Source organism: Streptomyces sp. NPDC098789, from assembly GCF_044759975.1.
Lineage (GTDB): Bacteria > Actinomycetota > Actinomycetes > Streptomycetales > Streptomycetaceae > Streptomyces.
Genome location: NZ_JBIWAJ010000021.1, coordinates 1 through 109608 on the forward strand (window position 1 = coordinate 1; position 109608 = coordinate 109608).

At 72.7% G+C, this 109608-nt stretch carries 112 protein-coding genes (1 of these 112 only partly in view); 49 read left to right on the forward strand and 63 right to left on the reverse strand.

Annotated elements, in window-relative coordinates; translation table 11 throughout:
• From ACIQWR_RS32630 to ACIQWR_RS32655, 6 genes are all read right to left on the reverse strand, one after another.
• Window positions 1-1091, reverse strand: a 1091-nt coding sequence (locus tag ACIQWR_RS32630; RefSeq protein WP_404017071.1) for a homocysteine S-methyltransferase family protein, incomplete at its 3' end; no start/stop codon positions are given.
• Window positions 1088-2068 carry a carbohydrate kinase family protein gene (locus ACIQWR_RS32635; protein WP_404017073.1) on the reverse strand — a complete coding sequence of 327 codons (981 nt, stop codon included), beginning with the start codon at window positions 2066-2068 and terminating at the stop codon, window positions 1088-1090. The genes ACIQWR_RS32630 and ACIQWR_RS32635, both read right to left, overlap by 4 nt.
• Before the next feature lie 73 nt (window positions 2069-2141).
• Window positions 2142-3365, reverse strand: a complete 1224-nt coding sequence (gene metK / locus ACIQWR_RS32640) for a methionine adenosyltransferase (RefSeq protein ID WP_404017075.1) — start codon at window positions 3363-3365, stop codon at window positions 2142-2144.
• Window positions 3366-3631: 266 nt separating this feature from the next.
• Window positions 3632-4591 (reverse strand): aromatase/cyclase, encoded by a 960-nt coding sequence (locus ACIQWR_RS32645; RefSeq protein ID WP_404017078.1) that lies wholly within the window; start codon window positions 4589-4591, stop codon window positions 3632-3634.
• Between the two features lie 188 nt (window positions 4592-4779).
• Complete coding sequence (locus tag ACIQWR_RS32650) at window positions 4780-5085, reverse strand: acyl carrier protein (RefSeq protein ID WP_404017081.1); 306 nt, start codon at window positions 5083-5085, stop codon at window positions 4780-4782.
• Window positions 5086-5239: 154 nt separating this feature from the next.
• Window positions 5240-6727, reverse strand: a complete 1488-nt coding sequence (locus ACIQWR_RS32655; RefSeq protein WP_404017084.1) for a multicopper oxidase family protein — start codon at window positions 6725-6727, stop codon at window positions 5240-5242.
• A gap of 252 nt (window positions 6728-6979) precedes the next feature.
• Here ACIQWR_RS32655 and ACIQWR_RS32660 point away from each other — a divergent pair, with 252 nt between their 5' ends.
• Genes ACIQWR_RS32660 through ACIQWR_RS32670 form a run of 3 tightly spaced genes read left to right on the forward strand, consistent with a single transcriptional unit; the run spans window position 6980 to window position 9651 of the window.
• Window positions 6980-8374: a pyridoxal phosphate-dependent decarboxylase family protein gene (locus ACIQWR_RS32660; RefSeq protein ID WP_404017086.1), complete on the forward strand. Its 1395-nt coding sequence runs from the start codon at window positions 6980-6982 to the stop codon at window positions 8372-8374.
• Window positions 8375-8389: 15 nt separating this feature from the next.
• The gene (locus ACIQWR_RS32665) at window positions 8390-9019 is read left to right on the forward strand and encodes a hypothetical protein (protein WP_404017088.1); all 630 of its coding nucleotides are present in this window, start codon (window positions 8390-8392) and stop codon (window positions 9017-9019) included.
• Window positions 9016-9651 (forward strand): DUF6875 domain-containing protein, encoded by a 636-nt coding sequence (locus ACIQWR_RS32670; protein ID WP_399268063.1) that lies wholly within the window; start codon window positions 9016-9018, stop codon window positions 9649-9651. The genes ACIQWR_RS32665 and ACIQWR_RS32670 overlap by 4 nt, the downstream gene beginning before the upstream one ends.
• A 78-nt stretch (window positions 9652-9729) precedes the next feature.
• Here ACIQWR_RS32670 and ACIQWR_RS32675 read toward each other — a convergent pair whose 3' ends face one another.
• On the reverse strand, window positions 9730-10134 hold the full coding sequence (locus tag ACIQWR_RS32675; protein WP_404017090.1) for a hypothetical protein: 405 nt from the start codon (window positions 10132-10134) through the stop codon (window positions 9730-9732).
• A gap of 231 nt (window positions 10135-10365) precedes the next feature.
• Between ACIQWR_RS32675 and ACIQWR_RS32680 the strand changes: the two genes are divergently transcribed.
• Window positions 10366-10944, forward strand: coding sequence for a Uma2 family endonuclease (locus ACIQWR_RS32680; protein ID WP_404017092.1), 579 nt, complete (start codon window positions 10366-10368; stop codon window positions 10942-10944).
• A gap of 3 nt (window positions 10945-10947) precedes the next feature.
• Here ACIQWR_RS32680 and ACIQWR_RS32685 read toward each other — a convergent pair whose 3' ends face one another.
• The gene (locus tag ACIQWR_RS32685; protein ID WP_404017094.1) at window positions 10948-11358 is read right to left on the reverse strand and encodes a RidA family protein; all 411 of its coding nucleotides are present in this window, start codon (window positions 11356-11358) and stop codon (window positions 10948-10950) included.
• Between the two features lie 218 nt (window positions 11359-11576).
• Between ACIQWR_RS32685 and ACIQWR_RS32690 the strand changes: the two genes are divergently transcribed.
• The gene (locus ACIQWR_RS32690; RefSeq protein ID WP_404017096.1) at window positions 11577-12014 is read left to right on the forward strand and encodes a VOC family protein; all 438 of its coding nucleotides are present in this window, start codon (window positions 11577-11579) and stop codon (window positions 12012-12014) included.
• 117 nt (window positions 12015-12131) lie between these two features.
• Here the strand turns inward: ACIQWR_RS32690 and ACIQWR_RS32695 are convergent, their stop codons facing one another.
• From ACIQWR_RS32695 to ACIQWR_RS32750, 12 genes are all read right to left on the reverse strand, one after another.
• Window positions 12132-12977 (reverse strand): alpha/beta hydrolase, encoded by an 846-nt coding sequence (locus tag ACIQWR_RS32695; RefSeq protein WP_404017098.1) that lies wholly within the window; start codon window positions 12975-12977, stop codon window positions 12132-12134.
• Window positions 12974-13696, reverse strand: coding sequence for an indole-3-glycerol-phosphate synthase (locus ACIQWR_RS32700; protein WP_404017100.1), 723 nt, complete (start codon window positions 13694-13696; stop codon window positions 12974-12976). Before ACIQWR_RS32700 ends, ACIQWR_RS32695 begins: the two co-directional genes overlap by 4 nt.
• A 15-nt stretch (window positions 13697-13711) precedes the next feature.
• Window positions 13712-14464 (reverse strand): N-(5'-phosphoribosyl)anthranilate isomerase, encoded by a 753-nt coding sequence (locus tag ACIQWR_RS32705; RefSeq protein ID WP_404017102.1) that lies wholly within the window; start codon window positions 14462-14464, stop codon window positions 13712-13714.
• Window positions 14461-15606 (reverse strand): acyl-CoA dehydrogenase family protein, encoded by a 1146-nt coding sequence (locus tag ACIQWR_RS32710; RefSeq protein ID WP_404017105.1) that lies wholly within the window; start codon window positions 15604-15606, stop codon window positions 14461-14463. The genes ACIQWR_RS32705 and ACIQWR_RS32710 overlap by 4 nt, the downstream gene beginning before the upstream one ends.
• 91 nt (window positions 15607-15697) lie before the next feature.
• Entirely contained in the window at window positions 15698-16072 is a 375-nt protein-coding gene (locus ACIQWR_RS32715) for an ectoine synthase (RefSeq protein ID WP_330335463.1), read from the reverse strand.
• A 117-nt stretch (window positions 16073-16189) separates the two neighbouring features.
• Window positions 16190-17023 (reverse strand): tryptophan synthase subunit alpha, encoded by an 834-nt coding sequence (trpA, locus tag ACIQWR_RS32720; RefSeq protein ID WP_404017109.1) that lies wholly within the window; start codon window positions 17021-17023, stop codon window positions 16190-16192.
• A complete protein-coding gene (locus ACIQWR_RS32725; protein ID WP_404017112.1) occupies window positions 17016-18071 on the reverse strand; it encodes a hypothetical protein in 1056 nt (351 codons plus the stop codon). The genes trpA and ACIQWR_RS32725 overlap by 8 nt, the downstream gene beginning before the upstream one ends.
• A gap of 37 nt (window positions 18072-18108) precedes the next feature.
• Window positions 18109-18360: a phosphopantetheine-binding protein gene (locus tag ACIQWR_RS32730; protein ID WP_330335466.1), complete on the reverse strand. Its 252-nt coding sequence runs from the start codon at window positions 18358-18360 to the stop codon at window positions 18109-18111.
• Window positions 18357-19949 (reverse strand): AMP-binding protein, encoded by a 1593-nt coding sequence (locus tag ACIQWR_RS32735; RefSeq protein WP_404017115.1) that lies wholly within the window; start codon window positions 19947-19949, stop codon window positions 18357-18359. Before ACIQWR_RS32735 ends, ACIQWR_RS32730 begins: the two co-directional genes overlap by 4 nt.
• The gene (locus tag ACIQWR_RS32740) at window positions 19946-20830 is read right to left on the reverse strand and encodes a MaoC/PaaZ C-terminal domain-containing protein (protein ID WP_404017118.1); all 885 of its coding nucleotides are present in this window, start codon (window positions 20828-20830) and stop codon (window positions 19946-19948) included. Before ACIQWR_RS32740 ends, ACIQWR_RS32735 begins: the two co-directional genes overlap by 4 nt.
• A complete protein-coding gene (locus tag ACIQWR_RS32745) occupies window positions 20827-22080 on the reverse strand; it encodes a beta-ketoacyl-[acyl-carrier-protein] synthase family protein (RefSeq protein ID WP_385776410.1) in 1254 nt (417 codons plus the stop codon). The genes ACIQWR_RS32740 and ACIQWR_RS32745 overlap by 4 nt, the downstream gene beginning before the upstream one ends.
• 52 nt (window positions 22081-22132) lie before the next feature.
• Window positions 22133-23344 (reverse strand): aminotransferase class I/II-fold pyridoxal phosphate-dependent enzyme, encoded by a 1212-nt coding sequence (locus ACIQWR_RS32750; RefSeq protein WP_399268037.1) that lies wholly within the window; start codon window positions 23342-23344, stop codon window positions 22133-22135.
• Between the two features lie 372 nt (window positions 23345-23716).
• On the opposite strand from ACIQWR_RS32750, the gene ACIQWR_RS32755 reads away from it, so the two are divergent.
• Entirely contained in the window at window positions 23717-24679 is a 963-nt protein-coding gene (locus ACIQWR_RS32755) for a BTAD domain-containing putative transcriptional regulator (protein WP_404017122.1), read from the forward strand.
• Between the two features lie 215 nt (window positions 24680-24894).
• Here ACIQWR_RS32755 and ACIQWR_RS32760 read toward each other — a convergent pair whose 3' ends face one another.
• Genes ACIQWR_RS32760 through ACIQWR_RS32770 form a run of 3 tightly spaced genes read right to left on the reverse strand, consistent with a single transcriptional unit; the run spans window position 24895 to window position 26905 of the window.
• Window positions 24895-25647, reverse strand: a complete 753-nt coding sequence (locus tag ACIQWR_RS32760) for an SDR family NAD(P)-dependent oxidoreductase (RefSeq protein ID WP_399268033.1) — start codon at window positions 25645-25647, stop codon at window positions 24895-24897.
• A complete protein-coding gene (locus ACIQWR_RS32765) occupies window positions 25644-26630 on the reverse strand; it encodes a 3-oxoacyl-ACP synthase III family protein (protein ID WP_399268031.1) in 987 nt (328 codons plus the stop codon). The genes ACIQWR_RS32760 and ACIQWR_RS32765 overlap by 4 nt, the downstream gene beginning before the upstream one ends.
• A 20-nt stretch (window positions 26631-26650) precedes the next feature.
• Window positions 26651-26905, reverse strand: a complete 255-nt coding sequence (locus ACIQWR_RS32770; RefSeq protein ID WP_351050936.1) for a hypothetical protein — start codon at window positions 26903-26905, stop codon at window positions 26651-26653.
• Between the two features lie 314 nt (window positions 26906-27219).
• Here ACIQWR_RS32770 and ACIQWR_RS32775 point away from each other — a divergent pair, with 314 nt between their 5' ends.
• The 7 genes from ACIQWR_RS32775 to ACIQWR_RS32805 all read left to right on the forward strand — a co-directional run bounded on the left by ACIQWR_RS32775 (window position 27220) and on the right by ACIQWR_RS32805 (window position 35123).
• A complete protein-coding gene (locus ACIQWR_RS32775) occupies window positions 27220-28116 on the forward strand; it encodes a class I SAM-dependent methyltransferase (RefSeq protein ID WP_385776400.1) in 897 nt (298 codons plus the stop codon).
• Between the two features lie 9 nt (window positions 28117-28125).
• The gene (locus ACIQWR_RS32780) at window positions 28126-29688 is read left to right on the forward strand and encodes a flavin-containing monooxygenase (RefSeq protein WP_404017126.1); all 1563 of its coding nucleotides are present in this window, start codon (window positions 28126-28128) and stop codon (window positions 29686-29688) included.
• A 13-nt stretch (window positions 29689-29701) separates the two neighbouring features.
• On the forward strand, window positions 29702-31228 hold the full coding sequence (locus ACIQWR_RS32785) for an FAD-binding protein (protein ID WP_404017129.1): 1527 nt from the start codon (window positions 29702-29704) through the stop codon (window positions 31226-31228).
• A 129-nt stretch (window positions 31229-31357) separates the two neighbouring features.
• Window positions 31358-31843: an SRPBCC family protein gene (locus ACIQWR_RS32790; RefSeq protein WP_404017132.1), complete on the forward strand. Its 486-nt coding sequence runs from the start codon at window positions 31358-31360 to the stop codon at window positions 31841-31843.
• Window positions 31840-32697, forward strand: coding sequence for an alpha/beta fold hydrolase (locus ACIQWR_RS32795; protein WP_404017135.1), 858 nt, complete (start codon window positions 31840-31842; stop codon window positions 32695-32697). Before ACIQWR_RS32790 ends, ACIQWR_RS32795 begins: the two co-directional genes overlap by 4 nt.
• Window positions 32694-33344, forward strand: a complete 651-nt coding sequence (locus ACIQWR_RS32800; protein WP_404017137.1) for a 4'-phosphopantetheinyl transferase — start codon at window positions 32694-32696, stop codon at window positions 33342-33344. Before ACIQWR_RS32795 ends, ACIQWR_RS32800 begins: the two co-directional genes overlap by 4 nt.
• Window positions 33345-33449: 105 nt before the next feature.
• Complete coding sequence (locus tag ACIQWR_RS32805) at window positions 33450-35123, forward strand: hypothetical protein (RefSeq protein ID WP_404017139.1); 1674 nt, start codon at window positions 33450-33452, stop codon at window positions 35121-35123.
• Window positions 35124-35204: 81 nt separating this feature from the next.
• Here ACIQWR_RS32805 and ACIQWR_RS32810 read toward each other — a convergent pair whose 3' ends face one another.
• The 4 genes from ACIQWR_RS32810 to ACIQWR_RS32825 form a co-directional block, all read right to left on the reverse strand.
• The gene (locus ACIQWR_RS32810) at window positions 35205-36200 is read right to left on the reverse strand and encodes an AraC family transcriptional regulator (protein WP_404017142.1); all 996 of its coding nucleotides are present in this window, start codon (window positions 36198-36200) and stop codon (window positions 35205-35207) included.
• Between the two features lie 108 nt (window positions 36201-36308).
• Entirely contained in the window at window positions 36309-36803 is a 495-nt protein-coding gene (locus ACIQWR_RS32815; protein ID WP_404017145.1) for a DUF1772 domain-containing protein, read from the reverse strand.
• A complete protein-coding gene (locus ACIQWR_RS32820; protein WP_404017146.1) occupies window positions 36800-37447 on the reverse strand; it encodes a hemerythrin domain-containing protein in 648 nt (215 codons plus the stop codon). The genes ACIQWR_RS32815 and ACIQWR_RS32820 overlap by 4 nt, the downstream gene beginning before the upstream one ends.
• Window positions 37448-37548: 101 nt before the next feature.
• Window positions 37549-38385, reverse strand: a complete 837-nt coding sequence (locus tag ACIQWR_RS32825; RefSeq protein ID WP_399268009.1) for an NAD(P)H-binding protein — start codon at window positions 38383-38385, stop codon at window positions 37549-37551.
• A 401-nt stretch (window positions 38386-38786) separates the two neighbouring features.
• Here ACIQWR_RS32825 and ACIQWR_RS32830 point away from each other — a divergent pair, with 401 nt between their 5' ends.
• The gene (locus ACIQWR_RS32830; protein ID WP_404017150.1) at window positions 38787-39788 is read left to right on the forward strand and encodes an AMP-binding protein; all 1002 of its coding nucleotides are present in this window, start codon (window positions 38787-38789) and stop codon (window positions 39786-39788) included.
• Between the two features lie 47 nt (window positions 39789-39835).
• Here the strand turns inward: ACIQWR_RS32830 and ACIQWR_RS32835 are convergent, their stop codons facing one another.
• Window positions 39836-40480 (reverse strand): GNAT family N-acetyltransferase, encoded by a 645-nt coding sequence (locus ACIQWR_RS32835; RefSeq protein ID WP_404017153.1) that lies wholly within the window; start codon window positions 40478-40480, stop codon window positions 39836-39838.
• Window positions 40481-40628: 148 nt separating this feature from the next.
• On the reverse strand, window positions 40629-41441 hold the full coding sequence (locus ACIQWR_RS32840; protein WP_404017156.1) for an SDR family NAD(P)-dependent oxidoreductase: 813 nt from the start codon (window positions 41439-41441) through the stop codon (window positions 40629-40631).
• 210 nt (window positions 41442-41651) lie between these two features.
• On the opposite strand from ACIQWR_RS32840, the gene ACIQWR_RS32845 reads away from it, so the two are divergent.
• Window positions 41652-42143 (forward strand): hypothetical protein, encoded by a 492-nt coding sequence (locus ACIQWR_RS32845; RefSeq protein ID WP_404017158.1) that lies wholly within the window; start codon window positions 41652-41654, stop codon window positions 42141-42143.
• Window positions 42144-42172: 29 nt separating this feature from the next.
• On the opposite strand, the gene ACIQWR_RS32850 is transcribed toward ACIQWR_RS32845, so the two are convergent.
• Window positions 42173-43093 (reverse strand): LysR family transcriptional regulator, encoded by a 921-nt coding sequence (locus ACIQWR_RS32850; protein WP_404017161.1) that lies wholly within the window; start codon window positions 43091-43093, stop codon window positions 42173-42175.
• Window positions 43094-43223: 130 nt separating this feature from the next.
• On the opposite strand from ACIQWR_RS32850, the gene ACIQWR_RS32855 reads away from it, so the two are divergent.
• The 3 genes from ACIQWR_RS32855 (at window position 43224) to ACIQWR_RS32865 (ending at window position 46256) form a co-directional block, all read left to right on the forward strand.
• Window positions 43224-44222 carry an NADP-dependent oxidoreductase gene (locus tag ACIQWR_RS32855; protein ID WP_404017164.1) on the forward strand — a complete coding sequence of 333 codons (999 nt, stop codon included), beginning with the start codon at window positions 43224-43226 and terminating at the stop codon, window positions 44220-44222.
• A 61-nt stretch (window positions 44223-44283) separates the two neighbouring features.
• Complete coding sequence (locus ACIQWR_RS32860) at window positions 44284-45498, forward strand: hypothetical protein (RefSeq protein WP_404017167.1); 1215 nt, start codon at window positions 44284-44286, stop codon at window positions 45496-45498.
• Window positions 45499-45605: 107 nt separating this feature from the next.
• A complete protein-coding gene (locus ACIQWR_RS32865) occupies window positions 45606-46256 on the forward strand; it encodes a hypothetical protein (RefSeq protein WP_404017169.1) in 651 nt (216 codons plus the stop codon).
• A 77-nt stretch (window positions 46257-46333) separates the two neighbouring features.
• On the opposite strand, the gene ACIQWR_RS32870 is transcribed toward ACIQWR_RS32865, so the two are convergent.
• From ACIQWR_RS32870 to ACIQWR_RS32880, 3 genes are all read right to left on the reverse strand, one after another.
• Window positions 46334-47677: an AMP-binding protein gene (locus tag ACIQWR_RS32870; RefSeq protein ID WP_404017436.1), complete on the reverse strand. Its 1344-nt coding sequence runs from the start codon at window positions 47675-47677 to the stop codon at window positions 46334-46336.
• 189 nt (window positions 47678-47866) lie between these two features.
• Window positions 47867-49225 (reverse strand): NADP-specific glutamate dehydrogenase, encoded by a 1359-nt coding sequence (gene gdhA, locus ACIQWR_RS32875; protein ID WP_399267992.1) that lies wholly within the window; start codon window positions 49223-49225, stop codon window positions 47867-47869.
• Between the two features lie 334 nt (window positions 49226-49559).
• Window positions 49560-51137 carry an acyl-CoA carboxylase subunit beta gene (locus tag ACIQWR_RS32880; RefSeq protein WP_404017172.1) on the reverse strand — a complete coding sequence of 526 codons (1578 nt, stop codon included), beginning with the start codon at window positions 51135-51137 and terminating at the stop codon, window positions 49560-49562.
• A gap of 178 nt (window positions 51138-51315) precedes the next feature.
• On the opposite strand from ACIQWR_RS32880, the gene ACIQWR_RS32885 reads away from it, so the two are divergent.
• The 3 genes from ACIQWR_RS32885 to ACIQWR_RS32895 all read left to right on the forward strand — a co-directional run bounded on the left by ACIQWR_RS32885 (window position 51316) and on the right by ACIQWR_RS32895 (window position 53516).
• On the forward strand, window positions 51316-52548 hold the full coding sequence (locus ACIQWR_RS32885; protein ID WP_404017175.1) for a helix-turn-helix domain-containing protein: 1233 nt from the start codon (window positions 51316-51318) through the stop codon (window positions 52546-52548).
• A gap of 114 nt (window positions 52549-52662) precedes the next feature.
• A complete protein-coding gene (locus ACIQWR_RS32890) occupies window positions 52663-53010 on the forward strand; it encodes a hypothetical protein (RefSeq protein ID WP_404017177.1) in 348 nt (115 codons plus the stop codon).
• Window positions 53007-53516: a hypothetical protein gene (locus ACIQWR_RS32895; RefSeq protein WP_404017180.1), complete on the forward strand. Its 510-nt coding sequence runs from the start codon at window positions 53007-53009 to the stop codon at window positions 53514-53516. Before ACIQWR_RS32890 ends, ACIQWR_RS32895 begins: the two co-directional genes overlap by 4 nt.
• Here the strand turns inward: ACIQWR_RS32895 and ACIQWR_RS32900 are convergent.
• Both ACIQWR_RS32900 and ACIQWR_RS32905 read right to left on the reverse strand, forming a co-directional pair.
• Complete coding sequence (locus ACIQWR_RS32900) at window positions 53503-55107, reverse strand: ABC-F family ATP-binding cassette domain-containing protein (RefSeq protein WP_404017183.1); 1605 nt, start codon at window positions 55105-55107, stop codon at window positions 53503-53505. The genes ACIQWR_RS32895 and ACIQWR_RS32900 overlap by 14 nt on opposite strands.
• A 109-nt stretch (window positions 55108-55216) precedes the next feature.
• Complete coding sequence (locus ACIQWR_RS32905) at window positions 55217-55903, reverse strand: lysophospholipid acyltransferase family protein (protein WP_404017186.1); 687 nt, start codon at window positions 55901-55903, stop codon at window positions 55217-55219.
• 227 nt (window positions 55904-56130) lie between these two features.
• Between ACIQWR_RS32905 and ACIQWR_RS32910 the strand changes: the two genes are divergently transcribed.
• Together ACIQWR_RS32910 and ACIQWR_RS32915 are read left to right on the forward strand one after the other, a co-directional pair.
• The gene (locus ACIQWR_RS32910) at window positions 56131-56721 is read left to right on the forward strand and encodes a DJ-1/PfpI family protein (RefSeq protein WP_404017188.1); all 591 of its coding nucleotides are present in this window, start codon (window positions 56131-56133) and stop codon (window positions 56719-56721) included.
• A complete protein-coding gene (locus ACIQWR_RS32915; RefSeq protein ID WP_404017191.1) occupies window positions 56718-57188 on the forward strand; it encodes a MarR family winged helix-turn-helix transcriptional regulator in 471 nt (156 codons plus the stop codon). The genes ACIQWR_RS32910 and ACIQWR_RS32915 overlap by 4 nt, the downstream gene beginning before the upstream one ends.
• A 42-nt stretch (window positions 57189-57230) precedes the next feature.
• Here the strand turns inward: ACIQWR_RS32915 and ACIQWR_RS32920 are convergent, their stop codons facing one another.
• Together ACIQWR_RS32920 and ACIQWR_RS32925 are read right to left on the reverse strand one after the other, a co-directional pair.
• Entirely contained in the window at window positions 57231-57593 is a 363-nt protein-coding gene (locus ACIQWR_RS32920; RefSeq protein WP_404017194.1) for a hypothetical protein, read from the reverse strand.
• 559 nt (window positions 57594-58152) lie between these two features.
• Window positions 58153-58788, reverse strand: coding sequence for an RNA polymerase sigma factor (locus ACIQWR_RS32925; protein WP_404017197.1), 636 nt, complete (start codon window positions 58786-58788; stop codon window positions 58153-58155).
• Window positions 58789-58997: 209 nt separating this feature from the next.
• Here ACIQWR_RS32925 and ACIQWR_RS32930 point away from each other — a divergent pair, with 209 nt between their 5' ends.
• Window positions 58998-59537, forward strand: coding sequence for an FABP family protein (locus ACIQWR_RS32930; RefSeq protein WP_404017200.1), 540 nt, complete (start codon window positions 58998-59000; stop codon window positions 59535-59537).
• A gap of 69 nt (window positions 59538-59606) precedes the next feature.
• On the opposite strand, the gene ACIQWR_RS32935 is transcribed toward ACIQWR_RS32930, so the two are convergent.
• The gene (locus ACIQWR_RS32935) at window positions 59607-60029 is read right to left on the reverse strand and encodes a hypothetical protein (RefSeq protein WP_404017203.1); all 423 of its coding nucleotides are present in this window, start codon (window positions 60027-60029) and stop codon (window positions 59607-59609) included.
• Window positions 60030-60278: 249 nt separating this feature from the next.
• On the reverse strand, window positions 60279-61496 hold the full coding sequence (locus ACIQWR_RS32940) for an aminotransferase class V-fold PLP-dependent enzyme (protein WP_404017206.1): 1218 nt from the start codon (window positions 61494-61496) through the stop codon (window positions 60279-60281).
• A 383-nt stretch (window positions 61497-61879) separates the two neighbouring features.
• Here ACIQWR_RS32940 and ACIQWR_RS32945 point away from each other — a divergent pair, with 383 nt between their 5' ends.
• From ACIQWR_RS32945 to ACIQWR_RS32970, 6 genes are all read left to right on the forward strand, one after another.
• Window positions 61880-62128, forward strand: coding sequence for a hypothetical protein (locus tag ACIQWR_RS32945; protein WP_404017209.1), 249 nt, complete (start codon window positions 61880-61882; stop codon window positions 62126-62128).
• Between the two features lie 77 nt (window positions 62129-62205).
• Window positions 62206-62529 carry an acyl carrier protein gene (locus ACIQWR_RS32950; protein WP_404017212.1) on the forward strand — a complete coding sequence of 108 codons (324 nt, stop codon included), beginning with the start codon at window positions 62206-62208 and terminating at the stop codon, window positions 62527-62529.
• A 248-nt stretch (window positions 62530-62777) separates the two neighbouring features.
• Entirely contained in the window at window positions 62778-63146 is a 369-nt protein-coding gene (locus tag ACIQWR_RS32955) for a hypothetical protein (RefSeq protein WP_404017214.1), read from the forward strand.
• On the forward strand, window positions 63143-63421 hold the full coding sequence (locus ACIQWR_RS32960; protein WP_404017216.1) for a hypothetical protein: 279 nt from the start codon (window positions 63143-63145) through the stop codon (window positions 63419-63421). The genes ACIQWR_RS32955 and ACIQWR_RS32960 overlap by 4 nt, the downstream gene beginning before the upstream one ends.
• Window positions 63422-63596: 175 nt before the next feature.
• Entirely contained in the window at window positions 63597-64301 is a 705-nt protein-coding gene (locus ACIQWR_RS32965) for a DUF998 domain-containing protein (RefSeq protein ID WP_404017218.1), read from the forward strand.
• 71 nt (window positions 64302-64372) lie between these two features.
• The gene (locus ACIQWR_RS32970; RefSeq protein ID WP_404017220.1) at window positions 64373-64585 is read left to right on the forward strand and encodes a DUF4287 domain-containing protein; all 213 of its coding nucleotides are present in this window, start codon (window positions 64373-64375) and stop codon (window positions 64583-64585) included.
• Between the two features lie 18 nt (window positions 64586-64603).
• Here the strand turns inward: ACIQWR_RS32970 and ACIQWR_RS32975 are convergent, their stop codons facing one another.
• Both ACIQWR_RS32975 and ACIQWR_RS32980 read right to left on the reverse strand, forming a co-directional pair.
• Entirely contained in the window at window positions 64604-64993 is a 390-nt protein-coding gene (locus tag ACIQWR_RS32975; RefSeq protein ID WP_404017222.1) for a hypothetical protein, read from the reverse strand.
• 50 nt (window positions 64994-65043) lie between these two features.
• Window positions 65044-65595, reverse strand: coding sequence for a GNAT family N-acetyltransferase (locus tag ACIQWR_RS32980; RefSeq protein ID WP_404017225.1), 552 nt, complete (start codon window positions 65593-65595; stop codon window positions 65044-65046).
• Between the two features lie 221 nt (window positions 65596-65816).
• Here ACIQWR_RS32980 and ACIQWR_RS32985 point away from each other — a divergent pair, with 221 nt between their 5' ends.
• The 3 genes from ACIQWR_RS32985 to ACIQWR_RS32995 are packed head-to-tail and all read left to right on the forward strand — an operon-like array spanning window position 65817 to window position 72512.
• Window positions 65817-71450 (forward strand): amino acid adenylation domain-containing protein, encoded by a 5634-nt coding sequence (locus tag ACIQWR_RS32985; RefSeq protein WP_404017227.1) that lies wholly within the window; start codon window positions 65817-65819, stop codon window positions 71448-71450.
• A 38-nt stretch (window positions 71451-71488) separates the two neighbouring features.
• A complete protein-coding gene (locus ACIQWR_RS32990; protein ID WP_404017230.1) occupies window positions 71489-71977 on the forward strand; it encodes a hypothetical protein in 489 nt (162 codons plus the stop codon).
• A 49-nt stretch (window positions 71978-72026) separates the two neighbouring features.
• Entirely contained in the window at window positions 72027-72512 is a 486-nt protein-coding gene (locus ACIQWR_RS32995) for a DUF2871 domain-containing protein (RefSeq protein ID WP_404017233.1), read from the forward strand.
• A gap of 4 nt (window positions 72513-72516) precedes the next feature.
• On the opposite strand, the gene ACIQWR_RS33000 is transcribed toward ACIQWR_RS32995, so the two are convergent.
• On the reverse strand, window positions 72517-73143 hold the full coding sequence (locus ACIQWR_RS33000; RefSeq protein ID WP_404017236.1) for a TetR/AcrR family transcriptional regulator: 627 nt from the start codon (window positions 73141-73143) through the stop codon (window positions 72517-72519).
• Window positions 73144-73327: 184 nt separating this feature from the next.
• Between ACIQWR_RS33000 and ACIQWR_RS33005 the strand changes: the two genes are divergently transcribed.
• Window positions 73328-74977, forward strand: a complete 1650-nt coding sequence (locus ACIQWR_RS33005; RefSeq protein WP_404017239.1) for a condensation domain-containing protein — start codon at window positions 73328-73330, stop codon at window positions 74975-74977.
• A gap of 172 nt (window positions 74978-75149) precedes the next feature.
• Here ACIQWR_RS33005 and ACIQWR_RS33010 read toward each other — a convergent pair whose 3' ends face one another.
• Window positions 75150-76322 carry a glycosyltransferase gene (locus ACIQWR_RS33010; protein ID WP_404017242.1) on the reverse strand — a complete coding sequence of 391 codons (1173 nt, stop codon included), beginning with the start codon at window positions 76320-76322 and terminating at the stop codon, window positions 75150-75152.
• 81 nt (window positions 76323-76403) lie between these two features.
• Between ACIQWR_RS33010 and ACIQWR_RS33015 the strand changes: the two genes are divergently transcribed.
• From ACIQWR_RS33015 to ACIQWR_RS33040, 6 genes are all read left to right on the forward strand, one after another.
• Entirely contained in the window at window positions 76404-78122 is a 1719-nt protein-coding gene (locus ACIQWR_RS33015) for a cytochrome ubiquinol oxidase subunit I (protein ID WP_404017244.1), read from the forward strand.
• Window positions 78119-79186, forward strand: a complete 1068-nt coding sequence (locus ACIQWR_RS33020) for a cytochrome d ubiquinol oxidase subunit II (RefSeq protein WP_404017246.1) — start codon at window positions 78119-78121, stop codon at window positions 79184-79186. The genes ACIQWR_RS33015 and ACIQWR_RS33020 overlap by 4 nt, the downstream gene beginning before the upstream one ends.
• Window positions 79187-79222: 36 nt before the next feature.
• Entirely contained in the window at window positions 79223-81007 is a 1785-nt protein-coding gene (gene cydD / locus ACIQWR_RS33025) for a thiol reductant ABC exporter subunit CydD (RefSeq protein WP_404017249.1), read from the forward strand.
• Window positions 81004-82803: a thiol reductant ABC exporter subunit CydC gene (cydC, locus tag ACIQWR_RS33030; protein WP_404017251.1), complete on the forward strand. Its 1800-nt coding sequence runs from the start codon at window positions 81004-81006 to the stop codon at window positions 82801-82803. Before cydD ends, cydC begins: the two co-directional genes overlap by 4 nt.
• Before the next feature lie 154 nt (window positions 82804-82957).
• Window positions 82958-84358 carry an NDP-hexose 2,3-dehydratase family protein gene (locus ACIQWR_RS33035; protein ID WP_404017253.1) on the forward strand — a complete coding sequence of 467 codons (1401 nt, stop codon included), beginning with the start codon at window positions 82958-82960 and terminating at the stop codon, window positions 84356-84358.
• The gene (locus tag ACIQWR_RS33040) at window positions 84355-85317 is read left to right on the forward strand and encodes a Gfo/Idh/MocA family protein (protein ID WP_404017256.1); all 963 of its coding nucleotides are present in this window, start codon (window positions 84355-84357) and stop codon (window positions 85315-85317) included. The genes ACIQWR_RS33035 and ACIQWR_RS33040 overlap by 4 nt, the downstream gene beginning before the upstream one ends.
• 3 nt (window positions 85318-85320) lie before the next feature.
• On the opposite strand, the gene ACIQWR_RS33045 is transcribed toward ACIQWR_RS33040, so the two are convergent.
• The 5 genes from ACIQWR_RS33045 to ACIQWR_RS33065 form a co-directional block, all read right to left on the reverse strand.
• Window positions 85321-85602, reverse strand: coding sequence for a hypothetical protein (locus ACIQWR_RS33045; protein WP_404017259.1), 282 nt, complete (start codon window positions 85600-85602; stop codon window positions 85321-85323).
• Window positions 85599-85970, reverse strand: a complete 372-nt coding sequence (locus ACIQWR_RS33050; RefSeq protein ID WP_404017262.1) for a DUF6247 family protein — start codon at window positions 85968-85970, stop codon at window positions 85599-85601. The genes ACIQWR_RS33045 and ACIQWR_RS33050 overlap by 4 nt, the downstream gene beginning before the upstream one ends.
• Entirely contained in the window at window positions 85967-86239 is a 273-nt protein-coding gene (locus tag ACIQWR_RS33055; RefSeq protein WP_404017265.1) for a hypothetical protein, read from the reverse strand. Before ACIQWR_RS33055 ends, ACIQWR_RS33050 begins: the two co-directional genes overlap by 4 nt.
• A gap of 83 nt (window positions 86240-86322) precedes the next feature.
• A complete protein-coding gene (locus tag ACIQWR_RS33060; RefSeq protein WP_404017268.1) occupies window positions 86323-86448 on the reverse strand; it encodes a hypothetical protein in 126 nt (41 codons plus the stop codon).
• Window positions 86448-86819: a hypothetical protein gene (locus ACIQWR_RS33065; protein ID WP_404017270.1), complete on the reverse strand. Its 372-nt coding sequence runs from the start codon at window positions 86817-86819 to the stop codon at window positions 86448-86450. The genes ACIQWR_RS33060 and ACIQWR_RS33065 overlap by 1 nt, the downstream gene beginning before the upstream one ends.
• Before the next feature lie 240 nt (window positions 86820-87059).
• On the opposite strand from ACIQWR_RS33065, the gene ACIQWR_RS33070 reads away from it, so the two are divergent.
• From ACIQWR_RS33070 to ACIQWR_RS33095, 6 genes are all read left to right on the forward strand, one after another.
• Window positions 87060-87911 carry a DUF5753 domain-containing protein gene (locus ACIQWR_RS33070; RefSeq protein WP_404017272.1) on the forward strand — a complete coding sequence of 284 codons (852 nt, stop codon included), beginning with the start codon at window positions 87060-87062 and terminating at the stop codon, window positions 87909-87911.
• Between the two features lie 10 nt (window positions 87912-87921).
• The gene (locus tag ACIQWR_RS33075) at window positions 87922-88119 is read left to right on the forward strand and encodes a hypothetical protein (RefSeq protein ID WP_404017275.1); all 198 of its coding nucleotides are present in this window, start codon (window positions 87922-87924) and stop codon (window positions 88117-88119) included.
• 112 nt (window positions 88120-88231) lie between these two features.
• Window positions 88232-88429 carry a hypothetical protein gene (locus ACIQWR_RS33080; protein WP_404017278.1) on the forward strand — a complete coding sequence of 66 codons (198 nt, stop codon included), beginning with the start codon at window positions 88232-88234 and terminating at the stop codon, window positions 88427-88429.
• A gap of 355 nt (window positions 88430-88784) precedes the next feature.
• Window positions 88785-90062: a multidrug effflux MFS transporter gene (locus ACIQWR_RS33085; RefSeq protein WP_404017281.1), complete on the forward strand. Its 1278-nt coding sequence runs from the start codon at window positions 88785-88787 to the stop codon at window positions 90060-90062.
• A 77-nt stretch (window positions 90063-90139) separates the two neighbouring features.
• Window positions 90140-90403, forward strand: coding sequence for a hypothetical protein (locus ACIQWR_RS33090; RefSeq protein WP_404017284.1), 264 nt, complete (start codon window positions 90140-90142; stop codon window positions 90401-90403).
• A gap of 356 nt (window positions 90404-90759) precedes the next feature.
• Window positions 90760-91215, forward strand: a complete 456-nt coding sequence (locus ACIQWR_RS33095; protein WP_404017287.1) for a hypothetical protein — start codon at window positions 90760-90762, stop codon at window positions 91213-91215.
• Window positions 91216-91306: 91 nt separating this feature from the next.
• Here ACIQWR_RS33095 and ACIQWR_RS33100 read toward each other — a convergent pair whose 3' ends face one another.
• Entirely contained in the window at window positions 91307-91726 is a 420-nt protein-coding gene (locus ACIQWR_RS33100) for an ester cyclase (RefSeq protein ID WP_404017290.1), read from the reverse strand.
• A 163-nt stretch (window positions 91727-91889) separates the two neighbouring features.
• On the opposite strand from ACIQWR_RS33100, the gene ACIQWR_RS33105 reads away from it, so the two are divergent.
• The gene (locus ACIQWR_RS33105; RefSeq protein ID WP_385776299.1) at window positions 91890-92957 is read left to right on the forward strand and encodes a glucose-1-phosphate thymidylyltransferase; all 1068 of its coding nucleotides are present in this window, start codon (window positions 91890-91892) and stop codon (window positions 92955-92957) included.
• A gap of 14 nt (window positions 92958-92971) precedes the next feature.
• Here the strand turns inward: ACIQWR_RS33105 and ACIQWR_RS33110 are convergent, their stop codons facing one another.
• Window positions 92972-94180, reverse strand: coding sequence for an RNA-guided endonuclease InsQ/TnpB family protein (locus ACIQWR_RS33110; protein WP_404017292.1), 1209 nt, complete (start codon window positions 94178-94180; stop codon window positions 92972-92974).
• Between the two features lie 104 nt (window positions 94181-94284).
• Here ACIQWR_RS33110 and rfbB point away from each other — a divergent pair, with 104 nt between their 5' ends.
• Together rfbB and rfbD are read left to right on the forward strand one after the other, a co-directional pair.
• Entirely contained in the window at window positions 94285-95277 is a 993-nt protein-coding gene (rfbB, locus tag ACIQWR_RS33115) for a dTDP-glucose 4,6-dehydratase (protein ID WP_404017295.1), read from the forward strand.
• On the forward strand, window positions 95274-96164 hold the full coding sequence (rfbD, locus tag ACIQWR_RS33120) for a dTDP-4-dehydrorhamnose reductase (protein WP_404017297.1): 891 nt from the start codon (window positions 95274-95276) through the stop codon (window positions 96162-96164). Before rfbB ends, rfbD begins: the two co-directional genes overlap by 4 nt.
• Window positions 96165-96214: 50 nt before the next feature.
• Here rfbD and ACIQWR_RS33125 read toward each other — a convergent pair whose 3' ends face one another.
• From ACIQWR_RS33125 to ACIQWR_RS33185, 13 genes are all read right to left on the reverse strand, one after another.
• A complete protein-coding gene (locus ACIQWR_RS33125; RefSeq protein WP_404017299.1) occupies window positions 96215-96862 on the reverse strand; it encodes an NADPH-dependent F420 reductase in 648 nt (215 codons plus the stop codon).
• The gene (locus ACIQWR_RS33130) at window positions 96859-97461 is read right to left on the reverse strand and encodes a dTDP-4-dehydrorhamnose 3,5-epimerase family protein (protein ID WP_404017301.1); all 603 of its coding nucleotides are present in this window, start codon (window positions 97459-97461) and stop codon (window positions 96859-96861) included. The genes ACIQWR_RS33125 and ACIQWR_RS33130 overlap by 4 nt, the downstream gene beginning before the upstream one ends.
• 162 nt (window positions 97462-97623) lie before the next feature.
• The gene (locus ACIQWR_RS33135) at window positions 97624-99156 is read right to left on the reverse strand and encodes a DHA2 family efflux MFS transporter permease subunit (protein WP_404017304.1); all 1533 of its coding nucleotides are present in this window, start codon (window positions 99154-99156) and stop codon (window positions 97624-97626) included.
• Window positions 99157-99353: 197 nt separating this feature from the next.
• Window positions 99354-99824, reverse strand: a complete 471-nt coding sequence (locus tag ACIQWR_RS33140; protein ID WP_399268917.1) for an ester cyclase — start codon at window positions 99822-99824, stop codon at window positions 99354-99356.
• Between the two features lie 144 nt (window positions 99825-99968).
• Complete coding sequence (locus ACIQWR_RS33145; RefSeq protein ID WP_404017307.1) at window positions 99969-100541, reverse strand: cupin domain-containing protein; 573 nt, start codon at window positions 100539-100541, stop codon at window positions 99969-99971.
• A gap of 36 nt (window positions 100542-100577) precedes the next feature.
• Window positions 100578-102146, reverse strand: coding sequence for an MFS transporter (locus tag ACIQWR_RS33150; RefSeq protein WP_404017309.1), 1569 nt, complete (start codon window positions 102144-102146; stop codon window positions 100578-100580).
• A 60-nt stretch (window positions 102147-102206) separates the two neighbouring features.
• Window positions 102207-103118: a TauD/TfdA family dioxygenase gene (locus ACIQWR_RS33155; protein ID WP_404017312.1), complete on the reverse strand. Its 912-nt coding sequence runs from the start codon at window positions 103116-103118 to the stop codon at window positions 102207-102209.
• Entirely contained in the window at window positions 103115-104725 is a 1611-nt protein-coding gene (locus ACIQWR_RS33160) for an AMP-binding protein (protein ID WP_404017314.1), read from the reverse strand. Before ACIQWR_RS33160 ends, ACIQWR_RS33155 begins: the two co-directional genes overlap by 4 nt.
• Window positions 104715-105371, reverse strand: coding sequence for a thermostable hemolysin (locus tag ACIQWR_RS33165; protein ID WP_404017317.1), 657 nt, complete (start codon window positions 105369-105371; stop codon window positions 104715-104717). The genes ACIQWR_RS33160 and ACIQWR_RS33165 overlap by 11 nt, the downstream gene beginning before the upstream one ends.
• Window positions 105372-105398: 27 nt before the next feature.
• Entirely contained in the window at window positions 105399-106616 is a 1218-nt protein-coding gene (locus ACIQWR_RS33170; RefSeq protein WP_404017319.1) for a phytoene desaturase family protein, read from the reverse strand.
• A gap of 102 nt (window positions 106617-106718) precedes the next feature.
• Window positions 106719-107711: an aldo/keto reductase gene (locus tag ACIQWR_RS33175; protein ID WP_404017322.1), complete on the reverse strand. Its 993-nt coding sequence runs from the start codon at window positions 107709-107711 to the stop codon at window positions 106719-106721.
• Between the two features lie 121 nt (window positions 107712-107832).
• A complete protein-coding gene (locus ACIQWR_RS33180; RefSeq protein ID WP_404017324.1) occupies window positions 107833-108726 on the reverse strand; it encodes an ester cyclase in 894 nt (297 codons plus the stop codon).
• A gap of 61 nt (window positions 108727-108787) precedes the next feature.
• Window positions 108788-109608: the 3' portion of a 3-oxoacyl-ACP synthase III family protein gene (locus ACIQWR_RS33185; protein ID WP_404017327.1), read on the reverse strand. 331 nt of this gene lie beyond the right edge of the window; the window shows 821 of its 1152 coding nt (coding positions 332-1152); its start codon lies off the right edge, out of view; it ends in the stop codon at window positions 108788-108790.

Here is a 109608-nt window from a genome sequence, read left to right on the forward strand (position 1 = left end):
AACATCGCGTCCCGGAACTTCTTCGACCCGTTCGCGTTCGTCCGCTCACCGATCGCCATGAACGCCAGGTCCTGACGGAACGGAACCGTCTGGTAGAGGGACGAGGCACCCGGCTCGGGGGCGGGTGCCCGCCCGATGACGGCCGCGCCGCGGACCCGCTCGACGACCTGGCGCAGGTGCTCGGGCGTCGTACCGCAGCAGCCACCGACGAGCGAAAGGCCGTATTCGCGGACGAACGATTCCTGCGCGTCCGCCAGCTCCGCGGCCGACAGCGGGTAGTGGGCGCCGTCCTTGGTCAGGACGGGCAGGCCGGCGTTGGGCATGCAGGAGATCGGGATGCGCGAGTTGCGGGCGAGATAGCGCAGGTGCTCGCTCATCTCCGCCGGACCCGTCGCGCAGTTCAACCCGATCATGTCGATGCCCAGCGGCTCCAGCGAGGTCAGCGCGGCGCCGATCTCACTGCCCAGCAGCATCGTCCCGGTCGTCTCCACCGTCACCGAACAGATCAACGGAACCGAGATGCCGAGCGCGTCCATCGCCCGCCGCGCACCGATGATCGAGGACTTCGTCTGGAGCAGGTCCTGCGTCGTCTCCACCAACAACGCGTCCGCGCCACCGCTCAGCAGACCCTCCGCATTGACCTGGTAGGCGTCCCGGATGATGGAGTAGCGGATGTGACCGAGGGTCGGCAGCTTGGTGCCCGGTCCCATGGACCCCAGCACCCAGCGCTGCTGCCCCGTCGAGGCCGTGAACTCGTCCGCGACCTCGCGCGCGATCCGCGCACCCGCCTCCGAGAGCTCGAAATTGCGGTCCGGGATGTCGTACTCCACCAGGGCGGCGTGGTTCGCACCGAAGGTGTTCGTCTCCACGCAGTCCACGCCCACCGCGAAGTAGGCCTCGTGCACCGAGCGCACGATGTCGGGGCGCGTCGCGTTCAGGACCTCGTTGCAGCCCTCCAGCTGTTCGAAGTCCTCCAGCGACGGGTCCTGCTCCTGGAGCATCGTCCCCATCGCGCCGTCCGCGACCACGACGCGGGTGGCCAGCGCCTGCCGGAGGGCGTTCGCCCGTTCCTGCGCGTCGGTCGTCGTCATGTCAGCCGTCCCAGTCGCGGTGCGAGCAGCTCGGCGGAGCGGTCCCCGTACACCGCGCGGACGGTGGCGAGGAGGGCCGCGGGGTGGATCTCGTACGACTGCGAGCCCACGGCGGCGAGGGCGAGGGCCGACATCGCACAGCCCAGCTGCGCCGCGGTCTCCAGCGGCAGCTGCCAGCTGACCGCGGCCAGGAAGCCGGAGCGGAAGGCGTCGCCGACGCCGGTGGGGTCCTCGGGGGTGATGCCGGGGACGGCGCGCACCGTGATCGTCGGGTCGCCCTTGCGGTCGATGCGCACGCCCTGGGCGCCCAGGGTGGTGACCCAGGTGCCGACCCGGTCGAGGACGTCGGTGTGGCTCCACTCGGCGCGTTCGCGCAGCAGGGCGGACTCGTACTCGTTGGTGAACAGCCAGGCCGCGCCGTCCACCAGGGTGCGCACCTGCGAGCCGGAGAGCCGGGCGAGCTGCTGGGAGGGGTCGGCGGCGAAGGGGATGCCCAGGGCTCGGGCCTGGTCGGTGTGGTGGACCATCGCCGTCGGGTCGTTCGGGGAGACGAGGACCAGGTCGAGGGGGGCCTGGGCGTGCAGGGGGTGCAGGTCGATCCGGTCGGCCTCGGCCATGGCGCCCGCGTAGAACGAGGCGATCTGGTTGGAATCCTGGTCGGTCATGCACATGAAGCGGGCGGTCTGGCGGTCGTCGGAGACGTACACCGCGCCGGTGTCGACTCCGTGCTCCTTGAGCCAGACCTCGTACTCGGCGAAGTCGGCTCCGACGGCGCCCGCGAGGAGCGGGCCGAGGCCCAGTCCGCCGAGCCCGTAGGAGATGTTGGCCGCCACTCCGCCCCGCCGGACCTCCAGCGTGTCGACGAGGAAGGACAACGAGACGTGTTCCAGCTGGTCGGGGAGCAGCTGGTCGACGAACCGGCCCGGGAAGGCCATGAGGTGATCTGTGGCGATGGATCCGGTCACCGCGATACGCACGTGGACTCCTGTGAGCTGATCTCGATGTCGGCGGGGCGGAGGGGGAGGGACAGGATGGGCCAGAGGCCCGTGCTCAGGCGCCGGCGGCGGCCTTCAGCGCTTCGGCGCGGTCGGTGCGCTCCCAGGTGAAGTCGGGGAGTTCGCGGCCGAAGTGGCCGTAGGCGGCGGTCTGCGCGTAGATCGGGCGCAGCAGGTCGAGGTCGCGGATGATCGCGGCCGGGCGCAGGTCGAAGACCGTGGAGATGGCCTCCTCGATGCGGTCGGTGGGCACGGTGTGGGTGCCGAAGGTCTCGACGAAGAGGCCGACGGGCTCGGCCTTGCCGATCGCGTAGGCGACCTGGACCTCGCAGCGGGTCGCGAGACCGGCGGCGACGACGTTCTTCGCGACCCAGCGCATCGCGTAGGCGGCGCTGCGGTCGACCTTGGACGGGTCCTTGCCGGAGAAGGCGCCGCCACCGTGACGGGCCATGCCGCCGTAGGTGTCGATGATGATCTTGCGGCCGGTGAGGCCGGCGTCGCCCATCGGGCCGCCGATCTCGAAGCGTCCGGTCGGGTTGACCAGCAGCCGGTAGCCCTCGGTCTCCAGCTTGATGCCGTCCTCCGCCAGCTGCCCCAGGACGTGCTCGACGACGATCCCGCGGATGTCGGGGGTGAGCAGCGCGTCGAGGTCGATGTCGGCGGCGTGCTGGGTGGAGACGACGACGGTGTCGAGCCGGACGGCCTTGTCGCCGTCGTACTCGATGGTGACCTGGGTCTTGCCGTCGGGGCGCAGGTAGGGGATCGCGCCGTTCTTGCGGACCTCGGACAGGCGCCGCGAGAGCTTGTGGGCGAGGTGGATCGGGAGCGGCATCAGCTCGGGGGTCTCGTCGCAGGCGTAGCCGAACATGAGGCCCTGGTCGCCCGCGCCCTGCTTGTCCAGCTCGTCGTCCTCGCCGTCCGTTCCGGCACCCTCGACCCGGCTCTCGTACGCCGTGTCCACGCCCTGCGCGATGTCCGGGGACTGCGCGCCGATGGAGATCGAGACGCCGCAGGAGGCACCGTCGAAGCCCTTGCCGGAGGAGTCGTAGCCGATCTCCAGGATCTTCGCGCGGACGATGGCCGCGATCGGCGCGTACGCCTGGGTCGTCACTTCACCGGCTATGTGGACCAGGCCCGTGGTGATCAGCGTCTCGACGGCCACGCGGGAGGTGGGGTCCTCCGTGAGCAGGGCGTCGAGGATCGCGTCGCTGATCTGGTCGGCGATCTTGTCGGGGTGGCCCTCGGTGACGGACTCCGAGGTGAACAGACGGCGGGACATGTCACTCCTGGTGGATGGTCGGGTACGGACGATCGTGTGCGGGAGGTCAAGAGGTCAAGTGCGGGAGGTCGAGTGTGGGAGGTCGAGGTCGGAGACGGTCGATCGACGGGTCGGCGGGTCGGCGGGTCGGCGGGTCGGCAAAGAGATGTCCCCGATCGATCTTGTGCCATGGGAGAAGGGGGAGCGAGCCGCGCCCGGATACCCCTGACACGTTCGTGACATCAGAATCTGACGGGGCGTCAGGAAAATATCGACCCGACCGGGTCTCAGAGGGTGCGGATCGCGGACTCGGCGTGCCGCTTGGCCAGTTCGAGGACGGCCGTGCTCTCGCGGCCGAGCATCGCGCGCACGTGCGCACGCGCCAGGGACAGATCGGTCCCCGGCCCGAGCACCTGCTCGACGTCGGACGCGCGCAGCAGCACGCTGTGGTGCGCGATCGCCGTCACGCCCGTTTCGTCGGGCAGCACGGACCACTCCCCGGTGTGCGCCTCGATCAGCGGCGGTGTCCTCGTCTGCTTGTGGACGATGCGGGCGGCGTGCGGGAAGCAGATCCGTACGGACTCGGTCTCCCGCGGCGGACCGCCGCCCTCGGCCAGGGTCTCCATCCGCACGCGCTGCACCCCCGGGACGTCCTCGCGGACCTCCGCGCGGGTGACGTGCGGGACCCGGCCGGGCCAGTCGGCCACCCCGTAGAGGTAGTCGTAGACCAGCTCGGCCGGGCCGTGCACCCGGACGGAGTCCTCGAAGCCGAGCATCAGTCCGTCGATTTCGCGCCACCGCTCGGCGTTCTCCTTGAGCTGTTCCAGCTCGGCCCGGCTGTTGGTGTCGGTCGCGAGGAGCAGCCACGCGACGTCCCCCGGCGGGCCGGCGGCCACGGTGAACTCGTGCTCCAGGCGCAGCCGGCTGCGCCCGGTGCCGCGGGGTTCGACCGTCCAGGTCCCGGCCATGGTGACCGCGGGTGCGGCGGGGAGTTCCTGGAGGAAGTCGATGCGCGTGCGCGCGCTGTCCAGGGTGCGGTGCGAGAGCGCGGACCTGATGCTCCCGTTGGCGGTGAACCACATCCTGAACCGGTCGAGCACGCCGTCGAAATCGAGCCGTTCGACATGGATGCTCGACGCGGCGATCAACGGCCACTGCGTGGTGTCCGCGATCAGCCCGTAGACCACCCCGGCCGGCGCGGACACGTCGATCTCGTACGACGCGCGGTGCACTCGCTCACCCGACATCGGCTCAGCCTCCCTGACCTGTGGCCCCGACCCTCCTCCCCGGCGCCGGAGAGCCACCGGAAGTGCGCTTGAGGACGGGTCCGGGCGGCGCGGGGCGAGGCGGGGGCCGCATGGCCGGATCCTGCCGGTGCCGGTGCCGGTGACCCGGTCCCCGCGCACGACCCGCGCCCCCGCCCCCGCCCCGGCGCTCACTCGTGACCCGACCCGTCCCCCGGCCCTTGGCCCCGCTGCTCGATCCGGGTGGTCACGGCCGCGGCCAGGGTCGCGATCGTGGGGGTCTCGTAGATCTGGCGCAGCCGGAGCTCGACGCCGTAGGTGCGGGAGAGCTGGCGGAGCATGTGGTGGGCGGCCAGTGAATCGCCGCCCAGCTCGAAGAAGTTGGCTTCCAACGGAGGGTCGGTGATCTTGAGGAGGGTCGCCCAGACTGCGCGCACCTCGTCCAGGACGATGCGTACGCCGTCGTGGGGTGTGAGGAACGTGAGCGAGGTGGTCATGGTGATCTCCTTGCGAGAACGTACGGACGCATGCGAAGTCATGGGGGACACGGCTGGACATGGTCTGTGCTCGTCACTCTCGCGGCCCGTGCTCGTCCGGCCCTTGAGTGCGCGTCGAGTCGGGCTGCGGCCGCGGCGGCCCGAACGAAAGGACCTACCGCACGCGGAAGTTGGCCATCATCCCCATGGCCGAGTGGTCCAGCAGGTGGCAGTGGTAGACGTACGTCCCCCGGTACGAGGCGAAGGTCGCGTGGAGTGTGACGGTCTCCCCCGGGAACAGCCGGACGGTGTCCTTCAGCCCCGCCTCCGCCGGTCCGGCCGGGGCGCCGTTGCGCTCCAGCACCCGGAACTGGACCAGGTGCATGTGGAAGTTGTGCGGGATCAGCTTGTTGGCGTTGGTGACCGTCCAGACCTCCGAGGTGCCGTAGGCGACCGTCTGGTCGATGCGGTTCGGGTCGTAGGCCTGGCCGTCCATGAACCCCCGCGGTTCCTGGCGCCCGTCCTCGTCCATGCTGAGCACGATGTTGCGCCGCACCGCGGGCTTCGGCAGCGCCGCCACCGCGGGCAGCGTGCGCAGGGTGTCCGGCACCCGGCTCTGGTCGCCGGCCGTGCGCACGACGTCGAAGCGCAGCACCTTGCCGACCTGGTCGGGGGTGCCCGGGCCCAGGGTGTTCTCCAGGACGATCTTCGTGCCGACCGGGTAGCGGGAGAAGTCGATGACCACGTCCGCGCGCTCCGCCGGGGAGAGCCCGATGGTGTCGGTCGGGAAGGGGTGTTCCAGCAGCCCGCCGTCGGAGCCGATCTGGATCATCTGGCCGCCGTCCGACAGCCCCAGTTGGAAGAAGCGCATGTTGGAGGAGTTCAGCAGCCGGAAGCGGTACTTGCGGGCCGCGACCTCGACGTACGGGCTCGGGCGGCCGTTGGCGAGGATGGTGGTGCGGCCGAAGGCGTCGTCCATGACGTAGACGAGCTGGCCGTACTCGTCGAAGTGCGCGTCCCGCAGCGCGATGGGTATCTCGTACTGACCCGACGGCAGCGGCAGTGCGCGTTCCGTCTCGTCCGAGAGCAGGTAGGAGCCGGACAGGCCGCGGTAGACGTGCTCCGACTCCATGTGGTGGGCGTGGTCGTGGAACCAGAGCGGGGCGCCCGGCTGCTGGTTCGGGTAGGTGTACGTGCGCGAGGTGCCGGGCGCGAAGGTGTCCATCGGGGAGCCGTCGTTGTCCTGGGTGACCGATCCGCCGTGCAGGTGGACGGCGACCGGCATGCCGAGCGTGTTGCGGTGGCGGACCACCACCTTGCGGCCGCTGCGCGCGCGCAGCACCGGTCCGGGGAAGCAGCCGTCGTACGTCAGGACCTTGGCCATCCCGCCGGGCAGGATCTCCCGTGACACCTCCTTGATCGTGACGGCGTAGGTGTCCTGCCCGCCCGAGGTCGAGACCGGGGTCAGCACCGGCAGGATCGGCATCCGCACCGAGAAGGGCGGCGGCACCGGCACCGCGACCGGTCTGGGCGCCACGCCCGGCGCCGTGTCGGCGGCTTGGGCGGTACGGGCGTCGAGCATCGGCGTCAGCGCGCCGCCGGTGATCAGTCCGGCACCGGCCGCGGCCAGGGCGCCGCCGAGCACGCTGCGTCTGGTGACCATGCGATGTCCTCCTGGAATGGGGTGGGCGGGAACGGCTCCCGCAGCCGTGCGCGGGTGTCGCACACGGCTTCGGCACGGGTGTCGCGCGGCGAGTGCACCAGACGCCTCTCGCACATCGCTGGAGCCCAGGTGGTGTGCGGCCGTCCGGCGTTGCGCGGGGCTTGCGTGGGCTCCGTATATCTGCTCGTGCGTACGTCGGACCGCGTACGCACCACTCGTGCCGCAGAGCGCGGCCATCGGGGGAGGCTCACCGTGGACCTGAACGACCTGCACGATCTGCGCGACTGGCTGCCGCGCGCGCTCGGGGTCGCCGAGCGGTGGGGCGGCCAGTTCGGACCGTACGAGACGCACGACGCGCACCGCGTCGACCCGGACGCCTTCGACGGGGCCTTCGAGCGGCTCGCCAAGCGGATGGACCACAACTATCCGTTCTTCCACCCGCGTTACGCCGGACAGATGGTCAAGCCCCCGCACCCGGCGGCCGTCGTCGGCTACCTGACCGCGATGCTGTTCAACCCCAACAACCACGCCGCCGAGGGCGGGCCCGCGACGACCGAGATGGAGCGCGAGGCCGTCGCCTCCCTCGCCGCCATGTTCGGCTTCGACGCGCACGTCGGGCACCTGACCACCAGCGGCACCATGGCGAACCTCGAAGCGCTGTACGTGGCCCGCCAGCTCCACCCGGACCGCGGGATCGCGTACAGCAGCGAATGCCACTACACCCACGAGCGGATGTGCCACGTCCTGGGCGTCGAGGGCCACCGGATCCCGGTCGACGGGCACGGCCGGATCGACCTGGACGCGCTGGAGGACGCTCTGCGCACCGGGCGGATCGGCACGGTCGTCGTCACCACCGGGACCACCGGGCTGGGCACCGTGGACCCGGTCCACGAGGTGGTCGCGATCGCCCGCCGGTACGGGGTGCGCGTCCACGTGGACGCGGCGTACGGCGGCTTCTACGCGATCCTGGGCCGGGCCGGGGCCGAGGGCTTCGACCCGCGGCCCTGGCGGGCCATCGCCGACTGCGACTCGGTGGTCGTGGACCCGCACAAGCACGGGCTCCAGCCCTACGGCTGCGGGGCGGTGCTCTTCCCGGACCCGCGCGCCGGACGGCACTTCGCCCACGACTCCCCGTACACCTACTTCACCGACGCCGACCTGCACCTCGGCGAGATCAGCCTGGAGTGCTCGCGGGCGGGCGCCGCGGCGTCCGCACTGTGGCTGACCCTGGAGCTGCTCCCGCTGACCCCGGACGGCTTCGGCTCGATCCTCGCCGCGAACCGGCGGGCCGCGCTGCGCTGGGCCGACCTGATCGCCGACTCGGCGGACCTGGAGCTGTACCAGCGCCCCGACCTCGACATCGTCACCTACTTCCCGGCGACGGCGGACCGATCGCTGTCCGCGATCGACGCCGCCTCGGACCGGCTGCTGCGCGACGGCATGACGGCGGAGGCCGACCCGGTCTTCCTGAGCGTGCTGCGCGCCGACGCCGACGCCTTCGTACGGCGCCACCCGGGCGCGGTCCGCGACGCGGACGCGGCGCGCATCGTGCGCAGCGTCCTGATCAAGCCCGAGTCCGAGCTCTACCTCCCGACCCTGCACGCCCGCGTGTCGGCCCTGGCCGCGCACGGCCGCGCCACCTTCTGACCGGAGGACCCGACCATGACCACGTCCACGTCCACGTCCCTGTCGCCCGAGCCTTCCTTAGCCCCCGTCGCGCCGATCCCCATGGGGCGCGCGGCGGTCACACACCTCTCCACCCTCCTCGCCGTCGCCTTCCACCAGGACGCCCTGACCCGGTGGATGGTCCCCGACGAGCAGGAGCGCGCGGAGCGCCTCCCCGGGTTCTTCCGGGCGTTCGTCGAGCTGTCCGCCGCCCACGGCGGGGTGTTCACCAGCCCGGACGGCGACGCCGTCCTGCTCTTCCTGCCGCCGGACGCCGAGGCGGACGGGGAGCGGCTGGCGGAGGCCGCCGCGGCCCTGGGTCCGTACGCCCCGGCGCTGCACACCATCGCGGCGCTCCAGGACGCACGCCACCCGCACGGCCCGCCGCACTACTACGTCGCCTTCGCCGGGGTCCGCGCGGACCGCCAGCGGGACGGCCTGGTCTCGGCCCTGGTGGGCCGGTTGGCGGCGCGGGCCGACGCCGAGGGCGTCGGCCTGTACACGGAGGCCAGCTCGCCCGGCGGCGAGGCGGCGAGCCGGCGCGCCGGGTTCGAGCGGGTGGGCCCGGAGATCGTCCTGCCCGGGGGCGGACCCGCCCTGCGGCCGATGTGGAGGGAGGCCCGATGAGGGGCGACGACCTGATCCTGTCGTGGACCTCGGGCGAGGTGGCCCGGGGCGAGGTTCCGGCGGAGCACATCGGTCCGCTGCTGCAAGTGCTCATGTGGAGCCGGGAGTTCCTGGTCTCCAGCCACCCCGAACTGGGCCGCTCCGGCCCGGTGTGTCCGTACACCGCGCCCGCGCTGCGCAAGGACCTCTTCCACCTGGCGATGCCGTCGGCGGACTGCGACGACCTCGCCTCGGCGGTGGACTCCCTGCGCACCCGGCACGCCACCCTCTCCGAGGGGCTCTCCGCCGAGGACCGCGAGCTGCTCACGATCCTCCTCGTCCTGCCGGGCTTCGACCCGACGGACTCGGTGGAGTTGGACGAGCTCCAGCGCAAGGCGAAGGACGAGTTCGTCGCGGAGGGCCTGATGATCGGCCAGTTCCACCCGGTCTGCGAGGAGCCCGGCCTCTACAACGAGTCCTTCCGCCCCCTGCGCTCCCCGCTCCCCCTCCTGGCCGTCCGCAAGCTCCTGGTCTTCGACCTGCCGTTCCTGGTCGGCGACGACCTCCACATGGACCACTACCTCCAACGCTTCGCCCCGGCCATCCCCTCCCGCATCCGCGACCAACTGGTCAGCCGCGTGGTGGCGGCCTGACCGCGGTCCCCTACCAGGCCGATGCCCCCCACCGCCGCCGGGCGGTGGGGGGCATCGGTCGCGAGCTGGCGGGCGGGGCTAGCGGACCGGCGCGCAGGTCTTGTCGTCGCCCTTGAGGCACACCCAGATCGTGACGTCCTTCACGTCGGCGCCGGTGCCCTTCGACTTGAGCACCGGGTTCTTCGTGCGGTCCATGTGGTCATCCCGCCAGGCGCCGTTCTGCCAATAGCGGTAGCTGACCCGGAGCTCGACGCCCTTCCCGTCGGCGCAGTTGTCCTTCGTGGTGAGGGTCCACTGCGTCTTGTAGAGCGGGGAGCCGCCGGCACTACCGGTCTGGAACCACTGGTAGTTCCCGCTGGCCTCGCCGCACGCGCCGACGGTCTTGCCCGAGACCGCTCCCCCCGACGCCTGCGCTGCCCCCGCTGCCCCGATGACCAGCCCGGCCGCTGCCACGGCCATCGTCACCTTGCGTGCGAGTGTCATGTTTCCCCCTGGAAGGTCTGCCCGAAGTGTTCTGACGGACAGGAACCTACGGCGGGGGGCCTTCCCACCTCGCCCAACGAGAGGTTGATCCTCTTCTCCTCCCGAGGTGGGCGCGGCCGTACCACCAGGGGGGTAGACGGCACCGTTCGGGTGATGGTGAGGCCCGTGCGGGGGCCCGGATTCCGGGGGGGGCTGTAGCTTCGCTGTGACGGAGGAAAGGAGTACCGCGCCATGAGCACAGCACCGATCGGCAACGGCGGGGGGGCTGCCGACTACAGCCTGGTGGGCGACCCGGAGCAGGCGCTGAAGTTCGCCATCCAGCACATCAAGGGTGATCGCGCGGAGATCATCGAGGGGGTCATCGACACCATGTCGCCGTCTTGGGACCACGAGCGGACCGTCAAGATCGTGCGCCGTCAGATCGTGGGACGTGTGGACGAACTCGACTGCCTGGACGGTTCCGGGAACCTCGACCTGCCGGGGTCGCCCAATTGGTACGTGCCCGACATCGCCGTGGTCCCACTGGAACTCACCAAAAACGGCGGGGCGTTGGTGCCGGACCAGACCCTGCTCGTCGTCGAGGTGACCTCCAAGTCAAATGCCGAGACCGACCGGGTCGTCAAGCGCAAGCGGTACGCCGAGTACGGGGCTCCCCTGTACCTGCTCGTCGACCGGGTAGAGCGGAGCGTCAGCGTGTTCTCCGAGCCCGGCCCGCTCGGCTACACCCGCGCGGACGGCCCGCACCCCTTCGGAGTCCCGGTCCGGCTGCCCGAGCCCTTCGGGATCGTGCTCGACACGTCCGGGCTCTAGGGGTCACGCGGGCAGGGCAGCCGTGAGGTCCACTTCGATCAGTTGGCCGGTGAAGCCGAGTCGGGTCACGCCGAGCAGGGTGCTCGCGGTGGTGAAGGCGGGGCCGATGGCGGACTCGGTGAGGCGGCGCCAGGCGGCGCCCAGGGCAGGGACCTCGGCGCTCACGACGTAGATCACCGAGCGGACGACGTGGTCCGGCCGGGCGCCGACCGCGCTCAGGGCGGCGAGGGCGTTGGCCGCCACCTGGTCGATCTGCGCGTCGAGGTCACCAGGACCCACCAGCGCACCGGAACGGTCCAGAGGGCACTGCCCGGCCAGGAACGCCGTTCGGCCCGCCTCCACCACTGTGATGTGGTGGTACCCCGGGGTCGGGTGGAGCTCATCGGGATTGATGCGTGTGATCTCGGATGCCATACGGGCGAGTCTGGCCATCCGGCCGACACCGCGCACCGGGTTTTCGGCCGACCGGAACGCCGTTAGAGTCGGGCGGGTGACTGCCGGGTCGGCCTTGGGCCACGTACGAGTTGGGGTCCCGGCCCCGGAGTGATCCCGGGGCGGGCCAGAGCGCCGCCGTTCCCTCCGCGTCCCCCTGAGCCCTGCCCAGTGATCCCGGACCGGAGAGAACCCCGCACATGCAGAACGCACCGCAGCACCCGCAGCACCCGCACGCGCCGAGCACGAACGTCGTCCGGCTCGACCACACCGTCGTCCACGCCCGGGACCGGCGGTTGTCGGCCGAGTTCCTCGCCGTGGTCCTGGGGTTGGCGGTGGGAGCGCCCTTCGGGCCGTTCCTCCCCGTCGACCTCGGCAACGGCGTCACGCTCGACTACTACGAGATGCGGGACCAGCCGATCCAACCGCAGCACTACGCCTTCCTCGTGCCCGCGGAGCGCTTCGACGATGTGATCGCCCGCCTCGATGCGGTCGGCGTGACCCACTACGCCGACCCGCACCACGGCGAACCGGGCCGGATCAACCGGCTGTTCGGCGGTCGGGGCGCGTACTTCGCCGATCCCGACGGCCACAACATGGAGGTCATGACCCGGCCCTACGCCCGCCCCGTCAGGTAGCGGTAAGGGGCCGCGGACCGCGGCCACAAGACGTCCCCGAGCCGGACCACCCGTACGGGGGCATCGATTCGCCGCAGAAACGGCACGCCCGGCGCGCGGGCGGACCGCGGGCGGGCCCTACCGCGACCCCAGCAGGCACTCCTCCAGGAAGGCCAGGACACGGAGGTGGTAGGCGGTGGCCGTGTGGCCCAGGCTGATGTTGTGGCCCGCGGCGGCCAGGTGGTCGACGGTGACCCTCGGGGCGGCGGTCAGCCGGGCGGTCATGGCCGTCAGGGCGGCTTCGGACAGGTCCCACCAGGCCTCGTGCTGCGCGAAGGTGAGGCGGACCGGTATGCGGACCTCGGGGGCCAGGGCCTCGAACTGGCGCGGCCACCACATCGTTTCCGCCGACTCGCGCGGCGGGGTCGGCGCGAGCAGGGCGCGGCTCGCCTGGAAGGTGCCGCGCGGGTAGAGCCCGAGGGGGCCCCAGTTGAGCTTGGTGGCACCGCCGCCCAGGGTGGACGGGAAGTGCAGGGCCGCGGGGTCGTAGTGGTACCCCACGCCGGAGGCGTCCAGGCCGAGCAGGGGCGGTGCGTCCGCGCCGCCGGCGGCCGTGTGCAGGGCGACCTTGCCGCCGTCGGAGTGGCCGAGCAGGAAGACCCCCGCGCCCAGGTCGTGCGTGCGGGCGTGTTCCTTCAGGGCGGCCCGGAGGGTCTCCGCCTGGTCGGCCAGGTTCTGCCCCTCGGGGAGGTCCTGCGCCGAGTCGCCGTAGCCAGGGCGGTCCACGGCCAGGACGGCGTGGCCGAGGCGGGTGGCGAGCGGGGCGAAGGAGTCCCAGTACCCGGCCCGCATGCCGCGGCCGTGGATGGCGAGGACGGTGGCGCGGGGCGCGCCGCTCGCGGGGAGCGCGAGCCGGGCGGAGAGCGGGATCCCCGCCCCCGTGAGCCCGTACTCCGTGAGCGTGGCCGCCGCCCGCGTGCTCATCGCACGGCCAGGTCTGTGCGGGCGCCGACCACCGCGTCCATCCACCCGATCGGCGAGCGGGTGCGCAGCAGGGAGGTGCCGACCAGGAGGCCGGCGAAGCCCGCGTCCAGGAGTTCGGCGGCGGTCGCGGGGCCGTTGATGCCGCTGGCGCTGACCGGGGCCGGGGTGCCCGTCGCGCGGACCGCGGGCAGCAGGTCGAGGCTGCGGTGCAGGTCACCGGCGTCGCGTTCGCGCGTCTTGATGTCCTTGTTGTTGACCGCGATCACGCATTCCTCGGGGTGGTGGATCCCCTCCAGCTCGGCCTCGGTGGTGACCTCGACGAAGGGGGTGAGCCCGGCCAGCAGGCACTCCGTGACCAGGGTGCGCATGCTCGACTCGGGCAGCAGCGCGGCCGTCAACAGGACGGCGGAGGCGCCGAGTTCCTTGGCCGCGCGGATCTGGTCCTTGCGGGTGATGAAGTCCTTCTGGAGCAGCGGCAGGTCGGTCATCGCGGCGACGTCGCGCAGCAGGGCGGGCGAACCGCCGAACCAGCGGCCGGTGACCACCGAGATGCAGGGAGCGCCCGCGCTCTCGTACGCGCCGACGATCGCGGCCGGGGTGCGGCCGCCGAGGAGGTCGTAGCCGTGCGCGTCGCGCCGCTTGACCTCCATCACCACGGGGGTCGGGGAGTCGAGGAGGGCCTCTAGGAAGGGGAAGCCGGTCCGGTTCTGCTTCGTCATCGCGACAGCTCCAGGTCAAGGGGAGGAGGTGAGGCCGGGAGGGGTGCGCCAGGCGCGGGCCAGGGCTGCGATCTCGGGGATCCCGAAGGACCCGGTGGTCCGGTCGCGGGCCGCGGTGTCCACGTCGATCCCGCGGAAGCCGGGGTGGCGCACGACCTCGTCGTAGGCGGGCCGGTTGGCCGGGTCGAGGCCGCCGGCCAGCAGGAACGGGCGGGTGAGGCGGGGCAGCAGGGCCAGTACGTCGGCCGGGTCGAGGGTGCGGCCGGTGGAGCCGATCCGGCCGTCCTCGGTGGCGGTGTCGAGGAGGAAGAGGTCCGTCCCGGCGCGTTCGTAGGCCCCGATGAGCGGGCGCTCGACGCAGCCGCCGCCGCCCGGGGTCACGTGGAGCACCTTGACGATGCCGACCTCCGCCGGGAGCGCGTCGCGCAGCGCCCGTACGACGGCGGGCGGTTGGTAGGCGTGGAGCTGGATCCAGCCGACCCCCGTGCGGCGGGTCAGCTCCGTCAGTTCCCCGGTGTCGGCCAGGAAGGTGACCAGGACCGGCAGGAGGCCGGCCGCCCGGGTCCGCGCCGCGAGGGCCGCGAAGTCGTCCCGGTCCAGCTCGCGGGGGCCGCCGGGTACGCCGTGCCAGAGCCCGACGCAGTCCGCTCCCGCGGCCGCCGCGGCCTCGACGTCCCCCGCCGCCGTGGCTCCGCAGACCTTGAGCAGGGTCCGGGCCAGGGTGGCGGCCGAGGGAGCGGCCGCGGGAGCGACGGCCCCGGTGGTCATTTGCCGAGTCCCAGCATGGAGGCGATGCGGTTGTACTGGATCTCGTTGGTACCGGAGTAGATCGTGCCGCCCACGGCGTTGCGCACGTCGATCTCCAGCCCGTACTCCGCCATGTAGCCGTGGCCGCCGAAGACCTGCACGGCGGTGAGGCTGGTGGCGAGGTTGCTCTCGCTGGTGACGAGCTTGGAGATGGCGAGGTCGACGGTGATGTTCTCGCCCGCCTCCAGCTTCTCGCCCGTGTCGTAGAGCCACTTGCGGGCGGTCTCCAGCTGGATCTTCGTGTCGACGATCTTGTTGGCGATCGACTGGTACGAGCCGATCGACTTGCCGAACGACCTGCGCGTCTTCGCGTATTCGACGCACCGGTCGAGGCGGTGTTGCATCTCGCCGACGTTGACGATGAAGGAGTAGAGGATCTCCCGCTTCATGACGTGGTCCAGGACCATGAACCCGCCGCCGACCCGGCCGAGGACCGCGGTCCTGGGGACGCGCACGTCGTCGAAGAAGAGCTCGCAGAGCGGCGAGGTCCGCAGCCCCATCTTCTTGAGCGGTTTGCCCGCGGTGATCCCGGGGGTGTTCCGGTCCACCAGGAACGCGGTGGTGCCCAGCGGTCCGCCGTCCGGATGGGTGCGGGCGTAGACCACGATCACGTCCGCGACGGGGCCGTTGCTGACGAAGACCTTGCTGCCGTTGATGACGAAGTCGTCGCCGTCCCGGACCGCCCGCGTGGTCATCGCCATGGCGTCCGAGCCGCCCTCGGCCTCGGTGATGGCGTGGGCGCCGATCGCCTCGCCCGAGGCGATCAGGGGCAGGTACCGCTCCTTCTGCTCGGGGGTCCCGAACTGCTGGACGGGGACTCCGGTCGAGCAGATCGAGGTGGTGACGGAGAAGCTGAGACCGGAGTCCCGGTTGTACTCGCCGAGCCCCTCCAGCACGTACATGGTGGTGAGGACCGACTGGCCGAGGCCGCCGTACTGCTCGTCGAAGGGCAGCGAGAGGATCCCGGTCTTCTGGACGAGCTTCCACTTGTCGTCCGAGAAGGCGGACTTCTCGTCGAGCTCGATGTGGTCCGCGCTGAGGGCGTCTCCCCATCGTTCCAGGCCCTCGCGCAGGTCTGCCTGGTCGGAATTCCAACGGATCACGACGGACCCCTTTGACTAGTGGTGTGTCTGCGGGTGCCGGGCCGCCCGGGTCTGTCGGGGACAGGTGGTCCCCGGGCGGCCCGCGGGCGGTTCAGTAGGCCGAGGAGCTGTGGGCGTCGAGGTTGTGCACCTCGTTGCCGCGCAGGGCGGGCGAGAAGACGCAGACCAGGCGCAGGTCCTCGTCGGGGCTGGCGACCAGGAAGTGGGCGTCGTGCTGGTCGAGCGCGTACATCCGGCCGGGGACGATCTCGTGCGAGGTGCCGTCGAGCTCGATGACCTCGCCGGAGCCGGCGATGCAGTAGCACGCCTCCAGGTGGTTGACGTACTCCAGGCGGGACTTGGTGCCGGCCAGCACGACCGTGTCGGTCAGCGTGTAGCCGAGGCCGTCCTCGGCCAGGAGGAAGCGGCGGCTCAGGCCGTTGCCCCACTCGACGGTCTTCACGGACTCGATGTCACGAACGATCATGGCGAACTCCTGAGGTGTGAGGGCGAGCGGAGGGGGACGGTGCGGGCGGTACGGGCGGTACGAGTGGTACGAGCCGTACGGGCGTGCAGGTCAGGCGGGTCAGGCGGGTCGGAAAGGTCAGGTGGTCGGCAGGACCGAGCGGACGAACTCGCGGAAGGCCGTGGGCACGTCGCGCCCGTCCTGCTGGGCCCGTTCCACGGCGGCCACAGCGGCCGAGCCGATGATCGCGGCGTCGGCGCCACTGGCCCCGACGGCCGCCACGTCCTGGCGGGTGTTGACCCCGAAGCCGACGGCGATCGGGGCTTCGGTGTGCGCCCGCAGTGCGGTCACGGTGTGGGCGAGCGCGGCGTGCCCGGTGGCGGGGGCCGTGCCGCTGCGCCCGTAGTGGGCGACGAGGTAGAGGTAGGCCGAGGCGGCGGCCGCCGCCTGCGCCCGGGTGTCGGCGGGGCTCTGCGTGTAGCAGGTGGTCACCACCGGGAGTCCGGCCGCGGCGGCCGACTCCAGGTGCTCCGCACGGAGCCGGGGCGGCAGGGCGTGGACGAGGAGTCCGTCCGCGCCCGACGCGGCGATCTCTCGGGTGACGGCGCCGAGGTCGCGGTCCCCGAGGGAGTACCTCCAGTCGGTGAGCAGGGCGATCCGGGTGTGGTTCAGCCGCGGCCGTACGTCCGCCACGAAGGCGAGTACGTCGTCCAGGGCCGCCCCGCCCCGCTCCAGCGCCCGGCGCGCGGAGCGCCGGATGACGGGGCCGTCGGTGACCGAGTCCGGGAAGGGCACGGCCAGTTCGAGGCAGTCCACGCCCTCCTCGTCCAGCATCAGGACGAGGTCGCGCAGGACCGGGAGCGGCGGGTCGCCCGCGTTGAGGAAGAGGGCGAGCCCGGGGGCGCCGTCGGGGGTCCGGCGCCCCGGGAAGAAGGGCGCGGGAAGCAGCGCGGGAGGCGTGGTCTCAGGCACGGGACACCGCCCGGGTGCGCTGCGCCGGAGCCGGCTTGGGGGCCGCGGCCATCCGCTCGGCCAGCTCCCGGGCGGCGCCCGAGAGGATCGCGCCCTGGGCCAGGGCGACCGCGGAGGGCCAGTCGCGGCGGGTGCCCTCGGCCACCAGCAGGGCCGCGGCCCCGAGGGCGACCGTACGGCTGGCCACCGCCCCCGCCGTGCCGGAGAGCACGGAGAGGAAGTGCGAGACGGCGTCGGCCGGGTCGGCCACCGGCCGTAGGTCCCCGAAGGAGCCGTCGCCCGGGGCGAGTTCGCCGGGCCTGATGATCCGGGTCATGGCACGCTCCCCGTAGACGGTGTTGGTGGCGAAGGGCAGCAGCTCGTCCGCCCCGGTGTCGTTCGCGGTGAGCCAGATCCGCCGGGTGAGGGTGGACGCGGCCAGCCGGCGCAGGGTCTCCAGCGGTGCGGCGGCGGAGACCCCGGTGATCTGGGCGGCCACCGGGAGGTCGGCGAGGAAGGGCCCCAGCGCGTTCAGGAAGCGCCCGAAGGGCTTCATGCTCAGCGGGGCCACGGTGCGCGCCAGCCGGGTCAGCTGCGCCGGGTAGACGAAGGGCCCGGCGAAGGCGATCCCGTACTCGGCGAGGGTGTCCTCGGTCTGGGCGTAGGAGGAGGTGAGGCGGACCCCGAGCCGTTCCAGCAGGTCGACGGAGCCGAGCGAGCTGGTGTAGGCGCGGGAGCCGGTCTTGACCACCTTCACCCCGGCCGCCGCGGCGACGAAGGCCGAGGCGGTGGAGATGTTGAAGGTCCGGGGGCCGCCGCCGGTCCCGACGACGTTGACGGTGCCCTCCCAGGGGCCCGTCACCGTCGTCGGCGGACGGCGCTCGGCGAGCGAGTCGAGCAGGTGGCGCAGGGTGTCGTGGTCGGGGAGCCGGCTGGTCAGCGAGGCCAGCAGGCCGACGACCTGCGCGGTGTCGAGGCCGCCTTCGGCCAGCTGGTCCCACCAGGAACCCCAGGTCTCGCGCCCGATCGGTGCCTGCTGTTCCAGCAGGCCGGTGAGTGCCTCGTGCACGGTCGCTCCCCCTCCCTCATCCTTCTCGGTGGTTGGCTCAGGCCGCCGCGCGGGCGTCGGCGATGAAGTGGTCGATCGCCTCCACGCTGCGGAAGTTGTTCGGGTCGAGGTCGGCGTCGCCGACCGCCAGCTCGAAGCGGTCCTCGACCCAGGCGATCAGCTTGAGGACGCCGAGGCTGTCGATGACCCCGTCGTTGAGGAGGTCGTGGTCGACGGCCAGCTCGGTGGGGGCGGTGCCCGGGAGGAACTCGGTGATGACGAAGTTCTTGATGGTGTCGACGTTGCTCATGACGGGATTCCTTCGGCGAGAGGGGCGGCGACGGCCTCGGTGACGGGTGTGACCGGGGTGACGGCGTTGGCGGGAGTGATGGGGGTGAGGCGGTCGAGCGCCTTGCGGTCGACCTTTCCGGTGGCCGTCTTCGGCAGTGGCTCGTCGGTGAGCGTGAGCTGCGTCGGGACGGCGTTCCTGGGCAGGTGCCGGGCGCAGTGCGCGCGCAGGGCGAGGACGCCGAGGGTGGATCCGGGGACCCGCTGGACCGCGGCGACGAGCTTCTTGCCCGCGATCGGGTCGGGCAGGGCGCTCACGCCCACTTCCTGGACCTCGGGGTGTTCCTGGAGGACCCGCTCGATCTCGGCGGTGTTGACGGCGACCCCGCGCACCTTGACCTGGAAGTCGGTGCGTCCGGTCAGGTGCAGGGTGCCCTCGGCGTCGCGCCGTACGAGGTCTCCGCTGCGGAACCAGCGGCGGTCGTCCAGGCCGAGCGGGTGGCCGGTGAACTTGTCGGCGTGCCGGGTGCGGTCGAGGTAGCCGCGGGTCTGGAAGGGGGTGGAGACGTACAGCTCCCCGCTTCCGGCGCCTTCGACGACCGCGCCGGTGACCGGGTCCAGGACCAGGGCGTGCACCCCGGGGAGCGGGCGGCCGATGGGGACGGGCGGGAAGGGAGCGGCGGACGTGTCGATCTCGTGGATGAAGCTGTCGTTGGTCTCGGTGCACCCGTAGATGTTGTGGATGCGGGCCTTGGGGAAGAGCGTCGGCAGGGCGGCCAGGGTGCGGTCCGCGATGGCGTCGCCGGTGAACATCACGTGCTCGACGGTCTCGAAGGTGAAGCCCGTCTTGGCGGCCGCGTCCTGGAGCAGTCCGAAGGCCATGGGCACGGCCTGTACGACGTGCACCTCGTGCCGGTCGACCAGGTCGCGCAGGTGGCGGCCGTGGGCGGCGAGGGCGGGGTCGACCAGGACGGCCCTGGCGCCGCGGGCCAGCGTGGTCCACACGTCCAGCAGGCACAGGTCGAAGTTGAGGGGGGCGTAGTTGAGGACGGTCCGGTCGGGGCCGATCTCGAAGGCGGCGCCGGCCCAGGCGACGAACCGGTCCACCTCGTCCCGGCCCAGCGGGACGATCTTCGGCAGGCTGGTGGAGCCGGAGGTGGTGAGCATGAAGGCCACCTCGGCGGCCTCCTGCGGGGGCAGCGGCTGGGCCGCCACGTCCGGGTTGGGGACCACCCGGGCGGCCTCCCCGCCGGGGGCGAGGACGTGGCGGCACCCGGCCTGGGCGAAGAGGTCGGCGAGCAGGGTGTCCGCGAGGGCCGGGGACGGCAGCATCACCGGGCGGCGGGCCAGCAGGGCGGCCAGCACGAGGGCGACGGTGGCCGGGGACTTGTCGGCGAGGACGCCGACCGGCTCGCCGGGGGCGAGGGCGAGGCGCGCGAGGCGGTCGCGTTCGCGGCCGGCGAGGTCGTACAGCTCGCGGTAGGTGGTCTCGGCCCCGTTGAAGACGAGGGCGGTGGCGTGCGGCCGGTCGTGGACCTGGGTCAGGAATCCGGCGACGAGGCCGGGGGCGGGGCTGTGCTGATTGCTCGCGGGGCTGTGCTGGCTGCTCACGGCAGGTCACCTCCTTCAGGTACCGGCGGCGCGGCCGGGTTCGGCCCCGCGATCTCGACCCAGCCGCTCTTGACGGCCGCGCCCGTGGGGGTCTTGCAGGTGAAGCGGACGACCCGGGCCTCGGCGTCGGGCTGCAGGACGATGTCCAGCGGGACGCCGGGGGGCACGGGGGCCGAGAAGCGGCAGCCGAGGCCGCGCACCCGGCTCGCGTCGCCGTCGGCGAAGCGGTCCACGGCCTCCTCGACGGCGAGGGCGACCACGCTCATGCCGTGGGCGATGACCGTGTCGAAGCCGGCCGCGCGGGCGGCTTCCGGGTCGAGGTGGATGGGGTTGAGGTCGCCGGAGGCGTGGGCGTAGGTACGGATCCGGTCGGTGGTCAGTTCGTGCGTCACGGTCTGCGGCGGGCCCGCGCCGAGCGGGGTGGGGGCCGGGGAGCCGCCGGCGATGTCGCCGAAGGGCTCCAGCAGGGTGGCGCCCACCAGCAGGGCGGAGATGACCAGTTCGGCGAAGGGCTCCGGTCCGGTCCGCCCCTCGCCCTGCCCGGTCAGCCGGACCCGCAGGGCGATCCGGGCGCCGCGCGCCTCCTTGCGGATCCCGAGGACCTCCAGCCGTACGGTGACCTCCTCGCCGGGGCGGACCGGGCGCAGGACGCGGATGTCCTGGCCGAGGTGGACCACGGAGACCGGGCCCGGTTCGGCGGCGGTCAGCTCCGCCACGGTCTGTTCGGCGACGGTGTGGGCGAGGACGAAGGGGTGGACGGGCGAGGACTGTCCGGGGGCCGCGGGGGCCAGGCCCGGGCGGGCGGCGGCCCGGTAGCCGGTGACGTCGGCCTCGGTGACGGTCAGGGTCCGCACGGGGGCGGGCAGGGCGAGGAGCGTCATACCGGCGTCACCACCACGGAGGAGTTGTGGCCGCCGAACCCGAAGGAGTTCGTGATCGCGGGCCCCGACGGGACGGCGCGGGGCGCGCCGTGGACGACGTCGATGTCCATTCCAGGCTCCAACTGTTCGAGGTTGGCGGTGGGCGGCACCTCGCGGTGCCGCATGGCCTGCACGGTGGCGATGAGTTCGACGGCGCCCGCGGCGCCGATGAGGTGGCCGATGACGGACTTGGGCGCGGTGACGGGGGGCTGCGCGGTGCCGAACACCTTGGTCAGGGCGGCGGCCTCGGAGCGGTCGTTGTAGGGGGTGGAGGTGCCGTGCGCGTTGACGTGCACGATGTCGGTGGGGTCGAGGCCCGCGTCGGCGATGGCCCCGGCCATGGCGGCGGCGGCTCCGGCGCCGTCGGGCAGCGGCATCGCCAGGTGGTGGGCGTCGGCGGTGGCGGCGTACCCGGCCACCAGCCCGTACGTCCTCGCCCCGCGGGCCCGGGCGTCGTCGAGGCGTTCCAGGACGACGAAGCCGGCGCCCTCCCCCATCACGAAGCCGTCGCGGTCCACGTCGAAGGGGCGCGAGGCGTGCTCGGGGTCGTCGTTGCGCAGCGAGACGGCGTTGAGGTTGCCGAAGCCGGCCAGGGTGACCGGGGTGAGCGTGTGCTCGCAGCCCCCGGCGATGACGAGGTCGGCGCGGCCGGTCTGGAGCAGCATCAGGGCGTGGCCGATGGCGTCGGCGCCGCTGGCGCAGGTGTTGGCGACGGTGAGGGCGGGGCCGGTCCAGCCGAGCCGGATGGCGATCTGGGCGGCCGCCGCGTTGGGCATGGTCATCAGGGGCATGAGCGGGTTGACCCGGGCCGGGCCGGCCTCGGTGTAGTGGGCGGATTCCAGGTCGCTGGTGGCACGGCCGCCGACGGCATTGCCGACGACGATGGCGGTGCGGCCGGCCTCGGCGGTGGGTGATCCGGCGTCGCGGTGGGCGGCGAGGGCGGCGACCGTGCCGTAGTGGGCGAAGGGGTCCATCCGGCGGGCTTCCTTGGCGGGGACCAGCCCCGCCAGCTCCTCCAGGCCGCGGACGCGGCAGCCGATGCGGACCCGGTGGCGGCTGAGGTCGAAGTGGGTCAGCTCGGCCGCGGTGGACCGGCCGGTCCGCAGCGTGCTCCACAACTCGTCCGGGGTGCACCCGCCGGGGGTGACCACGCCCATGCCGGTGATGGCGACGGGCGGCTGCGCCGAACTGCCCCTGGACGATCCAGGCATGTCTCTCCTCGGTGGCGTGGGGACGGAAGGGGTGGGGGTGGTCCGAGGCGGGTCAGATGATCCGGCACTCGCGGGCGGACTTGATGAAGGCCTCGGCCGCGAAGTCGATGTCCGCCTTGGTGTGGGCGGCGGTGATGGCGATCCGCAGCCGGGCCAGGTCGTTGGGGACCGCCGGGGTGACCACGGGGAGCCCGATGACCCCGTTCTTGCGGCAGGTGGTCGCGTAGTCGTAGGCGGCCTCGTCGGATCCGGCGATGATCGGGACGACGGCGGTCTCGCTGTCGACGGTGCTCATCCCCGCGTCGTGCAGCATGCCGCGGAAGCGCGCCGACTCCTGCTGGATGAACTCGACCCGCTCCGGCTCGCGTTGGAGCACCCGCAGGGACTCCAGCGCGGCCGCGGCCTGGGCCGGCCCGAGGGCGGCGGAGAAGAGGAAGGGGCGGGCGGCGTACTTCAGGTGGTGGACGAGTTCGGCGGAGCCCGCGACCCAACCGCCCATGGAGGGGATGGCCTTGGAGAGGGTGCCGAGCTTGATGTCGACCTTCACCTCGTAGTCGAAGTGCTCCTCGATGCCCTTGCCGGTGGCGCCGATGACACCGAGCGCGTGGGCCTCGTCGACCATCAGCAGCGCGTTGTGGGCGTCGCAGACCTTGCGCAGCTCCACGAGGGGGGCGATGTCGCCGTCCATGGAATAGACGCTGTCGACGATGACCAGGCGGACCCCGGTGTCGGGGGCGGCGGCCAGGCGGCGCTCCAGGTGCGCCACGTCGTTGTGGCGGAAGCGGGTGACGGTGGCTCCGGAGAGCTTGCAGCCGTCGACGATGCTGGCGTGGTCGTACTTGTCGATGAAGACGGTGTCGCCGGGGCCGACGATGGCGCCGACGGTGCCGACGTTGGCCGCGTAGCCGGAGCCGAAGACGAGGGCCTTCTCGCGGCCGGCGAACCGGGCGACCTCCACCTCCAGTTCCTCGTGCAGAGGGGTGGAGCCGGCCAGGGCGCGGACCCCGTGGTTGCCGGTGCCGTAGCGGTCCACGGCGGCCTTGGCGGCCGAAACCACCCGCTCGTCCCCGGCGAGGCCGAGGTAGCTGTAGCCGGACATCATCAGCAGCCGCTGGCCGTCCTGGTCCGCGTAGGCCGAGTCCCGCTCCACCGTGTAGGCGACGAAGCTGTTCTTGCGGTTGGGCTCGTACTCCAGCGACGCTACGCGGTCCCTGAAGTACGCCAGCTTCGGCTCCAGACGGTCCCAGGCGGCGGATGCGTTCACGTTCTTCTCCTCGTCGTGATCGTCCGGCGGACCCGGAACTCCATCGGTGCCCCGCCGTTCTTCCGGCTGGGCTCTAGTGCAATTCCATTAACCCGCGACGGCGCAATGGCGACGCAACAGCGTTATGCGAGCCGGGCGTTAGTCTCGCGCGAGCGGCGCTCCAGCCGTTTCGCGGGCGGGATTCCAGTACTCCGCCAGTGGGTCTCGAATTCCCGGGCCCGGAGCTTCCACCCCACTTCGACCTGGCATTTCATTCGCGAAGGAATGTTTGCCGGGCTCTGTTGACACACGGAGAAGGCCCGCAGGTATCTTCAGAACCGCACGCGAACCAGGGGGACACGGCCGGAAGTCGACCGTTTCGGAGAGTGCATAGTGCTGATCAGACTCGTAGGTCTCGTCACGATCGAGCCGGACGGAGCCCCACCGCAGCACCTCTCCAGCGCCCAGGCGCAGGTGGCGTTCGCCCGGCTCCTCCTCGAACGGACGGGAGGCACCGAGCGTGACCAACTGGCCGAGACCGTATGGCCGGAGGGGCTGCCCGACACCTGGGCCTCGGCGCTGCGCAGCGTCGTGAGCCGGGTACGGACCTTCGTCACCACCCCGCAGGACCAGCCCGGTGTGACGCCCCTGATCGCGCAGGGCGGCCGGTACGTCCTGCGCATACCGCAGGACGCCGCCGTGGACGTGGAGTGCGCGGAGACGGCGGTGGCGGAGGCGGCCGAGGCGTACGCGGAGGGGGCCTACGCGGTGGCCCAGCAGCTCGCCGCGGGGGCCGTCTCGAACCTGCGCGGCTCGTTCCTGCCCTCGCACGAGGGGGACTGGGTCAACGCGGTGCGCGAGCAGCTGGAGGAGCTGCGGCTCAAGGCGCTGGAGACGGCCAGCCTGTCCTCGTCGGCGCTGGGCGACCAGCACCACGCCCTGCGGTACGCCGAGGAGGCGGTGCGGCGGGCTCCGTTCCGCGAGAGCGCGTACCGCTGCCGGATGGCGGCGCACACCCGGGCGGGCAACCGCGCGGAGGCGCTGCGCAGCTACCAGCAGCTGCGCGAGGTGCTGGCGGAGGAGCTGGGGATAGACCCGGCGCCGGAGACGGAGGCGGCCTACCTGGATCTGCTGCGCACGCCGGAGCCGCGGCCCGCGGCGCGGCCGTTCGCGGTCCTGGACCCCTTCCTGATGGGCATGTTCGAGGTGGACCGGGCGGCGGGCCCGCAGCCGTGCTCCCTCTCGGACCACGGCTGCGTGACGCACCCGACGTCGGCGGCCGGGCCGTCCGCGCCAGCCGCGCCGTCGGCGTCAGCGTCAGCGTCAGCGTCGACGGTGACGAGCCCGGCGGCCTAGCCGGGGCACGTCCGTGGGCACCCGCGGGGGTCTCCCCCACGGGTGCCCACGGCTGCCCCCGGGTCCTCACGCTGCCCCGGCCCCCCACGACCGACCGCCACGAGGGAACGCCGAACGGCCCCGGCCTCCCTGGGGGGCGGGGGCCGGGGCCGTTCGAGGTGGAGCGGGCTGGAACGGGGTGGAGCAGGGCGCGGCGGGGCGCGGCGGGCGGTGGCTCAGGTGATGGACACACCGCTGTCGATGCTGATGACCTGGCCGGTCATGCAGTCCTGGTCCAGGAACAGACCGGCGCTGCGCGCGACCTCCTCGACCGTCACGAACCGCGGGATGGGGGCCTTGTCCTCCATGCCCTCGATCACCCGGTCCGGGAGGTCCTTCGTCATCCCCGTGATCATGAATCCCGGGGACAGCGCGTTCACGGTGACGCCGCGCCGGCCGCACTCCGACGCGAGCGTGCGGGTGAAGCCGATCAGGCCGGCCTTGGACGCCGAGTACGCCGTCTGCCCGGCCGTCGCGATGATGCCCGACGGGGAGACGATGTTGATCACCCGGCCCCACCGCTGGCGCAGCATGGCCGGGACCGAGGCCCGGGCCGTGTGGAAGGACCCGATCAGGTTGGTCTGGATGACCTGCGCCCAGTCCGTCGGGTTCTGCATCGCCATGAGGCCGTCCTTGCGGATGGCCCCGTTGTTGACGAGCACGTCGACGGGTCCGAGCCCCGCGGAGATCTCCGCGTAGATCCCCTGGACCGTCTCCCACGAGCCGACGTCACCGGTGACCAGGACGGACGGGTTGGTCAGCTTCTCCTGCACCGCCAGCGCCGCGTCGCGCGAGCTGTTGTAGTGCACCGCGACCCGACAGCCCAGGGCGTCCAGCTCCAGCGCCAGCGCCTGGCCGAGGCCGCCCGAGGCGCCGGTGACGAGCGCGACCGGGGACTCGGGCCGCTGGCCCGCACTCTTGTTGCTCATGCTGCCGCACCGCCCCATTCCATCAGGATCGAACCCCATGTCATACCGGCGCCGAACCCGGCCAGCAGGACCTTGTCACCGGCCTTGATCCGGCCCTCGTCGAGGGCCTCCGCCAGCGCGATCGGAATCGAGCCGGAAGCCGTGTTCCCGTACTTCTGGAGGTTGGTGATCAGCGCCTCCTGGCGCAGCCCGGTGTGGGACATGATCGAGTTGATGATCCGGATGTTGGCCTGGTGCGGCACCACGTGGTCCACGTCGGCCGCGTCCACCTTGGCGCTCTCCAGCGTCTCGCGCACCGTGCGGACGGTGTAGCGGACGGCGTTGAGGTAGATCTCGTTGCCGTTGATCTGCGCGTAGTGCAGGCCCGCCGCGACGGTCTCCGCCGTGGTCGGCATCCGGCTGCCGCCCGCGAGCACCTTGAGGGATCCGGTGCACGAGCCGTCGGCGCCCAGGTTCCAGGCCTTCACCCGGTTCTCCGGGCCGGGCACGATGACGACCGCGCCCGCGCCGTCGCCGACGAGGATGGACAGGTCCCGGTCGGCCGGATTGGCCGTCAGGGTGTGGGTGTCGGAGCCGATCAGCAGGATCGGCCGCGGGTCGATCCCGATGAGGGCCATCGCGGAGACGAGTCCGTAGACGAATCCCGCGCACTCCGAGTTGACGTCGTGCGCGCTCCCGGCGATCCCGAGTTCGTGGTGGACGAACGCGGAGGTCGCCGGGGACGGCTGTTCGGGCGTCGCCGTGGCGACGATGAGGTGGGCGATGTCGGCGCCGGTGAGGCCCGCCTTGTCCAGGGCGCGCCGGCCGGCCTCGACGGCCAGGGAGACGGTCGTCTGCCCCGGGTCGACCGCCCGCCGCTCACGGATGCCGCAGCGGCTGACGACCCAGTGCTCGTCCACGCCGAAGCGTTCCGCGAGTTCCGCACTGGTGACGACGCGCTCGGGTACGGAGATGCCCCACCCGGTGATGTCGAAGCCGGTCACGTGGTTCCCCTCGTCCCTTGTTACGCCTGCGCCGGGACGAGCTCGACGATCTTCGCGTAGACATCGCGCAGCGTCGTCGTGTCGTCGAGGTCCGCGAAGAGCGACTCGTCGGCCGGGATGTGCGGGTAGGTGGTCTGGAATCCGTACAGCCACTCCATCAGGTCCAGCGAGTCGACGTCCGCGATGTGCTGGAGCGGGGCGTCGGGGCTGACCTCTGCGGCACCCGAAACGGCCTCGAGCTGGCTCGCCAGTTCTTCGATGGTGGGCAGCGACATGGGGTCGGTCCTCTCTCGGCAGTGCAACTCGGCAGTGCGTCGGTGTTTTCGACAGCGATGAAAACCCCGGGCCCGCAAGGAAGGCGCAACACGGCTTTCCGGCTCCGCCTTCCCAGCCCCTCCCCAGCCCCTCCCCAGCCTCTCCCCGGCCCCTTCCCGCCGCCTTCCCACCCCCTTCTTCCAGCGGATTCTGACCGTGTTGCGCACGCCTTGCGCGTCATCGGGTTTCCTCGGACGCGAATTCAGATCGGACGGCCCCGCCGGACAGCCAGGGCCCCGCCGGACAGCCCCGGACAGCCAGGAATGAGGATCAGATGACAACGGTCGCCCCCAAGTCGGTGGACCCCGAGGTCGATGCGATCAGGCACCACTACGAGGTCAGCAACGATTTCTACCGGCTGCTGCTGGGCCCCACGATGATGTACTCCGGTGGCTACTGGGAGGACGGCGAGGACCTCGTCGCCACCCTCGACGAGGCGCAGGAGCGCAAGCTCGACAAGTTCGCGGAACTGGCGGGCGTCCGCGCCGGCGCCGCCCAGCGCGTGCTGGACATCGGCTGCGGCTGGGGCACCATGCTCAACCGCCTCACCACCGTGCACGGCGCGGAGCAGGCCGTCGGCCTGACCCTGTCGCGCACCCAGGAAGCCTTCATCGACGGGCTGAAGAACCCGCGGATCACCACGCTGGTCGAGAGCTGGGCCGACTACAAGGTCGCCGACGACAGCGAGAAGTACGACGCGGCGTTCTGCATCAACGCGCTGGAGCACTTCGTCTCCTCGGCGCTGCCGCCGAAGGAGCGCACCAAGCGCTACCGGTACTTCTTCCAGCAGGTCGCGAACACCCTGAAGCCGGGTGCGAAGTTCGTGCTGCACACCATGACGGCCGAGGCGCTGCCGATGAACCGCGCGCTGCTGGACGACCTGAAGTTCCTGCAGCGGTCCGAGTTCAAGGACTGCCACATCCCGCACCTGCACGAGCTGGCCGCGGGCGCCGAGGGCCTCTTCGAGATCGACGAGATCGTGAACGAGCGCGAGTCCTTCGCGATGGCCTGCCGCGCCTGGCTGGTGCTGCTCGCCGAGCGCCGGGACGAGGCCGTCGCCCTGGAGGGCGAGGAGGTCGTGGCCCGCTTCGAGCGCTACCTCGACATCTTCGCGTACACCCTCGAGGACAAGTTCTTCAACAACTTCCGCGTGACCATCACGCGCCGCTAGGAGGCCGACGTGACGAGCATTCTCGAACCGGCCAAGGACGGCGGAGCCCGCCCGACGACCGAGGCGGCCGCCAAGGGCCGCGGGCCGACCCGCCACCTGCGGGTCGCCGTCATCGGTACCGGGTTCTCGGGCCTGGGTACCGCCGTCCGGCTGCTGCAGTCGGGCATCGACGACTTCCTGGTGTTCGAACGGGCCGATGAGGTCGGTGGCACCTGGCGCGACAACAGCTATCCGGGTTGTGCGTGCGACGTCATGTCCCACCTGTACTCGTTCTCGTTCGCCCGGAACCCGAACTGGAAGTCGACGTTCGCGTCCCGGGACGAGCTGTACGCCTACCTGCGCGACACCGCCGACCGTTTCGGCGTCCGTCCGCACATCCGGTTCCAGCACGAGCTGCTGGCCGCCCGCTGGGACGAGGGCGAGCGGCACTGGAAGATCGAGACCTCGCAGGGCGACTACACCGCGCAGTTCCTGGTGACGGGCACGGGCTACCTCAGCGAGGCGGCCGTGCCGGACATCAAGGGGCTGTCGGACTTCCAGGGCAAGGTCTTCCACTCCTCGCGCTGGGACCACGAGCACGACCTGACCGGCCGGCGCGTCGCCGTCATCGGTACGGGCGCCTCGGCGATCCAGTTCGTGCCGGCGATCCAGCCCGAGGTCGGCCAGCTGGACCTCTACCAGCGCACGCCCGCGTGGATCGGCCCCAAGCCCGACAAGGCCAACAGCGAGCTGCACACCAAGATGCTCCGCTCGCTCCCCGGCTACCAGCAGTTCCGGCGGGGCTTCAACATGTGGGGCCGGGAGATCCTGGCCTTCTTCTGGAAGCGGCCCAAGCTCGCCGAGAAGGTCCAGAAGATGGCGAGCGACCACCTGGAGAAGTCGGTGCCGGACGAGGCGCTGCGCAAGCGCCTGACCCCGGACTACCTGGTGGCCTGCAAGCGGCTGCTGTTCTCCAACACCTGGTACCCGGCGATCCAGCAGCCCAACGTGGAGATCGTCACCGAGGGCATCGCGGAGGTCCGGGCGAACTCCATCGTCGGGACGGACGGCGTCGAGCGCGAGGTCGACACCATCATCCTCGGCACCGGCTTCCGGGCCACCGACCGGCCGGTCGCGCGACAGATCTGGGGCCGCGGCGGCGTCCAGCTGCGCGAGGCGTGGAAGGACGGCATGTCCGCGCACCGCGGCACCACCATCGCGGGCTTCCCGAACCTGTTCATGATGCTGGGCCCGAACACGGCGCTCGGCCACTCCTCGCAGACCGTGATGATCGAGGCGCAGGTCCAGTACGTCGTGGACTCGCTCCAACAGGCGCAGAAGCACGGCCTGTCGAGCATCGAGGTCCGCCAGGAGGCGCAGGACGCCTACAACCTGAAGCTCGACAAGCACCTCGACGGCACCGTGTGGATGTCGGGTGGCTGCAAGAGCTGGTACCTCGACGAGAGCGGCCGCAACACCTCCATCTTCCCGACCTACACCTGGCGCTTCCGCCGGGGCACCAAGCGCCTCGACCTGAGCGAGTACGAGCTCGCATCCCAGGTACGCAGCACCAAGCCGGTACCTCACCAGTAGGAGACGTAGGCAGATGAGCAGCACCCACACAGACGCCGCGGGCAGCGCCGCCCAGCCGTCCCGCCGCCGGGTCCTCGGCGGGATCGCCACCACGGCGGTCGCTGTCGTCGGCTGGAACGCCGTGTCCCAGACCTGGGCCACGGCCGCCGAGGCCGCCGGGAACACCGACGTCGTCCCGGTGCCGGGGCTGGTCGGGACCCTGGAGACGGCGCCCGCGACGGTCGAGGGCTTCGGCCACGACTTCGGGCACCTCTTCGACGGCGCCGCGAGCAAGCCGTGGGCCGTCCTGCGGCCCGCCGGCGTGGACGACATCGTCACGATCGTCAACTACGCCCGGACCCACGGCATCAAGCTCGCCGTGAACGGTCAGGGCGGCACGGGCAACGACATCGAGTCGCACTCGGTGTACGGCCAGGCCCGCGTCCCGGGCGGCATCTCCATCGACGCCAAGGGCATCTCGCGGATCCTGTCGATCGGCTCCGACACCGCGGTGGTCGAGGCCGGTGTGACCTGGGGGCAGCTGACCGACGCGACCCTCAAGGTCGGCAAGACCCCGCCGGCGCTCCCCGACTACCTGTACATCTCGGTCGGCGGAACCATCAGCATCGGCGGGATCGGCGGCACCGTGCAGCGGTACGGCCTGCTGTGCGACACCGTCCAGTCCATCGACATCGTCACCGGTGACGGCAAGCTGGTCACCGCGACGGCGCAGGTGCGACCGGAGCTGTTCAACGCGGCGCTGTCGGGCGGCGGCCAGGTCGGCATCATCGTCCGGGCCACCGTCAAGCTGATCCCGGCGCCGAAGCGCTCGGTCATCTTCAGCCTGTTCTACGCGGACGTGGCGACGTACCTCGCGGACTCGGAGAAGGTCCTGGCCGACGGCCGCTTCCAGGTCCACGCGGGCGAGATGCTGCAGAAGCCGGACGGTTCGGGCTGGCGCTACAAGCTGGAGGTCGGCGCCACCTACAACACGACCCCGCCGGACCGCGCGAAGCTCCTGTGCGACCTGCGGGACGTACGGGCGGACGCGATCATCGAGGACGTGCCGTTCCGGGACTACATGTTCCGGCTCGACGGCTACGAGGCGGTCCTGAAGGAGGGCGGCCACTGGTACACGCCCAAGCCGTGGCTGAGCATGTTCCTCCCCGCGTCGAAGACCAAGCAGTTCATGAAGCGGGTGGAGCAGGAGCTGGACGCGAGCTCGCTGGGCGGCGGGTTCCTGCTCTTCTACCCGTTCTACACCTCGAAGTTGAAGCGGCCGCTGGCGATGATGCCCAACGAGTCCGTGGTCTACCTCTTCGACCTGCTGCGCTTCCCCAACCCGGGCGAGCCCAACATCCAGGGCATGATCGACCAGAACCGCCGGCTGTACGACATCGCGGTGGGCCTGGGCGCCAAGCGCTACCTGGTGGGCTCGATCCCGATGACGAACGCGGACTGGAAGAAGCACTTCGGCAACCGCTGGGCCGGCTTCGTGAACGCCAAGAAGAAGTACGACCCGAACAACATCCTCACCCCCGGTCAGGGCTTCTTCGCCTGACGGCGGGAGTCCTACCGGTAGGGGAGCACCGGCGGCGGGGGCGGGGGCGGGCTCCCCGCCCCCGCCGTCGCCGTCCCGTACCCACACCCGCACACGTACCCGTTCCCCGGCCCACTGGAGGGTTTCGCCATGACGACCTACGACCGGATCGACGAGGCGGTGATCGACGCCCCGGCGCCCGCCGTCTGGGAGGCGCTCGTCGCGGAGCTGCAGGGCGCCAAGGAATGGTGGGTCCCGAGCAACACCTTCGAGCTGCTCTCCGGCGCCGCCGACCGCGTCGGCGGGCGGGTCGCGGTGACCGTCCACACCAAGGGCTCCGACAACGGCGGCCTCAAGCTCCGCTTCACCCAGCGCACCGTCGCGGTGGACCCGGGCCGACGGCTGGACGTCGCGTACGTCGACGGGGTCTTCCGCGGGACCGCCTCCTTCGGGCTGGAGCCGCTGGTGGACGGCCGCACCCGGATCTCGATGCACTTCATCGGCACCCCGAACGGCTTCCTGAAGGTCCTGTCCAAGGTCGCCGACCTGGGCGCGGAGCACTCCAAGGGGGCCCTGTCGGCCTTCGAGTCGCTCGGCCGCCGGCTGGCGCCGGTGGGTGCGGGGGCGCGGGGATGAGCGCGGCCATGGAGGCCTCCCTCGCCCGCGAGTTGAGCCGGGAGCTGACCGTACGGACGGACGACGGCGCGGAGCTGGCGGTGACCGTGCTGACCCCGCTGGCGGGCACGGCGCCGGCCGTGGACGTGGTCCTGGTGCACGGCTGGGCGCACACCCGTCGGGTCTGGGGCACGGTCACGGACCGGCTGATCCGGGCCGGGCACCGGGTGGTCCTGTACGACCAGCGCGGGCACGGGGCCTCCACCCTCGGCCGGACCCCGGTCTCGATGGAGCGGCTCGGCTCGGACCTGGCGTCCGTACTGGAGGAGACCGGCGCGCGCGGGGCGGTCGTGGCCGGCCACTCGGGCGGCGGGTTCGCGGCCCTGGCGTACGCCGCCCAGGACCCCGGGGCCGGGCGGCTGCACGGGCTGGTGCTGCTGGGGACGGCCGCGCACGGCCAGGACACCCCGGACAGCGAGGTCAAGATGATGGGCAACGCGCTCTTCTCCTGGGCGCTGCGCCGGTCCTGGCTGGGCGGCAAGCTGCTGTCCTCGACGATGGGCAAGGGGGTGGACCCGGTCGCGCTGGACGTGAACCGGCAGCTGTTCGCGGCGACCGCCCCGCACGTGCGGGCGGAGTTCTTCCGCAGCACGCGGGGCTGGGACGCGCGCGCGGCGCTGAAGTCCGTACGGGTGCCCGCGGTGGTGCTGCACGGGGAGGGCGACAAGGTGATCGCCCCCGCGCTCGCGGAGATCCTCGCGGAGACCCTGCCGGGCGCCCGCTTCGAACCGGTCTCCGGCGCGGGGCACATGCTGCCGCTGGAGCGCCCGCTGCTGGCGGTGGCGGCGGTCGCGGAGCTCACCTCGCGCCGATGATCGAGTCCCTGCTCCCCCCGGGCGTCGCGTCGTCGGAAGCCTTCGACGACGCGGCGCCCGCTCCGCTGTTCCCGGCCGAGGAGGCCCTGATGACGGGCCGGCGGGCGCGCCGCCACCGCCAGTTCGCGACGGCCCGGGCCTGCGCCCGGCGCTGCCTGGCCGACCTCGGGCACGCCCCCGTCGCGCTGCTCCCGGGCCCGGGCGGCGCCCCGGCCTGGCCGACCGGGGTGGTCGGCAGCATCACCCACTGCGACGGCTACCGCGCGGCGGTGGCGGACCACTTCGGCCGCACCGCGGCCCTGGGCATCGACGCCGAACCGGCGGGCCCGCTCCCGCCGGGCGTACTCGGCCTGATCACGTCCCCGGCGGAGCGCGCCCACCTGTCCGACCTGGCCGCGGCGGACCCGGCCACCCCGTGGGAACGGCTCTTCTTCTCGGCGAAGGAGGCGGTGTACAAGGCGTGGTACCCGGCCACGGGCACCTGGCTCGGCTTCCGCCAGGCCACCCTGTCCCTCTCCCCCACGGGCAGCTTCACCTGCACCCTCCACCCCCCGCCCACGGCCCCCGCGCTGGACCCCCACTACACGGGCCGCTGGCTGACGACCCCGACCCTGGTCCTGACGGCGGTGGCGCGGGCGGGAGCGTAAACCTGGTGGAGATGTCAGCGCGATCTGATAGTTCTGCTCCCTCACGGGATCACGCCCGATGCCTGCGGCTGATCGCGTCGACTTCCCAGGGGGGAACACATCACCATGCCACGTGCTCGCATACTGCTGACGGCAGCGCTGGCCCTCGGGCTCGGCCTGCCGGCGGCGGCGCCCGCCTCCGCGGCCGCACAGGACCCGGCGGCGCCCAGGGCCACCGCCGCCCGCACCTCTCCCGCGCCCGGCTTCGCCGGTGAAGGCCGCTACTCCGACTGCGACACCGACCCGTACACCGGGAGCGGCGCGGGCTGGGTCGGCCTCTCCGACGTCGCGCTCCGCGTGAACGTCACCGCCCCGCGCGCCACCCAAGTGCGGACGGACTTCCAGCTGTGGGACACCGCGTACGGCGGCCCGCGCACCGACTACCCGACGTCCTGGGCACCGCTCGGCGAGGCGCGTACGGACGTGCCCCGCGACCGGCTGGCGGACGGCGGCCAGTACGCCTGGCGCGCCCGCAGCACCGACGGCACGCTGACCGGCCCCTACACGGCGTGGTGCTACTTCCGCGTGGACCACACGCCGCCGACGGCGGAGGTCACCACGGACGCGACGCCCAAGCAGGTCGGCCAGCTGGCCACCTTCACGCTGCGCGGCTCCGACACCGGCTCGGGGATCGCCTGCGCCCGCTGGTCGACGGACACGGTCCCCAGCGTCGGCTGGCGCTGCTCGGACGCGGCGACCGACAGCCGGGTCGTACGCCTCGTCGACGGCGCGGCCGACATCAGGCTCAAGCCGCCGACCTGGGGCAGTCAGAGCGTGCGGCTCCAGACGATGGACGAAGCGGGCAACGTCTCGCAGCCCGCGGTGCTGACGTACTACGCCCAGCCGTCCGCCCGCCCGGCGTCCTTCGGCGACATCGACGCCGACGGCACCCCGGACGTCCTGGTCCCCGACGCCGCGGGCGACCTCCGCACGTGGGGATCGGACCCCAAGTCCCCTGCCAACGCACACCGTTCGGCCGCCCCCGGTGGCAGCGGCAGCTGGGCGAACGTCCAGTACACGCACCGCGGGACCCTGGGCTACCAGCAGGTCGACGACCTACTGGCCCACGCACCGGGCGACTCGTCCCTGTACGTGTTCAGCAATGACCGAACGGGCGCCTTCACCGATCAGTCGCCGAGCGTGGTCCGCAAGCCCACCACCTGCATGGACCCGGCGGGCGGGGCCATCGCCTGCGGGCAGCACGGCTACGGCGCCGACTGGTCGCAGGTCACCCAGGTCGCGGCCTACGGCTCCCCCTTCGGGGACACCGCCAACGCCAGCGGGATCCTGCCGGAGACCTCCGTGCTCTTCGTCGAGAACGGCCGGCTCTGGCTGGCGCTGCGCGGATCCACCCGCCAGCTCGACGACTCGGTCATCCTCCTCTCCGATGCCGCCCCCGGCTGGGCCGGTTACGACCTGCTCACCCCCGGGCCCGCGCAGGGCACGGCCTTTCCGACCCTGTGGGCCCGCTCCCGGGCCGACGGCGCGGTCCGCGCCTTCTCCGTCACGGGCACGCCCGACGCACCGGACTTCTCCGCCTTCGTCGACCCGACCAAGGGTCCCGTCCTGGCGACGCTGCCCACCGGGACGCACCCCCGGATCGGCGCGGACGGTGACCTCACGGGCGACGGCCTGCCCGACCTGTGGTCCGCCGACACCGCCGGCCGGGTCACCCTCTTCCCCGGCGTGGGCACCACCACCCCGCACCCCACGGTGACGAGCTTCGCCCCGGCCTCCTGAGGCCACCGCACGGCGCCGGCCCCCGACGCGCTCCGCATGCCGTCGGGGGCCGTCGCTCGTGTCCACAGGGGCCCGCGCCCCTCACGCCCCCAAAATGACCGTGCGGGCCGGGGTGGGGGCTTCTTGGGGGGTGTCGGGGGTGGTGCCGGCGCGGAATTCTTGGGGGCTCACGCCGCGGACGCGTTTGAAGGCCGTCGAGAGGGCGAAGGCGTTGCTGTAGCCGACGCGGCGGGCGACCGTGGCGACGGTGGCGTCCGGTTCGCGCAGGAGGTCGGCGGCCAGGGCCAGGCGCCAGCCGGTGAGGTAGGCGACCGGGGGTTCGCCGACGACCTCCGCGAAGCGGCGGGCCAGCGAGGCGCGGGAGACGCCGACCTTGAGGGCGAGTTCCTCGACGGTCCAGCCGTACGCCGGGTTCTCGTGCAGCAGCCGCAGCGCCGGGCCGACCACCGGGTCGCTCTGGGCGCGGTACCAGGCGGGCGCGCCGCTGCCCGGGTCGGCGAGCCAGGTGCGCAGGATGCCGATCAGGAGCAGGTCCAGGAGCCGGTCCAGGACGATCTCCTGGCCCGGTTCGTCCTTGCCGATCTCCATCGCGAGCAGCCGGACCAGGGTGTCGTCGCCGGACGCGGCCGGCCGGACCAGGATCGTGGGCAGGGCGTTCAGCAGCCGCCGGCCGATCTCGCTGGGTGCCTGGTAGGTGCCGCTCAGCATGATGGCCGAGCCGTCGTCCTCGAAGGCCTCGCCCCAGGAGCGCACGCCCAGCGCCATGGTGTCGGTGACGTCCTCGCCCTCCTGCGTGTTGCAGCGCTGCTCGGGGCCCACGGTGATCTGGACCGGGGTGTCCGGGCTGTCGGAGACCGTGTACGGATCGGGGCCGCGTACGACGGTCAGGTCGCCGGGGCGGATCAGTACGGGCTCGCCCCGGTCCGGGACCAGCCACGCCTCGCCGCGCACCATCGTGACGACGGACAGCGGGGCCCGGTCCTCGACGCGCAGCGACCAGGGCGGGTTGAAGACGGACTTCAGGAGGAAGGCGCCGCGGGCCTTGGGGCCTTCGAGCAGGCCGGTCAGTGTGTCCATGGGGGTGCCGTGGCCTTCCCTCGTCCTCGTCCTCGTACCGGTGGATCCGAAGCGCCCGCTCCCCCGCGGGGGACGGAATTGAGAGCGGGCGCCGTCACGGGGGTGGTGCTACGCGACCGAGCCGCGGCCGTGCAGGGTCAGCGCCCGGCCCAGCGCGGCGAGGGCCGCCGTGCAGGCCACGGTGCGCACGATGTTGCCGCCGGTCCAGCGGGGCCCGAAGCGGGACCTGGCGGCTCCGAAGTCGGCTCCGGCGCGCGCCAGTTGGCTGTTCAGCGGGATGTTGATCGCCGCGCTCACCACTAGCGAGAGCGCGTACAGCCCGAAGGCCGTCCAGCCCCAGCGCGCCGCGTCCGGTCGGCCGCCGCGCTGCTGCTGCGCGGCCGCCACGCCCGTGGCGAGGAAGGCTCCGAGGAAGAGCAGGCCGAACAGCCCGTTGTCGATGGCGTCGTTGATGTTCCGCATCGCGGTCACGTAGGTCTGGTCGTCACCGCGTCCCAGGCCCGGCATCACCGAGATGTCAAAGGCGAAGTACAGACCGGCCATCAGGCCCGTGCTCACCGTCGCCGCCACCAGGGTGGCCGATTGGGTCGTCGTGCTCGTCACGTCAGGAGTCCCTTCAGTGTGCGCTCGTACCGCTTGCGCAACAGCGTCGCACCGATCAGCCGGACCGGCGGTGGAATGGTGGAGGACACGTGGGAGACGGACTCCCGACTCGCGCCGTCGAACATCCACGGCTGGAGGTACGTCATCACGCGCATCGGCGCACTGGAGACCACCTTGCGCTCCTCCGCCAGGTAGGCCCGCTCCCCCAGTCGGTCGAAGACCGGGAAGACCACGCGCTCCTCGTCGCGCAGGTGACCGTGCAGGATCTCCTCGAACGCCTTGGCGGCCGGGGCCAGCCCGTCTCCGCCGCGCCCCACGGCCGTGGACACCGCCGCCATCGCGGCGTCCAACTCCTCGTGGTCGTCGTGCAGTTCGCGGGCCTGCGCGTCGAAGTCGGCGTCACGGCGGCGCAGCCCCGGCCACAGCACGTCGTCCTCGCTGGTGTGGTGCCACTCGATGACCTCGCGCAGCCGCTGCCACCACTCGGCGCCACCGCCGCGCCAGGCGGGCGCCGCCGCGCGCAGCCGCGCCGCGTCGCGCCGCATCGCGATGTGCATGAGCGCGAACCCGTGGAAGTGCGGCGGGAGCGCGGCCAGTCCGTTCTCGCTGGAGCTGGAGAAGGACGGTCGGGGGGTGCCGGTCATCGGGGCCTCCTGTAGGGGGGCGGTAGGGCGTGCGGTCGTACGTACATCCCGGGCGCTCTCACGGACGGACGGGCGCGTCCCGGGATGTACGTACGCCCCGGTCAGACGTTCCAGACCCCGGTCGCCGCCGCCTCGCGGGCGAAGTCGGCGAAGTCCTTGGGCTTGCGGCCCAGGGCCTCCTCGACCCCGTGCACCAGGTGCGCGTTGCGGCCGTCCAGGATCATGGTGAACAGGTCGGCGAACTCCTCCGGGAGGTCGTTCTCCCGCAGGACGGCGCGGTACTCCTCGTTGGTGACCGAGATGTACGTGATCTCCCGGCCGGTGGCCTTGGTCAGTTCCGCCGCGACGTCGGTGTAGCTGAGCAGCCGCGGGCCGGACAGCTCGTAGGTCTTGCCGATGTGCTTGTCGTCGGTCAGGGCGGCCACCACGACGTCGGCGATGTCGTCGACGTCGACGAAGGCCTCCACGGCGTCCCCGGTCGGCAGGGCGATCTCGCCGGCCAGGACGGGCTCCAGGAAGAAGCTCTCGTTGAAGTTCTGGTTGAACCAGCTGGACCGCACCACGGTCCAGTCGGCGCCGGAGGCCTTGAGGTTGTCCTCGCTGACCTCCGCGGCCTCCTCGCCCCGGCCCGAGAGCAGCACCAGGCGGCGCGCGCCGCTCGCGACGGCCAGCTTGGAGAACTCGCCGACCTGCTCGGCGGCACCCGGGAAAGCTAAGTCCGGGTAGTAGGTCACGTACACCCGGCTGACGCCCTCCAGGGCCGCGGTCCAGGTGTCCGGCTGGTTCCAGTCAAAGGCCGGCTCACCATGGCGCGATCCGACCCGGACCGGAAGTCCCTGGGCGGTGAGTTTTTCCGCGACGCGGCGCCCGCTCTTTCCGGTGCCGCCGATGACGAGGGTGATCTGCGCGTTCTGCGTGTTCTGCGTGTTCTGAGTCATGAGTACAGTCAAGTCCAGTCTCGCGAGACGGGCCATAGCCACGAAGCTCTCCTCCATACGCGTGCGTCTACGGCCTGGGCCCGCGACAGGGGGCGTGGAGTACGTGGCGGCGGCGGGAACCCTCGAATCGTAGGCATGCCTTACCCGCCCCTGCCACAGCCTCCCCAGCCCCCCTCGACCCCGCCTTGAGCCGTCGACGAGCGACTCCCGAAGCGATCTCCGGCGACGTCCGAGGAGCTCCCGCGCCGCCCTCCCGGCGCACCTCCACCCGGCCCCCGGCGCTCCCCGAGCGACCCTCCACCCGGCCTGGACGCGTTCTGTACGGCGGAACTTGAGTGATCCTCAGGCGCGCGCCGACACCATCGGGCCGTGGAAGACCGCAGCGAGGTCCGGGAGGCCCCATGAACCCCACTCCGGAGCATCCGGAGCTCGACCAGTTGTCCGCCGACCTCGGCGGTCTGCTCGGCCGGATCGGGCTCGACCCGGCCCGGGAACGGACGGAGCGCCGGGACCGCATCGACATCCGCTTCGCGACCGTGGCCGCCCGCCACCCGGTGCGCATCGCCGCGCGCGATGCCGAGGAGCAGGCGACCTACCTGGAACTGGACTGGCTCGCCGACGAGATCGCGCGCAAGCTGTCGGGGCGCACGGGGCCGGGGCTCGCGGTCGCGGTGCGCGCCCGGCGCTCGTGCCTGTCGGCGGGCGCCGTCGTGGGCGCGCTGCGCTCGGGGGCGGCCGTACTCCCGCTGGAGCCCGGTCACAACGCGGGGCTCCAAGAATTCTTGATGCGGGACGCCGGTGCGTCGCTCGTCGTTTCGGACAGCGGACTGCTGCGCGACGAGATACCCGTGGCGAAGGCCGGCCCCTTCGTCATCGCGACCCGCCCGCGGGGCGCCGGCGCACCGCGCGAACTCCCGCAGGACGCGGCCTTCCTGGCCCTCCCCTCCGGCGGCGGCAACCCCGGCCGGGCGCTGTCCGTGGACCCGGTGACGCACGGGGAGGTGCTGTCCTGGGTGGACAGCATCGTTCCGCTGTTGGAGGCGGGGCCGCAGGAGGTGTGGACGTCCTTCCACTCGCTGAGCCTGGACCTCGGCATGCGCGAGATATGGGGGCCGCTGCTCTCGGGCGGCCTCGCGGTGGTCGTCGACCAGGACACCGGGGCGGACGCCCGCGAGTTCGCCGAGCTGCTGGAGGACCAGCAGGTGACGGTGCTGACGCAGCTGCCCTCCGGGTTGGCGCGGCTCACCGGGGCCGCCGCGCGCGGGACCACGCTGCCCGCGCTGCGGCACGTACTGCTGTCGGACGAACCGGTGGAGGAGCGGGTGCCCGCCGCCTGGCGGGCCTCGGGGATCGCGCCGTGGGCCGTGGTGTGGGAGGTCTCGGGATCACCCACCGTGCGGTGAGCCGACCGGCCCCTATCGTCCTTACGGTCTTTACGGGGCCTACGGGCCTACGGCGCGGGGACGCCGCGGCGGTCGAGGGCGCGGGCGATCCGTGCTTCGAGCGCGGTGCGACGGTCCGGCCACTCCGCCGCCGTGATCGAGAACATCGCGGAGTCACGCAGCCGCCCCTCCTCGCCCGGCGCCCAGGACCGGGACCAGCTGCGCAGCACGCCCTCGAACCGGGCGCCGACCCCCTCGATGGCCGCGCGCGACCGTGCGTTGCGCGCGTCCGTCTTGAGGTCGAGCCGGTCCACGCCCCACTGCTCGAAGGCGTGCCGGAACAGCAGGTACTTGGCCTCCGCGTTGATCCCCGTGCCCTGGGCCGACGACGCGAGCCAGGTGAAGCCGACCTCCACCGCGGACAGGCCCCCGCCCGGGAGGTAGCTCCGCGGGTCCAAGTAGGCCGTGGCGCCGACCGCCCGGCCCGACGCCCGGTCGACCTGCACGTACGGGGCCACCGTCCCGTCGGCGGCCCGGCCGAGCTGCGTGTCGACGTACCCCTCGACCTCGGCGGCCGTCGGCACCCACGTGAAGCCGTAGGAGCTCCGCTCCTCCTCCACCGCCACGGCCAGGTCCACCGCGTGCCGCGGCTCCAGGGGTTCCAGGCGCACGAGGGCGCCTTCCAGAACCGGTCCCTGCAACGTGAAACTCATCGATCACCACTCCTGTGCGGCTGCGCAACGGGCTCTGGGGAGCTCGGCCTCGCGCACGGCCGCACGCCCCGGACCTGCAGGGTTCCAGAGCCGGCCGCGCTTTGTCGCGCACATTACACGCAGCCCGCAGCCCGCGGCGGGGCCCGCCTCAGACGTTCCCCATCCCGCCGCACACGTTCAGCGCCTGCGCCGTGATGGACGCGGCGAGGTCCGTGGTCAGGTACCCGACCAGGCCGGCCACCTCCTCGGGGGTGGAGTAGCGCCCCAGCGGGATCCGCGCCTCGAACTGCTCCTGCACGTACTCCTCGGTGGTGTCCCACACCTGCGCGTAACCGCTGCGCACCAGGGCCGCGGTGGGCGTCTCGACGTACCCGGGGCAGACCGCGTTCACGGTGACCCCGAGCGGGGCCAGTTCCTTGCCCAGCGCCTTCGTGAAGCCGACGACGGCGTGCTTGGCGGCGGAGTAGGGGGCGCCGAGCAGGACGCCCTGCTTGCCGGCGGTGGAGGCGATGTTGATGATCCGGCCCCAACTCGCGGCGGCGAGCCCGCCCTGGGCGAGCACCTCGCGGGTGACGAGGAAGACGCTGTTGAGGTTGGTGTCGATGACCTCGTGCCACAGCTCGTCGGTGAGGTCGGCGGTCGCACCGCCGCCGCTGCGGCCCACGTTGTTGACGAGGACGGAGATCGGCGCGTCGAAGGCCAGGGTGGCCGCCGCCACCAGCTCCGCCACCGACGCGCGGTCGCGCACGTCGGCCGCCACGCCCTCCGCGTCCAGCCCTTCGGCCCGCAGGTCCTCGACGGTCTGCTTCACCGCCGCCTCCGTGCGCGCGCAGAGGAACACCCGGTGACCGCGCGCACCGAGGTCCCTGGCGATGGCCAGTCCGATGCCGCTGGTCGCTCCGGTGACCAGGGCCACGGGCCGTTCGGGGGCTCTTCTCGTCTCCGTCGGCTGTGCCTTCATCGGGGCGCCCTCCCATGCTCGCGTTGACGTGACGACGTTCGCGGAGGGGACTCGGGGCCCACCGGAAGAGGGATGGAGAACGGTCCCGTGGCCGGCGGCGCCAGGACCGGCAGGGGCGACGGAGAAGGGATTCCGCCTGTCACCGAGCGTCCTGACCTATTGGTGACGCCCGGGCGCCGGAGGTGGCGACCGCAGTGCAGGATGGCCGTCATGCGTGCTCCCTTCGACCGCCCTGAGCCCCGACCGGTCCCCCCGGGCGAGTACCCCTTGTGGGGCGAGGCCCTCGCTCTGCTCAACCGCGATCTGGCGGTGACCGTGCCGGAGCAGAAACCCCTCCAGCTGCTGGCCCTTCCCCCGTACGCCGAGAACGGGCCGGAGAACGTCTACGTCGCTTTGGCCAACGGTGAGTGGCACGGCAATCCCTTGTATCCGGAGTCGGCGGAGAACCTCGCCCTCGCCCTGGCGGCCGTCGCCGACGCCGCACAGGAGACCGTCACCGAGCGCCTCTGGCGGGCTTGGCCGCTCTGTGCCGAGCACGACCTCGGCATGCATCCGCGTGAGGCGGACGGGCGGCTCTCCTGGTGGTGCGCGGGCGAGCGCCTCCGGTCCGGCCCGGCCCACGTCCGCGCAGCCGTGGGCGAGCTCGACGCACTCGTACGCCCGCGCCGCACCCACCGCGAGCGGCGGCGCCAGAGCCGATGACGCGGCCCGGGATGTGGAACCCGTGGTGGTCAGGACCGCAACGGGAGGACGGCCTCGGCCGCCAGTCGGAGATTCCGGATCATCGGATTCGGGTCGCCCTTGCGGCTGGCCAGGACGACCTGGCTGGGGGGAGCGCCCTCGATCGGGACGGTGACGAGGTCGGGGCGCAGTGAGCTGCGTCGGTCGCCGACCGGTAGTACGGCGATCGCCCGGCCGCTCGCGACGAGTTCGAGCTTGTCCTCGTAACTCTCGATGCTCTCGTAGCTCTCGATGTCCTCAATGCCCTCGGTGCCCTCGATCAGCTGCACGCCGGACTTGAGGATCCGGTAGGAAGTCCAGCCCTCGGTCTCGAACGCGCACGGCGCCGCCTCCGCCTCGCCCGCCAGCTCCTCCGCGGTCACCGACGCGCGGTCGGCCAAGGGATGGCCCCGCGGAACCACGAGCATCCGGGGCTCCTGGTACAGCGGGGTGGTGGACACCTCGTCGGCGGCGAGCGGCAGCGGGGCCCGCGCGATCAGGGCGTCGACGTGCTCGTCGGCCAGCGCCCCGACGTCGCGGCAGCTCAGGTGCCGGGTGGCGATCTCGGCGTCCGGGTGACGGCGGCGCAGTTCCCGTACGGCGGCGGTGATCACCAGGTCTTCGACGTAGCCGATGGTGATGCGATCGGCCTCGACGTGATCCCGGACGGCCAACTCGGCCTGGTGGGCGGCCTGTAGCAGGGCCCGGGCCCGGGGGAGGAACTTCTCACCGGCCGCGGTGAGCAGGGCGCCCTGGGGTACGCGGTCCAGCAGCCGTGCGCCGAGGTGCTTCTCCAGCCGTTGGATCTGGCGGCTCAGCGCCGGCTGGGCCACGTGCAGGTCGGCGGCCGCACGGCCGAAGTGCTGGTGCGCCGCCACCACGGTGAAGTAGCGCACCAGCCGCAGTTCCAGGTCCTGCCCGAGATCGTTCACCCCTCCAGCGTACGCATCATGCCGTTTCGGAATGATCAGGTTGCCGAACCGGTCTTGGACGGCCGGGGCGCCCTGGGCCTTGACTGAAGGAGCAACAGATCGACGTTTCCCCGAGAAAGCGACAGGCGCGATGAAGGCTATCCAGTTCCACGAAGCGGGCGGCCCGGAAGTTCTGCGGTACGACGAGGTGCCGGTGCCCGAGATCGGCCCGGGCGAGGTGCTCGTCCGGGTGCACGCGGCGGGCATCAACCCGCCGGACTGGTACCTGCGCGAGGGCATGAAGGTCATGCCGGCCGAGATGCGACCGGCGCTCACCTTCCCCCTGACCCCCGGCACGGACATGTCGGGCGTGGTCGAGGCGGTCGCTCCCGACGTGCTGGGCTTCGCCGTCGGTGACGAGGTCTTCGGCATGCTGCGGTTCCCCGGATTCGACGGCCGGACCTACGCCGAGTACGTGGCCGCGCCGGCCTCGGACCTGGCCCACAAGCCGGCCGGTATCGACCACGTACAGGCGGCCGGGGCGCCGATGGCCGTGCTGACGGCCTGGCAGTACCTGATCGATCTCGGCCACGACGTGCCGTCCGTCTTCACCGGCCAGGTGCACCGGCCGGTGCCGATCACACCGGGGATGACCGTGCTGGTCAACGGGGCCGCCGGTGGAGTGGGCCACTTCGCGGTGCAGTTGGCGAAGTGGCAGGGGGCACACGTCATCGCGGTGGCCTCGGGCCGACACGAGCAGTTCCTGCGCAAGCTCGGCGCCGACGAGTTCATCGACTACACCACGACGCGTGCCGCGGACGTGGTCGGCGACGTCGACCTGGTGATCGACACCGTCGGCGGCCCGGACAGCTCGCGCTTCCTGAGCGTGCTCAAGCGCGGAGGCACCATGCTTCCCGTGTTCTTCGCCCAGTACGACCCGGAAGAGACGGCGCGCCTGGGCATCACGGTCTCGACCCTCCAGGTACGTTCCAACGGCCCCCAACTCGCCGAGATCGGGCGGCTGTTCGAGGAGGGCAAGCTCCAGGTCGGGGTGGACAGCACCTACCCGCTGCCCGAGGCCGGCAGCGCACACACGCGGGCCGCGCACGGCCACATCCAAGGCAAGATCGTGCTGACGATGGTCCCGTGATCACCGTGTCGACGTTCGCGCCCAGCACCACACCCCCCTCTTCCGACTATCGTCCGTACGGATGAACGACGCCGATGTGATGCCCTACGCCCCCCACGACTCCGTCGAGGGCCTGCTGCAACGGGGGCGCGGGCTGGGCGCCGTCCGCGCGCTGGAGGGTCCCGGCGAGGCCGCGCCCTTCGTCCACGACAGCGTCCGGCGGGACTGGCGGTGGGACGGTACGGACGACCGCGCCCGCTATCTGGCCGGGCTGGTCCGGGACCTGGGGCTGGCCCGGGGCCCGGTCGTGGAGCTGCTCGGCGGGGACGAGCGGCAGTGCGAGCGGGCCACCGACGTGCTCGAACTGCTCGCCCTCGGCGGCTGCGCCGAGGCGCGGGAGGCCCTGCGCCAGTACGTCCGCCAGGGCACGCACTGGGTCGCCGTGCTGGAGTCGCTCGCCTTGAGCTGGCCCCCGGAGTGGTGGGAGGACCTCGGCGGGGTCGCGCGGGCCCGGATCGGCGCCGAGCCCGAGCCGCCCTGGCCCACCGAGCCGTGGACCCGGTTCGGGATCGAGGTCCAGCACTCGGACCCGGGTCCGGTCGCCCACGACCTCGGCGGCCTCGCCGACGGCGAGCTGCTCGACCTGCTGGCCGGGGCCCGCCCCCCGGCCGGCGGCAGGATCGAGGCCCTGCGCGAGCTGTCCCGCCGGGAGCCCGTGGAGGGGCTGATCCCGCTCGTGCCCTCGCTCGTCACGCCGGGCGGCGGCCGTCCCCTTCCCCTGCTCAGGCGGGCCGTCCGCCACCTCGGCCCGCTCGCCGTACCGGCCGCGCGCCGCTGGGTGGACGACGAGCGGGAGTGGCTGGCCCAGCTCGGCTCGGAGGTCCTCGCCGACCACCTCGGCCCGGAGGTGATACCGGCCCTCGTCGCCGAACTCGACGACCAGTGGCGGGCCCGCGCCTGGTGCGGCCCCGACGCCACGGCGAAGCGGCTGGTCCGCTTCGGTCCGGCGGCCGCCGGAGCGGCGCCGGTCCTGCGCCGGTTCTGGCTGCGCACCCCGCATTCGTACGAACGGGCCGCCTACTTGGAAGCGCTGGCCGCCATCGACCCCGGCGACGGTACCGACCGCGCCCACACCGAATCCCTCTGGGACTGCGAGGAGGGCTCGCGGCTGCTGGGCATCGCCCACACCCCGTCGCGCCCCGACGTCCTGGAGCGGATCGCGGCGCTGCGCGACGACCCGATGGAGAGCGCCGAGGTGCGGGCCGCGGCCGGGACCCGACTGCTGGACACGCCCTAGAGGGTGTCGGTCGCCCCTCTCGACGGGCGGCGCGCGCTGCGCGATCCTGGGGTCCGCATCCGGAGCCGTACCAGGACCCGGACTCGGTGACGGGGGGGGGGTCACGCGTGAGGGCGTTCGACGTGGTCGAGCCCGTGCTCGCCGCCACCTTCCTCGGGCTGGCCTACCGGACGGTGCGCACCAGCGGCGTCGGGCTGCGGGTGGCCGTGCTGGTCATGGCCGTCTTCAACGCCGGGTTGCTGTGGACCCTGGCCGATACCGGGCCGTCCTGGTCGGTGCCGGTGGTCGCCGGGTTCTCGTTGGTGTGCGCGGTGTTCAGCTCGCTGGCCGCGATGCGGACCCTGGCCGCCCGGATCTCGTACATCGACGCCGCGGGCTACGCGCGGATCATCGAGCGGGCCGAGGCGCGGGAGGATCCCCAAGTGCTGGGGCTGTGCGTGCTCTTCACCGGCACCCTGGCCGTGACCAGCTTCACCGGCGACGCGCAGCCCGACGGGAAGATGCACCACATGGTCGCCTCGGACCGCTGCTACTTCTGCCTGGTGGAGGACCGGATGCGGGCCTGGCTGGGGGATCGGGCGCCGCTGGTCGAGGAGTACCGCGCGCAGCTGCGAGCGGGCCACAGCCGGCACTTCCTGGCCCGACGGCGCTCCCCGCAGGAGCCGTGGACGGGCCGCTTGCGGGACCGCATGGCCTACCGGCTGCCGAAGGTGCGACCGCCCTGCGAGGTCCACGACCCGCTCTTCGCCGGGCGTTAACGGCGTTAACGCCGTTAACGCTTCGCCGTCAACGCTTCGGCGTCAGCACGTCCAACGCTTCGCGGCCCGGCGGTGGTTCACCGCTCCTCCGGTGAAAGCAGCAGCCGCTTCTGGGGTTTGCCCATCGCGTTGCGCGGCAGCGAGGCGACGAACCGGACTTCGCGCGGGCGCTTGTGCACCGAGAGGTGGGCCGCGACGAAGTCCGTGAGCTCGCTCGCGCCGACGCCTTCGGCGACGACGAAGGCCACGATGCGCTGGCCGAGGTCGGTGTCGGGGACGCCGACCACGGCGGCCTCGCTGACGGCCGGGTGGTCGAGGAGCGCGTTCTCGACCTCGCCCGCGCCGATCCGGTAGCCGCCCGACTTGATCATGTCGATGGAGGCCCGGCCGACGATGCGGTGGAGGCCGTCCGCGTCGATGGCCGCGATGTCGCCCGTACGGAACCACCCGTCCTCGGTGTAGGAGGCGGCGGTGGCTTCGGGCCGGCCGAGGTAGCCGCTGAACAGGGTGGGCCCGGTGAGCTGGAGTTCGCCGATGTCGGCCCCGGGCTCGACGGCGATCCGGGTACGGACCCCCGCGACCGGGGTGCCGACCGTACCGGGGCGGGGCACGGCGTCCGCCCGGGCGCTGAGCGTGATCAGGGTCTCGGTCATGCCGTAGCGCTCCAGCGGCGCGTGGCCGGTGAGCTGCGACAGCGAGCGGAAGACGGGGGTGGGCAGCGGCGCGCTGCCGGAGACCAGCAGCCGGGCCCCCGAGAGCGCCGCGGCGGCGGCCGGGTCGGCCGCGATCCGGGACCAGACGGTGGGCACGCCGAAGTACAGGCTGCCGCCCGCCGCGGCGTAGGCCGCGGGGGTGGGGCGGCCCGTGTGGACCAGGCGGCTGCCGGTGCGCAGGGCGCCCAGGACGCCGAGGACCAGGCCGTGGACGTGGAACAGCGGCAGCCCGTGCACCAGGGTGTCCTCGGCGCTCCACTGCCAGGCGTCGGCGAGTGCGTCGAGGCCGGCCGCGAGGGCGGTGGCGGTGTGGACGACGCCCTTGGGGGCGCCCGTGGTGCCCGAGGTGTAGAGGATCAGGGCCGGGTCGTCGGGCCCGGCGGCGCGGGCCACGGGATCCGCGGCGGCCCGGCGGGCGAAGTCGACCTCGATGAGCCCGGCGCCGGAGTCGCGCAGGATGTGGTCGCGCTCGGCGGGCCCCGCGTCCGGCGGCAGGGGGACCACCGGCACCCCGGCGAGCAGCCCGCCCACCACGGCGGCGACGGTCTCCAGGGAGGCGGTCGCGGTCACGGCGAAGGCGGGGGCTCCGGCCACGTCGGCGGCCACCGCGCGGGCCGCGCCCAGCAGGTCTTCGTACGAGGTGGAGCGGCCGGCGATGGTGACCGCGTCCGCGCGGTCTCCGTGGATGCCGTGCAAGGCCTTGAGCAGCACCGAGGGGTCCCCTGTCCGTCGTCGACTGCGTCCCAGGGTGTCAGACGGCGGGGCGCGGAACGACATGCGGGCGCACGGAAGGGCGGGCGGGCGGAAACCTCCCGCCCGTCCGCCCGCTCGCTCTTCACGAGGAGTCGACCTATCGGCCTGTCGACTATCGCCCGATCGGCCCGATCGGCCCGTCGGCTAGATGATGCCCTGGGCCAGCATCGCGTCCGCGACGCGCTCGAAGCCCGCGATGTTGGCGCCCGTCACGTAGTCGCCGGGGGCGCCGTAGCGCTCCGCCGTCTCGTGGCAGACCGCGTGGATGTCACGCATGATCCCGGCCAGTTCCTGCTCGACGCGCTCCGCGGTCCAGGAGACCCGGGCCGCGTTCTGGCTCATCTCCAGGGCGCTGACGGCGACGCCGCCCGCGTTGGCGGCCTTGCCCGGGCCGAAGGCGACACCGGCCTCCTGGAAGATCCGGACCGCTTCCGGGGTGGTGGGCATGTTGGCGCCCTCGGAGACGGCCTTGACGCCGCCCGCGATCAGGGCGCGCGCGTCCTGGACGTCGAGCTCGTTCTGGGTGGCCGAGGGGAACGCGACCTCCGCGGGCACCTCCCAGACCCGGCCGCCGGGCACGAAGCGGGCCGAGCCGCCGCGCCGGGCCGCGTAGTCGCTGACGCGACCGCGCTCGACCTCCTTGATCTGCTTGAGCAGCTCGATGTCGATGCCCTTCTCGTCGAGCACGTAGCCCTGAGAGTCGGAGCAGGTCAGCGGGTGCGCGCCGAGCTTGTGCAGCTTCTCGATCGTGTAGATCGCGACGTTGCCGGAGCCGGAGACGACCGCGGTGCGGCCCTCCAGGCCGAGGCCCTTGAGCTTCAGCATCTCGGCGGCGAAGAGCACCGCGCCGTAGCCGGTGGCCTCCGGGCGGATCGCCGAGCCGCCCCAGCCGCGGCCCTTGCCGGTGAGCACGCCGGCTTCCCAGCGGTTGGTGATGCGGCGGTACTGGCCGAAGAGGTAGCCGATCTCGCGGCCGCCGACGCCGATGTCACCGGCGGGGACGTCGGTGTGCTCGCCGATGTGGCGCTGGAGCTCGGTCATGAAGGACTGACAGAAGCGCATGACTTCGGCGTCGGAGCGGCCGCGCGGGTCGAAGTCGCTGCCGCCCTTGCCGCCGCCGATGCCGAGGCCGGTCAGGGCGTTCTTGAAGATCTGCTCGAAGCCGAGGAACTTCACGACGCCGATGTCGACGGACGGGTGGAACCGCAGGCCGCCCTTGTACGGGCCGAGCGCGCTGTTGAATTCGACGCGGTAGCCGCGGTTCACCTGGACGTGGCCGTGGTCGTCGGTCCACGGCACCCGGAAGATGATCTGCCGCTCCGGCTCGCAGAGCCGCTCGACGAGTCCCGGCACCGCGTACTCGGGGCGCGCGGCGAAGACGGGCGCGAGGGTCTCCAGTACCTCTCGCACAGCCTGGTGGAACTCCGGCTGGGCCGGGTTGCGGCGCTCGATGTCCGCGCGCAGCGCGTCCAGCCTGGCCTTCGAGTCCTTGGGGTCCTTCACGGGCTCGTCCTCCTCGGGAGTGTGGTGCGCACGGGTGCGGTGGTCGCCACGGCAGTCCTTCAGCCGTGGTCGCGCCACGTCCCCGCGGACCGGAATCGGCTGTTCGGGGTGCGGTCCCAGCCGGAGGGTACCGTGCCGGGGAGCTGCTCAGACATGCCGTCCGACCTGCGGAACAATGCCGAAAGTACTACGGTCAGCACCGCGGTTTCGACCCTGTCGGGACGACCCCGGACGATCCGCCAGACTTCGCTGTCCGGAGTTGTTCCTTTCGTTTCACCTTCCGTCTCACCTCTCCCGCCCCTTTCTCCACTCCCTCGGCTCTCCGCGTCTTTGGTCATACCGGCGGGTTCCCGTGCTTGCGCGACGGCAGGTCGGCGTACTTCGACCGGAGCATCGAAAGGGACCGGATGAGGACGGCGCGGGTCTCCTGCGGGTTGATGACGTCGTCGACGAGGCCGCGCTCGGCCGCGTAGTACGGGTGCATCAGCTCGGTCGTGTACTCCTTGATCTTCTGCGCGCGCATCGCCTCGGGGTCGTCGGCGGCGGCGATCTCCCGCCGGAAGATCACGTTGGCCGCGCCCTCGGCGCCCATCACGGCGATCTCGTTGGTGGGCCAGGCGAGCGCCAGGTCGGCGCCGATCGAGCGCGAGTCCATGACGATGTACGCGCCGCCGTACGCCTTGCGCAGCACCAGCGAGATCCGCGGGACGGTGGCGTTGCAGTAGGCGTAGAGCAGCTTCGCACCGTGCCGGATGATGCCGTTGTGCTCCTGGTCGACACCGGGCAGGAAGCCGGGTACGTCGACCAGCGTGACCAGCGGGATCGAGAAGGCGTCGCAGAACTGCACGAAGCGCGCGGCCTTCTCCGAGGCGTGGATGTCGAGGACGCCCGCGAGCGCGGCGGGCTGGTTGGCGACGAAGCCGACGACGTGGCCGTCCATCCGAGCGAGCGCGCAGACGATGTTCTGTGCCCAGGCGGGCTGGACCTCGAAGTACTCGCCGTAGTCGACGGTCTCCTCGATGACCTTGCGGATGTCGTACGCCTGCTGCGGGTTGGCCGGGACGATCTGCTCCAGCGCGTCGTTGGTCCGGTCGACCGGGTCGTCGCAGGCCTCGCGGGGGGCGCTCTCGCGGTTGTTGGAGGGCAGCAGCGAGAGCAGGTGGCGCACGTCCTCCAGGCAGCTCGGCTCGTCGTCGTAGGCGAAGGCGGCCACGCCGGACACGGAGGCGTGCACGTCGGCGCCGCCGAGGCCGTTCTGGGTGATCTCCTCGCCGGTGACGGCGCGGACGACGTCGGGGCCGGTGATGAACATCTGGGAGGTCTCGCGGACCATGAAGACGAAGTCGGTCAGCGCGGGGCTGTAGGCGGCGCCGCCCGCGCAGGGGCCCAGCATCACGGAGATCTGCGGGATCACGCCCGAGGCCCGGGTGTTGCGCTGGAAGATCCCGCCGTAGCCGGCGAGCGCGCTGACGCCCTCCTGGATACGGGCCCCCGCGCCGTCGTTCAGCGAGACCAGCGGGGCCCCCGCGGCCTCGGCGAGGTCCATCACCTTGTGGATCTTCTCGGCGTGGGCCTCGCCCAGGGCGCCGCCGAAGATGCGGAAGTCGTGCGCGTAGACGAAGACGTTGCGGCCGTCGACGGTGCCCCAGCCGGTGATCACGCCGTCGCTGTAGGGCTTCTTGTGCTCCAGCCCGAAACCGGTGGCCCGGTGCCGGCGCAGGGCCTCGATCTCCTGGAAGGAACCCGGGTCGAGCAGCAGGTCGATGCGCTCGCGCGCGGTGAGCTTGCCCTTGGCGTGCTGGCGCTCGGTGGCCCGCTCGTCGGGCCCTGCGATGGCCAGGGCCTTGATCTCGGCCAGTTCGGCGGCTCGGTCCAGAACCGGTATGGGCGGGGCTTCGGGAGCCATGGTCATGTGGGTCCTCCAGGTCTGAGGCCGGATCCAGCCACCGTCACCCCAGCCCCTCAAGAGGTCTTGGAGACCTGCTGGACCCCGACCCCGGCCGGGGCCGGGTCGGGGGGCCTGTTGCGCCATCTCCCCTTCGGGAAAGGGGAGTAGCGTTCTCGGTGTCCCGGCCAGAACGGAGTCCCGCATGCCCGAGCAGTACGACCCCGTCCGTCAGACCCCCACCCCGCAGACGTTCGCCCAGCGCGCCCGCACGGCACGGGACCGCGCCGGTCTGACCAGGCCCGTCGCGGGCGGCTTGGTGGGTCGGTCCCCGGAGTGGATCAAAGGAATCGAGTCGGGCGCCATCGGGATGCCCCGGCTGCCCATGCTCATCCGTCTCGCCGCCCTCTACGAGTGCGACGTCGCCGACCTCACCGGTGACGACCGGATCGCCGCCGCCACGTACACGAAGTCCGCGCACTCCGGCCTGCCCGCCGTCAAACGGGCGCTGACCACGTACCGGCTCACGCCCGCCGACGTCGAGCCGCAGTCCGCCGAGGTGCTGCACGCGCGCGTGCGGCAGGCGTGGCGGCTCTGGCACGGTGACGGCGACCACCGCTCGCGGGTCGCCCGCCTCCTGCCGGACCTCCTCGCGGACACCCAACACGCGTCCCGCGCCCTCGAAGGCGTGGACCGGCGCAGCGCCCTCGTCGCACAGGCGCAGACGTATCACCTGGCCCAGCTCTTCCTCGCGTTCCAACCCGCGCCGGAACTCGTCATGATGACCGGCGACCGGTCGATGACCGCCGCCCAGGACGCCGACAGTCCCCGCGCGATCGCCGGCGCCGCCTGGTACATGAACCACTTCTACCGCGACGCCAACGAGGCGGCGGACGCCCGCGTCGAACTCGCCGAACAGGCGGCCTCGTTGCTCCGGCAGGACGACGAAGGGGAACTCGCCCGTTGGGGCCTGCTCCAACTCGCGGTCGCGCTCAGCTTCGCGAAGGTCGGCCGTGCCGGGCTCGCCTGGCGCTACTGGGACCGCGCGAACGACGCCGCCGGGCGCCTCGGCGAGGACTACGCGCACCCGTGGCTGATCTTCGGCCGCGGCGTGGTGAACGCGTACGCCCTCACCATGCACAACGACCTGGTGCAGCCGGGCAAGGCGCTGGAGGTCGCGGCGGCCCTGGACCTCGACACGGTCCCGTCGCAGACGCGCCGCTCGTACCACCTGATCGAAATGGCCCGGGCCCACGGCCTCCGGGGCGAGGGAGTGGCCACCGTCGCCCTGCTCCAGAAGGCCCGCGCGACCTCGCCGGAGACGGTCCGCTTCAACATGCACACCCGCATGGTCCTGCCCGAACTGGCCAGGACGGGCCCCCGTACGGTGCGGGCCGACGCCCGCTCGCTCGCGCTGGAGCTCGGCATCGCCGTCTGACCCGGGAGGGGCAGGAATCCTCCCCCTCGGCCAGGGGGCAGGAACCGTGCCCCTCCCCCGCACCCGGGGCTCCTACGGTCGTCACACCACCCGGTGACGAGGACAGGAGCCCCCGTGGAGCACCACATCGAGCAGGCCCAGCCGCAGCCGCAACCGCAGCCGGCGGACCTCGTACGGACGGCCGTCCGGGAGCTGGTGGCCCGGGCCCTCGTTCCGTACGGGGAGCGGCCCCCCGCCGCGGAGGTGACCCTCCTGCTCGACGAACTGACCCGCCACGGCTGGGCGTTGCACGCGGCCGCGCCCCCCGGCTCGGCCGCGGAGTGGTCCCACCTCGTCGCGGACCCGCCGCGCGGCATCACGGACAGCACCCGGTGGAGCTACTGCCGTGCCGTCGCCCGCACCCTGCGGACCCTGCTGCGCGTCCTCGACGGGGCCGTACAACGGGCCGCGGGGGTCCGGTGACCGGGCCCGGCGGCCCGCTCTGCGCGAGGTGCGACCGTACGATCGAGGGCCCGGCCGAGACCGTCACGGTCGACGGCGGCTCCGGCGTCCGCCCCGATCAGCACGCCCATCCCTACGGGGACCCGGCCTGCAGGCCGACCACCAGGGGGCGTTGGGAGCAGCGGCTCGCGACGGACGCGGCCCGCGTCCTCGCGACCGTGACCCCGCCGGCCGAGGCGGTCGCGGTCGGCTGGGTGGACCACCTGACGGACCGCGGCGGCCTCCTCGCCCACGGCGTGCGGTGCTTCCACTTCCAGGCGCGGGGCCGGCGCGCCCCCAGCGCCGACGAGGCCCTCGCGAACTGGGACGCCGTCGTCGCCCTCGACCCGACCCGCTCCCCCGCGGGTCACTGGGGCAAGGCCCTCTCCCTCGCCCGCGTCATCCGCGACCTGCAACGCGAGGAGGACGAACACCAGGCCCGCCGCCGGGCTCGGGCCGGCGGCGGACCGGGTCTCAGGCGAGCCTGACGAGATCGGCGTAGTCGGGACTCCAGTAGTCCTCGGCGGCGTCCGGGAGGAGCAGGACGCGCTCCGGGCGCAGGGCCTCGACGGCCTCCTCGTCGTGGCTGACCATGACCACCGCGCCCGGGTAGGCGCCGACCGCGGCGAGGACTTCGCCGCGGGAGACGGGGTCGAGGTTGTTGGTGGGTTCGTCGAGCAGGAGTACGTTCGCGCCGGAGCTGACCAGGGTGGCCAGGGCGAGCCGGGTCTTCTCGCCGCCGGACAGGACGCCGACCGGCTTGTCGGTGTCGTCGCCGGTGAAGAGGAAGGAGCCCAGCAGGCCACGGGCTTCGCCGTCGGTGAGCCCCGGAGCGGCGGCGGCCAGGTTCTCGCGGACGCTGCGGGCGGGGTCCAGGGTCTCGTGCTCCTGGGCGAAGTAGCCGAGCCGCAGGCCGTGTCCGTGCACCACGTGTCCGGCGTCGGGGCGCTGCCGGCCCGCGAGGATCCGCAACAGGGTGGTCTTGCCGGCGCCGTTGAGTCCGAGGACCACCGTCCGGCTGCCCCGGTCGAGGGCGAGGTCCACTCCGGAGAGCACCTCCAGCGACCCGAAGGCCTTGGACAGACCGACCGCGGCGAGCGGTACCCGGCCGCAGGGGGCGGGTTCGGGCAGCCTGAAGCGTGCGGTCCGGTCCGCCCGCCGCACCGGTTCCAGGTCCGCGAGCATCCGGTCTGCCCGGCGGGCCATGCTCTTGGCCGTCACCGCGGTCGCCACGCGGGCGCGCATCTTGTCGGCCTGTGCGTGGAGGGCTGCCGCCTTGCGCTCGGCTCCGGCCCGTTCGCGGACCCGGCGCCGCTCGTCGGCGGCGCGCTGGGTGAGGTAGGTGTGCCAGCCGGTGTTGTGGACGTCGATCGTCGCGCGGTTCACGTCGAGGTGGAACACCCTGTTGACGGTGTCGGCGACCAGGCCGGTGTCGTGGCTGATCACGACGAGGCCGCCGCGGTGGCCGGTCAGGAAGGTGCGCAGCCAGGCGATCGAGTCGGCGTCGAGGTGGTTGGTGGGTTCGTCGAGCAGCAGGGTGTCGTGGTCGGCGAAGAGGATGCGGGCCAGCTCGACCCTGCGGCGCTGTCCGCCCGAGAGGGTGCCGAGCCGTTGGGTCAGTTCGCGCCGGCCGAGCCCGACGCCGGCGGCGACCCGGGCCGCCCGGCCTTGCGCGGAGTAGCCGCCGCGGGCCTGGAAGAGGGCGTCGGCGCGGGTGTAGGCGTTCATGGCCCGCTCCAGCGCCGCCGCGGTGGCGCCGGGCGCGGCCATCGCCGTCTCCGCGGCGCGCAGGTCGTGCAGGGCCCGGTCCAGACCGCGGGCGGACAGGACGTGCTCCATCGCGGTGAGGCCGGGCTCGGCGGGGGCGGGGTCCTGCGGCAGGTGGCCGACGGACCCGGTGCGGGTGACGGCGCCGGCGGTGGGCGACGCCTCGCCGGCCAGGATCTTCGTCAGGGTGGTCTTGCCCGCGCCGTTGCGGCCGACCAGGCCGATCCGGTCGCCGGGGGAGACGGTGAAGGAGACGTCGGTGAGCAGCAGGCGGGCGCCCGCGCGCACGTCGACGGACGTGGCGGTGATCATGGGAGTTCAGCTCCGGGCTAGCGAAAAAGGACACACAGGTGGCGTGGAAGCGTGTGTCGGAGCTAGGAGACCCGGGGCGAAGACATGGCTCCAGGGTAGCCGAGCGGTACTACCGGGCGCTCGGGAAAGAACGGCGGGCCGGCTCCCCTGCCTGTGCCCCTACCTGCGCCGCCGCCGTGCGCCAGGCGTCGGTGACCGCGGCGTGCGCCTGGTCGGTGCGGGCCGCGACATCGCCGGTCAGCCGCACGGGAGCGCCCACGTGCACGTGCAGCGACGGCCGGCGCAGGGGCGCTGTGGCCACTCCCGCCAGCTGCTTGACGGTGCTCCCGGACGAGAGCCGGCGCGCGCCCGCCTGGCCGATCGGCACGACGAGGGCGCCGGTGCGTTCGGTGAGCCGGGCCAGACCGCTCCGGAACGGGCCGGGGGCCGAGTCCGCCGCGTCCGTCCGCGCGGGCAGGCGACCCTCCGCGTACATCAGCAACACCCGCCCCTGCGCGAGCGCTTCGGCGGCCGCGTCGAGTGCGGCCGAGGCACGGGCCGTGCCGCGGGCGACCGGGATGTGCCCCTCCGCGTCGAGGGCGCGCCCGAGCAACGGCACGCGCCACAGGCCCGCGGTCGCCATGACGACCGGACGGACCCCGAGCCGGTGCAGCGCGGCGAGCACCACGGCCGGGTCGGTGAGCGAGGTGTGGTTGGCGACGAGGACCGTGCCCGACCCGCCTGCGGGGGCGACCGTACCGGTCACGGACAGCCTGCCGAAGAGGGGGACCAGCGATGCGGCGGTACGGCTGAGCAAGGGGGGCCTCCGGGACCGGGACGTGGTGCGTGGTGCGTGATGCGTGATGCGCTGCGCGTGATCACCATCGTCCGGTCGGTGCCACGGTCCCGTCCTGAGTGATCGTGCTCATTTCACAGGGGGTGTGGTGCCTAGGTTCGTTCCCCCACGCCATTGACAGCACACTGTCGAATTGACAGCATACTGACATAGGCCACGACGTAGGCCACGACATGGAGGACGAGACCATGACCCGCACCGTGCACCTCGCCGTTTACGACACCCTCGCCGACTGGGAGACCGGACACGCCACCGCCTGGCTGGCCCGCACCGGCCACGAAGTGCGTACCGTCGGCCTCTCCACCGACCCCGTCCGCAGCATGGGCGGCCTCCGCGTCACCCCCGACCTCGCGCTCGCCGACCTCCGCCCCGAGGACAGCGCCCTGCTCCTGCTGCCCGGGGCCGACCTCTGGGACGCGGGCGACGACCTGGCCGTCTTCGCCAGGACCGCCCGGGCCTTCCTGGACGCGGGCGTCCCCGTCGCCGCCATCTGCGGAGCCACGGCGGGCCTCGCCCGCGAGGGGCTGCTCGACGACCGCGCCCACACCAGCGCCGCGCCCGAGTACCTCGCCGCGACCGGCTACCGGGGCGCCACCCACTACGCCGACGCCGACGCCGTCACCGCGGGCGACCTCATCACCGCGGGACCGACCGAGCCGGTCGCCTTCGCCCGCGAGGTCCTCGGCCGGCTCGGCGCGTTCGAGGGCGCCACGCTCGACGCCTGGTACCGGCTCTTCCACCACTCCGACCCGGCCGCGTACGCGGAGCTCAACGCGTGAGTCGGGCCGCGCAGGACGCGCTGTCGGGCACCGCGCTGTCGGTCTTCCGCCTCAACGGCCAGTTCCTCGGCGTCTCCGAGGAACTGGCCGCGCCCGCCGGCCTCACCGCCGCCTGGTGGCAGGTCCTGGGCGCCGTCCTCACCGAACCGCTGCCGGTCGCCGGGATCGCGCGGGCCATGGGCATCACCCGCCAGAGCGTCCAGCGCATCGCCGACCTCCTGGTCCAGCGCGGCCTCGCCGCGTACGCGCCCAACCCGGCGCACCGCCGCGCCAAACTCCTCTCCCCCACGGCCGAAGGACGCGCGGCGATCGCCAGGATCGGACCGGGCCACGCGGACCTGGCGGCGCGGCTGCTGCACGAACTGGGCGGCCAGGACGCCTTCGACGAGACGGTACGGGTCCTGCGCCGACTCAGCGCGGCGCTGGACGCGATCGCCGCGCAGCCGGGGGCCGATCCGGACGAGTGAGCGCGGCGGGCTCCGCCCCCGCCCCCACCCCTACCCTCGCGGCTATGGCTGCGGCTTGTCGGCAACGGCCGCCGCGAGGCTCCAGGCCGCTCCCGCCGCACCGAGGAGTTCGGGCCCGCCCTGGTGACCGAGGAGGAGCAGGCCGGCGCCACCGGCGCACGCGAGGGTGCCGAGGGCCGCGAGGCCCACGTGCACGGCCGTGCGGACGCGGTACGAGGCACCGCGGCGGCGCTCCGCACGACGGGCCCGGTCGAGGCGGTCGAGGATCCGCCGCTCGACGGTCCGGGCGGCCTCGTAGGCGCTGCGGCGGTGCTCGACCTCGCACTCGACGTCGGCGAGGAGCTGCTCGATCGTCGCGTCGAAGTGGAGCGGGGCGGGTGCGGTGTTCTCGGGGAGGGCGCTCATGGTGGGTGTCTCCGGAGATCGCGGACGGTGATGCTCTGTCACCCCCTACGAGTACGGCCGGGCCCCGCATCGGGAATCGGGACCCGGCCGCTCACTCACGGGCCGGAACTATCGTGCATCCCCAGCGCGCACGGTAGTTCCGGCCGGTCCGGCATCGGCTCGGACGGCCCGGGTCATGCTTGTTCGGGCCACAGTCGATCATCCAATCTTCCGGAGGACGCGTCCTGCCGGACCACCGAGCGGGCAGGCGCAGCCGCCCGGACGGAGCCCACTGCGGGGAGCTTGGGGAAGCCCATCAGTAGGCGATCGAGTCGTCGGTGCAACCATGTGAGTGCCGCGCCCAGTATCGCGACGCTCGTGGATACAACTTCGGTCATGTCTGGCTCCCTTAGCGAAGAACGACGCCCCCTGCCGCAGTTCCCCCCGCGGCGGGGACGTGGCTGTTCCTCGCGCCATTTCGTGCGTCAGGCGGAGTGAATCTCCACCCCGGGGTACGCGACCCGGGTCCGGCAACGGTGGTGTCCGGGCCGGCGGTTCGCGTACCGGGGGGAAGAGACGACTAGCCCTCCTGGACGCCCGTGCCGCGCGGGCGGTAGTGGAAGCGGTCGAGCACCTCCTCGGTGCGGAGCTTCTTCTCCGCGCGCCGGACGGCCTTGCGCACCGCCGATCCGGTCAGGCCGACGTGCCCGCCGACCTCGTCCGAGGTCAGACCGAAGACCACGGTGAGCACGTAGGCGCGGTGCTCGCCCGGTTCGAGGACGTCGGCGAGGACGGCGTGCACGCTCTCGTAAGCGGCCTCGGCGACGCTGTCCTCGGGCGAGGGGGCCACCGTGTCGAGAACGTCGTGGCCGGTCTCGACGAGCGTCTCCGCCCGCTTGAGGATCCGCTTGTACTCGGCCCGCGCGGTGTTGACGCATATGGTCTGGAAGTAGGCGAAGAGGTCATCGACCGTGTGTCCCGCGTCCAGGTGCTTGAACATGGCCACCAGCGCGTCCTGGTGGACCTGGTCGACGTAGCGCGGGGGAACGATCCGGTAGATCACCGAGCGGTAGCGCCGGCTCTGGGCCTCCAGCTTGTGGATCTTGTCGGTGACACTCAGACCGGAGAGGTCCTCCCGGTCCGAGCTGCGTCTCATCCAGTTCGCCCGCTTCCGGGGCGCGGGGACCCCGATCGGGTGCTCGGCGGACTGCGTCATCGGTGCGCTGCTCCGATCTCGATGTCTGCGCCAGCGGCCGGCGCCCCGAGGACGGCCGACGGTTTCCTGGCTGGCACTCGGTACGAGTGCGGCGCTCCCCCGGTTCGGGAACGGACCGCCAAGATCTTTTCCCCACCCGCCCTCGCGCAACAAAACCTCTAGGCTTCCGGCGGCACCACACAGCACCGACACCACCAGGAGCGCGCACCGTGTTCGACCCCGCAGCAGGGCACCCGTACCCCGACGCCCACCGGCCGGACGAGGCGCCCGCGCCGCACCCGTTGTTGGGGCCGGTGCTCGGGTTCCTGGGCACCTGGCACGGGCGGGGGCGCGGCGGCTACCCCACGCTCGGCGGGGAGTTCACGTACGCGCAGGAGATGACCTTCAGCCACGACGGCCGGCCCTTCCTCCACTACGAGACCCGGGCCTGGCTGCTGGACGCCGACGGCGCGCCGCTGCGGCCTTCGGCCCGCGAGAACGGCTGGTGGCGGCTCCAGCCCGACGGCCGGGTGGAGGCGCTGATCACCCAGCCGACGGGCATCGCGGAGATCCTGGTCGGCCGCGCGGACGGCACCGCGGTCGACCTGGCCACCCACGAGGTGGCCCTCGCGCCCACGGCCAAGGAGGTCACCGCCACCCGTCGGCGCTACGCCCTGACCGAGGACGGCAGGCTCACCTTCCTGCACGACCTCGCGGCGGTCGGCCAACCGCTCCAGCACCACCTCTCGGCGGAGCTGCTGCGCGGCTGACCGCATGGGGACGCCGGGTGGGAACGGCCACGGCCGTTCCCACCCGGCGTCCTCGCACAAGAGCGGGGATCAGGCGCAGACGATGCTGATCGAGAACGGCCGGTCGCTGTCGACGGCGGCGGAGCCTCCGGCCGACGGGGTGGCGGTGCGGATGAACAGCGTGTTCCCGTTCACCTGGCCGACCAGGATGGACGAGCTGCCCGGGCCGGGGTCGTTCCCACCGTTCGTGTTGATCGTGCCCAGTAGGGCGCACCTGTCGAGACCGGAGCTGGTGGTGATGTTGTAGCGGCCGATGCCGAACTTGTTGATCCCGCTGATGCCCTGCGCGCCCAGGATCGTCCCGTTCGCGGCGACCTTGGCCCAGGCGGTGGTGGTCACCGCCGCGTGAGACGCCTCCCGCGTCCCGGCCGACGCGGTCGACACCGCGACCGAACCCCCGATCGCGAGCGCCGCCACAGCGGCCCCGAGGGCCAGCTTCTTCGATCCGTTCATGGTTCTCTCCCTGCCGAAGACGGAAATCCGTACAGGTGGCCCACCCCGGGTAAGGGCTCACGGGGAGGACTCTCCCTCCTCTCCGACCTGCGACAGAAGGCCTCGCGGCGGCAGTCACTCCAAATGATCAAGCCGTGCGGCAATGCGGACACTCACTCGAAGAGTCCCTTCCGTCCGCGACCCGTTGACGAGTCGGCATCATCGCGTGCGGCGTGGGTAAGGGTGACCGAATCGGACGGGCGTACGCCGTCAGCCCGCCGCTCCCGCGAGGAGCGTGAGGTGGCCTCGGCGGGCCGGGGTGCGGGTCGCGGCGACCGGACCGGATGCCGCGGCGAGCTGCCGGACGGGGGAGTCCTGTTCGCGCTCGCGCAGTTCCCGCGTCCGGAGGTCCTCCTTGCGCAGGTCCTCCCGCAGTTCCCGGAGCACGTCCTGGAGGGCCTCGTCGAAGCGGGTGACGTCCTCGGGGGTGTTGTCGTAGTGGACCGAGGCCCGCAACGCGGTGGTGACGCCCCGGGCCGGAAGGTGGAGGGGCGTCTCCTGGGCCACCGTCTTCCACACCACGACCCCGCGCCGCGCCAGTGCGCGCCGGATCAGCGCGGCGGGCAGTTCGGCGTGCCGGAAGGCGAGGATGCCGGATCCTCCCGCGCCCTCGGTGAGGAGTTCGATGCCGGGGGTGCGCTCCAGGACCGCGCGCACGTCGGCCTCCAGGTCGCGCCAGGGCAGCAGCGCGGCCGCCGCGTGGTGGGCGAGGGCCTCGTGCAGCGCGGCGACGGCTGCCGGGGCGGGCTGCGGGTGCGCCCGGCCGCTGAGCAGTGACCGCAGTGCGGGGGCTACGTAGGCGAAGCCGATCGCGTCGGGGCCGCGGAGGAACCGCCAGCCGTCGGCGGTGAGCAGGTCGCAGCCGATGGCCGCGGCGTCCACGGGCAGCCGCCCGACGGAGTACGAGGCGTCGACGGCGTACCGGGCCCGGTGGCCGGCCAGCAGCCGACCGACGGCCTCGATCGGGCTGACCGTGCCGACGGTGGCGGCGACGTGCGTGACGGAGACCAGGGCCACGTCCTCGTCGAGGTGGGCGGCCATCCACTCCAGGTCGAGCTCCCCGTCCGCACGCAGCGGGACGACCTCCAGCGCGCAGTGCGTACGGTCGCGCAGGGCGTGGAGGGCGGTCAGTTGTGCCACGCCCTCGTACGGGGTGGTCCAGATCCGGTCGCCGGCGGTCAGGGCGAGGCCCGAGAGGCAGAACTCGAAGGCGGCGGCCGCGCCGGTGAACAGCGCGGTGTGCGCGGCCGGGACGCCGAGGAGGCCGCCGAGTCGGGCGTAGACCTCGGTGTGCAGGACGGCGCCGAGGCGCTCCTCCAGGTCGTAGGGGCCGTAGAGGTCGTCGCGGGCGGTGGCGTCGGCGAGTACGGCGCGCACGGCGGCCGGCATCCGGCCGGTGCCCGCCGTGTTGAGGTGAGCCGTGTTCATTTCAGGGGCCTCCCCCCACAGTTGGGGTGTACCAAGACTTGCCAACTTGCTTGGCAATATGTTGCCCACCAACGAACCGACTTGGCAATGCTTGGCAACACCCGCTCAGGCAGGACTCCAGGAAACGGGTCCGGCAACCCTTGCCCACCCCCTCTTGGCAACTCTTGGCAACATTCACCACCTCTCTTGCCGCCTCATCATTTATGCAGGTCGGAGGCATGCGTCAAGGCAACCAGCACGATCCAGGGTGGCAAATACGGGGCCCTTTCTGGGGTTCTCCACCCCTTCTCCAGCGCATTCCGAGCGGTTTTCCAGTGGGTGTTGCCAATCTTCTTGGCAGAGAGGTTGCCAAGCCGGATCAAACAATTGCCACGGAGGACACCATGAAGAACATCGCCCGCCTCATCGCCACCGCCGCCCTCGCCGCCGCCGCCCTCCTCACCGCCGGTGGGATCGCCAACGCCGACGGCGGCGACGGGATCGGCTGGCCGGTCGCCCCGCCCACCGGGGTCACGGCCGTCGCCGACGGCGGCTCCGAGAACATCGGCTGGCCGGTCGCCCCGCCCACCACCCCGGCCCCCACCACCCCGGCGCCGACCCCGGCCCCCACCACCAACATCGGCTGGCCGTAACCTCCACGGCGGCTCGAGCCGGATGCGGCACGGTGCTGCGAGGAGCACCAGCACTGCCGCCCGGAAGGAAGTCCCCGATGGCCCACGCACCGTGGAACGCGAAGTTCGAGACCGTCCTGCGCCAGGGCCTGCCCGGGCTCGGCAAGGACAAGCAGCCCGCGGCCGACGTCCCGATGGACGCGTACGGGCTGGACTCGATGGCCCTCATCGGCATCGTCAGCGCTCTGGAGCGGGCCTTCCGCACCAGCCTCGCCGGACAGGTCGTCATCCCCGTGCACTCCCTCACGGCCGGCCAGCTGTGGGGCATACTCTCCGCCGCGCTGCAGCCCTCCTGGGACCAGGAGCGCCCCGTCGCGGCAGGCCACCACACCCGCGACCTCGGCCCCTGGGCCGTAGCCTGACCAACCACCGCGAAGCCCCCGCCGGTCACCCGACCGCGACGGGGGCTTCGGTCATGCCGGCAGCAGGGGACGCCTCGACTTGCAGCGGGCGACTCGACGCCCCGATCCGCCCTCCGGACGCCGTCTCAGCGTCAAACGACGGTGACGGTTTATGCTCGGGCTGTGCGAGCTACGAGCGACCCCCTGTCCGACGCCGAGAACGCGTACCGGGCGGGCCGTACGGGCCACGACGAAGGGACCGAAGCCGCGTGAGCACCGCCCCCCGGCCGTCCGCCGTCCCGCAGCCCCCTGACCAGCCCGAGGCGATCCGCGCCGCGCTCGCCCAGGTCGCTCCGCACCTGCTCGCCGACTTCGACCGCGACCGTGCGGCCAGCACCGCCCGCGCCCGCGCCGAGGTCTCGGCGGCCCCCCTCCGCGCCTTCACCGAGGCATGGGCCGTCGAGGTGGCGATCGCCCGGCACCCGGAGACCGCTGCCCGCCTGCGCGCCCTGGAAGCCCGCGCCGCAGAAGTCACCGAACTCGGCGAGGCGCGTGAGATCACCACCGAGATCAGCCGCATCCGCAACGCCGCCGCCATCGAGGCCGGCCTCCGTACGGCCGGCGGGCCCGCTCGGTGACCGACGACCGTTGGGTGTGGGAGTACGCCTTCCACGCCGCGGACGAGGTCGGCTACCCGAAGGCCGTACGCGATGAGGTGAAGGCCGTCGCCGATCAGATCGTCGAACTCGCCGACCTCGGCATCGACCCGTCCGAACTCGGCGATGCCACCCCCGGTACGGCCCGCCGACACCTCCTCCCCTCCGGCGGCTGGTTCGAGACACAGGCACTCCCCCGCATGAGACCGCGCCTCCTCGCCGTGGTCCTGGTCGTACCGCCACTGCACTTGCTCTGATCGGCCCGCCACGGCCCCGAGCGCCGGGGCCGTGCGCCCCGTTTTCCGGACCGCATCGCACGCTGCCCGGTCATGGGTCGGACATGATCCGGTGCACGTCCCTCGGACCGATGAGTTCGGACCCCGCCGTCGGTCATACCCAGTGCCACCACCGACGCGAGGAAGGCCCGCCACCATGACCCACACCTTGAGCACCCCCCACGACGCCGCCCCCGCCACGAACGCATCGGGAACCGCATCGCGAATCGCGGCGCGGACCATGACACGGCGGATGGTGGCCGGTGGCCTGGTGGCGGGTCCGGTGTTCCTGACGGCCGGCGTCGCGCAGGGCTTCGTACGGGACGGCTTCGACTTCACCCGCAACGCGATCAGCCAGCTGGCCCTGGGCGAGTCGGGCTGGGTCCAGACGGTGAACTTCGTGCTGACCGGCGCACTGTTGCTCGCCGGCGCGGCGGGACTGCGGCGGGTGCTGCGCGGCGGACCGGGCGGGACCTGGGGCCCGGCCCTGGTCGGCGTCTTCGCCGTCTCCTTCTGGGTCGCCGCGGCCTTTCCGGCCGACGCCGGGGCGGGCTTTCCCGTCGGCGCCCCCGTCGCCGCCTCCGGGGCGGCGGTGCTGAGCGGGCACGGCATCGTCCACATGCTCGGCGGGATGGTCGGCTACCTCGCCCTGTGCGCCGCGTTCGTCGTCCTGGCCCGGCCTCTCGCCGCCCGGGGGTGGCGGGGATGGGCCGTCGCCTCCCGCGTCGTGCCGGTCGGCGTCCTCGCGGGGTTCGCGGCCTCGGCCGCCTCCGTCCTGGCCTTCACCGCCGGCGCGGGCCTCGGGCTGCTGTGGCTGACCGCGGTCACGGCCCGGCTCGCCCGCGTCCGGGCGGACCGCTAGCGAACCACCGCCCGCCCGGGCATCATCGACTCACCACCAAGATCATCCAGAACGAACCGAGACGGGGCACCATGACCGACGCAGTGAAGGGTCCGGCCAGCTACTTCCCCTCCATCGAGAAGAAGTACGGCCGCCCGATCAGCGAGTGGAAGGACCTCATCCGCTCCTCCCCGCTGACCAAGCACACGGAGATCGTCAACTGGCTCAAGTCCGAACACGGCCTGGGCCACGGACACGCCAACGCCCTCGTAGCCCACACCCTCGCCGAGGACAGCGGCAAGTAGCCGCCCACGCGCCGGTGGTCAGGCCGTCGGCTTCTCCAAGGGCGCGTCGCTGCTGGCCGACAGGTAGATGCGGGTGGTGCCGGCCCGGAACTCGTGCGCGTGGGCGTGAGCGCACAGCCTGAGGGACTCGCTCTGCGGGGTCTTCGCGTCACGGGGGCAGACGCTCACCGTGCGCATGCCTTCGACGAAGGTCTCGGGCTCGGGGAGCCCGAGGCGGGTGAAGCCGTCGCCGCGCGTGTAACCCGGCTTCTCGGGATGCCGGTTGCGGGCCATCTCGGAGCCTTCCCTGCGCAGCGGCCGCAAGAAACGGTCCGCCTCGGCGGTCGGCACGGTGAAGGAGAGCAGCACGACGTCGTACTGCGCGTTGCTGTGCAGCCCGGCCCGCCGGTCGGTCGCCGCGTCCGGCACCTGGAGCCCCATCGTGCGCGGCGGCCGGGATCGGCGCGGGCCGCGGGCGGTCAGGGCGTGCGCAGGGCCGAGTAGATCAGCTGGTCGTGCCAGGCGCCCGCGCGCCATTGGGCGCGGCGGATGCGGCCCTCCAGTTCGAAGCCGGCCTTCACGACGGCCCGTTGTTCCGCGATGTTGTCGGCGTCGGTGCACACCTGGACGCGTTCGGCCCGGGTGTGCTCGAAGAGGTACTCGACGAGCTGCCGCTGCGCCCGGGTGCCGATGCCCCGGCCGCGGTGCTCGGCGAACAGTCCGATCGCGATCTCCCAGCAGGACGAGGTGTCCGCCCGCCCCCAGGCCCGCCGCAGCCATTCGACGCGCCCAACGAGGGTGTCGCCGACGGCGACGGACAGCATGTTCTCGTCGCCGCCCAGCAGCCCCCGGTCCGCGAGCGCCTGCCGCACGCGCAGGGCCGGCGTGTGCCCGTACCACTGGTAGGGCCCGGGGCCGTGCGGTCCGGCGAACTCCGCCTCGAACCGGTCGAGATCCGCCGCCGTCACCGGCCGCAGCACCACCGCGAGCGCTGCTGCCGACCCACCCTCTGACAACCCGTCTTCTGCCATCCGGTGATCGTACAAGAGCACCGCGGCACCCCCTCCCACCTGTGGTTCCACCAGTCTTCATGCGTTCTTGGACAGAGGCTCAGGATCCGCTTGCCAACATCGAGGCAAGGTTTTGCCAAGCCCCACGGCCCAAGCCCCACAGCCCAGTCGCCACAGCCCGGTCGCCCCACAGCCCGGTCGCCGCCAATCCGGTCGCCGCTGTCGAAGGAGCTACAGCCTTGATGTCACTCTCCGGCCTCATCGAACAGCACGTGCTCGCGCGGCCCGAGGCGACCGCCGTCACCCACCCGGCCGGCGGGGGCGACGAAGTCTCGCTCTCCTACCGGGAGTTGAGCCTCGCGGCCAACCGGCTCGCCGCCCATCTCGGCGCCCTCGGCGTACGCCCCGGCGACCGCGTGGTGACCGCGCTCAGGCCGGGGCCGGACCTGGTGACCGCCTTCCTGGCCATCGTCCGGGCGGGCGCGGCGTACGTGCCCGTCGACCCGGCGCACCCCGGCGAGCGGCGGCGCCTGATCGTCGCGGACAGCGCGGCGCGCGCGGTGGTCACCGAGGGCGCCTTCGCCGCCGACTACGCGGACCTGGGCGCGGTCGTCGTCGCCGTGGACGGCGACGCCACCTCCATCTCCGAGCGCCCCTCCGAACTCGCCGCGCTGCGCGCACCGGTGCCGGGCCCCGAGGACGCAGCGTACGTCTGCTACACCTCCGGTACGGGCGGCGCCCCCAAGGGGGTCGTCGTCCCGCACCGCGCCGTCCTCGACCTCGTCGGCTCGGGCGACTTCCTGCGCCTCGGCCCGCGGGACGTGGTCGCCCAGGCCGCCAGTCCCGCCTTCGACGCGGTCACCTTCGAGATCTGGTCGACCCTCGCCGCCGGGGCCCGCCTCGCCGGGCTCACCCGGGACACCGTCACCGACCCGGCCCGCTTCGAGCGGGCGGTCCGCGACCAGGGCGTCACCGTCGCCTTCCTGACCACCCCGCTCTTCCACCGGATCGCCCGCGAGCGCCCGGCCGCCTTCGCCCCGCTGCGCGCGCTGCTCTTCGGCGGCGAGCCCTGCGACCCGCGCCGGGTGCGCGAGGTCTTCCGGGCCGGGCCGCCGAACCGGCTGCTGCACATGTACGGGCCCACCGAGGCCACCGTCTTCGCCACCTGGCACGAGGTCACCGAGCCCGCCGAGGACGCCCGCACCATCCCGATCGGGCGGCCGCTGGGGGCGACCGTCGCCATCGTCGTGGACCGCGACGGCGTCCGGGTGGGCCCGGGCGGCTCCGGCGAACTGCTGTTGGGCGGGCCGGGGCTGGCCACCGGCTACCTCTCGCGGAGCGAGCCGGGCCCCCGTGGGCGGCTCACGGCGGAGCGCTTCGTCGAGGACCGCTTCACCCCCGGCGGCGGCCGCCTCTACCGCACGGGTGACCTCGTACGGCTGCGCGAGGACGGCGAGTTCGAGTTCCTCGGACGGGTCGACAAGCAGGTCACCCTGCGCGGACACCGGATCGAGCTCGGCGAGATCGAGGCGGTGCTGGGTACCCATCCGGCCGTCGCCGAATCCGTGGTCTCGGTGCACGAGGCCGAGGACGGCGAGCGCCGCCTGGTCGCGCACGTGGTGCCCGCCCCGCTCGCGCCGCCCGCCGCGGACCCGGCCGGGCAGGTCACCGCCTGGCGGGAGATCTTCGAGACCCTGCACCAGGACGCCCGCTCGGGCGGCCTCGGCGAGAACTTCGTCGGCGGGGACAGCAGTTACGACGCGCTGCCGCTGCCCCTGGCCCAGCTGCGCGCCTGGCGCGCGGCGACGCTGGAGCGGATCCGCGAGCTCGGCCAGCGCCGGATCCTGGAGATCGGCGTCGGCACCGGACTCCTGATGGCCCCGCTGGCCCGCTCCGCGCAGTGCGCGGAGTACTGGGCCACCGACTTCTCCCCCACGGTCATCGACGCCCTGTACGCGCAGACCCGGGCGGACGGGCGGCTGCGCGGCAAGGTGCGGCTCAGCTGCCGGGAGGCCGAGGACACCGCGGGGCTGCCCCTCGGGCACTTCGACACCGTCGTGCTCAACTCCGTCGCCCAGTACTTCCCGGACCTGGACCGGCTGCGCACCGTCATCGGCCGCGTGCTGCCCCTGCTCGCCCCCGGCGGCTCGATCCTGCTCGGCGACCTGCGCCACCTCGGCCTGGCCCGCCCCTTGCGGACCGGGGTCGAACTGGCCCACCGCGGGGAGCGGCGGGGCGACGCGGCGCAGGACCCCGCGGCGGTCCTGCGTGCCGTGGAGCGGCGGGTCGCCCTGGAGACCGAACTGCTGCTGCACCCGGCCCTGTTCACGGACCTGGCCGGGCAGTTCCGGCAGATCCGCGCGGTCGACGTACGGGTCAAGCGCGGCGCCGACCACAACGAGCTGACCCGCTACCGCTACGACGTCGTCCTCAGCACCGCCGAGCCCGTCGCCGACCTCGCGGCGGCCCCCGCACTGCCCTGGGGGCGGGGGGTGGGCTCGGTCACCGAGCTGGCCGCGCACCTCGGGGAGCACCGCCCGGCCGTGCTGCGACTGACCGGGATCCCCAACGCACGGCTGCACGGCGAGCGGGCGGCCCTGCACACCCTGGAGACCGGGGGCAGCGTGGCCGCGGCGCTGGCCCGGCTCGCCGAGCCGGGCCCCGCACCGGACCCGGAGGAGCTGTGCACGGCGGCGGAGGGCGCGGGCTACCGCGCCGTGCCGACCTGGTCGGCGCGGCACGACGGCAGCCTGGACCTGGTCCTCGTCGACCCGACGCGGATCCCGTACGGCGCCCTGCACGCGGCGTACGCGGGCCCCGCGACCGCGACGCCGGACACCGCCGCGCCCGACGGCGCGGCGCCCGATCCCACGACACCCGACCCCACGGCGCCCGATCCCACGACGCCCGATCCCGCGGCGCCCACCAGCTGGGCGAACACCCCGACCGCCTTCGACCACGCCGTCGACGTCGAGGTGGTGCTGCGCGCCCACCTCCAGGAGCGGCTGCCCGACTACATGACCCCGTCCGCCCTGCTCGTCCTGGACGCGCTGCCGCTCACCCCCAGCGGCAAGCTCGACCGGGCGGCGCTGCCCGCACCGGCCTTCGGCGGGAAGCGGCCGGGCACCCAGCCGGGCACCCCCGTCCAGGAGATCGTCCGCGACCTGTTCGCCGAGGTGCTCGGCCTGCCGCGGCGCGCGGTCAGCGCGGACTGCGACTTCTTCGCCCTCGGCGGCCACTCGCTGGCCTCGGCCCGGCTGCTGGCCCGCGCCCGGCACGCGCTCGGTGTCGACCCGGGCCCGCGCGCCCTGTACGACGCCCCGACCCCGGCCCTGTTCGCCGCGCTGGTCGGGGACAGCCCGGCCACCGCCACCGGCCCCGCCGGGAACGCCACCGGCAGCGCCGTACTGCCGCTGCGGCTGCGCGGGGCGCTGAGCGTGCGCGCGCTGGAGGAGGCGTTGCGGGACCTGGGCGGGCGGCACGAGGCGCTGCGCAACAGCCGGCTGGGCTCGGCGGGCACCCGGCTGCGCGCCCTGGCCGCCGACGACCACGTGCTGGAACTGACCCTGCCGGGCGAGTCGGTCGACCTGTGGTCGCACACGCCGCTGGCCGCCGAACTGGCCCTGGCCTACGGGGCCCGCGCCACCGGGGACGCCCCGCGCTGGCCGACCTCCGCGCCGCAGGGCGCGCCCCGGGCGATGTACGGGGACCTGGAGCCCACCTCGGCCCCGGGCAGCGGGCCCGACCGGGCCGACTCCACGCTCGGCACGCTGGCGAGCGGGCTGGGCCCCGCCCTGCACGAGCGGCTGACCCTGTTGGCCGCCGAGCACGGGGCGACCCTGTTCATGGTGGTCCACGCGGCGCTCGCGGCGCTGCTGACCCGGCTCGGGGCGCGGTCCCCCGTCACGCTGGCCGCTCCGGTGCCCGCCCGGGACGGCGCGGCGCTGCGGGGCGCGGTGGGTCCGTACGGGCGGGTGCTGGCCCTGTCGGTCGAGACCTCGGGGGATCCGGCCTTCACGGAGCTGCTGGCCCGGGTGCGCACGGCGGACCTCGCGGCCTACCGGCGCGGGGACGCGGCGCTGGCCCTGCCGGGCGGGATCGCGCTCGGACTGCTCCAGGAGACGGGCGGCGAGTTCGAGGGCGCCGGGTTGACCGTCTCCGCCGAGGACGCCCAACTCCCGCACCGGGCCGCCGCCTTGGCTTTGACCCTGACCGAGCGGCAGACCCCGGCCGGGGCGCCCGGCGGGCTGACGCTGAGCGCGGTCTTCCAGCACGAGGCGATCGGGGAGACCGCCGCCGCCCATCTGGCCGGGCAGTTGGTCGCGCTGCTGGAAGCGGCCCTGGAGACACCGCACAGCGCGGTGAGCCGGCTGCGGCTGCTGCCGGGCGAGGTGTCGGCGGAGACCGTCGGCCCCTGGCTCGGGGAGCACCTGGAGCTGCCGGTGCGCAGCGTGGCCTCGCTGTTCGCGGCCCAGGTGGCCCGTGCGCCCGGCGCTCCGGCGCTGTCCGGCGGCGCCACGGGCGGCCCGGCCGGGCTGACGGACCTGAGCGGCCTCGCGCCGCTGGCCGGTCCGGCCGGGCTCGCGGGCCTGGCGGGGATCGCGGGCCTGACCGGCATCGGCGGCGGCTCCGGGTTCCCGGGGATGCCGGGCGCGGCGCTCACGCCGGGCATGGACTACGCCGAACTCGACGCGCGCTCGGACCTGTTGGCGCACGCCCTGATCGCGCACCAGGCGGGTCCGGGCACCACGGTGGTCACCGCGATCGCCTCGCCGACCGGCTTCGCGGTGGCCGCGCTCGCCATCGCCAAGACGGGGGCCGCCTGCCTGCCGGTGGATCCGGTGCGCGGGTTGCCCGCAGCGGTGTGGCCCGTCGTCCTACTGCTGGACGAGGCGTCCGACCGGCTGCTGCCTCCGGTGCCGCGGGCGGCCCGGCTGGTCCGGGACCCGGCCGCCGACCTGCTGCCGGCCGACGGGAAGTGGCCGGTCCGCTCGGCCGACCGGACGAGCCCGCTCGACCCCGACGCCCCGGTGGTGCTGGCGAGCACCCCGCAGGCCACCGTCGCGATCGGCACGGCAGCGCTGGCCGCCGCGAGCCTGGGGCACGGCGGGCAGGTCGACGCCGCCTGGCTGGTGACCGGGTATCCGGACGCGGACGCGGCGGTCGGGCTGCTGGGCGCCTTCGTCTCCGGGGCCCGCGTGAACGTCCCGGACCCGGCCCTCGCGCACCTGGGCACCCCCTACGAGGTACTGGGCTGGCTGCGCGAGCACGGCGCCGCGACCGTCCTGGGCCGGGCCGACGACGCCCTCGTGGCGCTGGCCCGGGCCGAGGGGACGGCGCTGACCTACAGCGCCGGGTGGGCCGAGGGCCGCCTGGTCATAGAGCAGACCCCGGACGGGCGGACCCGGCCCGCGCCGGGCTACCGGGCCTACGTCCTGGACGCGCGGCTGCGGCCGGTGGCCACCGGGAACACCGGTTCGCTGTACGTCGCGGGGGTCGGCGTGGCCCAGGGCTACGCGGGCCTGCCGGGTGCCAGCGGGGCGAGCTTCCTGCCCGACCCGCTGGGCGGCGGGCCGCAGGGGGCCACCGCCCGGATGTGGCGGACCGGGCACGCGGCCCGGGTGGAGGCCGACGGCAGCCTGCACATCCTCGACCACCCCTGGGCCGACGATCCGTTCGCCGACGCGTTCGCGACCTTCGTCGTCGTCGCGGACGGCGCCGGGCACCGCGCGATGTGGCCCGCGGGGGCGCCCGTACCGCGGGGATGGCAGGAGACGCACTCCGAGGACGTGTACGAGCTGTGCCTGGAGCACCTCGGCGAGCACGCCGGTGACCTCGACCTGGACGACGTGAACGGCAACACCGACTACCTGTAGCACCGCACCCACGCCACCGACCCCTTGGGAGAACGAAGATGAACGCGATCCTGCTTGCCGAGAGCCCGCGCACCGCCTTCGCCGAGAGCGTCCTGGGGCGCGGCGAGGTGGAGGTCGTCCTGCTGCGGCTGGACTCGATGCCGCTGGGCCGGGCGTACCTGCGGCGCACCGCGCACGTACCCACCTTCACCCTCGACCCGGGGGCGGCGCTGGTGGACGAGGCGGCCCGCTACCTGCGGTGGGCGAAGGGGACCAAGGGGCTGCCGCGCCCGCGGTTCGTGTGCGGCGGGGACCCGGAGGCGGGGGAGGTGGCGCGACGGTTCGGCGCCCTGGTGGACCTGCCGGAGCTGACCCCGGAGCAGCTGGCACCTGCCCGGGCGGGCCTCCCGGCGACCCTCCCGACCACCCTCCCCGGGGCAGTCCCGGCCGTCACCGGGGAGCCCTGGTGGAACCTCGGTAGAGGCTCCCTCGAAAGGGACTTGAGCGATCTGGGCAATCCGGCGAAGAGGCTTGCGCCGAGTGCTTGAATGATCTCGTCGGGGACGATGTGATCATCAGGGGATCGGGGAGCGGGCCATGCGGAAGACGTTTCATGCGGCGCACATCTACATGATCGTCGGAGTGATCTCCGGCCTGTACTACCGGGAGCTCACCAAGGCCAACGACTTCACCGGGGACACCCAGCTCGCGGTGGTGCACACCCACCTGTTGGCGCTGGGGATGCTGGGCCTGCTGATCGTGCTCGGTCTCGACAAGGTGTTCTCGCTGTCGGGGACGAAGCACTACGACTACTTCTTCTGGTTCTACAACGCGGGCATCACCATCACCTGCGCGAGCATGACCTACCGCGGCACGCAGACCGTGCTCGGGCACAAGGTGCCCGAACTCTTCTCGCTGGTGGGCGGCCTGGGACACATCATCCTGACGGTCGGCCTGATCCTGCTCTTCACGCTGCTGGGCAAGCGCGTGAAGGAACATGTGGACGGACAGGCCGCGCAGGCCGCCGGCGCGGGTGCCGCCACGGGCGCCGGCGCCGGGGAGTCCGAGCGGGTGTCCGGCTGAGCCGTCAGCCGACCGGGGCCGCCGGGCCGGTCAGGATCCCGGTCAGGGCGGCCAGCCGCTCCTGCGTGAGGTCGGGGCGCAGCCGCCGTCCCCGGGTGAGGGTGGCCAGGCCGTGCCAGGTGCTCCACAACACCTCGGTCAGCAGCTCCGGATCGCGGCCCAGGGCCACCGGTTCGACGGCCAGGCGGATCTCCGCGAGGGCGTCGAGCACAGGCTGCGGGGCGACCGGTTCCGCGTCCCCCGGGTCCCCGGGATCACCGGCGTACCCCGTCCCGCCCGCGTCCAGGGTGAGCATCGCCTGGTAGAGGACCGGCCCCTTGGCGGCGAAGGCGAGGTAGGCGCGCGCCACCGCGTCCAGCGCCTCCAGCGGATCCGCCTCCGCGTGCCGCACGCGCGCGGCGTGCAGGGCGCCCGCGAGCTCGCCGAAGCCCTCCAGGGCCACCGCGTGCACGATCGCGTCCTTGTTCTTGAAGTGCTGGTAGAGCACGGGCTGGCTGTACTCGATGCGCTCCGCGAGACGCCGCGTGGTGACGAAGTCCCAGCCTTCGGCCTCGGCCATCTCGCGGGCCGAGCTGAGGATCAACTGGCGGCGCTGGCCCTGCTCGCGAAGGCGTCGCTCTCGGGGAGTCATGTCCCTCACGCTACCACTTTCGGTGCAATTGCAGCGGTCAGTGATAGGGTTCCTGCCTTTGACAGCAGCCCGGGGCGGGAGCACGCGCCGAGGCGGTCCTCGCCGCTCTGACCTCATCGTCTAGTGGCCTTCGAGGCATGGTCGGCAGCATCGGGGTAAGTCCGCCCACAGAGAGGGCCACCCCATGCAGACCCCGACTCCCCTGGAGGAGCTGCTCGACCTCGCCGCGGACGTCCTGTGCCACGACCGGCGCACGCTGCCGGCCGGGGCCTCGGGTTCGCCCTTCCTCACCCTGGGCGGCGGCCTCGGTCAGGCCATGCGGCTCCAGGCGCGCGCCGACGAACAGCTGGGGCTCTCGCTCGACGTGGCCCAGCTGCTGGGCGCCGCCCCACTGACGGACGTACTGGCCCGGGCCGTTCCCCTGGCTCCCGCGCCCCCGGCCGCGACCCCCGACCGGGAGCCGCGCGAACACGCTTTGCTGCCCGGACAGTTGGCGCCACTGACCGCCCAGCGCTACGTCGGCCCCGGCGCGGTGCACCGGGTGCTGAGCGCCGAACTGGCCGGCCCGCTCGACCTCGCCGTGCTGCGCACCGCGCTCGGTGTCCTGGGTGCGCGGCACGAGGGGCTGCGGACCGCCTTCCCGGAGGCGGCGCGGGGGCCCGTACGGCGGGTGCTCGACGCCTACGCCCCGCCCCTGATCGTCCTGCCCGAGCTGCCGGGCGCTCCGGCGGCGGACCGGGAGGCGGCCGTCGACGCCGTGCACGCCCGGCTCGCGCGGGAGGTGGAACGGCTGATCGGGCACCCCGACCGGCCGCCCGTCGCCTTCGCCCTGACCCGGCTGGGCGCGCAGCGGCACCTGCTGTCCTTCCTCTGCCACGACGCGGTGGCGGACGCCTGGTCGGCGGCCCTGGTCTGGCGGGAGCTGCTCGCCGACTACGCCCGCGCGGCGGCCGGGCGGCAACCGGCACCCGCACCACAGACGACCCGGGCGACGACCGACCGGGCAGCTGACCGGCCGGCTGACCGGCCCGTTGCGCTGCCGCCACCCGCCCTGGTCGCCGAACGCGTGGAGCGGATAAGGGAGTTCCCGACCGCGCTGGACCTCACCGCCCCCGGGCGGCGCACCGCCGTCTTCGACTTCCGCGGCGAGCGGCTGCCCGTCGCGCTGGACGCGGAGCTGCGGGACGCGGTCGACGCCACGGCCGCGCGGGCGGGCGTACCCCACGGGACGGTGCTGCTCGCGGCCTGGGCGCTCGCCGTCGGACGGCGCTCCGGGCACGAATGGCTGCTGGTGGGCGCCGAGCTGCCGCGGCGCAGCGCGGGCCCGGCCCTGCGCACGGTCGCGCCGGGCTCGACGAACGTGCCGGTGTGCTGCGAGCTGGAGGGCGGCGTCGACTACTTCCTGCGCGGGGTCGCCTGCGCCTTCGGCGAGGCCCTCGCCCACGCGGCGCTCGATACGGACGCCCTCGTGCGCGAACTCGGGCTGCGCGGGGACCGGTCACGGACCCCGCTGGTCCAGGTCGCCTTCGCGGACCACGACGGCCTGCTGCCCGCGCGCGCCGGGGCGGGCCCGCTGACGGCCCGTTTCCACCACGGGCACCTGGGCGGCGCCACGGCCGACGCCGCGCTCACCGTGCTGCGCTGGCACGAGGAGCCGTTGCTGGCCCTGGACTTCGCCCCCTGCGCGCTGGACCGCGCGCAGGCGACGGAGCTGGCGCACGAGCTGCGCGCCGCGCTGGCGGCGCTGGCGGCGGCCGGCGAGGCGGACCCGGTGGAGGACCTGCTGCCCACCACCCTGGCGGCGCCTTCGCTGTCCCTCGCCGCTTCGGGCTGAGGCGCTGCGGTAGTCAGGTGTTGAGGATCCGGTGCGCGCGCCGTACGGGGGAATGGCAGCGCGCGCACCGGATTCCGGGGCCCGGGCGGTCGGAGGGGGCGCCGACGCCCGGGAGTTCGTTGTGCGGACGGCCGGTGGACCGGCCGTCCGTCGGAACGTTCGGACCGTACGGTCAGGCCGCGAACTCCGGGAGCCGCGCGGCGATCTCGGCCGGGTCGGGCAGCGCGGCGATCTCGGCGGCGATCTTGCCGGCCGCCTCACGGTAGCCGGGGTCGCCCAGGATCTTGCGCGCGTGCTCGGTGACCGCCTCGGCGGTCAGTTCGAAGAGCACCTCGCCGGCGCCCGCGTCCCGTACGGCCTTGCCGTTGGCGGGACCGTCGGCGCCCTGCGGCACGATCAGCTGGGGCAAGCCCGCTTCGAGGGTGGCCAGGGTGGTCCCGCTGCCGCCGTGCTGGACGACGAGCGCGGCGTGCGCCAGGACCGCGGACTGCGGCAGCCACGGCGCGACGATCACGTGCTCCGGCAGCTCCCCGAGGTCGGCGATCTGCACCCGGAAGCCGGCGGCGACCAGGACCGGCACGCCCAGCGGGGCGAGGCCGTCGATCACGGTGCGCAGGTTCTCGGCGGAGCCGAGCGCGGTGCCCAGGGTGAGGTAGACGAAGGGCTCGCCCGACTCGGCCAGGCCCGCGGGCAGTTCGCCCGGCTCGACGAAGGCGACGGGGCGCTGCTCGATGCGCGCCTGGCCCGACTCGACGAAGGCCCGGTCCTGGAGGGACGGCGGGCAGATGTCGATGTAGGTGTTGCCGAGGGTGAGCACCTGCCCGGCGGGCACGGTGACGCCCAGATCGGCGGCGGTGTTGAGGATCTCCTGCTGGAGGCGCTCGGCCTCGTGGTCCTGCGCGAGCAGGCCGACGCCGTGCGCGAGGGCCGGTACGCCCGCGAGCTGGGCGGCGAAGCCGGCGCCCGGGTTGAGCACCTCGTGGACGACCAGGTCGATCTGCCGGCTCTCGAAGACCGGCGCGAGGTCGGCGGCGACCCAGCGCGGCAGGACCGAGCCGAACACCTTGATGTGCAGGTTCGCGAGCACCTCCGGCGGCACGTCCTGGGCGCCCACCTCTCCGCCGTGGGCCTCAAGGAAGGCTCGACCGCCCGCTGCTTCGATGAATGCCTCGGGCACGGACCGGCCTGCCGTCACCGGCTCGAAGCCAGCCTCGCTGAGGGTCTGGTGGAACTGCTCACCCGTTGCGAACGCGACCTCGTGGCCGGCGGCTCGCGCCGCCCTCGCCAAGGGAAGCAAGGGAAATATGTGCCCGAAGTTGCCCACGCTGGCAAAGAGGATTCTCATGAGGCCCAACCCTAGGGGCGCCGACCACGATTGTCTAGTGTTGCTAGAAATTCTAGCGACGAAAGAATCGAGGTGAACGGAATGGCTCCCCAGGACCTGGCACGCCTTCAGTTCGGCCTCACCGTCGGGACGCACTACCTCCTCGTCACGCTCACCCTCGGGCTCGTCGCCCTCGTCGCCGTCACGCACACCCGCTGGGTGCGCACCGGCGACCCCGCGTTCAGACGGATGACCACCTACTGGGGCACCCTCTACGTCATCAACTACGCGGTCGGCATCGCCACCGGCCTGGCCATGGAGTTCCAGCTCAGCGCCAACTGGACCGGCCTGGAATCCACGGCGGCCAGCGTCTTCGGCGCGCCCCTCGCCGTGGAGACCGTGGTCTCGTTCTTCGCCGAGTCGACCTTCCTGGCCCTGTGGATCTTCGGCTTCGACCGGCTGCCCAAGTACGTCCACCTGGCATGCATCTGGGTGGTGGCCGCCGCGGCGTACACCTCGGCGGTGTGGGCCCTGCTGGCCAACGGCTTCATGCAGAACCCGGTCGCCTACACGATGCGCGACGGGCACCTCGAACTGACGAGCTTCGGGGCGCTGTTCTCCAACGCCAACGCGTGGATCGCCATCTTCCACATCACCGGCGGCGCGCTCGCGGTCGGCGGCTTCTTCATGCTCGGCATCGGCCTCCTGCTGCACCGGCGCGGCCGCGCGGACCGGTCCTTCGTCCGGCACTCCCTGAAGACGGGGGCGCACGCCGGTACCTGGGGCGCATCCCTCGTCGTCCTCAGCGGGATGGTCCAGCTCGGCAACACGAAGAAGGACCAGCCGCTCAAGGGGGCGGTGCTGGACGGCAACCAGGCGGAAGTGACGCGCCAGCTCCAGGAGTTGGCGAAGAAGTTCGGCCCGCTGGAGGGGCCGCCGTCGGGGCCCGTACTGGGCGCCCTCACCCTGATGATGATGATCGGCGGCGTGCTGCTGATCCTGGGCATCTGGGCCCTCGTATCCCTGCGCGAACCGCGCCCGCAGCACCAGCGGTACCAGCAGCCGTACCCCGGGCAGCCGTACCCCGGGCAGCCGTACCCGGGCCAGTGGCAGGCTCAGGGCCAGTGGCAGGCACAAGGGCAGGCACAAGGGCAGGGCCGCCGGGTCCACCCGGGGCAATGGCCGCCGGGCCAGGGCCCGAACGGTCCGACGGGCCAGTACGGCCGGCCGGGCCACTCGGCCCCCTATGGCCAGTACCCCCAGCACGCCCAACCCGCCCCGTACCCCCAGCCCGGCCGGCCCGGCCAGGGCCCCGGCGGTCGGACCGGCGACGTCATGCGGTCCGCCGTGCTGGCGCGGCTGCTGCCCTTCGCGATGGTGCTGCCCTTCGTCGCGAACCTCTGCGGTTGGATCGTCCGCGAGGTCGGCCGCCAGCCGTTCGTCATCACCGGCATCCTGACCACCCGCCAGGCCATGACCCCCGGCCTCGGTGCGGGGCGGCTGACCGCCTCGCTCCTGGTCCTCGTCGTCCTCGTGGTCGGTCTGCTCGGCCTCGACTGGTGGCTGCTGGCCCGGTCCGCGATGCGCGGCCCCGGCGAGAGCGGCCTCGGCCGGGCCGCGGAGCCCGCCGCCGCCTCCGCCACCGCCCAGGCCGCGGACTCCCTCGGCAGCGGCCTCGCCGCCACGGCCCACGACCCGCGCGTGGATCCCCGTACGATCCCCCGCGCGCCGCAGTCGGGCCCGTACGCCGCCGGGCCCCCCGGGGCCACCACCGCACCCGCGGCTCCCGCGGCCCCCCGGGAAGGAGCGCACCCGTCATGACCTACCCGACCCTCGCCCTCGTGGCGTTCATCGTCCTGTTCACCGGCTACCTCGTGCTCGCCGGGATCGACTACGGCGTCGGGCTCGCCCTCCCCCGCACCGGCTCCGACGCCTCCGGGCGACTGGCCGTGCTCGGGGCGGTCGGCCCGCTGCTGCTCGGCAACGAGGCCTGGCTGCTGGTCTCCATCGGCGCCCTCGCCGGAACCCTGCCCGGGCTGCGCGGCGCGCTCGTCGACGGCGCCTACCCCTACGCGCTGATCGCCTTCGCGGGGGCGCTGGCCCTGAACGCGGGCATCCAACTGCGCGGCCGGCACCCCGGCGAACGGGTCCGGCGCGCCTTCGACCTGCTGATCTGCGCGGCCGGAGCGGCAGCCGCCTTCGGCTGGGGCTGCTTCCTCGCCGTCACGGCCGCCGGGGTCTCCCTCGGCAGCGACGGTCACGTGCGGGGCGTGGCCGCCCCGAACCTCTTCACCCTGCTCGGCGGGGTGACGATGGTCGCGCTCCTGGCCACGCACGGCAGCGCCTTCATCGCGGCCCGGTTGACGGGGGACCCGGCCCGACGGGCCGCGGCGCTCACCACCATCGGCGCGACGCTCTCGGCGGCGCTGCTCGGGGTCACCGCCCTGACGGGCTTCGTCGGCGGAACCTTCGACGGCGACGCGCTGCGCCACCCGGTCCTGGCGGCGCTGGCCGTCGTCATCGGCGTGGGGGCGCTGCTCCTGACCCGCTCCCTGACCGGGAGCGGCCGGGCACGGCTCGCCCCCTGGGCGACCACGACCGCCGTGATCGCGGCGGCGGGGGCGGTCTTCGCCGGCAAGTACCCGGCCCTGCTGACCTCCACGGTCCCGGGCGTACCCGCGCCCTCGGTGGCCCAACTGGCCACCGACGAGACCGCGTTGGCGGCGGTGATCTGGACCTCCGGGCCGGTGCTGCTGATCGTGATCGCGGCGCAGGTCTACATGTGGCTGGTCCTGTGGGCGCCGGCGCGGACCGCCGTCGCCCCGACGCCGGCGCCCGGAGCGACGGCGGGGAGCACGGCGCTCGACACCCCCGCCTTCTCCTGAACCACCCGCCGCTCCCGAGAGTCAGGACAGCGACCGATGGACCTCGCCCTGGTACGGAGTTCGCCCCTGCTCCGGCGGTTCCTCGTGCACCGCGCCCTCGGCGCGGTGGTGGAAGCCGTCCTGACGCTCGTGCAGTGCGTCGTCCTGGCCTCGGTGCTCGCGGCCGCCGTCGAGCGTGGCCCGGGAGCGGCACTGCACGCCGTCCCGGTCCCGCTGCTTGCGGCCGTGATCGTCGGACGGGCCGCGCACGCCTGGTGGGACCGGGCCTCGGCGGGCGCGGCGGCCGCCCGGTACAAGGAGGAGCTGCGGGCGCGGCTCACCGAGGCCGTCACCGCGGCCGCCGTGCGCGGCCGGGGCCCGCGGCCCGCCTCGGTGGTCGCCCTGCTCGGCCGGGGCATGGACGCGCTCGACGACCACCTCGCCGGATCGATCGCCCTGCTCCCGCAGGTGGTGGTCCTGCCGCTCGCCGTCACCGGCACCATCTGGGCCGCGGACTGGGTCTCGGGCCTGGTCGTGCTCGTCACGCTGCCGCTGGTGCCGCTGCTGCTGGCACTGGTCGGCATGCACACCAAGGCCCGGACCGAAGCGCAGTGGGCGGTGCTGCTGCGCCTGGGCGGGTACTTCCTCCAGGCCCTGAACGGCCTCGCCACCCTGCGCGTCTTCGGGCAGGAGGACCGGGCCGCCGCGAGCGTGCGCGCACGGGCCGCCGAGCACCGGCGGGCGACGGTGCGGACCCTGCGCGTGGCCTTCCTCTCCACCTTCGTCATGGACACCCTGACCAGCCTCTCGGTGGCGCTGATCGCCGTCCCGGTCGGCTTCCGGCTGCTGGACGGCGCGATGCCGCTGTCGACGGGACTGGCCGTGCTGCTGCTGACCCCGGAGGCGTACCGGCCGCTGCGGCTGCTGGCCGCGCGCTTCCACGCGGCGCAGGAGGGACGTACGGTCCTGGCGCAGGTCCGCTCCGTCCTCGACGGGGACGCGGCGCGGCCGGCGCGCGTCCGCGAACGTCCGTCCCCGGTACGACCTCCCCTGGTACGACCGTCCCCGGTACGGGCCTCCCTGGTACGGCCGTTGCCCGACCCGGCCCGCTTCCCCCTGGTACTGGACCGGCTCGCCGTCGGGCACGCGCCCGGCGCTCCCGCGCTGACCGGGCTGTCCTGGCGGTTCGAGGCCGGGCGCAGCTGCGCGGTGACCGGGCCGAGCGGGGTCGGCAAGACCACCCTGCTGCGGACGGTCGCCGGCTTGCTGCCGCCGCTCGCCGGGGACCTGCGGGTGGGCGGCGTGTCGGTGGTCCCGCGCACCCCGCAGGACCGGGCTGCGTGGACGGACCGGATCGCGATGGTGCCGCAGCAGCCGCACCTGTTCGCCCTGTCGGTCGCGGACAACGTGCGACTGGGGCGGGCGGGGGCGGACGACGGCGAGGTGTGGGACGCGCTGGAGGCCGCGGGCGCGGCCGACTTCGTGCACCGCCTGCCGGACGGGGTCGCCACCCGCGTCGGCGAGGGCGGCGCCGGCCTGTCCGGCGGTGAGCGCCAGCGGATCGCGCTGGCCCGCGCGTTGCTGCGGCGCCCCTCGCTCCTACTGCTGGACGAGCCGACGGCCCGCCTCGACGGCGGTACGGAGGAGCACGTGCTCCGGGCCCTGGCGGCCGTGGCCGGCCGGGCCACGCTGCTGGTCGCCACCCACCGCCCGGCGGTGGTCGAACACACGGACAGCGTCCTGCGGCTGCCGGCGCCCATGACCACGACCGGGGTCACGGCCGGGGTGACGACGGCCCCCGCACCCGCACCCGCGCCCGCGCTCAAGGAGATCCGCCCATGACCGCCGTTCCCCCGTCCCCCGGCGCGCCCCCCGCCCCCGCTCCCGCTCCCACCCCCGCCCTCTCGCGGGCGGACGCGGCCCGGCTCGTGTGCGCCGCGCTCGCCGCCGCCCTCGGTGAGGCCTGCGCCATCGCCCTGACCGCGAGCGCGACCTGGTTGATCTGCCGGGCCTCCCAACAACCGCCGCTCGGCGCCCTGATGGTCGCGGTGGTCGCGGTGCGCGCCTTCGCCCTGGGGCGCGGCGCGCTGCGCTACGCCGAACGGCTGTGGGGTCACGACGCGACCCTGCGGATCATGGAGCGGCTGCGGGGGCGGCTGCTGACGCTGCTGGCCCCGCACGCGCCGTACGGGCTGCGCGCCTTCAGCCGCGGCGAGCTGCTGAACCGGCTCGTCGCCGACGCGGACGCGGTGCAGGACGCGCTGCTGCGGGTGGCCCTGCCGCTGCTGACCGCGCTGTTGGTGGGCGGCGGGGTCACGGTGTGGAGCGCTCTGGTGCTGCCCGCCGCCGGGTGGGCGCTGGCCGCGGGGCTGCTGCTGGCCTGCGTGGCGCTGCCGCTGCTGTCCGCGCTGACCGGGCGGCGTACGGCGGCCCGACTGTCGGCGGCCCGGGCCGACCTGGCCGCGCGGACCGTGGACGTGGTCGAGGGCGCGGAGGACCTCGCCCTGTGCGGGGCGACGGAGCGGGTGGCGCGGGGCGAGCGGGCCGCCTCGCGCGCCGTGGCCCGCCGCGAGCGGTCCGCCGCCCGCATCGCGGCCGCACTGGCCGCGGCGGCGGTCCTGGTCCAGCTCGGCACCACGGCGGCGGTGGCCGTCCTGGCCGTGCGCGCCACCGGCCCGGTGACCGCCGCGGTCCTGACCCTGGCCGCCCTGGCCACCCTCGACCTCGCCACCCCCGTCCGCACCGCCGCCGACCACCTGACCCGCCTGACCACCTCCCTGCACCGGCTGCGCGCCCTGCACTCCCTGCGCCGCCCGGTCCCCGCGGAGGGCGGCCGGGTCCTGCCCGAGGGGCCCCTCGCGCTGGAGTTCACCGACGTCGGCGTCACCCACCCCGGCAGCGCGCGCCCCGCCCTGACCGGGGTCGGGCTCCTGCTCGCGCCGGGCCGACGGATCGCGCTCGTCGGGCCCAGCGGGTCCGGGAAGAGCACGCTCGCCGGGCTGGCCCTGGGGCTGCTGGAGCCCACCACGGGCCGGGTCGCGCTGGGCGGCGTACCGCTCTCTGAGCTCGCGCCGGGCACGCTGCGGCCGCGGCTGGCCGCCGGGCTGACCCAGTACCACCACGTCTTCGCCGGCACCGTGCGCGAACACCTGCTGTTGGCCCGCCCCGGCGCGGACGAGGACCGGTTGTGGGCGGCCCTGGCCCGGGCCGGGGCCGCGGACTGGGTGCGCGGGCTGCCCGGCGGTCTCGACGCGGAGGTGAGCGAGGACGCGGCCGCGTTCTCGGGCGGTGAGCGCCGCCGCCTCGGCCTCGCGGCCGCGCTGCTCGCCGATCCGGCCGTCCTGGTCCTGGACGAGCCGACCGAGTCCCTGGCCCCGCGGGAGGCCGACGCCGTGCTCGCCGCGCTGCTCGCGCCGCGCCCCGACCGCGCGGTGCTGCTGATCAGCCACCGGACGATCGGTCTGGACGCGGCGGACGAGATCCTCGTCCTGGACGGGGGCCGCGTCGTCCAGCGCGGCACGCACGCCGAACTCCTCGCCGCACCGGGCCACTACCGGGAGCGGCACCGCACGGAACGCGCCGCCGAGGCACAGCGGCGGCCGGCCCACTCCCCGGAGCTGGCGGCAACGGCCGGCTGACCGCATGCCGTTCGGGTCTTCGATCGGATCCCCGTTCGAGTCCCTGTGCGCCCCACCTCAAGGCCCTCTCCAGCCACAGCCGATCGCGCTCCCCCATCGTCGTGGTGCGACCGGCTGCCCCTGGGCGCGCGGGACAAGGCGAAGGAGTCCACCGATGACCATCACCCAGGCAATGCCCCCGGGCGTCGTCACGAGCCTGGGGCGGCGGTTCACCCTGTCGGCCCAGGCCCTCGACAGCTCGGTGACCCCCAACCCGGTCTTCCGCGACTGGTTCGCCGAGCAGCGGCGCACCAACCGCTACGACGTGCGGCGCATCCCGTTCGCCGAACTCGTCGGCTGGCACTTCGAGGACTCCACCGGGAACCTCGTCCACGACAGCGGCCGCTTCTTCTCCGTCGAGGGCCTGCGGGTGCGCACCGAGTGGGGCGGCCACGGCGCGTCCTGGTCGCAACCGATCATCAACCAGCCGGAAGTCGGCATCCTCGGCATCGTCGTCAAGGAGTTCAACGGCGTCCTGCACTGCCTGATGCAGGCCAAGATGGAGCCGGGCAACCTCGACACGGTGCAGCTGTCCCCCACCGTGCAGGCGACCCGCAGCAACTACACGGGCGTGCACAAGGGCGCGCCCGTGCACTACATCGACTACTTCAAGCCCCCGCGGGTCGGCTCGCGGGTGCTGTTCGACTCCCTCCAGTCCGAGCAGGGCTCCTGGTTCCTGCGCAAGCGGAACCGGAACATGGTGGTCGAGGCGCTGGGCGACGTACCCGAGCACGAGGACTTCGTGTGGCTGACCCTCGGCCAGATACACCAGCTGCTCTACGAGAACAACGTGATCAACATGGACGCCCGCACCGTCCTGTCGCTGATCCCCACCTTCGCGGACGAGGGCCCCTCGCTGCACACGACGGAGCACGTCCTGTCGTGGCTCACCGAGATCAAGGCGACCCGCGAACTGGTGCAGAGCAGCCTGCCGTTGGCCGGCGTACAGGGCTGGGAGCGCACCGACCACGAGATCCGGCACGCCAGCGGCCACCACTTCAGCGTGATCGCGGCCTCGGTGTCCGCCGCCAACCGCGAGGTCCAGCGCTGGACCCAGCCGTTGCTCGCCCCCGCCGAGCAGGGCCTCGCCGCCTTCGTCGTCCGCCGGATCGGCGGCGTCCCGCACCTGCTGGCCCAGGCCCGCTCCGAGGCCGGCGTCCTGGACGTCGCCGAGCTGGGCCCGACCGTGCAGTGCCAGCCGGTTCGGGCGCTGACCCTGCCTCCCGAGCGGCAGCCGCGCTACCTGGACATGGTGCTCTCGGCGCCGAAGTCCCGGATGCTCTACGACACCGTGCAGTCCGAGGAGGGCGGGCGCTTCCACCACGCGGGCAACCGCTACGCGCTGGTGGAGGTCGGGGACGAGTTCCCCGTCGACGTACCGGAGGGCTTCCTGTGGGTGACGGCGGGCCAGCTGGCCGGCCTCCTCAAGCACAGCAACTACCTGAACATCGAAGCCCGCACGCTCCTGACCAGCCTGCGGGCGGCCTGGGCGCTGGGCGGAGCGTACGCCCTGTGAGCGCGCCGAAGGCCCTGCGCATCGGCGTCCTGGGCTGCGCCGACATCGCGGACCGCCGCATGCTGCCCTCGATGCTGCGCCAGCCGCTCGTGCGGATCACCGCGATCGCCAGCCGCACGATCGAGAAGGCCCGGCACTTCACGGACCGCTTCGGCGGCGCGCCACTGGCCGGCTACGAGAAGGTCCTGGAGCGTGCGGACGTCGACGCGGTGTACATCCCGCTGCCGCCCGAGCTGCACGTCGAATGGACGCTGCGGGCGCTGGCGGCGGGCAAGCACGTCCTCTGCGAGAAGCCCTTCGCCACCTCCCTCCCGGACGCCGAGAAGGCGGTCGCCGCGGCCCGCGAGCACGGCCTCCTCCTGATGGAGTCCTTCATGTTCCTGCACCACTCGCAGCACGCGCGGGTGCGGGAGCTGGTCGCGGACGGTGTGATCGGCGAGGTCCAGCTCTTCACCTCGGAGTTCGGCATCCCGCTGCGCCCGGGCGGGGTGCGCGCGAGCACCCTGCCGGAGGTGGCGGCGTACCCGGTCCGCGCGGCCCAGCTCTTCCTCGGCCCGGACCTGCGGGTGGCGGGCGCGCAGGTCCGCCCGGACAGCGCGTACGGTCCCCAGCCCGCCGGCAGCGCCCTGCTGACCTCCCTCTCCGGCGCGGCCGCCCACCTCGCGTACGGCGTCGAGCACTCCTACCTCAGCGGCTACGGCCTGTGGGGCAGCGAGGGCCGCCTGCGCCTGGAGCGCGCCTTCAGCACCCCGGACGACTTCACCCCGATCCTGCGCGTGGAACGCGCGACCGGCACCGAGGAGATCCCCCTCGCCCCGGACCACCACTTCACGAACATCGCGGGCACCTTCGCCCGCACCGTCCTCGAAGGGCAACCCTTCACCCCGCACGCGGAAGCGATCCTCACCCACGCCCACCTGATGGAAGCGATCGCCACGACGGCGGCGGCGACGCTCTGACCACTAGAGGTCGGTGTAGGGCGGGATCACGCGGACGATCGCGATCAGCCGCATCCGGGGCAGCGGCAGCGCGTAGAACCAACCGTCGTCCAGGAGCGGGATGCGGCGCAGCCCTCCGGGGACGCCCCTGCGGCCTCCTTCGCCAATGTCGGTGACGTCCACTCCGACATCGGCGAGGGCGACGAGTTCGTCGGCCAGGCGCTCCACTTCGGCCGTGACGTGGGCGGCCAGGCCCTTGATGACTTCGTCGGCGTTCGGGTCGTACTCCCACCGCCAGGCGGTCACCGGGCTCCGCCGTCGGCGACGCCGGCTTCGGCCGCGGCCTTGTCGAGGATCCGGCCGATCTCGGAGGCGATCGCCCGGGCCTCGTCCGGGTCGGTGACGTGGGCCGCGCGGTCTTCCAGCCGACGCAGGCGGGCGGCCATGTCGGGGTGGCGTTCGATCGCGACGTACAGGGCCCACTGGCGCAGGAAGCGGCGCACGGGGGCGGAGCTGACCTGCTCCCGGGCACGGGTGATGGCGGTGGCGCGCTCGGCATCGAACGTCGGCACCGCGTCGGGGGCGATGCGGGCCAGGGTCGCGCGCAGGTCCTCCGCGGTCGCGGCCGGCTGGGGCACGTTGCCGCCGGGCGGCTGCTCCGCCGCGGTGCTCATGCCGCCGCCACGTCATCGGTGGTGGCCGCGCGGCGGTGGGCGGCGGCCAGGGTCGAGACATGCTGGCGGGACCAGCCCACCCGGGCCGCGACCGCGGCCGGGCCGCCCCGGTCGTACCGGGCGGCGATCCGGCCGGCCGCTTCGGCGAGCGCGGTACGTGCCGCATCGAAAGCCCGGCCTCGCTCGTCCACCGTGCGGGCCAGACGGTCCAGCTCCAGGGTCTCGTGCGCGTCGAGAGCGACCCGGGTGGCGCGGGTTGTGTCTGTCATTGTCCCAGCCTGCCCCACCCGCCACCGCAACCGCAACCGCGCTTGACATCGCGGGGCGGACTCCGAGGCCGCGGCACGCACCCTCAGGCGCGCAGGTACTCCGCCGCCCCGCGCAGCGGCAGGGCCGCCCAGGTCCGGGTGCCGCCACCGGGCTCGCGGGACTCCTCGAAGCCCCAGGCCCCGCCGCACGACCGCACCACCGCGGCCATCAACCGCAGCGCCGCCCGCCGCCGAGCCTCGCAGTGCGCGGCGAGCCGGGGTGGGCATGGGCCGCGTGGCCGTCGTAGGCGGTCAGGCGCAGTGCGCCGTCGCGGTGGCGGACCGAAAGGTACAAGCTCCGCCCGGGATCCAACTGCCACCCCGCGGCGATCAGTTCACTGGCGACCTGCACGACGGCGGGGGCCAGCGGATCGAGCCGGTACGCGTGCAGGACGGCCCGCACGGCGGACCGTGCGACCTGGGCCCCGAGCGGCTCCCCGGGCACGGTGAGGCTGTAGGCGAGCGTGCCGAGCACGGGTGGCTCGCCCCCGACGCTCGCGGGCGGGGGCGGCGGACAGGTGGTGAAGGGCTGGCTGGACATCGCGGGACTCCCTGAGGTCGATGGTGACTACGGCGAGTTCGGCGCGCACGAATGGCTGACGCGGTCGCGAAGCGTGGCTCGTCGCCGAGGCCGAGGCATGCTGCGGCGATGCACTTCAACTTCCGCTGCGTGAGCGGTGAGTCACCTAACGTAGCGATAAGGGTGGCCATTTCGCCACCTGCATTGGGGAATTGACCCACTCTGTGGATTCGATGGACGCTCGCACGGCAGACTGCACCCATGCCGCCACGCACCGCACCGACAGAACGGCAGAAGCGACTGGGTGCCGAGCTCCGCCGCATAAGGCTGGCAGCGGACGTGTCCGCCGACTCCGCCGCAGGTCTGCTCGGGGTCGACCGCACGAAGGTCTCCGCCATCGAACAAGGCATCCGCACCATCAGCGAGGAGCGGTTACGTTCCCTCGCCTGCCATTGCGACTGCGCGGACGAGGCGTATGTCGACGCCCTCGTCGCCATGGCCCAGCCCCGCCAGCGCGGTTGGTGGGAGCGCTACCGCGGCGCGCTGTCCGCACCCGTCCTGGACATCGCCGAGCTGGAGTCCCACGCAACCCGTATGCGGTGCGCACACTCGGTGCACATCCCGGGCCTGCTACAGACGAGTGACCACGCACTCGCCCTCTTCCGATTCGTCGTACCCACCCTCCCCGACAAGGAGATCGCCCTCCGGTTGACCCACAGGCTGGAGCGCCAGCAGGTACTGGAGGGCGAATCGGCACCCGCGTACGTGGCGGTCGTACACGAAGCGGCACTGCGCATGCAGTTCGGCGGCCGCAAGGTGGCTCGCGCACAGCTGGAGCACCTCGCCGAGGCTGCCGAGCGGGACAACATCGTCCTACGCGTCCTGACCTTCGAAGGCGGCGGCTTCCCCGGCGCCGGCCAGACGGTCAACTACCTGGAGGGCCCCGTCCCACGATTGGACACCGTGCAGGTCGACAGCACACATGGCCCCGATTTCCTGCACACCGAGGCCCAACTGTCCAAGTACCGTGCCCAACTGGACTGGATGGAGCGTCTCAGCCTGGGACCGGAAGCCTCCCGGGACTTCATCCACCAACTGGCCCGTCAACTCTGAAAGGCAACCGATGGCCGACATCGTCTGGGAAGAAGCGTTCTGCGGCGAAGGGGCGAGCTGCTACCGGATCGGGGTGGACGCGGACGGCAACAGCTACATCGCCATCGCCGGCGCGGAGGACGCGTACCTCGCCGACACCACAGACGCCCTCCGCCAGCTGATCCGCGACATCAAAGCGGGCAAGGCCAACCACCTCCTCGCCGACTGAACCTCGGCGGTCCCGGGTCGTTCACGGTCTACCGACGACTCGCGCACAGCCGGAGCACCTCGCCGGGACGGTCGAGGGGCCCAACCGGCACGTCAACTCTGAGAGGCAACCGATGGCCGACATCGTCTGGGAAGAGCCGTTCTGCGGCGAGGGAAACTCCTGCTACCGGATCGGGGTGGACGCGGACGGCAACAGCTACATCGCCATCGCCGGCGCGGAGGACGCGTACCTCACCGACACCACAGACGCCCTCCGCCAGCTGATCCGCGACATCAAGGCCGGCAAGGCCGACCATCTCCTCGCCGACTGAATCTCGCCGAGAAAACCCCCAGATCGGCACGAGCCGACACGAGGGACGTACGACCTATCCCCTCCACGCACATGCATCCCTAAGCTCTTAGAGAACCACACAGAGCCTCACGCCCCCCGCGTGGCCCCGAAGGGAAAAACCGGGGCGAGCGGGCCCGTGTACGGGCCCACGCGGGGCCTTGGCATGCCCTGACGCCCCTTCGCGAGCGTTGCCCAGGGCCTCCCGGTCACCCCCGGGCGGCGACGCCGCCAGCGCGCCGCACAGACCCGCCCGCACCCCACCACACGGCATCTGACCTGCGAAAACGGCGTAGGTTCGACATCACCCCATCCCCCTCTCCCGCCTGGAGTGATCCTTGCCCAGCGCTGCCCGAAACACGGCCACGACCCCCACCTCCGACACCTCCAGCGGACGCGCCCCGGCTCCCCGCCTCCCCCTGGTCTTCCTGATCCTGGCGGGCCTGACCGCCCTGCCCTCCCTGTCCTCCCTGTCCTCCGACGTCTACCTACCGGCCCTGCCCGACGTCGCGGGCACCTTCCGCACCACCGCCGTCGTCGTCCAGCTCACCCTCACCTCCTGCCTGATCGGTATGGCACTGGGCCAGCTCGTCATCGGCCCCCTCTCCGACCGCCTCGGCCGCCGCCGCCCCCTGCTCGTGGGCATGGCCCTCTACACCGTGGCCTCCGTGGCCTGCGCCCTGGCCCCCACCGCGGGAACACTGATCGGCCTGCGCTTCGTACAGGGCGCGGCGGGCGCGGCCGGGATCGTGATCGCCCGCGCGATCATCCGCGACCTCTACGAGGGCGTGAAGATCGCCCAGGTCTTCTCCACCCTCATGCTCATCTCCGGCGTCGCCCCCGTCGTCGCCCCCCTCTTCGGCGCCCAGCTCCTCCACGTCACCGACTGGCGCGGCATCTTCGCCGCCCTCGCGATCCTGGGGGCGCTCATGGTCGCCACCATCGGCTTCGGCCTGCCCGAAACCCTGCCCGCCACGGCACGCCACACGCGGGGCCTGGGCCTGGCGCAGATGCGGGGCCTGCTCGCCGACCGCGTCTTCACCGGCTGCCTGTTGGCCGCGGGCGGGGCGTTCGCCGCGTTCTTCGCCTACCTCGCCGCCTCCCCCTTCGTCCTCCAGGGCCTCTACGGCGCCAGTCCCCAGACCTACGCCCTGCTCTTCGGCCTCAATGCCGCGGGCATGGTCGGCATGGGCCAGCTCAACGGCCGCTACCTGGTGCGCCGTTTCCCCGTCCATGCCGTCGTCACCGCCGGCCTCGGCCTGCTCCTCCTCGCGAGCCTGGTCATGCTCGCCCTCGCCACCGGCATGCTCGGCCACCCCGGCCTCACCCTCGTCTGCGCGGTGCTGTTCGTCCTGATCTCCAGCCTCGGCCTGCTCATCGGCAACGCCAACGCCCTCGCCATGAACCGCACCCGCCACGCCGCCGGATCCGCCTCCGCCCTCCTCGGCTCCACCAGCTTCCTCATCGGCGCCCTGGTCTCCCCGCTGGCCGGCCTCACCGACAGCGCCGTCCCCATGGCCCTCATCCAGACCCTCGCCGCCGCCGGAGCCCTGGCCGGCTTCGCACTCCTCGCCCGCGGCCCCCTCGCTGTCAAGCCACGAATTCCAGGGGCATGACCGGGCGCGCTCGACCGGGCTCAATCGATGCATGGGATCCCGCAACCGACAGCATTTCTCGCCGGAGGTGAATGACCATGACTCGGACATCCCGAAAACAGCGCTTCGCCGTACTCACGGCCTCGGCGGCCCTGGCCGCCGCGGGGGCACTGCTGCCCTCCGCCGCCGTCGCCGCGCCAACGGCGGCGCACACCGACAGCACGACGGCGATGGCGCCCAGCCATGACGGCCGCGGCTACTGCTCCGACTGGTACTGGAACTGGGACTGGGGCTGGTACTACTGCTACGGCCAGAACCGCCATCACCACCGCGACCACCACAACCACCACCACAACCACTGAGGCGACCGAGCACCACGCCTCCACGGTCCGGGCCGGGGAGAAAGCCCCCCGACCCGGGCCGCGGAGCGCGAGTCCCTCCGAGGACGGAACCTGCGGCCCTCCCCGTCGACAATGGACCGGGCAGGGCTCACGCCTCCCTACGGCGTCCCCAAGCCACTTCGAACCACCTGGATACCGCCAACCATCCTTCTTTCAGCGGTAGTTGACTACCACTGGGACGGGAGTGACGGAACCCCCGCGGCGGGGCGCGTCAGGCCGGGGATTCACCCATGTCCCCTTTTTCCCAAAGGCGTCTCGCGTCGCCACCAAGGGGATAGCGTGCTGTCGTCCGACAGCACCTCGGGGGGTGGGATGTGATGGGCACCAGGAGCCTGGGCGCGTCGATTCACGCGAGGCACGCGCACATCATCGAGACCAAAGTGACCGGCTCGAAGTGGACGACGAGTATGGTCAGCTACCCGATCCCGGTGGACCGCCCGCCCCGGGGGGCGGTGCGTGCGGTCCTCGTCTGCAATCGCTGCGAGAAGGAGGTTCCGTACCGGATCCTGGGCACCCTGCCCACCCGGGTGCGGCGGGCGCTGTGGCTCCTGCTGGCCCTGGCCGGGGCGGCCGCCATCTACTTCTGCGTGTTCCGCGTGGACCAGACGCTGGAGGCGCTCGGCGGCTCGGGCACCGCGTTCACCGTCGTCTTCGGCGGCGCGGCGGCCGGGCTCTACTCCCTGATCGGGGGTATCTCCAGGTGGTGGCGGGAGGACGGGGTCACGATCACGAAGTCGAAGGTCAAGGACTTCAAGCACAAGGTGCACCGCTGACACCCGGACCGTCCGCCGCCCACCCGCGGCCCGGGCGGGCGGCGCCGCGGGTGTTCGACGTCTCCATGGCAGGGTGCTGCGAGAGGTGCCGCTACTCCCCCTGGAGCGCGTAGAAGTCCGCGCCCAGTTGGTGGAACATGCCCGCCACGTCCAGCTGGTCCCAGTGCTCGGCCAGCAGGCCGTTCTCGACGCGCCAGATGTCGATCGACTGGAAGTTCAGGCTGCGGCCCGTGGCCGGTATGCCGAAGAAGGGGCCCTGGTGGGTGCCCGAGTACTCGAAGCGGCCCGCGACGCGGTCGCCGTCGACGATCAGGTCGTGGGCGACGACCTTGACGTCGGGGAAGGCGTCGAAGATGGACTGGAAGAAGGCCGTGTTGGCCTCGATGCCGTCCGCGACGATCGGATTGTGGTCGATGTGGTCCGCGGCGGTGTGCTCCGCCATCGTGCTCACGTCGTGGCTGTTGATCATGTCCACGAAGCGCTGGACGAGGTCCCGGTGGTTCTCCGACATGGGTGTGTGCCTGCCTCTCGTGACGGCTCGCGCCGCTCATCGCCGCTGCACACCGACCATCCGCAAGGACGGTGGAGCCCCGCTGGAGCGGGGGCGGGTCCACGACCCGGCTCAAGGCGAACCCCCACCCCGGCTCAAGTGACCGCTTCTAGCCTCTGGTGCCATGAAGGCTCTCGTACTCTCCGGCGGGGCCGGAACCCGCCTGCGCCCCCTCACCCACACATCCGCCAAGCAGCTCGTGCCCGTGGCGAACAAGCCGGTGCTCTTCTACGGCCTGGAAGCGATCGCGGACGCAGGCATCACCGAGGTCGGGATCGTCGTCGGGGACACCGCCGACGAGATCCGCGAAGCCGTCGGCGACGGCTCGAAGTTCGGCATCGAGGTCACCTACATCCCGCAGACCGCGCCGCTGGGCCTCGCCCATGCCGTCGTCATCGCCCGGGAGTTCCTGGCCGACGAGGACTTCGTCATGTACCTCGGCGACAACTTCATCGTCGGCGGGATCTCCGACCTCGTCGACTCCTTCCGCGCGGACCGCCCCACCGCTCAGATCCTGCTCACCCAGGTCTCCGACCCGAAGTCCTTCGGCGTCGCCGAGCTCGGCCCCGACGGCCGGGTGGTGGGCCTGGAGGAGAAGCCCGAGGTCCCCAAGAGCGACCTCGCGCTCGTCGGCGTCTACCTCTTCACGCCCGCCGTGCACGACGCCGTGCGCGCCATCAAGCCCTCCTGGCGCGGCGAGCTGGAGATCACCCACGCCCTGCAGTGGCTGATCGACGCGGACCTCGACGTCCGGTCCACGACGATCTCCGGTTACTGGAAGGACACCGGGAACGTCAACGACATGCTGGAGGTCAACCGCTCCGTCCTGGAACGCGCCGAGCCCCGCATCGAGGGCCTGGTCGACGCCGCGAGTGAGATCATCGGCCGGGTGCAGATCGACGAGGGCGCCCAGGTCAGCGACTCGCGCATCGTCGGCCCCGCCGTGATCGGCGCGGGCAGCGTGATCGCCGGCTCGTACATCGGGCCGTTCACCTCGATCTCCCGGGACTGCACGATCACCGACAGCGAGATCGAGTTCTCCATCATCCTGGACGGCTCCTCGGTCCGCGGCGCCAGCCGCGTCGAGGCCTCGATCATCGGCCGCAACGTGGAGGTGACCCCCGCCCCCCGGGTCCCCGCGGCCCACCGTCTCATCCTCGGCGACCACAGCAAGGTGCAGATCTCCTCTTGACCTCGCCCCTCTCCTCAGGAGGAGAGGGTTCCTTCCCTCACGGGTCGGGATTTCTGCTTCGCTGACCGCCGCCCCTCAGGAGAGTTCCGTTGAGGTCCTACGCCGTCTCCACAGACTGCGACCGCCAGCCCGGCGGCCAGGAGGTTGACCGCCGCATTCACGTCCCGGTCATGGGTCGTACCGCAGCCCCCGCACGTCCACCGGCGAACGCCCAGGGGGAGCACGTCAGCGAGCCTTCCACAGGAGGAACAGAGTTTCGTGCTGGGGAACCACCGGTCGATCACGATCAGCTCACGCCCGTACCAGGCGCATTTGTACTCCAGCATCGACCGGAGCATCGCCCAGCCCGCGTCCGACACGGATCGGGCGAGGGCGTGGTTCCCGAGCATGTTCCGTACGGGCAGGTCCTCGATCACGAGCGTTTGGTTGTCACGCACGAGCCGGGTCGACAGCTGGTGAAGCGCGTCCCGCCGCCGGTCGGCGACGCGAGCATGGATCCTGGCAACTTTCACCCGCGCCTTGAACCTGTTCCGCGACCCCTTTTCCTTTCGGGCCAGTTCCCTCTGCGCACGGGTCAGTCGGGCACGTTCCCTCCGGCCGTGCCGGGGATTGCCGATCTTCTCCCCCGTGGACAACGTCACCAGCGAGGTGATGCCGACGTCGATTCCGACGGCCCGGGTACCACCGGACAGCTCTGCTGGAACGTCTTCGCACAACAACGAGACGAAGTACCGGCCGGCCGCGTCACGGGACACCGTCACCGTGCTCGGCTCCGCGCCTTCCGGCAACGGCCGCGACCACACGACGTCCAGCGGGTCCTTCATCTTCGCCAGCGTGAGCTGACCACCGCGGAGCACGAAGGCGGAGCGCGTGTATTCGGCAGTCGCCCGCGAGCGCTTCTTGGACTTGAACCTCGGGTGCCTCGCGCGCTTGTCCCAGAAAGCCGCGAATGCGCTCTGCACATGCCTGAGCGCCTGTTGCAACGGTACCGAGGAGACGTCCGCCAGGAACGCCAGTTCCTCGGTCCGCTTCCACTGTGTCAACATCGCCGAGGTCCGCGCGTACGTCACCCGTTCCCCGCGTCCCCAGGCCTCCGACCGGGCGGCCAGGGCCAGGTTGTACACCTTCCGCACGCACCCGAAGGTCCGGGAAAGCGCGGCTGCCTGCACGGCAGTGGGATGGAAGCGATACCTGAAAGCCCGCTTCACGGTCCGGGACCTCATGGTCCCCGACGCTATGCAACCCGACCACGAGAGATCAACCTCTGGTCAAAGCACCACGCAACACCACGGCCCGAAAGCCGGGGATTCCATCCGAGGAGATTCCGTTGACCACCACACGCATCCTCGTCACCGGCGGGGCGGGGTTCATCGGTTCGCACTACGTCCGTACGCTGCTCGGGCCCGCCGGCCCCGGGGACGTGGCGATCACCGTGCTCGACAAGCTCACCTACGCGGGCAATCCCGCGAACCTCGATCCGGTGCGCGGCCACCGCGGGTTCCGGTTCGTCCAGGGGGACATCTGCGACGTCGCGCTCGTCGCCGAGTTGGTGGCCGGGCACGACCAGGTGGTGCACTTCGCCGCCGAGTCGCACGTGGACCGTTCCATCCTGGGCGCGGCCGAGTTCATCACCACCAACGTGCTCGGTACGCAGACGCTGCTGGACGCCGCGTTGCGCCGCCCCGGTGGCCCCGTACCGTTCCTGCACGTGTCCACGGACGAGGTGTACGGGTCGGTGGCCGAGGGGTCCTGGCCGGAGACCGATCCGCTGAAGCCGAACTCGCCGTACGCCGCCTCCAAGGCGTCCTCGGACCTGGTGGCGCTGTCGTACCACCGGACGCACGGCCTGGACGTGCGGGTGACCCGCTGCTCGAACAACTACGGGCACCACCACTTCCCCGAGAAGGTCATCCCGCTGTTCGTCACGAACCTGCTCGACGGGCTGCGCGTACCGCTCTACGGCGAGGGCCTCAACGTCCGCGACTGGTTGCACATCGACGACCACGTCCAGGGCCTGGAGCTGGTGCGTACGGGCGGACGCGCGGGCGAGGTGTACAACATCGGCGGCGGCACCGAGCTGAGCAACAAGGAGCTGACCACCCTGCTCCTGGACCTGGCCGGCGCGGGCTGGGACCGGGTCGAGCACGTCGCCGACCGGCTCGGCCACGACCTGCGCTACTCGGTGGACTGCACGAAGATCTCCACCGAGCTGGGCTACCGGCCCCGCAAGGAGTTCGACCAGGGCCTCGCCGAGACCTTCGCCTGGTACCGGGACAACCGCGCCTGGTGGGAGCCCCTCAAGCAGAAGGCCGCCCTGTGAGCCACTGGCTGGTCACGGGCGCGGACGGGCTGCTGGGCCGGGACCTGCGGGCGGCGCTGGCGGCGGCCGGGCAGCCGGCCGTGTGCCTGGGCCGCGGGGAGCTCGACGTGCGCGACCGGCGGGCGGTGCGGGCGGCGATCGCCGCGCACCGGCCGGTGGTGGTGGTCAACGCGGCCGCGTACACGGACGTCGACGCCGCCGAGACGCACCAGGCGCAGGCGCAGCACGTCAACGGCGCGGCGCCGCTGCACCTGGCGAGCGCGTGCGGGGAGTTCGGCGCGCTGCTGCTGCACCTGTCCACGGACTACGTGTTCTCCGGCGAGGCGCGCGTCCCGTACCCGGAGGACGCGCCGCCGGCGCCGCGGACCGCGTACGGGCGCAGCAAGCTGGAGGGCGAACGGGCGGTGCTGCGGCTCCTGCCGTGGACCGGGTACGTCGTGCGGACGGCCTGGCTGTTCGGGGAGGGCGGCGACAACTTCGTCTCCACGATGATCCGCCTGGAGCGGGAGCGGGAGTTCGTCGACGTCGTCGAGGACCAGCGGGGTCAACCCACCTGGAGCCTGGACGTCGCCGACCGGCTCGTGTCGCTCGGCCGGGCGGCCCGGCTCGGCGCGGCCCCGGGCATCTACCACGCCACCAGCGGCGGCGACTGCACCCGACTGGAGCTGGCGCGCGAGGTGTTCCGGCTGCTGGGCGCGGATCCCGGACGGGTCCGGCCCCTCGTCGGCCCCGCCGCGGGGGCGCGGCGCCCGGCGTACGGCGTGCTGGAGCGCGGCCGTTGGGAGGCGGCCGGCATCGAGGTGATCCGGGACTGGCGCGAGGCGCTTGCGGCGGCGATGCCGGCGCTGATGGCGAAGGCAGGTGCGCGGGTGCTGGCCACCACGTGACAGCGGATACGACGTGAGCGGCGGCCGGGGGAGGAACTCCCGGCCGCCGTTCAGTGCGCGATGGCGAGGCCGAACGGGACGAAGCCGTGCCGGGTGATGAAGGGGCCCAGCATCAGGACGGACCATTCGAGGGCGCGCGCGGTGTACAGGCCGCCGAGGTCGAGGATCCACTCCCGCGGCCAGCCCAGGTCCACCAGCAGCGCCGACAGTTCTTCCTTGGCCCGCGGGTCGTCGCCGCAGAGGAAGGCCGTGGCGGGGACGGGCAGGATCCGCGGGGCGGTCATCACGCGGTGGTCCATGGTGTTGAGGGCCTTGACGACCCGGGTCCGCGGCAGGACCCGCTGGATCTCCTCCGCGAGGCTGCTGTGCGGGTGGAGGGGCGCGGCGGGGAAGCCCTCGGGGCTGCGTTCGGCGGCGTTGGACACGTCGACCAGGACCCGCCCGCGCAGGGCGGGTTCGAGGCCGCCGAGCAGGGCGACGGAGACCTCGCCGGGGGTGGTGTTGAAGACGATCCCGGCGTTCTCGGCTGCCTCGGCGTGGCCGGTGAAGCGGACGCCCGCCGCGAGCGCGGGGTCGTCGCCGGGGCGGCGGCGGTCGGGCCGGGTGGTGCCGGTCAGCACCCGGTGGCCGGCGGCGGCCAGCCCGGTGGCCAGGCTGGTCCCGACGGCCCCGGAGCCGAGGACGGCGATGTCCGTCACGGACGGTGGCCGGGCCCGTAGGAGGCGACGGCCTGCTCGTACGTGGGCAGCAGTCCCAGCGCCACGGCCTCCGCGAGGGTCGGGGCCAGGGCGTCCTTCTCGGACCTGACGAGCTCCGCGGTGGTGTTCCACGGGATGCCCAGGGCCGGGTCGAGGGCCTGGATGTCGACCATGGTGCCCGGTACGTACTCCTCGGAGCAGAGGTAGTTCATGCAGGTGTCGTCGGTGAGCGCGAGGAAGGCGTGCCCGAGGCCGTCGGCGAGGTAGACGCCGATGCCCGACTCCGCTTCCTGCACGGTGGTGTCGAACATGCCGAAGGTCGGCGAGCCGACGCGCAGGTCGACGACCACGTCGAGGGCGGCGCCGCGCACGCAGGTGACGAGCTTCGCCTGGCCGGGGGGCAGGGTGGTGGCGTGGATGCCGCGCAGGGTGTGGCGGGACGAGACCGAGAAGTTGACCTGCTTGACGGTGAAGGGCTGGCCGCTCAGTTCCGTGAGTTCGCCGATGCGCCAGGCCTCGAAGAAGCGGCCGCGGTTGTCGGTCAGCTGCGACGGCGTGATCCGGAAGGCGTCCCGGACCTTCATCTCCTCAATTGCCATGCTTCCTCGGTTCGTTGTCGAAGTCGTGAACAGCGGGCCCTCCGATCGTCGGGGCGGCCGCTCCGGCCCCGCTCGAACCCGGTTGGAGCGGTCGGGCACGGCCGACGGCCCCCGCGCACGGGACGCGGGGGCCGACGGTGTGTCCGATTCGCTGGCGGTCGGTCAGCGCACCGACGCGGGAGCCGGCTTGTCCGCCGCGGCCTTGTCCGCCGCGGCCTTGTCCGCGGGGGCCTTGGCCGTGGGCGGTGCCACGGCGTGGGACCCCTGCGCCGCCGGGGCGGAGAGCTCGGGCTGGACGCCCTTGCCCTTGCCGGGGGCGATCAGCATGGACAGGGTGGCGAGGGCGACCCCGATGGCGCCGACCCACATGGCCGGGACCAGTCCGTCCACGAAGTTCTGCGGAGAGGCGTAGCCGCCGTTGGCGCTGAAGATGGAGGCCAGCAGCGCGACGCCGAGCGCCGCGCCGACCTCACGGGTGGCGGCGGTGACGCCGGAGGCGATGCCCTGCTCCTCCTCCTTGACGGAGCCCATCGTCAGGTTCATCAGCGGTGCGTAGAAGAGGGCCATGCCTGCGCCGCAGATCATGAGGGAGGGCAGCTGGGCGACGTAGGAGACGTTCGGTTCGAGGATGAAGGCCCAATAGACCATGCCGCCGGTCATCATCGCGAGACCGAGGGTGACGACGGGCTTGCCGCCGATCTTGTCGGAGACCATGCCGCCGATCGGGGCGACGACCATCGGCATCGCGGTCCAGGCCAGCAGCCGGACGCCGGCCTCCATGGCGCTGTAGCCCTGGATGCTCTGGAGGAACTGGGTCATCAGGAAGATCGCGCCGAACATGCCGACCGACATCAGGGTGCCGGCCAGGTTGATCGCGGTGAACGCCCGGATCTTGAAGAGGCGCATGGGGACCATCGGGTGCTCGGTCTTGTTCTCCCAGACCACGAAGACGGCCATCACGACCACGCCGCCGATGAGGGAGGCGAGGACGACGGGAGAGGTCCAGCCGTCCCCGTGGCCCTTGATCAGGCCGAGGACGATGCCGAAGAGGCCGATGCTGGCGAGGATGGTGCCGACGGCGTCCAGCCGCGAGTTCGCGACCTTGCTCTCGGTGAGCTTGCGCCAGGAGATCGGGGCCAGGGCCAGGCCGATCGGGACGTTGAGCCAGAAGATCCACTGCCAGGACAGGTGCTCGACGATCGCACCGCCGACGAGCGGGCCGGCCGCGATCGACAGGCCGTTGACGGCGCCCCAGATGCCGAGCGCCGTACCGCGCTTCTCGGCGGGGACGGCGGCGGTCAGCAGGGTGACCGACAGCGGCATGATGATGGCCGCGCCGGCGCCCTGGACGGCGCGGAAGGCGATGAGTTCGTTGATGCCGGGCGCGAGCGCCGCGGCGGCCGAGGCGCCCGTGAAGAGCAGCAGGCCGAGGACGAACATCCGGCGACGGCCGAAGCGGTCACCGAGCGCGGCACCGAACATCATCAGGACCGCGAAGGACAGGGTGTAGGCGTTGACCGTCCATTCGAGATCCGTGAGGCTGCCGCCGAGTTTCTCGCGGATGGTGGGCAGCGCCGTGATGATCACGAGGTTGTCCAGCCCTGCCATGAAGGAGGCGAGGCTCGTGGTGAGGATGGCCCAGAAGACCACCCCCTTTGCTCCACCGGCCGAGGCTGGGGGGTTGACGGTGCTCATCCGAGCATCCTTTCTGGAGGCAATGTCAGTAGGAGATGCTCATAACTCATCCGTGACACAGGCCGTTTCGGCGCTCACGACGCTACGGAACCGGACTACAGCCCTCCTCGATTCGTGGTGGACCCATGGACACGCGAAGCCACCCTCCCCGGAAGGGGAGGGTGGCTCGGGTCGGACGCGGTGCGGGAGGTCGGAGGTCAGCCCAGCTGGCGCTGGAAGGTCGCCATGTCGAAGTACAGCGTCTCGTCGACCAGGACGTCCCCGTCGAAGTGGAAGAACACCGCGACGGGGGCGTCGATGGACTTGCCGAGGTTGGGTATGCCCCGGTAGTCCGCTTCCTGCTTGCCGCGGGCCTGGGCCTCCAGGATCACGGCGGTGGGGGTGTGGTGGACGTGGTGCAGGTCGTGGTCCAGGTTCGGGAAGGCCGCCTTGAGGTCGGCGAAGTAACCCTTCTTGATGGCTTCTTCACCGATCAGCGGGCTCTCTTCGAAGGCCTGGATGCGGTAGATGCCGCCGCGCGGGAAGGTGGCGAGCACGCCGTCGATGTCCCAGGCGATCTCGGCGACGGTGTGCGCGAGGACGACCGCCTCGCGGCGCTTGCGCAGGTCGGCGTCGGGCTGCGGGAGATCCGCACCGGGCAGGGTGAATTCGTGCTGTTCGGTGGCCATGACCGTTCCTCCACGCGTTCGACCGGCTTGATGTCGCAGACGCTAGGGCCGCGACCTCGCGTACGGCTCGAACGTCAGGCCGGACGGGCCGGTCGGTCGGGCCGGTCGGTCGGGCCCCACCGAAGAGCCCGGATCAGTGGCCGGTCAGGCCCCCGCCGCCACCGGCTGGCTGCGCTGCTGCTGCGGCGGCTTGTAGAACGGCCGGTAGCCGCAGGCCAGGCCGACCGGAGCGAGCAGGGTGCACAGGGCCATGTCCAGGGCGAAGGGCCGGCCGGTGATCACCCGGTACTCGTCCCGGAAGCCGAGCGCGAGCAGCGGCATCTGGAGCTTGGGGCCGTCCGCGGTGAGCCGGCCCTCGTTGGCCAGGCCCCACAGCGTCTCGAAGACCCGCTCGGTCTGGTAGGCGGGGGTGGTGCGCCAGACCATCCGGGTGGTCTCGGGACCCGGGTTCCACATGGAGTGCGGCACGCCCGGCGGGATGTAGAACTCGCTGCCCTCGGGGTACTCGTGCTCGACGCCGTTCAGCTGGATGACGATGCGGCCGCCGCGCACCCGCATGGCCTCGGTCTGCCTGGGGTGGTAGTGGACGGGCGGCTTCAGGACGGTCGGGGCGTACTCGACCTCGACCTCCACGTAGGCGCCGTTCGTCTGGGACGAGGTGGTCAGGAAGGTGAGCTTGTCCTGTCCGAGCTGGAGGGTGTCTCCGGGGCGGGCCATCGGATGCCTCTCTGATCTGGGGTGGTCGGTCGTCGGTCAGACGGTGGTGGTGCTCGGGGCGGTGGCGGTGGTGGTGCTCGGGGCGGAGGAAGTGACGGCGGAGGCGGAGGTCCGCGTCCGGCGCCGCCCGGGGAGTCCGAAGAAGGCGTTGAGCAGGTTCAGTACGCCGATGCCCACCGCGATCCAGAAGCCCAGGTGCAGTCCGTCCACCCAGGCGATCGCCGGGAGCCGCCCGTCGGCGAGTTCGCCGGTGGTGCGGGTCATGGCGCTGGTGGCCACGGTCGCCACGCCGAGCGAGGCTCCGACCTGGAAGGCGGCGACCAGCACTCCGGAGGCGATGCCCTGCTGCTCCTGCGGGATGTCGGACACCCCGTGGACGTTGACCGGGATGCCGCAGCACTGCATGGAGGCGCCCAGGATCAGCAGCGCCGGCAGCACGTCGAGGAGGTAGTTCCCGTCGTGCGGGGCCCGGGTGAGCAGGAGCAGTCCGAGGACGGAGCCGATCGCGCCGAAGAGGTAGACGGGGCGGGGGCCGGACTTGTGCATGATCCGGGTGGCCGGGGCGGTGATCAGGATGGCGATCACGCCGAGCGGCAGGAAGGCGAAGCCCGACTTGAGGGTGGAGTAGCCCAGGGTGCGCTGGAGGTAGTAGCTGCTCAGGAAGAGCACGGAGGCCTGGACCCCGCTGGTCAGGATGCGGCCGAGGCCGGCGGTGACCAGGGAGCGGGTGGCGAAGAGCTGGAGCGGCATCAGCGGGTCTGCGACCTTGCGCTCGACCACGACGAAGCCGACCAGCAGCGCCACCGCGGCGATGGCCGGGGCGATGACGTACGGGATCGAACCCCAACCCTTGTCCTGGATGTTGACGATGGCGTACACGAGGGAGGCCAGTCCCCCGGTGACGGCGACGGCGCCCAGGATGTCGGGGGTGGACTCGCTCCTGGCCTCGGTGCGGCCGCTCGCCAGGATCAGCACGCCGATCACGGCGACGACCCCGAAGGGGATGTTGATGTAGAAGATCCAGCGCCAGTTCAGGCTGTCGGTGATCAGGCCGCCCGCGATGACGCCGAGGGTGCCGCCGAGGCCGGCCAGGGCGGCCCAGATGGCGAGGGCGGTGGTCCGCTCCTTGCCCTTGGGGAAGGTCGTGGTGACCAGGGACATCGCGGCCGGGGACAGGAAGGCCGCGCCACACCCCTGGAGGGCGCGCGCGGCGATGAGCAGGCCGGTGCCGTCGGCCAGGCCGCAGAGTAAGGAGGCCGCGGTGAACAGGACGGCGCCGAGCAGGAAGGTGCGCCGGCGCCCCCAGCGGTCGGCGGTGCGTCCGCCGAGCAGCATCAGGCCGCCGAAGCACAGGATGTAGGAGGTCAGCACCCATTCGATGCCGGTGGCGGTGGCCTTGAGGTCGGACTGGATCGCGGGCAGGGCGAGGTTCACCACGGTGGTGTCGAGGAGCACCATGAATTGGGCGAGGGCGACGAAGACGAGCAGGCGCCATCGTCGCGGGTCGGGCGGGGTGTCGTTGCCCGGGCCGTGCGCGGACGGGGACGCGGACGCGGCGGCCGGTGCCCGGTCCTGGGTACGGGGTGCGTTCTTCTCGGTGTTCATGGCTCCCTCTCGGGTGGGCCCGTCGCTCCCGGCCCCGCGGCCGGGAGCGGCGCAGTCCGGTCAGGCGGCAGTGGCCTCGATGTAGCTCAGGGCGTTGTAGATGGTCCGGTTCGGGTCGGTGATGGCGCGGCGGCCGTGCATGACCCGGGTGTTGTCGATGACGGCGGCGTCGCCGTCCCGCCATTCGAGGTTTTCGGTGATCCGTGCGGTCACCGTCTCGACTTCGGCCAGGAGCCGCTCGGACAGCTCGGTCCCGTCGGCGAAGGTGATCGTCGGCTTCTCGTAGTTGAAGGAGGGGCCGAGGATGCTGTTCGCGAAGGACCGCCGCTCGCCGAAGATCGTGGTCCCGGCGGCGGGAGTGCGGAAAGCGTAGCGGATGCCGCCGTCCGCCTCGGCCTGGATTTCGGTGCCGGGCAACTGGCGTGCCAGCGCCAGGAGTTCCTCCACCTCGATGTCCTCGGCGGGCTTGGTCCTGCCGAGGAGGTGGTGGGCCATGGCGCGCCACTGCTGCTCGCCGACGTAGCGGCTGTAGACGATGTCCTGGGCGGCGAAGGCCTCGCGGGCCCCGTCGCTGAGGGCGTCCCAGACGCGGTAGCCGTCGCAGACGGTGGTCTGGGATCCGGAGGAGGCGGCCTTCTCGCAGAAGAACCAGGCGACGTGGGCGCGGAAGGGGCTGTTGCCGTTCTCGGTGTGCAGGCCGACCTCGGCGAAGCCGGCGTCGACCTTCTGTGCGACCTCGGAGTAGAAGTCGCGGGCCGGGTCGAGGGTGGTGGAGGTGGAGGTGGACTGCACCAGGGCGGTGAAGGAGTCCATGTCGGAGGGGGTGAATCCGCGCAGGAGCAGGAATCCCGCTTCGGCGAGCAGGTCGCGCAGGATCTTGGGGTCGACGTCCGCGAGGCTGCCGCCCTCGACGGGTTCCACCAGCAGGCCGCTGCCGGTGCCGTAGGGGGTGGTCTTCACTGCGGTGCTCATGCCTTCTCCTCGGTCGTGGCCTTGTCGTGGCGCAGCACGTGGGTACGGATGACGTCACGGCGCGGGCGCCCGGTGACGGTGAAGCAGGTGGCGTACGCGGGGTCGTCCTCGGCCATGAGGTGGACGACGGCGGCGCGCTCGATGCCGGAGAGGCGTTCCTTGCCGAAGGCGTCGATGCGCTCGCGGGCGGTGTCCTGGTCGAGGCCGGCCTCGATGACGAAGAGGCCGTGCACCTGGTCGAGTCCGTCGGCGACGATGGCGGCCTCGCGGATGAAGCCGAGTTCGCGGTAGCGCGCTTCCACCCATTCGGGGGACACGTTGCGGCCGCTGGAGGTGATCACCATGCTCTTCTTGCGGCCGGTGATGCGCAGGTAGCCGTCCTCGTCGATCGCGGCGAGGTCCCCGGTGTGCAGCCAGCCCCGCGCGTCGACGACCACGCTGGAGGGGTCCTCGCGGGAGTAGCCGGCGAAGAGGGAGGTGCTGCGGATCAACAGCTCGCCGTCCTCGGCGAGTTCGGCCTCGACGTGGTCGAGCGGGCGGCCCACGGTGCCGAAGCGGACCTGGCCGGGGAAGTTCCAGGAGACGACCGAGGAGTTCTCGCTGAGCCCGTACCCCTCGTGGACGGTGACCCCGTAGGCGTCGAGGCGCTGGAGGATCTCCGCGGGTACGGGCGCGCCGCCACAGGCGATGAAGACGGAGCCCTCGTGGCCGAAGATCCGGCGGCGCCGCTCGGGGACGCTCTCGTCGGGCTGCTGGTCGCTGAGCGCGAGGAAGAGTCCGGCGACGGTCGGCGGGACGACGAGCGCGGTGGGCCGGGCCTGGCGCAGCAGGCTGAGCATCCGGGGCGCGGCGTCGGCGGCGGTGCCGACCAGCGCGGTGCCGGGCGGCAGGAAGGAGACCGAACCGCCGGCCAGGAAGGGCATGTAGAGCCCGGCGACCTGTTCGATGAGCAGGCTCAGCGGCACGATCGAGAGGTAGCGCTCGAAGACGGCGGGCTCGGTGCGGGCCCGCAGGGAGGTCAGGAGCGCGTCCAGGCCGTGGCGGCGGATCTGGACGCCCTTGGGGGCGGAGGTGGTGCCGGAGGTGTGGATGACCTTGACGATGGCGTCCTCGGCGGGCACCGGCGGGCGGGGGAGGCCCCCGGCCGGGATCTCGGCGAGCAGCGCCTTGATGTCGAGCGCGGTGACCGGGCAGCTCTCGGGAAGCACGCCGGGGCCGCTGTCCGCGGCCCAGCGGGCCAGGGCGCGGGTGCCGCCGTCGTCGACGTAGCAGAGGTCGGCGGTGTCGAGGAGGGAGGCGGCCTGTTCGGCGGCGAAGGCGGTGGGCACCGGTACTTCGACGGCGGAGGCGAAGAGGGCGGCGAGGTCGGCGACGACCCACTCGGGGGAGTTCTCGGCGAGCAGCCCGACGCGGGCGGGGCGGCCGTGGGCGGCGGCCCAGCCCTCCAGGTGGCCGGCGAGGACCAGGGCCGCGCCGATGATCTCGCGGTAGCTCCAGCTGGCGCCCGTACCGCCGTCGCCGGACAGGACGCGGACCATGACGGCTTCGCTGTCGGCCCGGTCCAGCAGTCCTTGGGCGAGGGAGACGCTCTGGTGGTCATGCGGCACGGGACAGCACCTTCGCCTGCGGGCGGTTGCTGCTGAGCAGCCGCATGTCGACGGATTCGAAGCAGTAGCGGCCGATGGCGGCGAGCAGCAGGGTGCTCTGGTCGACCGCCTTGGCGTAGCCGACCATGGGCCGGGTGTCGTAGTACGAGCCCCAGGAGGCGAGCTCTTCCGGCTCCAGCCGGTCGGGCGAGGCGTCCGCGAGGGGGTGGAAGATGCACCCGAGGCGCTGCATGAGCTCGGCGAGCCGTCCGGTCATCGTCATCACCGCGTACGGGCGCCCCAGGCAGGCCATGACCAGCGGGATCGCCTTGATGATCTCGCCGCCGGCGGAGGCGCGGACGGAGGCGATGTTGCCGATCTGCAGGACCTGGCGGCGGCCGACCGGGTCGCCGACCTCGGACGCGATGACCTCTTCGATCGGGGCGTCGAGGTAGCGCTCCAGCAGGATCGGCTCGTCTTCGGGGAAGGAGAGGCCCGCGCAGGCGAGGACCTGCTCCTGCCCGTTCTCGTCCTCCTCGAAGAAGGCGAGGAAGCCGTCGGGGTCGGGGTTGATGGTCGCCTGGTACTGCCGGGCGAACACGGCGCGGGCCATCTCCCTGGCGACCAGCCAGTCCGGGGTACCGCGCTCGGACAGCGTGATTCTCATGTGTGGTGCGCCCCCTTACAGGGTCGGTTACAGGGTCGAGTGGGCCGAGAGGACGGACCGGCTCACCGCCTGGACGCCGGGCGAGCGGCGCGTGATTGGCTTGGCCCGGACGGCGAGTTCCGCCGCGTGCAGGGCGCTGTTGATGGAGGTCTCGGCGAGGATGCCGGGGGCCGCGACGGCGTCGCCGATGAGGTAGACGCCGTCGCCGCGGTCGACGGCGGGGCGGTCGCGCCAGCTCAGGCCGGGCAGGTCGAGGGCGCCGGTGCGGCCGCGGGAGACTCCCTCGCGGCGCCACTGGATGCGGTCCTGCCAGCCGGGCGTGGTGAGGTCGAAGAGCTTTTCGAGGCGGGCCAGGGCCTCGGCCTTCGACTCGCCGGGGCGGATGGGCATCTGGCCCTGGAAGAGGGCCTGTCCTTCCGGCGCGAGCGAGGGGTCGTGGTCGGAGTACTGCGAGGTGAAGCCGCCCTCGTCCATGTCGAAGGAGACGTTGCCGTCCTTCTTGGAGTGGGTGACGGCCATGTCGAGCAGGGCGGCGGTGCCGCTGGGCCAGTCGAGGGTGGGGTCGCCCAGCAGGCCGCGGGAGGCGGCGAGCGAGGTGGCGACGATGACCGGGCCGTCGGTGGGCAGTTCGGTGATCCGGGAGTTGGTCTCGATGACGACGCCGTGGGCCTTGGCCCGGCGTTCCATGCGGTCGATGACCGTGCCCCAGCCGCCGATGAAGTAGCGGCTCGGGAGCGGGAAGCGGGGGGTGCCGACGCGCAGCAGCCGCTCCCAGACGAAGGCGGCGGAGAGCCGGCCGGGGTCTCCGTCGAAGAGGATCGGGCCGAGGAAGCCGAGGGCTTCGTTGACGGTCTGCTGCTCGAAGCGCTCGCTGGCCCAGTCCTGGAAGGAGCGGTCGATGGGGACCTCGATGTCCCGGTGCATCCAGGTCATCTTCATGTAGCCGCCGGGCAGGGTCATGCGGAGCTTGCCCTGGTGGCGGAAGCGCATCCGCGTCCACTCGTGGAAGGACAGGCGGACGTAGTTGCCGGCGAGGCCGCGCTGGAGCAGCCAGTTCCAGCAGGGGCCGTTGTCGAAGAAGGTGTGCGGGCCGTCGTTGGTGACGTAGGGCCCGGTGGCGGAGCGGGAGCGGCCGCCCAGGTGGGCGTGCGCCTCGTGGACGGTGACGCGGGCGCCCTGCTCGGCGGCGGATATCGCCGCGGTCAGACCGGCGAGCCCGCCGCCGATGATCGTGATGTTCGCCATGGTTATCGCACTCACTCACCTTGGGGATGCGCGGACTCGCCGCGGTTTCGGCGGGCCGTTCTCAGCCTGGGCGGGCCGCTTCTCGGTCTCGGCGGGCCGCTCTCAGCCGTCGAGCGTGGCCATGGCGCCCGCGGGATAGCGGTCTCCCGCCAGGCTGCCGTGGGGGGCGATCCGGTCGAGGGCCGCGAGGTCGTCCGCGCTGAGTGCGACGGCGGACGCGGCGATGTTCTCTTCCAGGTAGGTGACCCGCTTGGTGCCGGGGATGGCCACGACGTCCTCGCCCTGGGCCAGCACCCAAGCCAGCGCGAGCTGGCCGGTGGTGACGCCCTTGGCGGCGGCGAGGGCTGCCAGTTGCTCGACGACGTGCAGGTTGGCGTCGAGGTTCTCCTTCTGGAAGCGCGGCGCGACCCGGCGGAAGTCGTGCTCGGCCAGGCCGTCGAGGGTGCGGATGGCTCCGGTGAGCAGGCCGCGGCCGAGCGGGCTGTAGCCGACGAAGCCGATGCCGAGTTCGCGGACGGTGTCGAGGACCCCGTTGGCCTCGACGTCGCGGGTGGCGAGCGAGTACTCGGTCTGTACGGCGCTCAGCGGGTGGACGGCGTGGGCGCGGCGGATGGTGGCGGCGGAGGCCTCGGAGATGCCGAGGTAGCCGACCTTTCCGGCGGCGACCAGGTCGGCGAGGGCGCCGAAGCTCTCCTCGACGGGGACGCCGGGGTCGACGCGGTGCAGGTAGTAGAGGTCGAGGCGGTCGGTGCCGAGCCGGCGCAGGCTGCCTTCGACGGTGGAACGGATGTATTCGGGCCGGCCGTTGAGCTTGCCGGTGATCTGCCCGTCGGGGCTGACCTCGTTGCCGACCTTGGAGGAGACGACGACCTCGTCCCGGCGCCCGGCGATGACCCGGGCGACGAACTCCTCGTTGGAGTGCGGCCCGTAGAAGTCCGCGGTGTCGAGGAGGTTGACGCCGAGTTCGAGGGCCCGGTGCGCCGTGCGCAGGGCCTCCTGGTCGTCGGCGGGGCCGTAGGCGAAGGTCATGCCCATGCATCCGAGCCCCTGCTCGGAGACCGCCAGCCCCTGGCTGCCGAGCTTTCGTTGCCGCATCGTCCACGCCTTCCCGGGTAGTTTTCGTCCCTAGAAACTCTAGCAGTGATAACCCAAAGGGCTAGCAATGAAAGAGTCAATACCTAAGCTAGACAGCAGGCCTGACTGAGTGCCAGGTCGTTCAGCCGTTCGCCACCAGTTCGGAGCCGACCGACGACCAGCCGTGCCCCTGCTCGGCGGCCCCGCCCTCGGCCAGCGCCGCGTACGGATCGGCCCCGAAGACCTCGCCCGCCGCGCCGCGCAGCCACACGTCGAAGGCGTTGCCCGACTCCCGCAGCCGCTTCGCGGCCCCGGCCGGATCGCGCGCCTCCAGCTGGAGCACCACCACGGACCGGCCGCCCAGTTCCTGCACGGCGAAGGACTCCTGCAGGATGCCCGCCCGTCGGCGCGAGGCCTCGTACTCGCGCCGGCGCTCGCCGGACAGCTGCGCCTGGACGTCCTGCCAGCGCTCCGCCCGCCCCGCGGGCAGCTCCAGCACCACGGTCGCCGGCTTCACCGTCCGCCGGGCCGCCGCCTTGGCCGCGCCGCGCGCGGCCGGGGCGAGGCGCCGCATGCCGAGCACCTCCAGCATGTTGGACTCCACGCCGATGCCCCAGCGCTCGGCGATCAGCCCGTTCTCCAGCAGCCGCCACACCACCACGCCGGTGAACTCGATGTACTGCCCGGTGGCGGGCATGCCCAGGAACTCGCCCAGGTGCGTGCCGCGCCAGGTGTTGTGGATGACCACGTGGTCCCCGGCGGCGCTCATGTCCTCGATGGTGACGTGCAGGTCGGGGAAGCCCTCGCGCAGACCCGCGATGGTGTAGGTGACCCCCTCCAGCCCTTCCGGGGCGCCCGGCAGCGGCTGGTGGTCGATCATGTCGGGGCTGTAGATCCGGTCGACGATGGAGAAGTCGCCCCGGTTGACGAAGGTGTCGAAGACCGAGCGGATGGTCTTCTTGTTGCGCTCCTCGACGCTCTCTCCGACGCTCACTGCGGTAGCCACCTCGGCGCGCTCCGTCTCTTGTATCGACACGATCCATCCGTCCTTACGTCGTCGCTCTTACGTCGTCTCTTACGTCGTGTCTCTTACGTCGTCACTTGGCGGGGGTCGGGGCGTCCCAGGTCAGGGTGAGCCCCGCGTACAGGTAGCGGCTGGCCTCGATCGCGAGCAGCAGGACGGTGTCCCCGGGCGTGATCCGGCCGTCCGCCCAGCCCGCGTCCAGGGCGAGCGGCACCGCGGCGGAACCGGTGGCGCCGACGTCGGTGAGGTTCTCCACGATGTTCTTGCCGAGCGTCGCCTGGTCCTCGGCGGAGAGACCGGCGGTGCCGTACTCGCTGGCGAAGTACTCGGCGTTGCCCTCGGGCAGCACGCAGTGGTCGATGTCGGCGAGCGCGAGTCCGGAGCGGCGCAGCATGTCGTGGATGCCCTCGACGAAGACCCGCGGCCCGAACTTCGCGGTGCCGGGGATGTCGAGGCTGATGTCCATCAGCCGCTTGCGCCGCTGCTGTTCGTGCAGCGGCGCGTCGGTCCCGCCGCCGGTGATCAGCATGCCGGGCTTGCGCGCCCCGCCCATGGACCGCGTCGCGAAGACCTGGCGGCTGCCCTCGTGGGCGGAGCCCTCCTCACCGGCCTTCAGCACCAGCGCGCCGGCTCCGTCGCCGAAGGTGTAGACGGTGAGCCGGTCGCGCATGCGGACCTTGTACGGGTCCTTGTCGAGGAAGATCGGCGCGAGCAGCGGGGAGACCGCCTCCGAGCCGATGACCAGCGCGGTCCCGTAGGTGCCGTCGGCGAGCAGCCGGCGGGCGATGTCCAGGGCCTGTACGGCGCCCACGCAGCCCGCGCGGACCTCGATGACCGCGCAGTCCTCCAGGCCGAGCTGCTCCTGGACGTAGGTCGCGGCGACCGGCAGCAGGT

What these genes read in the sequence shown, in the direction of transcription:
- ACIQWR_RS32680 (WP_404017092.1), top strand. Translation starts at nt 10,366, where the DNA reads ATGAGCACAGCACCGATCGGCAACGGCGGGGGGGCTGCCGACTACAGC.
- ACIQWR_RS32965 (WP_404017218.1), top strand. Translation starts at nt 63,597, where the DNA reads ATGACCCACACCTTGAGCACCCCCCACGACGCCGCCCCCGCCACGAAC.
- ACIQWR_RS32825 (WP_399268009.1), bottom strand. Translation starts at nt 38,385, where the DNA reads ATGACTCAGAACACGCAGAACACGCAGAACGCGCAGATCACCCTCGTC.
- ACIQWR_RS33150 (WP_404017309.1), bottom strand. Translation starts at nt 102,146, where the DNA reads ATGAACACCGAGAAGAACGCACCCCGTACCCAGGACCGGGCACCGGCC.
- ACIQWR_RS32650 (WP_404017081.1), bottom strand. Translation starts at nt 5,085, where the DNA reads ATGACCACCTCGCTCACGTTCCTCACACCCCACGACGGCGTACGCATC.
- ACIQWR_RS32740 (WP_404017118.1), bottom strand. Translation starts at nt 20,830, where the DNA reads ATGACGCTCCTCGCCCTGCCCGCCCCCGTGCGGACCCTGACCGTCACC.
- ACIQWR_RS33155 (WP_404017312.1), bottom strand. Translation starts at nt 103,118, where the DNA reads ATGAGCACCGCAGTGAAGACCACCCCCTACGGCACCGGCAGCGGCCTG.
- ACIQWR_RS32690 (WP_404017096.1), top strand. Translation starts at nt 11,577, where the DNA reads ATGCAGAACGCACCGCAGCACCCGCAGCACCCGCACGCGCCGAGCACG.
- ACIQWR_RS33060 (WP_404017268.1), bottom strand. Translation starts at nt 86,448, where the DNA reads ATGGCCGCGGTGGTGCGGTCGTGCGGCGGGGCCTGGGGCTTCGAGGAG.
- ACIQWR_RS32935 (WP_404017203.1), bottom strand. Translation starts at nt 60,029, where the DNA reads ATGAACGGATCGAAGAAGCTGGCCCTCGGGGCCGCTGTGGCGGCGCTC.
- ACIQWR_RS32945 (WP_404017209.1), top strand. Translation starts at nt 61,880, where the DNA reads ATGAAGAACATCGCCCGCCTCATCGCCACCGCCGCCCTCGCCGCCGCC.
- ACIQWR_RS32715 (WP_330335463.1), bottom strand. Translation starts at nt 16,072, where the DNA reads ATGATCGTTCGTGACATCGAGTCCGTGAAGACCGTCGAGTGGGGCAAC.
- ACIQWR_RS32655 (WP_404017084.1), bottom strand. Translation starts at nt 6,727, where the DNA reads ATGGTCACCAGACGCAGCGTGCTCGGCGGCGCCCTGGCCGCGGCCGGT.
- ACIQWR_RS33105 (WP_385776299.1), top strand. Translation starts at nt 91,890, where the DNA reads ATGAAGGCTCTCGTACTCTCCGGCGGGGCCGGAACCCGCCTGCGCCCC.
- ACIQWR_RS32950 (WP_404017212.1), top strand. Translation starts at nt 62,206, where the DNA reads ATGGCCCACGCACCGTGGAACGCGAAGTTCGAGACCGTCCTGCGCCAG.
- ACIQWR_RS32705 (WP_404017102.1), bottom strand. Translation starts at nt 14,464, where the DNA reads ATGACCACCGGGGCCGTCGCTCCCGCGGCCGCTCCCTCGGCCGCCACC.
- ACIQWR_RS33090 (WP_404017284.1), top strand. Translation starts at nt 90,140, where the DNA reads ATGACTCGGACATCCCGAAAACAGCGCTTCGCCGTACTCACGGCCTCG.
- ACIQWR_RS33170 (WP_404017319.1), bottom strand. Translation starts at nt 106,616, where the DNA reads ATGGCGAACATCACGATCATCGGCGGCGGGCTCGCCGGTCTGACCGCG.
- ACIQWR_RS32920 (WP_404017194.1), bottom strand. Translation starts at nt 57,593, where the DNA reads ATGAGCGCCCTCCCCGAGAACACCGCACCCGCCCCGCTCCACTTCGAC.
- ACIQWR_RS33065 (WP_404017270.1), bottom strand. Translation starts at nt 86,819, where the DNA reads ATGTCCAGCCAGCCCTTCACCACCTGTCCGCCGCCCCCGCCCGCGAGC.
- ACIQWR_RS33050 (WP_404017262.1), bottom strand. Translation starts at nt 85,970, where the DNA reads ATGAGCACCGCGGCGGAGCAGCCGCCCGGCGGCAACGTGCCCCAGCCG.
- ACIQWR_RS32910 (WP_404017188.1), top strand. Translation starts at nt 56,131, where the DNA reads ATGACCCGCACCGTGCACCTCGCCGTTTACGACACCCTCGCCGACTGG.
- ACIQWR_RS32925 (WP_404017197.1), bottom strand. Translation starts at nt 58,788, where the DNA reads ATGACGCAGTCCGCCGAGCACCCGATCGGGGTCCCCGCGCCCCGGAAG.
- ACIQWR_RS32730 (WP_330335466.1), bottom strand. Translation starts at nt 18,360, where the DNA reads ATGAGCAACGTCGACACCATCAAGAACTTCGTCATCACCGAGTTCCTC.
- ACIQWR_RS32785 (WP_404017129.1), top strand. Translation starts at nt 29,702, where the DNA reads ATGAGCAGCACCCACACAGACGCCGCGGGCAGCGCCGCCCAGCCGTCC.
- ACIQWR_RS32790 (WP_404017132.1), top strand. Translation starts at nt 31,358, where the DNA reads ATGACGACCTACGACCGGATCGACGAGGCGGTGATCGACGCCCCGGCG.
- ACIQWR_RS33020 (WP_404017246.1), top strand. Translation starts at nt 78,119, where the DNA reads ATGACCTACCCGACCCTCGCCCTCGTGGCGTTCATCGTCCTGTTCACC.
- ACIQWR_RS32670 (WP_399268063.1), top strand. Translation starts at nt 9,016, where the DNA reads ATGAGGGGCGACGACCTGATCCTGTCGTGGACCTCGGGCGAGGTGGCC.
- ACIQWR_RS32760 (WP_399268033.1), bottom strand. Translation starts at nt 25,647, where the DNA reads ATGAGCAACAAGAGTGCGGGCCAGCGGCCCGAGTCCCCGGTCGCGCTC.
- ACIQWR_RS33005 (WP_404017239.1), top strand. Translation starts at nt 73,328, where the DNA reads ATGCAGACCCCGACTCCCCTGGAGGAGCTGCTCGACCTCGCCGCGGAC.
- ACIQWR_RS33110 (WP_404017292.1), bottom strand. Translation starts at nt 94,180, where the DNA reads ATGAGGTCCCGGACCGTGAAGCGGGCTTTCAGGTATCGCTTCCATCCC.
- ACIQWR_RS33165 (WP_404017317.1), bottom strand. Translation starts at nt 105,371, where the DNA reads ATGAGAATCACGCTGTCCGAGCGCGGTACCCCGGACTGGCTGGTCGCC.
- ACIQWR_RS32795 (WP_404017135.1), top strand. Translation starts at nt 31,840, where the DNA reads ATGAGCGCGGCCATGGAGGCCTCCCTCGCCCGCGAGTTGAGCCGGGAG.
- ACIQWR_RS32695 (WP_404017098.1), bottom strand. Translation starts at nt 12,977, where the DNA reads ATGAGCACGCGGGCGGCGGCCACGCTCACGGAGTACGGGCTCACGGGG.
- ACIQWR_RS32985 (WP_404017227.1), top strand. Translation starts at nt 65,817, where the DNA reads ATGTCACTCTCCGGCCTCATCGAACAGCACGTGCTCGCGCGGCCCGAG.
- ACIQWR_RS33175 (WP_404017322.1), bottom strand. Translation starts at nt 107,711, where the DNA reads ATGCGGCAACGAAAGCTCGGCAGCCAGGGGCTGGCGGTCTCCGAGCAG.
- ACIQWR_RS32835 (WP_404017153.1), bottom strand. Translation starts at nt 40,480, where the DNA reads ATGAGTTTCACGTTGCAGGGACCGGTTCTGGAAGGCGCCCTCGTGCGC.
- ACIQWR_RS32845 (WP_404017158.1), top strand. Translation starts at nt 41,652, where the DNA reads ATGCGTGCTCCCTTCGACCGCCCTGAGCCCCGACCGGTCCCCCCGGGC.
- ACIQWR_RS32700 (WP_404017100.1), bottom strand. Translation starts at nt 13,696, where the DNA reads ATGACGAAGCAGAACCGGACCGGCTTCCCCTTCCTAGAGGCCCTCCTC.
- cydC (WP_404017251.1), top strand. Translation starts at nt 81,004, where the DNA reads ATGACCGCCGTTCCCCCGTCCCCCGGCGCGCCCCCCGCCCCCGCTCCC.
- cydD (WP_404017249.1), top strand. Translation starts at nt 79,223, where the DNA reads ATGGACCTCGCCCTGGTACGGAGTTCGCCCCTGCTCCGGCGGTTCCTC.
- ACIQWR_RS33145 (WP_404017307.1), bottom strand. Translation starts at nt 100,541, where the DNA reads ATGGCCCGCCCCGGAGACACCCTCCAGCTCGGACAGGACAAGCTCACC.
- ACIQWR_RS32685 (WP_404017094.1), bottom strand. Translation starts at nt 11,358, where the DNA reads ATGGCATCCGAGATCACACGCATCAATCCCGATGAGCTCCACCCGACC.
- ACIQWR_RS33055 (WP_404017265.1), bottom strand. Translation starts at nt 86,239, where the DNA reads ATGACAGACACAACCCGCGCCACCCGGGTCGCTCTCGACGCGCACGAG.
- ACIQWR_RS32830 (WP_404017150.1), top strand. Translation starts at nt 38,787, where the DNA reads ATGAACCCCACTCCGGAGCATCCGGAGCTCGACCAGTTGTCCGCCGAC.
- ACIQWR_RS32860 (WP_404017167.1), top strand. Translation starts at nt 44,284, where the DNA reads ATGAACGACGCCGATGTGATGCCCTACGCCCCCCACGACTCCGTCGAG.
- ACIQWR_RS33140 (WP_399268917.1), bottom strand. Translation starts at nt 99,824, where the DNA reads ATGGCCACCGAACAGCACGAATTCACCCTGCCCGGTGCGGATCTCCCG.
- ACIQWR_RS33080 (WP_404017278.1), top strand. Translation starts at nt 88,232, where the DNA reads ATGGCCGACATCGTCTGGGAAGAGCCGTTCTGCGGCGAGGGAAACTCC.
- ACIQWR_RS33015 (WP_404017244.1), top strand. Translation starts at nt 76,404, where the DNA reads ATGGCTCCCCAGGACCTGGCACGCCTTCAGTTCGGCCTCACCGTCGGG.
- ACIQWR_RS33095 (WP_404017287.1), top strand. Translation starts at nt 90,760, where the DNA reads ATGGGCACCAGGAGCCTGGGCGCGTCGATTCACGCGAGGCACGCGCAC.
- ACIQWR_RS32800 (WP_404017137.1), top strand. Translation starts at nt 32,694, where the DNA reads ATGATCGAGTCCCTGCTCCCCCCGGGCGTCGCGTCGTCGGAAGCCTTC.
- metK (WP_404017075.1), bottom strand. Translation starts at nt 3,365, where the DNA reads ATGTCCCGCCGTCTGTTCACCTCGGAGTCCGTCACCGAGGGCCACCCC.
- ACIQWR_RS33070 (WP_404017272.1), top strand. Translation starts at nt 87,060, where the DNA reads ATGCCGCCACGCACCGCACCGACAGAACGGCAGAAGCGACTGGGTGCC.
- ACIQWR_RS32745 (WP_385776410.1), bottom strand. Translation starts at nt 22,080, where the DNA reads ATGCCTGGATCGTCCAGGGGCAGTTCGGCGCAGCCGCCCGTCGCCATC.
- ACIQWR_RS32840 (WP_404017156.1), bottom strand. Translation starts at nt 41,441, where the DNA reads ATGAAGGCACAGCCGACGGAGACGAGAAGAGCCCCCGAACGGCCCGTG.
- ACIQWR_RS33130 (WP_404017301.1), bottom strand. Translation starts at nt 97,461, where the DNA reads ATGGCAATTGAGGAGATGAAGGTCCGGGACGCCTTCCGGATCACGCCG.
- ACIQWR_RS32665 (WP_404017088.1), top strand. Translation starts at nt 8,390, where the DNA reads ATGACCACGTCCACGTCCACGTCCCTGTCGCCCGAGCCTTCCTTAGCC.
- ACIQWR_RS33100 (WP_404017290.1), bottom strand. Translation starts at nt 91,726, where the DNA reads ATGTCGGAGAACCACCGGGACCTCGTCCAGCGCTTCGTGGACATGATC.
- ACIQWR_RS32775 (WP_385776400.1), top strand. Translation starts at nt 27,220, where the DNA reads ATGACAACGGTCGCCCCCAAGTCGGTGGACCCCGAGGTCGATGCGATC.
- ACIQWR_RS33075 (WP_404017275.1), top strand. Translation starts at nt 87,922, where the DNA reads ATGGCCGACATCGTCTGGGAAGAAGCGTTCTGCGGCGAAGGGGCGAGC.
- ACIQWR_RS32995 (WP_404017233.1), top strand. Translation starts at nt 72,027, where the DNA reads ATGCGGAAGACGTTTCATGCGGCGCACATCTACATGATCGTCGGAGTG.
- ACIQWR_RS32645 (WP_404017078.1), bottom strand. Translation starts at nt 4,591, where the DNA reads ATGTCGGGTGAGCGAGTGCACCGCGCGTCGTACGAGATCGACGTGTCC.
- ACIQWR_RS32820 (WP_404017146.1), bottom strand. Translation starts at nt 37,447, where the DNA reads ATGACCGGCACCCCCCGACCGTCCTTCTCCAGCTCCAGCGAGAACGGA.
- ACIQWR_RS32810 (WP_404017142.1), bottom strand. Translation starts at nt 36,200, where the DNA reads ATGGACACACTGACCGGCCTGCTCGAAGGCCCCAAGGCCCGCGGCGCC.
- ACIQWR_RS32855 (WP_404017164.1), top strand. Translation starts at nt 43,224, where the DNA reads ATGAAGGCTATCCAGTTCCACGAAGCGGGCGGCCCGGAAGTTCTGCGG.
- ACIQWR_RS33135 (WP_404017304.1), bottom strand. Translation starts at nt 99,156, where the DNA reads ATGAGCACCGTCAACCCCCCAGCCTCGGCCGGTGGAGCAAAGGGGGTG.
- ACIQWR_RS32770 (WP_351050936.1), bottom strand. Translation starts at nt 26,905, where the DNA reads ATGTCGCTGCCCACCATCGAAGAACTGGCGAGCCAGCTCGAGGCCGTT.
- ACIQWR_RS32900 (WP_404017183.1), bottom strand. Translation starts at nt 55,107, where the DNA reads ATGATCACCGCCACGTCCGTCGACGTGCGCGCGGGCGCCCGCCTGCTG.
- ACIQWR_RS32805 (WP_404017139.1), top strand. Translation starts at nt 33,450, where the DNA reads ATGCCACGTGCTCGCATACTGCTGACGGCAGCGCTGGCCCTCGGGCTC.
- ACIQWR_RS32885 (WP_404017175.1), top strand. Translation starts at nt 51,316, where the DNA reads ATGCCCGAGCAGTACGACCCCGTCCGTCAGACCCCCACCCCGCAGACG.
- ACIQWR_RS32970 (WP_404017220.1), top strand. Translation starts at nt 64,373, where the DNA reads ATGACCGACGCAGTGAAGGGTCCGGCCAGCTACTTCCCCTCCATCGAG.
- ACIQWR_RS33000 (WP_404017236.1), bottom strand. Translation starts at nt 73,143, where the DNA reads ATGACTCCCCGAGAGCGACGCCTTCGCGAGCAGGGCCAGCGCCGCCAG.
- ACIQWR_RS33010 (WP_404017242.1), bottom strand. Translation starts at nt 76,322, where the DNA reads ATGAGAATCCTCTTTGCCAGCGTGGGCAACTTCGGGCACATATTTCCC.
- ACIQWR_RS32940 (WP_404017206.1), bottom strand. Translation starts at nt 61,496, where the DNA reads ATGAACACGGCTCACCTCAACACGGCGGGCACCGGCCGGATGCCGGCC.
- ACIQWR_RS32990 (WP_404017230.1), top strand. Translation starts at nt 71,489, where the DNA reads ATGAACGCGATCCTGCTTGCCGAGAGCCCGCGCACCGCCTTCGCCGAG.
- ACIQWR_RS32675 (WP_404017090.1), bottom strand. Translation starts at nt 10,134, where the DNA reads ATGACACTCGCACGCAAGGTGACGATGGCCGTGGCAGCGGCCGGGCTG.
- ACIQWR_RS33035 (WP_404017253.1), top strand. Translation starts at nt 82,958, where the DNA reads ATGACCATCACCCAGGCAATGCCCCCGGGCGTCGTCACGAGCCTGGGG.
- ACIQWR_RS32980 (WP_404017225.1), bottom strand. Translation starts at nt 65,595, where the DNA reads ATGGCAGAAGACGGGTTGTCAGAGGGTGGGTCGGCAGCAGCGCTCGCG.
- ACIQWR_RS32880 (WP_404017172.1), bottom strand. Translation starts at nt 51,137, where the DNA reads ATGACCATGGCTCCCGAAGCCCCGCCCATACCGGTTCTGGACCGAGCC.